General features: G+C 46.8%; 96 protein-coding genes, 1 riboswitch and 1 other annotated feature (1 of these 98 running past the window's edge). Of the genes, 82 read left to right on the top strand and 14 right to left on the bottom strand.

Annotated elements, in window-relative coordinates:
• Positions 1-58 precede the first annotated feature (58 nt).
• Positions 59-326, top strand: a binding site (T-box leader).
• A gap of 412 nt (positions 327-738) precedes the next feature.
• From V8Q34_RS05180 to V8Q34_RS05215, 8 genes are all read left to right on the top strand, one after another.
• A complete protein-coding gene (locus V8Q34_RS05180; RefSeq protein ID WP_335834978.1) occupies positions 739-2,457 on the top strand; it encodes a proline--tRNA ligase in 1,719 nt (572 codons plus the stop codon).
• 4 nt (positions 2,458-2,461) lie between these two features.
• Complete coding sequence (locus tag V8Q34_RS05185) at positions 2,462-3,898, top strand: aminotransferase class I/II-fold pyridoxal phosphate-dependent enzyme (RefSeq protein WP_335834979.1); 1,437 nt, start codon at positions 2,462-2,464, stop codon at positions 3,896-3,898.
• Positions 3,899-4,167: 269 nt separating this feature from the next.
• The gene (locus V8Q34_RS05190; RefSeq protein ID WP_118743508.1) at positions 4,168-4,758 is read left to right on the top strand and encodes a guanylate kinase; all 591 of its coding nucleotides are present in this window, start codon (positions 4,168-4,170) and stop codon (positions 4,756-4,758) included.
• A gap of 1,158 nt (positions 4,759-5,916) precedes the next feature.
• Positions 5,917-6,906 (top strand): DNA polymerase III subunit delta', encoded by a 990-nt coding sequence (gene holB, locus V8Q34_RS05195; protein ID WP_018595388.1) that lies wholly within the window; start codon positions 5,917-5,919, stop codon positions 6,904-6,906.
• 1 nt (position 6,907) lies between these two features.
• Positions 6,908-7,786: a PSP1 domain-containing protein gene (locus V8Q34_RS05200; protein ID WP_033144218.1), complete on the top strand. Its 879-nt coding sequence runs from the start codon at positions 6,908-6,910 to the stop codon at positions 7,784-7,786.
• The gene (locus V8Q34_RS05205; protein ID WP_033144219.1) at positions 7,783-8,553 is read left to right on the top strand and encodes a tRNA1(Val) (adenine(37)-N6)-methyltransferase; all 771 of its coding nucleotides are present in this window, start codon (positions 7,783-7,785) and stop codon (positions 8,551-8,553) included. Before V8Q34_RS05200 ends, V8Q34_RS05205 begins: the two co-directional genes overlap by 4 nt.
• Complete coding sequence (gene rsmI, locus V8Q34_RS05210) at positions 8,550-9,395, top strand: 16S rRNA (cytidine(1402)-2'-O)-methyltransferase (RefSeq protein ID WP_033144220.1); 846 nt, start codon at positions 8,550-8,552, stop codon at positions 9,393-9,395. The genes V8Q34_RS05205 and rsmI overlap by 4 nt, the downstream gene beginning before the upstream one ends.
• A gap of 46 nt (positions 9,396-9,441) precedes the next feature.
• Complete coding sequence (locus V8Q34_RS05215; protein ID WP_335834980.1) at positions 9,442-10,683, top strand: CapA family protein; 1,242 nt, start codon at positions 9,442-9,444, stop codon at positions 10,681-10,683.
• Positions 10,684-10,735: 52 nt separating this feature from the next.
• On the opposite strand, the gene V8Q34_RS05220 is transcribed toward V8Q34_RS05215, so the two are convergent.
• The 3 genes from V8Q34_RS05220 to V8Q34_RS05230 form a co-directional block, all read right to left on the bottom strand.
• A complete protein-coding gene (locus V8Q34_RS05220; RefSeq protein ID WP_335834981.1) occupies positions 10,736-11,458 on the bottom strand; it encodes a GntR family transcriptional regulator in 723 nt (240 codons plus the stop codon).
• Positions 11,445-12,092 carry a cobalamin B12-binding domain-containing protein gene (locus V8Q34_RS05225; protein WP_335834982.1) on the bottom strand — a complete coding sequence of 216 codons (648 nt, stop codon included), beginning with the start codon at positions 12,090-12,092 and terminating at the stop codon, positions 11,445-11,447. Before V8Q34_RS05225 ends, V8Q34_RS05220 begins: the two co-directional genes overlap by 14 nt.
• 101 nt (positions 12,093-12,193) lie before the next feature.
• Positions 12,194-12,856 carry a DUF1638 domain-containing protein gene (locus V8Q34_RS05230; RefSeq protein ID WP_335834983.1) on the bottom strand — a complete coding sequence of 221 codons (663 nt, stop codon included), beginning with the start codon at positions 12,854-12,856 and terminating at the stop codon, positions 12,194-12,196.
• 300 nt (positions 12,857-13,156) lie between these two features.
• Between V8Q34_RS05230 and V8Q34_RS05235 the strand changes: the two genes are divergently transcribed.
• From V8Q34_RS05235 to V8Q34_RS05255, 5 genes are read left to right on the top strand one after another with little or no spacing between them, the layout of a single operon-like run.
• Positions 13,157-13,966: a methyltetrahydrofolate cobalamin methyltransferase gene (locus V8Q34_RS05235; RefSeq protein ID WP_335834984.1), complete on the top strand. Its 810-nt coding sequence runs from the start codon at positions 13,157-13,159 to the stop codon at positions 13,964-13,966.
• 11 nt (positions 13,967-13,977) lie between these two features.
• Positions 13,978-14,634 (top strand): cobalamin B12-binding domain-containing protein, encoded by a 657-nt coding sequence (locus V8Q34_RS05240; RefSeq protein ID WP_335834985.1) that lies wholly within the window; start codon positions 13,978-13,980, stop codon positions 14,632-14,634.
• 39 nt (positions 14,635-14,673) lie between these two features.
• Positions 14,674-16,047: a C4-dicarboxylate transporter DcuC gene (dcuC, locus tag V8Q34_RS05245; RefSeq protein ID WP_335834986.1), complete on the top strand. Its 1,374-nt coding sequence runs from the start codon at positions 14,674-14,676 to the stop codon at positions 16,045-16,047.
• Positions 16,048-16,065: 18 nt separating this feature from the next.
• Positions 16,066-17,253: a uroporphyrinogen decarboxylase family protein gene (locus tag V8Q34_RS05250; protein WP_335834987.1), complete on the top strand. Its 1,188-nt coding sequence runs from the start codon at positions 16,066-16,068 to the stop codon at positions 17,251-17,253.
• A 47-nt stretch (positions 17,254-17,300) separates the two neighbouring features.
• The gene (locus V8Q34_RS05255; RefSeq protein WP_335834988.1) at positions 17,301-17,450 is read left to right on the top strand and encodes a hypothetical protein; all 150 of its coding nucleotides are present in this window, start codon (positions 17,301-17,303) and stop codon (positions 17,448-17,450) included.
• A 64-nt stretch (positions 17,451-17,514) separates the two neighbouring features.
• Here V8Q34_RS05255 and V8Q34_RS05260 read toward each other — a convergent pair whose 3' ends face one another.
• On the bottom strand, positions 17,515-18,315 hold the full coding sequence (locus V8Q34_RS05260) for a carbon-nitrogen hydrolase family protein (protein ID WP_335834989.1): 801 nt from the start codon (positions 18,313-18,315) through the stop codon (positions 17,515-17,517).
• A 171-nt stretch (positions 18,316-18,486) separates the two neighbouring features.
• Here V8Q34_RS05260 and V8Q34_RS05265 point away from each other — a divergent pair, with 171 nt between their 5' ends.
• Positions 18,487-19,131 carry a nucleoside recognition protein gene (locus V8Q34_RS05265; protein WP_335834990.1) on the top strand — a complete coding sequence of 215 codons (645 nt, stop codon included), beginning with the start codon at positions 18,487-18,489 and terminating at the stop codon, positions 19,129-19,131.
• A 51-nt stretch (positions 19,132-19,182) separates the two neighbouring features.
• Here V8Q34_RS05265 and V8Q34_RS05270 read toward each other — a convergent pair whose 3' ends face one another.
• Positions 19,183-24,048: a CheR family methyltransferase gene (locus V8Q34_RS05270; RefSeq protein ID WP_335834991.1), complete on the bottom strand. Its 4,866-nt coding sequence runs from the start codon at positions 24,046-24,048 to the stop codon at positions 19,183-19,185.
• Between the two features lie 228 nt (positions 24,049-24,276).
• Positions 24,277-25,308, bottom strand: coding sequence for a LacI family DNA-binding transcriptional regulator (locus tag V8Q34_RS05275; protein ID WP_054350359.1), 1,032 nt, complete (start codon positions 25,306-25,308; stop codon positions 24,277-24,279).
• A gap of 563 nt (positions 25,309-25,871) precedes the next feature.
• Here V8Q34_RS05275 and V8Q34_RS05280 point away from each other — a divergent pair.
• Positions 25,872-27,323, top strand: a complete 1,452-nt coding sequence (locus tag V8Q34_RS05280; protein WP_335834992.1) for a lactate racemase domain-containing protein — start codon at positions 25,872-25,874, stop codon at positions 27,321-27,323.
• A gap of 66 nt (positions 27,324-27,389) precedes the next feature.
• Here V8Q34_RS05280 and V8Q34_RS05285 read toward each other — a convergent pair whose 3' ends face one another.
• The gene (locus V8Q34_RS05285) at positions 27,390-28,418 is read right to left on the bottom strand and encodes a substrate-binding domain-containing protein (RefSeq protein WP_335834993.1); all 1,029 of its coding nucleotides are present in this window, start codon (positions 28,416-28,418) and stop codon (positions 27,390-27,392) included.
• A 280-nt stretch (positions 28,419-28,698) separates the two neighbouring features.
• On the opposite strand from V8Q34_RS05285, the gene V8Q34_RS05290 reads away from it, so the two are divergent.
• From V8Q34_RS05290 to V8Q34_RS05370, 17 genes are all read left to right on the top strand, one after another.
• A complete protein-coding gene (locus tag V8Q34_RS05290; protein WP_335834994.1) occupies positions 28,699-30,054 on the top strand; it encodes a GH1 family beta-glucosidase in 1,356 nt (451 codons plus the stop codon).
• 52 nt (positions 30,055-30,106) lie between these two features.
• On the top strand, positions 30,107-31,492 hold the full coding sequence (locus V8Q34_RS05295) for an ABC transporter substrate-binding protein (RefSeq protein WP_335834995.1): 1,386 nt from the start codon (positions 30,107-30,109) through the stop codon (positions 31,490-31,492).
• 77 nt (positions 31,493-31,569) lie between these two features.
• On the top strand, positions 31,570-32,484 hold the full coding sequence (locus V8Q34_RS05300) for a carbohydrate ABC transporter permease (protein ID WP_335834996.1): 915 nt from the start codon (positions 31,570-31,572) through the stop codon (positions 32,482-32,484).
• The gene (locus V8Q34_RS05305) at positions 32,471-33,301 is read left to right on the top strand and encodes a carbohydrate ABC transporter permease (RefSeq protein WP_335834997.1); all 831 of its coding nucleotides are present in this window, start codon (positions 32,471-32,473) and stop codon (positions 33,299-33,301) included. The genes V8Q34_RS05300 and V8Q34_RS05305 overlap by 14 nt, the downstream gene beginning before the upstream one ends.
• Positions 33,302-33,345: 44 nt before the next feature.
• Complete coding sequence (locus tag V8Q34_RS05310; RefSeq protein WP_335834998.1) at positions 33,346-33,828, top strand: VOC family protein; 483 nt, start codon at positions 33,346-33,348, stop codon at positions 33,826-33,828.
• A gap of 24 nt (positions 33,829-33,852) precedes the next feature.
• A complete protein-coding gene (locus tag V8Q34_RS05315) occupies positions 33,853-34,317 on the top strand; it encodes a VOC family protein (protein WP_335834999.1) in 465 nt (154 codons plus the stop codon).
• 13 nt (positions 34,318-34,330) lie between these two features.
• Positions 34,331-35,011: an SDR family NAD(P)-dependent oxidoreductase gene (locus V8Q34_RS05320; protein WP_335835000.1), complete on the top strand. Its 681-nt coding sequence runs from the start codon at positions 34,331-34,333 to the stop codon at positions 35,009-35,011.
• Positions 35,012-35,101: 90 nt separating this feature from the next.
• The gene (locus tag V8Q34_RS05325) at positions 35,102-36,040 is read left to right on the top strand and encodes a shikimate dehydrogenase family protein (RefSeq protein ID WP_335835001.1); all 939 of its coding nucleotides are present in this window, start codon (positions 35,102-35,104) and stop codon (positions 36,038-36,040) included.
• Between the two features lie 25 nt (positions 36,041-36,065).
• Positions 36,066-36,641, top strand: a complete 576-nt coding sequence (locus V8Q34_RS05330; RefSeq protein WP_335835002.1) for a glucose-6-phosphate isomerase family protein — start codon at positions 36,066-36,068, stop codon at positions 36,639-36,641.
• A 39-nt stretch (positions 36,642-36,680) separates the two neighbouring features.
• The gene (locus tag V8Q34_RS05335; protein WP_335835200.1) at positions 36,681-37,601 is read left to right on the top strand and encodes a phosphotriesterase family protein; all 921 of its coding nucleotides are present in this window, start codon (positions 36,681-36,683) and stop codon (positions 37,599-37,601) included.
• Positions 37,602-37,642: 41 nt separating this feature from the next.
• Entirely contained in the window at positions 37,643-38,599 is a 957-nt protein-coding gene (locus V8Q34_RS05340) for a phosphoglycerate dehydrogenase (protein ID WP_335835003.1), read from the top strand.
• Positions 38,600-38,619: 20 nt separating this feature from the next.
• Positions 38,620-39,948 carry a hypothetical protein gene (locus V8Q34_RS05345; protein WP_335835004.1) on the top strand — a complete coding sequence of 443 codons (1,329 nt, stop codon included), beginning with the start codon at positions 38,620-38,622 and terminating at the stop codon, positions 39,946-39,948.
• Between the two features lie 17 nt (positions 39,949-39,965).
• Entirely contained in the window at positions 39,966-41,099 is a 1,134-nt protein-coding gene (locus tag V8Q34_RS05350) for a Gfo/Idh/MocA family protein (protein ID WP_335835005.1), read from the top strand.
• 118 nt (positions 41,100-41,217) lie between these two features.
• The gene (locus tag V8Q34_RS05355) at positions 41,218-42,000 is read left to right on the top strand and encodes a DeoR/GlpR family DNA-binding transcription regulator (RefSeq protein WP_335835006.1); all 783 of its coding nucleotides are present in this window, start codon (positions 41,218-41,220) and stop codon (positions 41,998-42,000) included.
• A gap of 116 nt (positions 42,001-42,116) precedes the next feature.
• Positions 42,117-43,139, top strand: coding sequence for a Gfo/Idh/MocA family oxidoreductase (locus V8Q34_RS05360; RefSeq protein WP_335835007.1), 1,023 nt, complete (start codon positions 42,117-42,119; stop codon positions 43,137-43,139).
• A complete protein-coding gene (locus tag V8Q34_RS05365; RefSeq protein ID WP_335835008.1) occupies positions 43,136-44,173 on the top strand; it encodes an alcohol dehydrogenase catalytic domain-containing protein in 1,038 nt (345 codons plus the stop codon). The genes V8Q34_RS05360 and V8Q34_RS05365 overlap by 4 nt, the downstream gene beginning before the upstream one ends.
• A 24-nt stretch (positions 44,174-44,197) precedes the next feature.
• Positions 44,198-45,739 (top strand): xylulokinase, encoded by a 1,542-nt coding sequence (locus V8Q34_RS05370; RefSeq protein WP_335835009.1) that lies wholly within the window; start codon positions 44,198-44,200, stop codon positions 45,737-45,739.
• Between the two features lie 78 nt (positions 45,740-45,817).
• Here the strand turns inward: V8Q34_RS05370 and V8Q34_RS05375 are convergent, their stop codons facing one another.
• Positions 45,818-46,534 (bottom strand): SDR family NAD(P)-dependent oxidoreductase, encoded by a 717-nt coding sequence (locus V8Q34_RS05375; protein ID WP_335835010.1) that lies wholly within the window; start codon positions 46,532-46,534, stop codon positions 45,818-45,820.
• A 180-nt stretch (positions 46,535-46,714) separates the two neighbouring features.
• Between V8Q34_RS05375 and V8Q34_RS05380 the strand changes: the two genes are divergently transcribed.
• Positions 46,715-48,358 carry a hypothetical protein gene (locus V8Q34_RS05380; protein ID WP_335835011.1) on the top strand — a complete coding sequence of 548 codons (1,644 nt, stop codon included), beginning with the start codon at positions 46,715-46,717 and terminating at the stop codon, positions 48,356-48,358.
• A gap of 122 nt (positions 48,359-48,480) precedes the next feature.
• On the opposite strand, the gene V8Q34_RS05385 is transcribed toward V8Q34_RS05380, so the two are convergent.
• The 3 genes from V8Q34_RS05385 to V8Q34_RS05395 are packed head-to-tail and all read right to left on the bottom strand — an operon-like array spanning position 48,481 to position 53,577.
• Positions 48,481-50,190 carry a hypothetical protein gene (locus V8Q34_RS05385; RefSeq protein WP_335835012.1) on the bottom strand — a complete coding sequence of 570 codons (1,710 nt, stop codon included), beginning with the start codon at positions 50,188-50,190 and terminating at the stop codon, positions 48,481-48,483.
• A gap of 26 nt (positions 50,191-50,216) precedes the next feature.
• Entirely contained in the window at positions 50,217-51,737 is a 1,521-nt protein-coding gene (locus V8Q34_RS05390) for a response regulator transcription factor (RefSeq protein WP_335835013.1), read from the bottom strand.
• A 49-nt stretch (positions 51,738-51,786) separates the two neighbouring features.
• On the bottom strand, positions 51,787-53,577 hold the full coding sequence (locus V8Q34_RS05395; RefSeq protein ID WP_335835014.1) for a sensor histidine kinase: 1,791 nt from the start codon (positions 53,575-53,577) through the stop codon (positions 51,787-51,789).
• A 351-nt stretch (positions 53,578-53,928) separates the two neighbouring features.
• Here V8Q34_RS05395 and V8Q34_RS05400 point away from each other — a divergent pair, with 351 nt between their 5' ends.
• The 20 genes from V8Q34_RS05400 to V8Q34_RS05495 all read left to right on the top strand — a co-directional run bounded on the left by V8Q34_RS05400 (position 53,929) and on the right by V8Q34_RS05495 (position 75,787).
• Complete coding sequence (locus tag V8Q34_RS05400; RefSeq protein ID WP_335835015.1) at positions 53,929-55,119, top strand: ABC transporter substrate-binding protein; 1,191 nt, start codon at positions 53,929-53,931, stop codon at positions 55,117-55,119.
• A gap of 44 nt (positions 55,120-55,163) precedes the next feature.
• Positions 55,164-56,339, top strand: coding sequence for a serine hydrolase domain-containing protein (locus tag V8Q34_RS05405; RefSeq protein WP_335835016.1), 1,176 nt, complete (start codon positions 55,164-55,166; stop codon positions 56,337-56,339).
• 16 nt (positions 56,340-56,355) lie between these two features.
• Positions 56,356-57,015, top strand: a complete 660-nt coding sequence (locus tag V8Q34_RS05410; protein WP_335835017.1) for an aspartate/glutamate racemase family protein — start codon at positions 56,356-56,358, stop codon at positions 57,013-57,015.
• Entirely contained in the window at positions 57,012-57,926 is a 915-nt protein-coding gene (locus V8Q34_RS05415; protein ID WP_335835018.1) for a carbohydrate kinase family protein, read from the top strand. Before V8Q34_RS05410 ends, V8Q34_RS05415 begins: the two co-directional genes overlap by 4 nt.
• 49 nt (positions 57,927-57,975) lie before the next feature.
• Positions 57,976-58,818 carry a sugar phosphate isomerase/epimerase family protein gene (locus V8Q34_RS05420; RefSeq protein ID WP_335835019.1) on the top strand — a complete coding sequence of 281 codons (843 nt, stop codon included), beginning with the start codon at positions 57,976-57,978 and terminating at the stop codon, positions 58,816-58,818.
• Between the two features lie 34 nt (positions 58,819-58,852).
• Positions 58,853-59,707, top strand: coding sequence for a sugar phosphate isomerase/epimerase family protein (locus tag V8Q34_RS05425; protein WP_335835020.1), 855 nt, complete (start codon positions 58,853-58,855; stop codon positions 59,705-59,707).
• Positions 59,704-60,621 carry a class II fructose-bisphosphate aldolase gene (locus tag V8Q34_RS05430; protein ID WP_335835021.1) on the top strand — a complete coding sequence of 306 codons (918 nt, stop codon included), beginning with the start codon at positions 59,704-59,706 and terminating at the stop codon, positions 60,619-60,621. The genes V8Q34_RS05425 and V8Q34_RS05430 overlap by 4 nt, the downstream gene beginning before the upstream one ends.
• Positions 60,622-60,626: 5 nt before the next feature.
• Entirely contained in the window at positions 60,627-62,075 is a 1,449-nt protein-coding gene (locus V8Q34_RS05435) for an L-fucose/L-arabinose isomerase family protein (RefSeq protein WP_335835022.1), read from the top strand.
• A gap of 15 nt (positions 62,076-62,090) precedes the next feature.
• Positions 62,091-63,035 carry an ABC transporter permease gene (locus V8Q34_RS05440; RefSeq protein ID WP_335835023.1) on the top strand — a complete coding sequence of 315 codons (945 nt, stop codon included), beginning with the start codon at positions 62,091-62,093 and terminating at the stop codon, positions 63,033-63,035.
• 15 nt (positions 63,036-63,050) lie between these two features.
• Positions 63,051-63,953 (top strand): carbohydrate ABC transporter permease, encoded by a 903-nt coding sequence (locus V8Q34_RS05445; RefSeq protein WP_335835024.1) that lies wholly within the window; start codon positions 63,051-63,053, stop codon positions 63,951-63,953.
• Positions 63,954-64,086: 133 nt separating this feature from the next.
• Positions 64,087-65,823, top strand: coding sequence for an extracellular solute-binding protein (locus V8Q34_RS05450; protein WP_335835025.1), 1,737 nt, complete (start codon positions 64,087-64,089; stop codon positions 65,821-65,823).
• 98 nt (positions 65,824-65,921) lie between these two features.
• Positions 65,922-66,713, top strand: coding sequence for a sugar phosphate isomerase/epimerase family protein (locus V8Q34_RS05455; RefSeq protein ID WP_335835026.1), 792 nt, complete (start codon positions 65,922-65,924; stop codon positions 66,711-66,713).
• Between the two features lie 19 nt (positions 66,714-66,732).
• The gene (locus V8Q34_RS05460) at positions 66,733-67,884 is read left to right on the top strand and encodes a Gfo/Idh/MocA family protein (RefSeq protein WP_335835027.1); all 1,152 of its coding nucleotides are present in this window, start codon (positions 66,733-66,735) and stop codon (positions 67,882-67,884) included.
• Between the two features lie 57 nt (positions 67,885-67,941).
• Positions 67,942-68,790: a sugar phosphate isomerase/epimerase family protein gene (locus V8Q34_RS05465; protein ID WP_335835028.1), complete on the top strand. Its 849-nt coding sequence runs from the start codon at positions 67,942-67,944 to the stop codon at positions 68,788-68,790.
• A gap of 40 nt (positions 68,791-68,830) precedes the next feature.
• Positions 68,831-70,024, top strand: coding sequence for a Gfo/Idh/MocA family protein (locus tag V8Q34_RS05470; RefSeq protein WP_335835029.1), 1,194 nt, complete (start codon positions 68,831-68,833; stop codon positions 70,022-70,024).
• A gap of 97 nt (positions 70,025-70,121) precedes the next feature.
• Complete coding sequence (locus V8Q34_RS05475) at positions 70,122-71,552, top strand: four-carbon acid sugar kinase family protein (RefSeq protein ID WP_335835030.1); 1,431 nt, start codon at positions 70,122-70,124, stop codon at positions 71,550-71,552.
• A 166-nt stretch (positions 71,553-71,718) separates the two neighbouring features.
• Positions 71,719-71,872: riboswitch (cobalamin riboswitch) on the top strand.
• Positions 71,873-72,036: 164 nt separating this feature from the next.
• Positions 72,037-72,438 carry a DUF4430 domain-containing protein gene (locus V8Q34_RS05480; protein ID WP_054350367.1) on the top strand — a complete coding sequence of 134 codons (402 nt, stop codon included), beginning with the start codon at positions 72,037-72,039 and terminating at the stop codon, positions 72,436-72,438.
• A 21-nt stretch (positions 72,439-72,459) separates the two neighbouring features.
• A complete protein-coding gene (locus V8Q34_RS05485) occupies positions 72,460-72,978 on the top strand; it encodes a hypothetical protein (RefSeq protein WP_033141566.1) in 519 nt (172 codons plus the stop codon).
• Positions 72,979-73,060: 82 nt separating this feature from the next.
• Complete coding sequence (locus V8Q34_RS05490) at positions 73,061-74,290, top strand: amidohydrolase (RefSeq protein ID WP_103732734.1); 1,230 nt, start codon at positions 73,061-73,063, stop codon at positions 74,288-74,290.
• A gap of 102 nt (positions 74,291-74,392) precedes the next feature.
• Positions 74,393-75,787 carry a glutamate synthase-related protein gene (locus tag V8Q34_RS05495; RefSeq protein WP_335835031.1) on the top strand — a complete coding sequence of 465 codons (1,395 nt, stop codon included), beginning with the start codon at positions 74,393-74,395 and terminating at the stop codon, positions 75,785-75,787.
• A 52-nt stretch (positions 75,788-75,839) separates the two neighbouring features.
• On the opposite strand, the gene V8Q34_RS05500 is transcribed toward V8Q34_RS05495, so the two are convergent.
• The gene (locus tag V8Q34_RS05500; protein ID WP_033141564.1) at positions 75,840-77,210 is read right to left on the bottom strand and encodes an MATE family efflux transporter; all 1,371 of its coding nucleotides are present in this window, start codon (positions 77,208-77,210) and stop codon (positions 75,840-75,842) included.
• A 275-nt stretch (positions 77,211-77,485) separates the two neighbouring features.
• Here V8Q34_RS05500 and V8Q34_RS05505 point away from each other — a divergent pair, with 275 nt between their 5' ends.
• The 21 genes from V8Q34_RS05505 to V8Q34_RS05605 all read left to right on the top strand — a co-directional run bounded on the left by V8Q34_RS05505 (position 77,486) and on the right by V8Q34_RS05605 (position 102,754).
• Positions 77,486-78,292, top strand: a complete 807-nt coding sequence (locus V8Q34_RS05505; RefSeq protein ID WP_033141563.1) for a hypothetical protein — start codon at positions 77,486-77,488, stop codon at positions 78,290-78,292.
• A gap of 42 nt (positions 78,293-78,334) precedes the next feature.
• Positions 78,335-79,024 (top strand): hypothetical protein, encoded by a 690-nt coding sequence (locus V8Q34_RS05510; protein WP_033141562.1) that lies wholly within the window; start codon positions 78,335-78,337, stop codon positions 79,022-79,024.
• A gap of 225 nt (positions 79,025-79,249) precedes the next feature.
• Positions 79,250-80,563, top strand: coding sequence for an ABC transporter substrate-binding protein (locus tag V8Q34_RS05515; protein ID WP_335835032.1), 1,314 nt, complete (start codon positions 79,250-79,252; stop codon positions 80,561-80,563).
• Positions 80,564-80,713: 150 nt separating this feature from the next.
• Positions 80,714-81,595: a carbohydrate ABC transporter permease gene (locus V8Q34_RS05520; protein WP_335835033.1), complete on the top strand. Its 882-nt coding sequence runs from the start codon at positions 80,714-80,716 to the stop codon at positions 81,593-81,595.
• Between the two features lie 15 nt (positions 81,596-81,610).
• Positions 81,611-82,447 carry a carbohydrate ABC transporter permease gene (locus V8Q34_RS05525; RefSeq protein WP_335835034.1) on the top strand — a complete coding sequence of 279 codons (837 nt, stop codon included), beginning with the start codon at positions 81,611-81,613 and terminating at the stop codon, positions 82,445-82,447.
• Positions 82,448-82,488: 41 nt separating this feature from the next.
• Positions 82,489-83,322 carry a response regulator transcription factor gene (locus tag V8Q34_RS05530; protein WP_335835035.1) on the top strand — a complete coding sequence of 278 codons (834 nt, stop codon included), beginning with the start codon at positions 82,489-82,491 and terminating at the stop codon, positions 83,320-83,322.
• 22 nt (positions 83,323-83,344) lie between these two features.
• Positions 83,345-85,108, top strand: coding sequence for a cache domain-containing sensor histidine kinase (locus V8Q34_RS05535; protein WP_335835036.1), 1,764 nt, complete (start codon positions 83,345-83,347; stop codon positions 85,106-85,108).
• Positions 85,105-87,162, top strand: coding sequence for a beta-galactosidase (locus tag V8Q34_RS05540; protein WP_335835037.1), 2,058 nt, complete (start codon positions 85,105-85,107; stop codon positions 87,160-87,162). The genes V8Q34_RS05535 and V8Q34_RS05540 overlap by 4 nt, the downstream gene beginning before the upstream one ends.
• 99 nt (positions 87,163-87,261) lie before the next feature.
• Positions 87,262-87,798, top strand: coding sequence for an NUDIX hydrolase (locus tag V8Q34_RS05545; RefSeq protein ID WP_033141560.1), 537 nt, complete (start codon positions 87,262-87,264; stop codon positions 87,796-87,798).
• Between the two features lie 187 nt (positions 87,799-87,985).
• A complete protein-coding gene (locus V8Q34_RS05550; RefSeq protein WP_033141559.1) occupies positions 87,986-88,228 on the top strand; it encodes a diguanylate cyclase domain-containing protein in 243 nt (80 codons plus the stop codon).
• 49 nt (positions 88,229-88,277) lie between these two features.
• Entirely contained in the window at positions 88,278-89,162 is an 885-nt protein-coding gene (locus tag V8Q34_RS05555; protein ID WP_103731337.1) for a DMT family transporter, read from the top strand.
• Positions 89,163-89,260: 98 nt separating this feature from the next.
• Entirely contained in the window at positions 89,261-90,613 is a 1,353-nt protein-coding gene (locus tag V8Q34_RS05560) for an ABC transporter substrate-binding protein (protein WP_335835038.1), read from the top strand.
• A complete protein-coding gene (locus V8Q34_RS05565) occupies positions 90,610-92,448 on the top strand; it encodes a cache domain-containing sensor histidine kinase (protein ID WP_335835039.1) in 1,839 nt (612 codons plus the stop codon). Before V8Q34_RS05560 ends, V8Q34_RS05565 begins: the two co-directional genes overlap by 4 nt.
• Positions 92,441-94,012 carry a response regulator gene (locus tag V8Q34_RS05570; protein WP_227246883.1) on the top strand — a complete coding sequence of 524 codons (1,572 nt, stop codon included), beginning with the start codon at positions 92,441-92,443 and terminating at the stop codon, positions 94,010-94,012. The genes V8Q34_RS05565 and V8Q34_RS05570 overlap by 8 nt, the downstream gene beginning before the upstream one ends.
• Positions 94,013-94,222: 210 nt before the next feature.
• Positions 94,223-95,524 (top strand): ABC transporter substrate-binding protein, encoded by a 1,302-nt coding sequence (locus V8Q34_RS05575; RefSeq protein WP_033141554.1) that lies wholly within the window; start codon positions 94,223-94,225, stop codon positions 95,522-95,524.
• A 139-nt stretch (positions 95,525-95,663) separates the two neighbouring features.
• The gene (locus V8Q34_RS05580; RefSeq protein WP_033141553.1) at positions 95,664-96,572 is read left to right on the top strand and encodes a carbohydrate ABC transporter permease; all 909 of its coding nucleotides are present in this window, start codon (positions 95,664-95,666) and stop codon (positions 96,570-96,572) included.
• Between the two features lie 18 nt (positions 96,573-96,590).
• Positions 96,591-97,433 (top strand): carbohydrate ABC transporter permease, encoded by an 843-nt coding sequence (locus tag V8Q34_RS05585; protein ID WP_335835040.1) that lies wholly within the window; start codon positions 96,591-96,593, stop codon positions 97,431-97,433.
• Positions 97,434-97,446: 13 nt separating this feature from the next.
• Positions 97,447-99,555, top strand: coding sequence for a glycoside hydrolase family 36 protein (locus V8Q34_RS05590; RefSeq protein WP_335835041.1), 2,109 nt, complete (start codon positions 97,447-97,449; stop codon positions 99,553-99,555).
• Between the two features lie 1,151 nt (positions 99,556-100,706).
• Entirely contained in the window at positions 100,707-101,582 is an 876-nt protein-coding gene (locus tag V8Q34_RS05595; RefSeq protein ID WP_033142936.1) for an Rpn family recombination-promoting nuclease/putative transposase, read from the top strand.
• 197 nt (positions 101,583-101,779) lie between these two features.
• Positions 101,780-102,244: a helix-turn-helix domain-containing protein gene (locus tag V8Q34_RS05600; RefSeq protein WP_335835042.1), complete on the top strand. Its 465-nt coding sequence runs from the start codon at positions 101,780-101,782 to the stop codon at positions 102,242-102,244.
• A gap of 282 nt (positions 102,245-102,526) precedes the next feature.
• Positions 102,527-102,754, top strand: coding sequence for an HPr family phosphocarrier protein (locus V8Q34_RS05605; RefSeq protein WP_033142934.1), 228 nt, complete (start codon positions 102,527-102,529; stop codon positions 102,752-102,754).
• Between the two features lie 86 nt (positions 102,755-102,840).
• Here V8Q34_RS05605 and V8Q34_RS05610 read toward each other — a convergent pair whose 3' ends face one another.
• The gene (locus tag V8Q34_RS05610; protein WP_033142933.1) at positions 102,841-103,677 is read right to left on the bottom strand and encodes an AraC family transcriptional regulator; all 837 of its coding nucleotides are present in this window, start codon (positions 103,675-103,677) and stop codon (positions 102,841-102,843) included.
• A 423-nt stretch (positions 103,678-104,100) separates the two neighbouring features.
• Between V8Q34_RS05610 and V8Q34_RS05615 the strand changes: the two genes are divergently transcribed.
• The 6 genes from V8Q34_RS05615 to V8Q34_RS05640 all read left to right on the top strand — a co-directional run bounded on the left by V8Q34_RS05615 (position 104,101) and on the right by V8Q34_RS05640 (position 109,882).
• Entirely contained in the window at positions 104,101-105,279 is a 1,179-nt protein-coding gene (locus V8Q34_RS05615) for a Gfo/Idh/MocA family protein (RefSeq protein WP_033142932.1), read from the top strand.
• A gap of 23 nt (positions 105,280-105,302) precedes the next feature.
• Complete coding sequence (locus tag V8Q34_RS05620; protein ID WP_256129837.1) at positions 105,303-106,241, top strand: sugar phosphate isomerase/epimerase family protein; 939 nt, start codon at positions 105,303-105,305, stop codon at positions 106,239-106,241.
• Positions 106,242-106,257: 16 nt separating this feature from the next.
• The gene (locus V8Q34_RS05625) at positions 106,258-107,172 is read left to right on the top strand and encodes a sugar phosphate isomerase/epimerase family protein (RefSeq protein ID WP_033142930.1); all 915 of its coding nucleotides are present in this window, start codon (positions 106,258-106,260) and stop codon (positions 107,170-107,172) included.
• A 25-nt stretch (positions 107,173-107,197) separates the two neighbouring features.
• Entirely contained in the window at positions 107,198-108,595 is a 1,398-nt protein-coding gene (locus V8Q34_RS05630) for an MFS transporter (protein WP_103732931.1), read from the top strand.
• A gap of 113 nt (positions 108,596-108,708) precedes the next feature.
• Positions 108,709-109,308, top strand: a complete 600-nt coding sequence (locus tag V8Q34_RS05635; RefSeq protein WP_335835043.1) for a cytidylate kinase-like family protein — start codon at positions 108,709-108,711, stop codon at positions 109,306-109,308.
• Positions 109,309-109,492: 184 nt separating this feature from the next.
• Complete coding sequence (locus V8Q34_RS05640) at positions 109,493-109,882, top strand: HsmA family protein (protein ID WP_335835044.1); 390 nt, start codon at positions 109,493-109,495, stop codon at positions 109,880-109,882.
• Positions 109,883-109,973: 91 nt separating this feature from the next.
• On the opposite strand, the gene V8Q34_RS05645 is transcribed toward V8Q34_RS05640, so the two are convergent.
• The gene (locus tag V8Q34_RS05645; RefSeq protein ID WP_335835045.1) at positions 109,974-111,899 is read right to left on the bottom strand and encodes an FUSC family protein; all 1,926 of its coding nucleotides are present in this window, start codon (positions 111,897-111,899) and stop codon (positions 109,974-109,976) included.
• Between the two features lie 589 nt (positions 111,900-112,488).
• Between V8Q34_RS05645 and metG the strand changes: the two genes are divergently transcribed.
• A complete protein-coding gene (gene metG, locus V8Q34_RS05650; protein ID WP_148391955.1) occupies positions 112,489-114,459 on the top strand; it encodes a methionine--tRNA ligase in 1,971 nt (656 codons plus the stop codon).
• A gap of 217 nt (positions 114,460-114,676) precedes the next feature.
• A protein-coding gene (locus V8Q34_RS05655; RefSeq protein ID WP_033142924.1) for a LacI family DNA-binding transcriptional regulator crosses the window boundary here: on the top strand, positions 114,677-115,343 show its 5' portion. 344 nt of this gene lie beyond the right edge of the window; only the first 667 of its 1,011 coding nucleotides appear in the window; the start codon lies at positions 114,677-114,679; its stop codon lies beyond the right edge, outside the window.

Here is a 115,343-nt window from a genome sequence, read left to right on the forward strand (position 1 = left end):
GTTTTGTTTTTAATATCGTTGACATGGATGCGGTTTTGTGATAAGATTCGGAATCAAGAGAAAGGCGTTGAGAAGAGATAGTAAGCGTGTCTGGACGTTGCAGAGAGAAGCCGGGTGGTGCGAGGCTTTATGGAGGGGCGCTGAACCGGTCTTTGAGCTGCAGGCTGAAAGGTGACGAGTAGGTTATGACGGGTATCCTCCGTTATGGGGATGGAGTATCGGATGGCTGATGATTTTTGGATGGATGGCGTCCTGTACTTGGAGAGAGCAGAATGGAAATTCTGAATTCAGGTGGTAACACGGATATTTGAGTATTCGCCCTGAACTGGCTTAGCTGGTTCAGGGTTTTTGTTTTTTCTGCCGCTCGCTGTCCCATCGGTCCGGGCAACGTGGTGTGTTGCGTTTGTATGCAGCCGAATTCTACACCGAGGGTATTTCGTCCGCCTGAGACGAACAATGGGTTGTACGGCTCAGACGGACGAAATACCCTCGGTGTAGCTTCGGAATGCATACGGCACTGCAACACACCACGTTGCCCGGACCGATGGGACAGCGGCGGCAGAAAAAAGCACTTCGTGCGCTGTGAAGGCGGGAGTTTTTTGGATGGAGCGTGGGCAAGCAATAATTCCATTGTTAAAGGTGATACTGGATGGATTTTGCCTGTAGGTGTGAGGGGTTCTGAATAGTTGGTAGATTTAGATATATGGAATAAAAAAATGTGAATGGAGGAAGAGTGTTATGAAGATGGAGAAAGTTGTGGGGGAAAGGTTTCGGGAGAGGCCGGCGGACTGTGTGATCGACAGCCATGCTTTGATGGTGAGAGGCGGGTATATGAAGTATGTGGGGAATGGGATTTATTCGCAGTTTGGGCCGTTGAGGAGAATCTGCAGGAAGATTGAGGGGATTATTCGGGAGGAAATGGATGGGATTGATGGGCAGGAGGTGCAGTTTCCTGTTGTTATGCCGGCCTCGCTTTGGGAGGAGTCGGGGAGATATGAGAGTGTGGGGAGTGAGCTGCTGCGGTTTTCGGATAGGAATGGGAGTAAGATGGTACTGGGGATGACACATGAGGAGGCTTCGGTGCAGTTGGTGCGGGAGTATGGAAAGAGTTATGCTAAGTATCCTTTTATGATTTATCAGATTCAGACAAAGTTCAGGGATGAGGCAAGGCCGAGGGCAGGGCTGATCCGGGTGAGAGAGTTTACAATGAAGGATGCTTACTCATTCCATACTTCTCAGGAGGACCTAGAGGAATATTATCAGAAGTGTTATCATGCTTATGAGAGGATTTTTGCAAGGGCCGGGATTCCGGAGACGATTGCCGTGGCTTCGGATTCGGGGATGATGGGCGGCAGTCTGTCTCATGAATTTATGCTGCTGACTCCTGTGGGGGAGGACTCTGTTGCGGTCTGCCCGGAATGCGGGTTCAGGGCTAATGTGGAGATGGCTGAGAGTATTGTTGAGAATCCGCAGGATGATGTGCAGGAGGAACTGAAACTGGTGTACACACCGGATATTCATACGATTGAGGATGTGTGCGGATTTTTGGGGATGCCTGAGGAGAAATCCTGTAAGGCTGTGGTGTATCAGAAGAATTCGGATGACAAGTTTGTGGTGCTGTTTATCCGCGGGGATCTGGATGTGAATGAGACAAAGGTTACCAATTTCCTGAAAAGTGAGATTCGTCCGGCGGAAATAACGGAGGAATCTGGACTGCATCCCGGATTTATCGGGCCCTATGATCTTCAGGGGGATTTTACGGTGCTCTATGACAGGTCTTTGCAGGGGGGAATGAATCTCTCCTGCGGCGGTAATGTGGAGGAACATCATTATACAGGACTTTGTATGGAAAGGGACTGCCCGCAGGCGGAGTATCATGATTTTGCCAAAATTTCAGAGGGCGGCGTGTGTCCCGGATGCGGTAAGCATACGATTCAGGTGTGCAGAGGTATTGAGGTGGGAAATATTTTTCAGCTCGGTACAAAGTATACGGAGAGTATGGGGATGCAGTATCTGGATAAAGATGGGAAGGAAAAGTATCCTTTGATGGGGTGTTATGGGATAGGAATCGGAAGGCTGGCAGCCTCCGTGTGTGAAGCACATCATGATGAGTACGGGCCAATCTGGCCTATGGCCATTGCTCCCTGGCAGGTGCATCTGTGCTGTGTAAGGCCGGATAATGAGGAAGTGAAAGCATTTGCGGATAAGCTGTATGAAGACCTTCAGAGGCAGGGCGTGGAGGTGCTCTATGATGACAGGAAAGTGAGCGCCGGGGTTATGTTCTCAGATGCGGATCTTATGGGTGTGCCTGTGCGTGTGATCGTCAGCCCGAGAAATATGAAAGAAGGGTGCTGCGAGATCGTGACAAGGGATAAAAATGTTCAGAAGAAAGCGGCGCTTCAGGATGTTAAAAAGGAGATTGCAGTGCTGATTAAGGAATTGTCTGGGAAAGGATGAGAAAATGGAACAGCAGAAGTGGCTGGATGAGGCTTTATATGAATATGGAAGAAAGGATTACTATCCATTTCACATGCCGGGGCATAAACGGGAATTTTGTCCGGGGACGCTGAAAAACCCTTATTTGGTTGACATAACTGAAATAGACGGGTTTGACAATCTGCATCACGCCGAAGGGATTCTGCTGGAGGCTCAGCAGCGGGCTGCCTCTCTTTACGGGGCGCGTGAGACATGGTATCTGGTAAATGGCAGCACGTCGGGAATTTTGGCCGCTGTGTCCGCGTGTACGTCCAGAGGCGGTGAGATACTGATGGCAAGAAACTGTCACAAGGCAGTTTATCACGCGGCTTATCTGAGAGGACTGACACCACATTATCTCTTTCCGGAGGCCGAAAAAAGTGTGGGATTGAACGGTGGAATTTCGCCTGAGGCTGTCAGGGAGATGCTGGAGAGGTATCCCGGAACAGAGGCAGTGCTTATCACGTCTCCTACTTATGACGGAGTGGTGTCTGATGTGAAGAGGATTGCGAAGATTGCTCATGCATTTCATGTGCCTTTAATCGTGGACGAGGCACATGGGGCGCATTTTCCGTTTTCGGAATATTTTCCGGAATCCGCGCTTGCATGTGGGGCGGATGTGGTGATTCATAGTTTACATAAAACTCTGCCATCGCTGACGCAGACCGCGCTTCTGCACAGGAACAGTGAGAGAGTGAGCGAGGAAAAGCTCAGGCGTTTTCTGGGGATTTATCAGAGCAGCAGTCCGTCTTATCTGTTTATGGCCGGGATGGATGCGTGCGTAAGGCTGATCCGGGAAAAGGGGAAGGAGCTGTTTGCGGGCTATACAGAGAGGCTTAAAACCTGCAGGGGGAGACTGGCGGCCCTTAAGAATCTGCATCTGGTGAGTAAGGATGAGATTTTGGGACGGGATTTAGTGTATGACCTGGATGAATCAAAGATTCTGATTTCTACGGCAGATGCGGAAATAGATGGGGCAAAGCTCCATGAAATTTTGCTGGAACGGTATCATCTGCAGATGGAGATGGCGGCAAGCCAGTATGTGATCGCGCTCACCGGCGTAATGGATACAGAGGACGGGTTTGACAGGCTGGAGCAGGCGCTTCTGGATATTGATCGTGAAACGGAGAGAACAGAAGCAGCGAGGGATGGGATTTGTACCTATATCGTCGGTGAAGTCTGCACATCTATAGCGGAGGCTGTGGAAGGGGACCAGGAGGAAATTAACCTGTCGGACAGTGAGGGAAGGATTTCTTCGGAATATGCGTATCTGTATCCGCCCGGAATCCCGTTTCTGGTTCCGGGAGAGAGAATCAGCAAAGATGTATTGCGGCAGATTTGTATCTGGAAGGAACAGGGTCTGGACATTCAGGGCTTAAATGACTATACTCTAAAGAAGATGCACGTGTTAAAAGATGTTTGAAAGTAACGATTCGGCAGGTCTGCGCATTTACTGCGTTGCCCTTAAGAAAACACTTTGCAGCGAAGCAAAAATCCTATTGCCAAAGGTGAATATGCATGGATTTTTGCCTGTAACGGTGAAGATATTGAACAGTTACGTTTGAGAATCCATTTCTACAGTCCGTGTACCAGCCGGGGAAGGTGTCCCATGGTTGGAGGAATAATAAGATGAAGGCATATTCTTTGAAATTGCCGGGCGGGGATGGAAATAAGAGACAGAGGAACAAAAGAATGGGCAGAATTTTTTATATTATGGGTAAAAGCTCTTCCGGTAAAGATACCATTTACAGCAGACTTCTCCGTGACAAGGAGTTTGGTTTAAAGAATGTTTTGTTATATACAACACGTCCGGTCCGACAGGGGGAGGCTGATGGGAGAGAGTACCACTTTGTGGATGAGGAGCGTTTCAGACAGTTTATGGATGAGGGAAAGGTGATCGAGTACAGAACTTATGAGACTGTGCACGGCCCCTGGACTTATTTTACGGCGGATGACGGGCAGGTGGATTTGAAGGTGCGCAGTTATCTGGCAATCGGGACGCTGGAGTCCTATGAGAATATGAAGAGATATTTTGGGGAGGAAAATGTCTGCCCCATTTATGTGGAAGTGGAGGATGGGGAGCGCCTAAAACGGGCCCTCGCCAGGGAAGAATTGCAGGAGAAGCCCCGTTATGCGGAAATGTGCCGGCGTTTTTTGGCTGACACAGAAGATTTCTCGGAGGAGAACCTGGAAAGAGCGGGAATCAAAAGGCGTTTTCAGAACGTGGAGCTGGAAAGCTGTATGGAAGAAATCCGGGAGTATATCCGCAGCCGGAGCGTCTGATATCCATTCCGGGCACGGACAGCGGCTGTTTGTACATTATTTGGAAGGTCCCGGAGTTCTTGATGCTTTGCGGGGCAAGGAAACCTGGGACCTGTATCAGGTTATCTGTAAAGCAGGGAGAAACCGCGGTGGTGTCTCCCAAATTACCGGCGAAAACCCAGGACAGCATTCAAATTATCTGCAAAGTATGCAAAAACAGTAGCCGGGCGGCTCAGAATTACCGACGAAAGCCTAAGATGACATTCAAATTATTTGTAAAGCCAGCAGAAACCACGGCCAGGCCGCCCAAAATTACCAACGAAAACCCAAGACAGCATTCAAATTATCTGTAAAGCAAGCAGAAACAGTGGCCGGGCGGCTCAGAATTACCGACGAAAGCCTAAGATGACTTCAAATTATTTGTAAAGTAAGTAGAAACCATGGTTGGGCCGCCCAAAATTACCAACGAAAACCCAAGACAACATTCAAATTATCTGTAAAGCAAGCAGAAACCACGGCCGGGCCACCCAAAATTACCAACGAAAACCCAAGACAACATTCAAATTATCTGTAAAGCAAGCAGAAACCACAGCCGGGCCGCCCAAAATTACCAACGAAAACCCAAGACAACATTCAAATTATCTGTAAAGCAAGCAGAAACCACGGCCGGGCCACCCAAAATTACCAATGAAAACCCAAGACAACATTCAAATTATCTGTAAAGCAAGCAGAAACCACAGCTGGGCCGCCCAAAATTACCAACGAAAACCCAAGACAACATTCAAATTATCTGTAAAGCAAGCAGAAACCACAGCTGGGCCGCCCAAAATTACCAACGAAAACTCAAGACAACATTCAAATTATCTGTAAAGCAAGCAGAAACCACAGCCGGGCCGCCCAAAATTACCAACGAAAACCCATGACAGCATCCAAATTATCTGTAAAGCATGCAGAAACAGTGGCCGGGCCGCTCCGAATTGCCGACGAAAGTCCAAACAGTTCACACAACCACAGTATTCGGGAGTGGACACCAACCGGGGATGAAATAATAGAAAAGTAAGAACACCAGACGTTGCAGGACCCGGAAAACCTGTGCTATAATGATAGAAACGAGCCGGTGCAGGCCGGCTCTGAATATAAATGCCCTTATTGCAGGGCGGAAGGATAGAGGTGATTGCAATGCAGGAAGTTGAAAAGGTATTAGGACATGAGGAGGTTATCCGCCATTTACAAAATGCGGTTGCCATGGATCAGGTTTCTCATTCCTACATTTTTGCAGGAGAGAAAGGGAGCGGAAAAAAACTTCTGGCGAAGCTGTTTGCCATGACATTGCAATGCGAGAAGCACGGAAAAGAGCCGTGTCTGCAGTGCGGCTCATGTAAAAAGGCCATGAACAGGAATCATCCGGACATTATCTATGTCAGCCATCTGAAACCAAATTCCATTGGTATTGAGGATATCAGGGAACAACTCATTGCGGATGTGGAGATCAAACCCTATACAGGGCCTTATAAAATATATATTGTGGACGAAGCAGAGAAGATGACAGTCCAGGCACAGAACGCTCTTTTGAAAACCATTGAGGAGCCGCCGGCCTATGCGGTGATTCTGCTTTTGGCGAACAACAATACCAGTCTTCTTCCAACCATCACGTCCAGGTGCGTGACCCTGAATTTCAAACCGGTCAGGGATGATCTGATCAAGAGTTATCTCATGGAGGAGCTGCACGTACCGGACTACCAGGCAGAGGTCAGCGTGGCGTTTGCCCAGGGAAATGTAGGGAAGGCTAAGCAGATCGCAACGGCCGAGGATTTTGCCGACATGATGGATGCTGCCCTGAAGATTCTGAAGAAGGGGGACGGCATGGAGGTCTACGAGATGGTGGATGCCATCAAGACACTCTCAGAGGAGAAGCATACGGTATATGAATATCTGGACCTGTTTTTAGTGTGGTTCAGGGATGTGCTGATGTTCAAAGCTACAAAAGAAGTGGACGGGCTGGTGTTCCGTCAGGAATATAATGCAATCAAGGATCGTGCAGACAAGAGCTCTTACGAGGGACTGGAGAAAATCATCCAGGCGATCGAAACAGCTAAGACACGTCTGCAGGCAAACGTTAATTTTGACTTAACCATGGAACTTCTGTTCCTTACAATCAGGGAGAACTAAGATGACAAGAGTGATTGGAGTCAGATTCCGGAATGTGGGAAAAATCTATTATTTTTCTCCAAAGAATCTGGAGATAAAATCCGGCGACCATGTAATTGTGGAGACCGCAAGAGGTGTAGAATACGGAAACGTGGTTCTGCCCCCCAGGGATGTAGAGGATGAGAAGGTGGTTCAGCCTTTGAAAGAGGTCATCAGAATCGCCAATGCACAGGATGACAAGAAAGAGGAGAGCAACAGAAAGCGGGAAAAAGAAGCATACCAGATCTGTCTGAAGAAGATCAAAGAGCACGGGCTTGAGATGAAGCTGATCGATGTGGAATATACATTTGACAATAATAAAGTACTCTTTTACTTTACCGCGGACGGACGGATTGATTTCCGTGAGCTGGTGAAGGATCTGGCAGCTATCTTTAAGACACGCATTGAACTGCGCCAGATTGGTGTCAGGGATGAGACAAAGATTCTGGGAGGCATCGGAATCTGCGGGCGTGCCCTGTGCTGTCATACTTATCTGTCTGAATTTGCACCTGTTTCCATCAAAATGGCCAAGGAGCAGAATCTCTCTCTGAATCCCACCAAGATTTCAGGAGTCTGCGGAAGGCTTATGTGCTGTCTGAAAAATGAGGAAGAGACATACGAGGAGCTGAACCGGAAACTGCCGGTTGTAGGAGACAGAGTGAACACACCGGAGGGGCTCAGAGGCGAAGTACAGAGTGTAAATGTGCTGCGCCAGCTTGTCAAAGTCATTGTAGATGTGGATGACGAGAAGGAAATCAGGGAATACGCTGTGGAGGATCTAAAATTCAAACCGCGGCAGAAAAAAGAAAAGATAAAACTGTCTGATGAAGAATTAAAAGCATTAAAGGAACTGGAGAAATGAAATCTCTGATTATGGAAAATGAACGTCTGGATGACCTTCAGAACGGCTACATGCTGATTCAGAATCCAAAACAGTTTTGTTTCGGAATAGACGCAGTGCTTCTCGCCTGGTTTGCCAGGGTAAAACCGGGTGAGAATGCATTGGATATGGGGACGGGGACTGGTATCGTCCCTATTTTGCTGAAAGCCAGGTACCCGCAGGGACATTTTACGGGACTGGAGATCCAGGAGGAGAGTGCGGCGCTGGCCAGACGGAGCGTGGCTTACAACGGACTGGATGCAGATATTTCCATCGAAACGGGTGACATCAGGGAGGCGGCGAAGACTTTCGGAGCATCCTCTTTTGACGTGGTCACCACCAACCCGCCTTATATGATCGGAAGTCATGGTCTCGTAGGGGAAAACACGGCAAAGACCATTGCCCGCCACGAAACCCTCTGTACACTGGAGGATGTGATCTCCCAGGCAGCCTCTGTTCTGGTGCCGAAAGGGAGATTCTACATGGTACACAGGCCATTTCGTCTGGCAGAAATTATGTCAACCATGGTAAAATACAGGATTGAACCCAAAAGGATGCGCCTTGTCTATCCCTATGTGGACAAGGAACCCAATCTTGTGCTCATAGAGGGTATGAGAGGCGGAAATTCCAGGATTACTGTGGAAAAGCCGCTGATCGTTTATGACAGACCGGGAGTCTATACGGATGAGATACTGGAGATCTATGGACGGAAGCGGCAGGAAACGGCTGCGGGAGAAGAGGAAACATGAGCGGAAAATTGTATTTGTGCGCCACACCTATCGGCAATCTCGAGGATATGACCTACCGGGTGGTGCGTATTTTAAAAGAGGCGGATCTGATCGCGGCAGAGGATACCAGAAACAGTATCAAGCTGCTGAACCATTTTGACATTAAGACGCCCATGACCAGTTATCATGAATATAATAAGATAGATAAGGGAAGATATCTGGTGGAACAGATGCAGGCAGGGAAAAATATTGCACTGGTCACAGATGCGGGAACACCCGGGATCTCAGACCCCGGCGAGGAGCTGGTAGCCATGTGCTGGGATGCGGGGATTACGGTGACCGCCCTTCCGGGAGCGGCTGCGTGCATCACAGCACTGACCCTGTCGGGACTTCCCACAAGGCGGTTTGCCTTTGAAGCTTTTCTTCCCTCAGACAAAAAGGAGAAGAGAAAGGTTCTGGAGGAGCTGAAAAATGAGACCAGGACCATTGTATTATACGAGGCGCCTCACCGGCTTGTAAGGACACTCCAGGAGCTGTTGGAAGCTCTTGGCGAGCGCAGGATCTCCGTGTGCAGGGAGCTGACGAAAAAGCATGAGACCATATTCAGGACTACATTATCGGAGGCGGTCACCTATTATGAGACCAATGCCCCCAAAGGAGAATGTGTGCTGGTTTTGGAAGGTAGAAGCCGGAGTGAGATGGAAGCTGAGGAACAGCAGCGCTGGAGTGAGATGCCGTTAAAGGAACATATGGAGTATTATGTAAACCAGGGAGCCGACAGGAAAGAGGCGATGAAGAGAGTCGCAAAGGACAGAGGAGTCAGCAAACGTGACATTTACCAGGCTCTTTTGGAAGAGGAGTAGAGGTACCGGGCAGTGCAATACTGTCCGAAAGAGAAGGGGATCATAAATGGCGTACCATTACAGAAAAAAAGAACAGGAACGACGAAAGAGGGAAAGGGAGCGGAAAGTAAGGCGGATCAAGCTTATTTTCGGAATGGATCTGGCTCTGGTCCTGGTGCTTCTTGTCATTCTGGCTGTGAGCAGAGGCATGTCTGCCGGTTCCGGAGAAAAGGAGACAAACGCAAAGGCCGAGACAGCCAGGTCAGAGGCTAGTCAGGATAAGGAGACAGTCCAGGACAAAACGGCAGCCCAGGACAAAGCGGAGAAAAAAGACAGTACCGGGGATGCGGATAAGAAGTCGGGTGCAGGCGGGGAAGAGAAAAAGGCAGAGGAACCCGTAACGATCACAGTCAGCGCAGCGGGAGACTGCACACTGGGAACCGATGAGTTCTTTGACTGGAGTGACAGCCTTCCGGCTAAATATGAGGAAGTGGGAGATCCGGCTTATTTCTTTCAGAATGTTCAGCCGATTTTTTCGCAGGATGATCTGACCATTGTGAATTTTGAGGGAACCCTCACAACCAGTGAGGAACGCGAGGACAAACAGTTTGCATTTAAAGCGGATCCCGCCTATGCAAAGATACTCACTGCGGGCAGTGTGGAAGCGGCAAATATGGCAAACAACCACAGTAAGGATTATGGTGAGCAGAGTTATACAGATACCATCAAGGCCCTGGAGGATGAGGGAATCACCACATTTGGATATGACAGGACTGCTGTGATGGAGATAAAGGGCGTAAAGGTGGGGCTGCTGGGCACCTATGTCCTGAGGGAAGGCCTTGGAATCAAGGATTCCATGATTGCCAACCTGGAATCCCTGAAAGAACAGGGAGCGCAGATTATCATCGCCAGCTTTCACTGGGGTTCAGAGAAGGCATATGAACCGGACTCCACACAGATTGAGCTGGCACACGCAGCCATAGACAACGGGGCGGATCTGGTCCTGGGACATCATCCCCATGTGCTGGAGGGGATAGAAGAATATCAGGGGAAGAATATTGTGTACAGTCTGGGCAATTTCTGCTTTGGCGGTAATGCCTATCCGTCTGACATGAACACCATGATCTTCCAGCAGACATTTACCATAAAGGATGGAGCGCTGCAGCAGGACAATGTGAAGAATATCATTCCGTGCAGGATTTCCTCTGAGGATGGATATAATAACTATCAGCCGACGCCTGCCAAGGGAGAGCAGGGGGATGATATATTGAAGAAGATTAAAGAGTATAGTTCCTGGGTGCAGGGATAAAGGGAAACGGCAGCAGATTTTGCAGGAAAAATCTGCTGCCGTTTTAATAAATTTAACAGGGTTCAAAATAACCGGAACTGGCTTTTAGCCTGCCGTAATTCTGCCGCATATATTTTTTGCCGAATCCAATACAACGTCCATCCTGGTCTATGAAATACCTGTATATTACAAGCAGTGGATCGGATAGTTCACACTGCAGTGTATGTGCTGTTTTCTCATCTCCGGATTCCACACCTATCTCCATTTGGGTGCAGAAGGCGAAGGGAGCTGTCTTTGCGGCAACGATTTCGGGAAAAACAGAATAATTAATTTCATTTTCTATAATAGGACATCCCTTATCATAAGGGATATATTTAATGTCAAAGGCAGCAGGGATTCCATTCCTGGAAATGACTCGGCTGATTTCAATTACTTTATCAGACGAATTCAGTTCTAAAGCATTTCTGATTTCTTCTGAGGGTTCGATCACTGTGATATTTCTGTATTTCGTTTGGTTTCCGGAATCATCTTCGGAAAAAGACATAGAGAATACATTGTGCTGAGGAGACGATATATAAGAACCCTTTCCGGCTCTGGAATAAATGAAACCTTCTTTTTCCAGTATATTTAAACTTTTTCGCACCGTCTCGCGGCTGGTATGATATTGGGTAGATAATACATTTTCAGAAGGAAGTAAATCCCCGGGATTAAATTCACCACCCATAATTTTCCTGCGCAAGGATCCTGCTATCGTAATGTATAGAGGCTCTCCAAAGGTATTATTATTTTTTTCCATAGCTTTTTGCTTTCATAGAAGACTTGCAGATTACAGCAGTTTCGATGGGGTCCTGTGAATAGGCATCTGCACCGATATATTTACTGGTTTCTGAAGTCATGCAATTTCCTCCTACGATTATTGTGGCATATTTATCTATACCGGCAGCTCTTAAAGCGGTTATGGTTTCTTTCATTTCCTCTACACAGTAAGACATGACACCGCTTAGGGCAATAATATCTGGTTTATTTTCTTCCGCAGTCCGGATAAACTGTTCCGTATCAACGTCTGTACCAAGGTCAATTACTTTAAAGCCCTCAGCCCGAAGGGTACTGCAGACAATATCTTTTCCAATATCATGAATATCATCTTTCATTACACCGCACAGGACGGTGCCAACAGTTTCAGCGCTAAAGTCTGCGGACTGACTAACAGGGAAATATGTAAGGGCCTTTTGGTAAATTAGTCCGGACACAATTAAATCGGCAAGAAAGTATTCGCCCTTTTCAAATAGTCTGCCAACTCTTTTCATACCTTCGTTCAGAAGTTTTTGAATTTCACGAGTACTTATATTTTCTTCCAATAAGGTCTTTACACAGTAGATTACCTGAGCTTCGTCAAGGCTTTCCATAGCGCAGACCAATTGTTCTTCCATTTAATTTTCCTCCCTCCATGTGGTGTTCCGGGACAGTACAGCCACATTCTTCCATCCAGTATACCATACCAGTATATTCAACTCAATATAAACAAAGGGCACTAATAAGTGTATAGATCCTCGATTGAAATTTCTGAGCCGGCAGGAACCTGCAAAAACCGTTCGGCAGGCCATGGACCTGATAAGAGCTGGGACAGATACCTGGTCGAGGCCGGAATGATTTTTGGGGATAAGTCAAGAGTCCGGGCAATCTTTGTAGTCTCCTCCATAAGTGCGTTCATAGGGCAGATTTTCGTGTCGAGAAGGCCGAGAGTGCGGTAGTGACCAAACATGGCATTGAAAATTTCACGTCCTGTTTCAATCCCATATTTTTCAACAGTATATTGATATTCTACCCAGATATTTCGTTCACCTTTCAGCCATCCCTTTGAGAGAAAATATGTTGGATTTGTGTGATTCAGCTCGGATTTTACAGATACGGAGCCCAGGAGCAAAGATATACAGTCATCTACTCTTGGCAGTATCAGTGTATAGTTGCCGGTTTTTAAATGGAGAACAGAGTTTCCGCAAAATCCAAATGCCATGATTACCAGTTCCTGGCCAGTGATTTTGTCTAATTCTTCCTGTAAGCGCTCGTGCAGATGGGCGGGATTATTATGCAGACCGGATTCCAGCCATACAACAGGTGGGCATATTGACAGGGATTTCATAACATAATACAACTCTTCTTCTAAGGTTTTGCAGGCAATAATTGTGGATTTCATTAAAATGCCACCTTTCTTTTCAGGAATATAGAGAAGATAATCTGCCCAAATTATATCCTGTTTTTTTAATCAAGTCAAATATAGATTTGCAATACTGGATAAAAATAAAAAATAACAGAAAATAAACTGTTATATAAAAAGGTGTAAAAAAATATTGACAGAAAGATATTTACGGTCTATACTTGTACATACAAGTATAGACCGATATTGAAGATAACATTAAATCAGAAAGGAGAAAATGAGAGAGGTGACAAGAAAAGCAGCAACTTAGATGAAAAATAGTAGTGGGAGGGTTAAATAATGATTGTAATCGGAGAAAAAATTAATGGGGCAATTCCCGCTGTGGGAAAAGCGATTGCTGAAAGGAACAAAGTATTTATACAGACATTGGCCCTGAAAGAAACAGAGGATGGAGCCGACTATCTGGATGTATGTGCCGGAACGGATGTGGGGGTAGAGTGGGATGCTTTGAAATGGCTGATAGAGACTGTTCAGGAAGTGACAGAAACTCCGCTTTGTCTGGACAGCCCCAATCCCCATATTCTGGAGGCGGCAATGTCCTTGGTAAAGCGGCCCGGCATTATGAATTCTGCTTCGGGAGAAGGAGATAAGTGCAAAGTTATATTTCCATTGCTGCGCGATAATGAATGGAAAGTAATTCTTCTGACATGTAATGATAATGGTATACCTGCAGACGGCAAAAGCAAAATAGAAATAGCAGGCTGCCTGATTGAGACGGCAGAAGGATATGGCATTGATCAGGACAGAATTTATGTAGACCCTCTGGTCATGTCCGTAAGCACAGTAAATTCTTCTATGCTTGATTTTATTGAGGCTGTCAAAGGGATAAAGACACAGTATCCAGATGTTAAGATAACTTCAGGCCTGTCCAACATTTCATATGGTATGCCCTGCAGAAAACTGATCAATAAAGCTTTTCTTGCAATGGCGCTACAGGCAGGTATGGATTCTGCAATCATGGACCCCGGAGACAGGGAGATGCTGGGCACTATTTTAGCAGCTGAGGTCTTGATGGGACAGGATAAATACTGCAGGCGTTATAACAGAGCCTACCGAGCCGGGAAAATCGGGAAAAAGAATTCAAAGTGAGGAGGAATATTATGAAATTATACGAAAAGTTAAAAGAAGCTATGGGGAATCTGGAAGAAGATACAGTAGTGGAAATTCTTGACAGTGTTATGGCGGATGGAGGCACAGAAGCGGCAGAGGCATTGGAGGCCTGCCAAAAAGGTATGGATATTGTGGGCAGTAATTTTGAGACAGGTGAATATTTTATTGGGGATCTTATCTATGCCGGTGAGCTAATGACGCAGGCGGCTAACAGGCTTCGGCCTGCTCTTGTAGGTGGAGAAAATGCGCAGCAGTCAGGTAAGATGATTCTTTGTACCGTTGAGGGGGATTTGCATGACATCGGGAAAAATATCGTAAAGGCCATGGTGGAAGCATCTGGTATGGAGGTCATGGATATGGGAATCAATGTACCTCCGGGTAAAATAGTGGAGAAAGCCAAGGATGAAGGTGTTCATATTATTGGTTTGAGTGGTGTACTTACTGTTGCATTGGAAGCTATGAAAGAAACGGTTGAAGCATTTCAGGAAGCCGGAATGAGAAATGAGGTAAGGATCATCATTGGCGGTGCTCCCATAACAGCGGTATCCAGAGAACAGACGGGTGCTGATGCCTGGGCAACCAATCCTCAGGATACGGTAAGAATTTGTCAGCAGTGGGCAGAGGAGATAAAATCCGGAATATGGTAAAAATTACCAATATAATTCTGTTGAAAAGGAGGGGGTTTTATGGATATTATTAAATTAATAGCTACTATTTTTGCGGTAGTGCTTCTGATCTTCGCAATAAGTAAAAAATTAAATGCTACGACAACACTTTTTTCTATTGGTTTTATCATTTTGGCTGTTATAACATTAATAACCGGTACTAGTTCTATGGGAGAGGAGAGTATTGGCAACAGTTTTTTGGATTTATTTGAATTTATAGGCACAAAATTTTCAAGTCAGACAGTGAGTTCCGGTATTCTGATCATGTCAGTAATGGGATTCGTTACATATATGAACCATCTGAAGGCATCTAATTTACTGGCACTTCTTGCGGCAAAACCTTTGCGCAGGCTGAAGTCACCGTATGTGGTTGTCGTGCTGGCTATTGTGGTGGGCGCAATCCTAAAACTTTTTGTTCCCAGTCACTCGGGGCTGACTACTCTGCTCATGGCGACTATATATCCGATTCTGATCCAGGTGGGAGTGAAGAAAAAGACAGCTGTGGCAACTGTTGTTATTTCCGGGGCATTTGATATCGGTCCTGCATGTCCCATCACAAATTTTGTAGTAGCTCTGGATGATGTAAAGAAACTTACTACTATCACAGAATTTTTTATAAAAAAACAGCTTCCGGTTACGGTCATAACAATTATATTAACAACAGTTGTATTTGTACTGATTAACCGGTATTTTGATAAAAAGGAGAAGGAAGAGGCAAATGAGGTTATGGAGGTGCAGGAGGCAAAAGACTTGGGGATTCCCATGTTTTATGCAGTATTACCTATGCTTCCCCTGCTGCTTGTTTTGATTTTTTCAAAACTGGTGGTTGGCACTATAGTCATTAGTGTAGTTGGCGCAAATCTAATTGGTTTCACTGTATCCTTTTTATGTAATCTCATATTTTGCAAAAACAGAGTTACAGCATTTAATGATACTCAGAAGTTTTTTGATGGAATGGGAAACAGTTTTGCATCAGTTATTTCGCTGATCGTTGGAGCTTCTGTTTTTACAGCCGGAATCAATGCCATAGGCGGGATTGCCCTGATTTTAAACGGATTGTCAGGCTCTGGAGCAGGTGGCGGGATTGCAACTGTCGTTGCATCTGCCATTACTACAGTTACCAGTCTGATTACCGGCTCAGGTGTTGCAGCAGTATATGCAATCGCACCTATGATGCCTCCAATATCGGCAGCTACAGGAATGAACCTTTTGAAAATGATGGAGCCTATTATACTCGCTGGTGGAATCGGCAGGGCAGTTGCACCTGTGAGTGCAGCGGTTATTATTGCATGCCGGATGAGTGGTGTGGATTTTATGGATGTGATAAAGAGAAATATCATGCCGGTAATCGTAGCTTTTATTAGTGCTATGGCAGCGGCCATGATTCTACTGTAATAAGTAAGGAGGATACTTATGAGTGAAAGAAAGAAATATGATGATCCGGGAAAACTGTTGAGTGAGAGAAAAGAAATCGTAACAGATACAATAAGGCAGAAGAAAAAACCAAAAAGAATACCCTTGTTTTCTAATGCCTGGACATGGAAAATATGCGATGCTGGCATGAAGATGAGTCAGGCTATGACGGATTACGACAAGTTGTATGAAGCGGTTTGCGAGCATCATGAAAAATACGAGTTTGATTTATATATAGATATGGGAGCCAGAAATCCTATCAGATATATTAAGCAGTTTGGAGAAGGCTTATATGTGATTGATGATAAGAAAAATCATATGAATTTCATTGACACCACAGTAATGGAGGAGGACGAATATCCGGAACTAATCAGAGACGGACTGCAGAAGTATTATTTTGAGAAAGCAATTGTCCGTAAATATGGTTTAAAAGAAACGGAAGATGCAATTCAACGTTTTGGAAATGCTGCCAGAGAATACGATAAATTAGCAGAATTTAATAAACGGGTGGGAGAGCAGTATGTGAAAGGTTTCGGGGTTCCAAAATTTTCGGCATCAAAACCCATGTTTCCTATAGAGGTTCTGTTCTGCGCTCTGCGCGGCATTAAAGGGCTGTCACTGGACTTCCGACGGAATAAGAAATATCTCCCGGATGCTTTAAGGGTAATTGATGAATATTATAAACCGTTATTTGACAAGGCATTGGTAAACTTTAAAGACAGCGATGAAGTATACTTCCCGTTTCGAGCTACCAGTATGGCACATAATATGATGAATCCAAAGCAGTTCGAGGAATTTGCCTGGCCGTATATTAAGAGTTATGTGGATAGTGTTGCGGAACATGATATGGTGGCCTTTATGTTTGTTGAGGGCTCTATCCGGCATTTGATTGATTTTTTCCAGGAGATTCCCAAGGGGCATATCGCATTGCTGATTGAAAATGACGACCCTGCGGAATTGAAGAAGCTTCTTCCGAATGTCACCATTGTAGGCGGTTTTCCTTCAAATCTTTTAGCTACAGGTACGAAGGGGGAATGTATAGAGGAGGCGAAGCGATTAATAGATGTCATGGCCTATGACGGGAATTATATTTTTGGTTGTAATAAAATGCTTTCTTATCCGAATGATGCAAAAGGAGAAAATGTACTGGCGGTAAACGACTATGTACGGGAATTCGGTGTGTTTTAGACTATAATGTTCTGCCTATTATGAACTGTGCAGGGAAAGGAGAAAGAATGAAACAGGATGAAGAAGTGAAAAACAGAAAGGTTTTAGATATAAATAGGGACTGGGAAAGAATTAAAAAGGAGCAGTTAACTCATAAGCCCGAGAATGAGAGAGAAGCTTATTTGAACGCGCTGCTGCGTATGGCGGCATATAATTAATGTCTCCTCGTATCAGGCGGTATATGGCATTCGTACAGCCGTATACCGCCTGTCTGATGTTAATTTAATATAAGTCAGTGCGCCTGTTTACAAGCGATGGTATCCGGGAATGGGCATCCCTGGTCAGGCCGGGAGTAACAGGAACAAGGAGGAGCTCATTTTGCTGCCCTCCCTCTGCCAGTATATTGCCGAAAGGGTCACAGGCAAAACTTTGTCCAATGAAAGTATCCTTTGCGTATTGGCTGCATCCTATAACGGTTATACCGTTTTCTATGGCTCTTGCTGATATGAGAGTTTTCCACTGCAGTGCCTTCAGAGGGCCATCCACCCAGGCAGAAGGATAGATAAGGAGTTCAGCACCCTGTAATGCCGCATGCAGGGCTACTTCCGGAAAACGAAGATCATAGCAGGTGCCGAGTCCAAGCCTGCCCAAAGGCGTTACTATTGGTAAAAAAAGTGAATTGCCTGCAAGTGTGTGGCCGGATTCCTGCCAGTCAAATGCATCGAACAAATGTGTTTTTTGATAAGTACCGCGTATTATGCCGCCACTGTCCAGAATGACCAATGTATTGTAGCATTTTTTTTCATGCACATCAGAGGATTTTTCATTCATTCCGAAAAGAAGCCAAATGTTATATTTTACTGCAAGCTCTTTCATACAGAGAACAAACGGACCGTCAACCGGCTGGGCATGCGCTGTATAAGATGCGGTATCTCCTGTGCAGGGATACATAAAGTATTCAGGGAAAACAATGAGAGATGCCCCCTCTTTCTGCGCTTCAGCTATAAATTTTTCGGCAGTTACCAGGTTTTGGGATATGTCCGGCAGAGAGGTACATTGAGCCAGTGCAATCGTATATGACATAAGAATCCCCCTTTCAACGGGTATTGGCAGTCTGCTGCAAAACGCTGTTTTACGTGCGCTTTTTGCCATTGTAGCAGATACACAGGGAAAGTCAAGCGCCTGTGTCCGGCTATTCAGAATAAATGAAACCTACAAAGCATATAGTAGAGAAAAAGCCTGTGAGGCGTGTAAATGCTGAATATTCTCTGGGGAGCCATGATGCTCATAGGAATTACATACGGTGCCATGACGGGACGCATGGGAGAGATCACGGATGCGGCTCTATCATCTGCCAAGGAGGCGGTGGTGCTCTGCATTACCATGGCGGGAATCGTTGCCATGTGGATGGGGGTCATGGAGATTGCCAGATCCTCCGGCATGATAGAGAAGATGACAGAGAAAATGCAGCCGCTGCTGCGTTTTTTATTCCCGAATCTGCCCAGGAATCATCCTGCCATGGAGTATATATCCGCCAATATCATCGCCAATTTTCTGGGGCTTGGATGGGGGGCAACCCCATTTGGCCTGAAGGCTATGGAAAAGCTGGCAGAATTGGAAGAGGAACGGAGGCAGGAGAACGGACAGGAGGCAGACATAAATTCCCGGGGAAAACTGCGGATACTGCCCAGGGGGACAGCCAGCAATGAGATGTGTACTTTTTTAATTTTGAATATTTCTTCCCTGCAGCTGATTCCGGTAAATATCATAGCATACCGGAGCCAGTACGGAAGTACAAACCCTGCAGGAATCGTAGGGCCGGGGATTGTGGCTACGCTGCTCAGCACGGTGGTGGCTGTGGTGTTTTGCAAGATGAAGGACAGGAAGCGGAGAGGGTAAAGAGGACTTAAAAAAGGGCGTCTGAAAACAGGCAGCCCTTTTTGAGTATGCTCATGACAGATAGGTGCTCAGCAGATGCACCAATTTTTCAATCTCAATAGGTTTGGTAGTATGTGCGTTCATACCGGCATTGAGCGAACGTTCCACATCATCCTGGAAGGCATTGGCGCTCATGGCGATTATGGGGATTTCAGCTGCCCCCGGCTTTTGGCACTTTCGGATTTCCCGGGCAGATGTCAGGCCGTCCATAACCGGCATCTTTATATCCATAAGAATCAGATCATAATATCCCGCCGGTTTTTGTAAATAGCTTTCCAGTGCTTCTTTTCCGTTTTTGCAGCGTTCCACCTGAAAATTGTAGCTGCCAAGCAGTGTCTGGGCAATCTCTGCATTGAGGTCATTATCTTCTGCAAGAAGAATGCGTTTTTCTTTTAAAGAGCTGTCTATCCTGTCCGCTTTCGGTGTGACCCGATCAGCGGCTGTCTGACATTTGGACAATTTCATCGGTATTGTAAAGTAGAACTCTGAACCGAATTCGAGCCGGCTCTCCACCTGAAGGGTTCCGCCCAGAAGTTCTACCAGGTTCTTGCAGATTGCCAGTCCCAGTCCTGTACCCGGGGTTTTGCTCATGTTATTCCCATCACCTTGTTCAAAAGCGTCGAAAATGACCTCCTGGTTCTCCGGGCTGATACCGCAGCCGGAGTCTTTGACTCGGAATGTGAATTCGGCCTGTTCCTCATTGACAGATACTTCCTCAGCCACCAGTACCACCATACCCATTGATTGTGTGAATTTTATGGCATTGCTCAGCAGGTTCCCCAGAATCTCGCGCAGAAAGACAGGATCGGAGATCACATGCTGGTGCCGGATACTGATGGCCCGTGTCAGGCCGACTCCGCCTTTGGTGGCAGCAAAATTATATTCAGCGATGATTTCCTCCAACAACTGACGCAGATCGAAATCCACTTCCCTGCATTCCATCTTGCCGCTCTCAATTTTTGACATATCCAGTACATCATTTACCAGCATCTGAAGGTGCTGCATGGAAAGTTTCATTTTATCCAGACAGTCCTCGATTTTATCCCTGTCATCCATATTTAATCTTGCGATATCGATCATACCCATAATGCCGTTCATAGGTGTACGGATCTCGTGGCTCATTTTGGAAAGGAATCCTGTTTTGGCAGCATTGGACTGGATTGCAACTGCCAGCTGCATTTGCGCTTCTTTCAGACGTTCGCGCTCCGTCACGTCCAGGAAAGTAAACTGAATGATACTGGAGACTTTGTCTTCTATGATCCAGTTGGCGGTACCTTCAATAGTGGTAAGGCCGCCGTCCTGTTTCGTCAGGTTAAAACGTACCTCACGCTGTTCACCCGGTTTACCAAGAGAATGCATAAAGGTACCGATTCCCGCCAGGCATTTCTGATGTTTGTCCTCCGGTGTCTCATTAAAAAGATGTCTTTCAATGTCTCCCTCATTTTTTTCATCCAAAATATCAAGTGCGATTTTGTTTATGCTCAGGATTTTATTGCTTTGGATATCCACTTGGACGATTCCGCATACAGCTGTATTATAGAGTACCTTGTAAAGTCTGTCATACCGGTCGCGCTCTGCCTCCACCTGCTCCAGGGCACGTTTTCTTGCGGTGGTGTCCATAAATGTACTCTGAATCAGTTTTTTGCCGTCCGGGGTGCAGATCACCTTTGCCACTCCTGTGACCCAGCGGATACCGTCATCCTTTGTGCAGACACGGTGTTCAAAACTGGCACATTCACCTTCTTCCTTCAGAGAAAGCAGTGTGCGCCGTATGTATTCCGTATCCTCAGAAACGGTCACCTGAGGAAGTGTCTGCGCTGTCTGCCTGCGAAATTCCTCCATGGACGTATAACCCAGCATTTGGAGGGCTTCACTGTTCGCGTTATAACAACGCAGGTTGTTGTCCTCTATTTCATATTGAACGATCCCGCAGACTACGTTTTGATATAGTTTATTATAATAATCGCGTTCTTTTTTGAGCTGCTCCTCATAGTCTTTGATCAGTGAGATATCAGTGACGATACACTGCAGTTCGATATGCCGTTCCTGCCGGAATGCTACGGCCTGCAGGGAACACCAGCGGCCTGTTCCATTCTTCTGCCACAGGCGGCATTCTACCTTGAGAAGTCTGCCGACGGAGGCGGCATCCCGGATTTCTTCCTTTAGTTCAACCCAGTCGGAAGTATGCAGGAGGCGGTCGAAACGGTTATGCAGATCCAGGCACATTTCCTCCGAGGTATACCCGATCAGGTCAAAGAAGCTGTCATTTGCATACTCGATCACCAGGATATCATTGAATCTTAGGCGGAGCACACCGCCCGGGACACTGTCAGTCAGATGTTTTAGATCAAATTTGGCGGCTTCCAGACGTTTGGTGATATCGAACATGGATATGAGGACACCCTTTGGGGTGTGGGTATGGTCAAAATAAGGGCGGATCCGTACAAGCCAGATGACGTTATTTTGATCGGTGATCTCCTTTTCCACAATTTTTCCATGTCTTGATACATCAGTTACATCCTGTGTAAAGTCAGGGTAAGAATCAAGGAAGTTGATCTGTGTGACCGGACGTTCCAGGTCTGTGACCCGCAGATTTGTATGCTGGAGCATAAGGGGCGTTATTTTTCGGATGTGCATATTTTCATCCACATACAGGGCACCCACATCTGCGTTCAGTAAAAGGTTATCAAAGTCCGCATTGGCAGTGGTCAGTTCCACAATCTTGTTCTGGTACTCAGCATTGATGGTGTAAAGCTCCTCGTTGACGGACTGCATTTCCTCATTGGTGCTTTGAAGTTCCTCATTGGATGCCAGAAGTTCTTCATTGGTGGCCTGCAGCTCTTCGTTGCGGGATTCCGATTCCTCTACGGCCAGTTTCAAATTCCAGTTGCTTTCATTCAGCGCATTTTCCAGGATCTGAATACGGCTGTCCTTTAATTCTCTTAAATCCATGGGGGAATCAGCAGCTTCTGACTCTGCCTTTTCTTCGGATTTGATTTGTATCAGGTAGTATTCCCCTTCGGTAAGGTTGAAAAAGCGAACTTTCACACACAAAACTTCCTCGGGGTAGTCTGCCAGGCCGGTAGCCCGTTTTTCAACGATACCGTCGGATATCTTTCTGGAATCCAGAAGCAGACGATTGAGAAAGGCAGCCAGGCTGGGAGAAAAAAAGGAGCTGAGGCCTCCGTCAAATTGTCCGTCCTGCATCCTCATATACTGCCCGCCGCCCTGAATGACCTGCAGTACCTTAAACTCATGATTGAGCAGAACGGATGGCCCGGCCATGGCGAACAGCAGCTTTTCAGAGATATTGGTAGAGTGCAGTTGTTTCTGCAGGGGATTAGCCTTCTGGATACGTTCTGTCTGGTGGGGAGAAAAATTCCCAAACATGTTCAAAGCCGGATACATGGAAATATCTTTTTTGGAATACTGTTTATTTTTAGAATATATCTTCCACTTTTTATCCAGCAGATTATAAGCATCTCCCATATCCCCAACGGATTCGCTGCTGCCTAAAAACAGATAGCCGTCATCAACTAAGAGCTGATAGAAGGAGGCCAGTGCCTTCTGCTGCATTTCCGGTTTCACATAGATGAACATATTACGGCAGACGATCAGATCCAATTTTGAGAAAGGGGCATCCCTGAAAATATTATGTTTGGCAAAGACGATCATTTTCCTGATCTTTTCGCCTGCCAGGTATCCGCCGCTTGTGTGTTCAAAGTAGCGGTCTAATATTGCCTGATTCAGATTTTCCAGAAGACTTTCCGAGTAAATGCCCTTCTGGGCGGTAGTGATGGCATTTTGATCCACATCTGTGGCAAATATTTTCACATCCGCAGTAAAATGCAGGTATTCCATACATTCGCAGAGCAGTATTGCCAGGGAATATACTTCTTCACCGGTAGAACATGCGATACTCCACAGGCGGATGGACTTCTTTTTCTTAAGGAGGGGAATGACCACATTCTCACCCAGATGGCGGAATGCTTCCTCATCCCGGAAGAAGGAAGTTACGCCAATAAGCAGATCCCGGTGAAGCTGGGCACGTTCTTCCTCTGTTGAGAGGAGATAGTCCAGATATTCCTCCACTCCATGGAAATTATTGAGTGCGATGCGGCGTTCAATCCTTCGGTAAATGGTATTTGTTTTATAGATTGTAAAATCAATATCCGAATACTGGCTGATAGCATTGAGAATGCAGGAATAATCCTCTGCTAGCTCCATGTGATCCGGTTCTTCCTGGTGCATGGACTGTATATGAGGATTTTTCAGGTATTCTCTCAGGGATGAGCCTATCTGCGTCACGTTTAGAATCAGGTCTACCATACCTGTTGAAATGGCACTCTGGGGCATGGATGCATACTGGGCCTCTGTGGGTTTCTGAACTATGACAAGTCCCCCGTTTTCCTTGATAGAGCCGATTCCAATCGCTCCGTCAGAACCGCTTCCTGACAGGATAATGGCCGCGGCATGCACATCGCTTACCGAGGCCAGGGACTGGAACAGCAGATTAATGGGCAGATAGAGCTGGTTTCGGTCATGAGCAGATTCCAGGTGAAACTTTCCTTCTTTCATGGTCAATGTTTTTCCCGGGTGATTTAAGTAGATGTGATTGGGCTGGGGAACTGCGCCTTCCTCGGCCAACTGCACCGGCAGACTGGAGGATTTCTGCAAAATTTTATCCATCAGGCTGACTGCGTCCGGCGAAAGATGCTGTACAATAATAAAAGATGCGCCGGTGTCCGGCGGCATATGCTGAAATAGTTCCTGTAATGCCTCCACACCCCCTGCGGAAGCCCCTACACCAACATAACATCGAACATTTTCCTGATTCAGTGTAAGATGCTCTGCCTGACCGGCATCCTTCTCTTCCATAATAGTCTCCTTTCATGCAGACAATAACTATGGCTATAGTATATATTTTTTTTGTATATGATTTATAACTTTTCCTTTTATGCAAAAAACACCTGATGAAGATATTTCCTCATCAAGTATTATTTAAGTATATCATATGGAATGACACATTGCACTTGTATTTGCCAAAGTTTGTTATTCTTAAGTAAATATTAAACTATCTGGATACAATTTCAGCTATTTATAAAATTACCTGGTATATCTGGCGCAGCTATTCCTCTCAGCTATATAATGGGGCAGTTCCACTTTCAGATTCAGTTTATGTCCGCCCTGAATCCGGTCCAGTAAAACCTTCATGGCAATATTACCCAGCTCTCCGACGGGAACATGTACTGTAGTGAGCATGGGTATAGTGCGCTGGGCATGGGGAATATCGCCGATTCCTATGACTGAGATATCTTTTGGGATTCTCCTTCTGCATTCCCGGTAATACTGCATTGCACCTATAGCTGTCAGATCATCAGCGCATACAACTGCGGTGATGTCAGCCTCCCGTTCCAGAAGCAGCCTTGCTCCGTGATAGCCCCCCTCCATTGTCTCTTTGACATTGACCGTATTGGTTATGTGAAAGGGCAGGCCAAGTTCTCTCAGTGCCTGTTTGTATCCCTGAAAACAGGAAGTGTCTTTTTGTGCCCCGAGATATCCGATTTTATTATGCTTCAGACGGTGAAGATATTGTACAGCAGTAACAGACGCATGATAACCATTACATATAACCTGGTCGCATTTTAAATCCAGAGGATTGATGCCGATGTATACAAGGTTTCGGTAGGTGGTTTCAAGAAGTTCAAACTGCCGCTGCGTCAGGCATCGTTTTCCGAATAACACAGCACCGTCAGCATTGTTTTTTTGCGTTGTTGGGGGATTTGGGGGAAAGGAAAATTCTTCCAGAAAAAAAGAGCGGCGTACAGTACATTTTTGTCGAATGGCGATCTGTTCAATTGCCCGCTCTAATTCCTGGTAAAGTGGGCTGATATCTGTTCTGGAATGTTCACCGTAAATACAGTCAATCGTGTAAGACGGTTCGGATTCCTCCGGGACGGGGCTGCCGTTCTTTAATGTCCGGGCAGCCGCGTTTGGGATGTATCCGTTTTTTCGGACGATAGACCAGATTTTGTCCTGGGTATGTTTGCTGGCAGCATTGCTTCCTTTATTGTTTATGACTCTTGAGACTGTGGAGATGGAAACCCCGGCTTCCTTTGCAATATCCTTCAGTGTCATTTGATTTCCTCCTGTGTTGTTATATTATAAGCCGATACAGAAAATCCATACTATCATGGATATCCCCAAAAAGTACAGGGCAGATATATCAAAATTAATTTGCAGGTATCTGTGAGAATGTACAGTCTGTCTGATTTCCTGACATGGATATGCACGGCGGCAGGTTTGGGGATGATGTATGGCTGTATTTTAATGTGTATTCCCTCTGAATGATGTGACCTGCGTCATGATAAAAGTGATTTTTTGTTACAATATGCAGCCATATTTTCATTATATTGAAAATATGAAATAATAAAATGCAAAATAATACAAACGTTTGCGTACAAATAAAGCAGATAAAGGGATATAAAAAAATAAAGAAAATAAGAAGATATTAAATGAATTAACAGTCAAAATATGAAAAAATAGAAAAACGTTTGTGTAAACAGGGGTTGAAATGGAAGAAAATACAATATAAATTGTAAGTAGTGACAAATATTACGTGAAGAAAATAAATTAGGAGGGGAATAGAAAAAGTACATGAAATAATACAGAGATAAAAGAACTTGGGGAGGGTAAACAATATGAAAGTGGACTTTGAGTATGGTACAGGCATGATGTCAGCCGAACTGCCGGATCATCTGACCGATGTTTTTATTCCGGGCATAACCGTATCTGACCCTGCGTGTATTTCGCGGAACCACCTGGTTAAAAGGACAAGGGAATCTATTCTGCATCCTGTGGGAATGCCCGCGCTTTCACAGCTGGCCGGCAGGGGAAGCAGTGTGACAATAATAATACCGGATATCATAATAGGAGGATGCCATCCCACTTCACACAGGAAGCTGGCGCTTAAGCTGATTCTTGAGGAGTTATATAAGGCCGGTGTTGAGAAGAAGGATATTCTTCTTATCTTCTCCAACGGCCTGCATCCGAAAACCAGCAAAAAGGAAATGCAGCAAATCCTTGGAGATGAAATTTTTCATGAGTTTTACGGATCACATCAAATCATCAGCCATGACTGCGAGGATTATGAGCATATGGTGGATCTGGGCTGCACGGAGCATGGCGACAGAGTTCTGATGAATAAGTATGTCTATGATTCAGATGTAGCGGTTATGATCGGACATACACTGGGGATTCCCTACGGAGGATATACCGGAGGGTACAAGCACTGTGCAACAGGGATTACTCACTGGAGAAGTATCGCAGCGCACCGTATTCCCGATGAGATGCTTGGGAGAGGAGCTGCGCCCGCCATGGAGAAATCTTCAATGTCAACAAAATTCGATGAGATTGGCATGCACATGGAAAAATGTATGGGAAAGAAATTTTTCTGCTGTGATGCTGTTTTAGATTCCATATACCGGCAGATAGAAATCAACAGCGGTTATGCAAAGGAAATGCAGCCTGTTTCATGGCATACTGCGGACAGGAGGATGTATGTGCACTGGGCAGAAAAGAAATATGACGTTATGGTGTTTGGCATGCCTCAGGATTTCTACTATGGGGATGGCATGGGAACGAATCCAATCCAGATGATGCAGGCCCTGTCTGCACAGATCATTCTTCATAAGAGCGTGATAAGTGACAATTGTGTGATTATATGCTCTTCCATCTGCAATGGCTATTTCCATGACCAGCGCTGGCCATATCTGCGTGAGATTTATGAAATGTTCCAGCACGATTATGTAAATATACTTCCTGATATGGAGAAGTATGAGGAGTATTTTGCAACAAATGAAGAACATATCAGAAAATACCGGTTTGCTGGTGCATTCCATCCTTTTCATGGTTTTTCCATGATGAGCTGCGGCCATATCGCAGAGATGAATGCCTCAGCCATATACATAGTCGGCGCACAGGAACCCGGAATAGCCAGGGGGATGGGATTAAAGACCAGGGCAACGTTTGAGGAGGCACTGGAGGATGCCATGAAGAAATATGTGGGAAGAAAGCCGAATATCCTGGCACTGCCGCTGGCTTTTAAAAGAGAGGCGGTGCGTCTCTGTATGAAAGAGGCAGGGAGGGATTGACGACAGATAATTTTCAGAGGTATACAGAGAACCTGTATACCTCTGAAAGTAATTAGAACCATATAATTATAAGTCCGTGGAATCCCTGAGGACAATATCTGACTGACAGAGCAGAAACTCATACGGCTTTTCGGGATGATTCATACGTTCTATTAATTTTTGAGCGCTTATTCTGCCCAGATAGTCAGAATGTGCATCAATAGTGGTAATGGTCGGAAGCTGGCGCATCGTCTCAGAAGTATTATCAAATCCAACTACAGAGACATCCGCGGGAATACGAAAGCCCAATTCCTGTAAAGCTCTGGATACCTGTATGGCATAAATATCACTGGAGCAGAAGAAGACTTCTGGGGGTTTATGCATCTTGGAAATAGTATCCTTAAAATAGGCATAGAGGTCAAAGTTCTCATTCATCTGATTGAACAGGATACAGTTCTCGTCTTTGAGTACCAGCTTATATTCTTCCAGAACACTTTTCAGTGTACCCCATCTCTGGTAAGTGGAATAACAGAATTCCCTGTCGCCCACATATCCAAAAGAAGTTTTCCCCCTTTCTACAATAAAACGTGTTGCAAGTCTGTAAATTGGACCTGAGCTTTCGGCAGTGATGATATCAGTTCTTCCGGAAAAATAATAGGGATTACAAAAAGTATCTATAAAAACTGCAGGGATCTTGAGGGATATAATTTCTTCCCAATAATGCTTATCAAAGACATTGAAGGAAATGATTCCGCATACCGAGCCTTCATATATGCTGATGGGGATTGGTATGTCGCTGTGATAATCGTTTCTTATAATATTCAGAAAAAGCGTGTAGCCGTTTGATTTCAATACTTTTTCAATATTAGCAACAATGTTATTGAGATATTCTGTATTTTCAAGGTGATATGACAGAACAATGCTTCCCCTGACCTGTTCCTTGACCGGAACGGTGGATGCTGAATCCTTAGTTACCTCTTTGGCAGAAAGATAATCCATGACCATGTTATAAGTTTTGGCAGAAACACCGGGTTTGTTGCGTAATACTTTAGACACGGTATTCCTGGACAGATTTAGTGCAAGTGATATCTCCTTGATTGTATATCCGTTTTTCATAAATTAGCACCTCTGGTACATATATAAGATGGGATTATTATAACAGGTGTCAGAGGAAAAAACAACAGGAATGCAAAAAAATGTGCATTCTAAAATCTTCAAAAACTAAAGGCGTAAAAATGTGCACAAAAACTGGGCGTAAACTTTGTGAAATACAGAAAAATGCACAAAATTAGTTGCACTTTAAAAAGAAATGTGATAATATTTGTGCATAGATGAGAATGAGTGATAATATTATGCAAAAATCAATGCATAAAAATGTGCAAAGAAAGGAGAAAGAATGAAAACAATAAAATTTCCGAATAATTTTGAATTTGGAACCGCTACGGCATCCTATCAGATTGAAGGTGCTGCCCGGGAAGATGGGAAGGGGGAGGATATCTGGCAGAGATTCAGCCATATACCAGGCAACATTACAGACGGAACCAATGGGGATACAGCATGTGATTTTTATCATACGTACAAAGAAGATATCCGGCTTGCGAAGGAACTGGGATTGGAGGTTTTTCGCTTTTCCGTTAACTGGGCCCGTATATATCCCGATGGAATCGGAAGAATTAATAAAGCTGGAATCGAATTTTACAGAAATGTCCTCATAGAACTGAAAGAAAACGGGATAAAAGCCTGCATGACCATTTACCACTGGGATTTACCACAGAAGCTGCAGGATAAAGGCGGATGGTCGAATCGGGAAATTGTTGGTTGGTTTACTGAGTATGCGAAGACACTTTTTAAGGAATATGGTGACCTGGTGGATTATTGGATAACTTTGAATGAACCATGGTGTGTTTCTACCCTGGGCTATTGGACAGGTGAACACGCGCCGGGCTATCATGATTATTCCATGGCCCTTCAGGCAGTACATAATCTGTTGCTCTCTCATGGAAGTGCTGTCAAAGAATTCAGAAAGCTTGGACTCAAATCTGAAATAGGCATCACGCTGAATATGAACCTTGCCTATCCATTAGATAAAGATGATCCGAGAGATGTGGAAGCCGCAAAAAGAATCCAGCTTCAGCAGAATAATTTGTTCGGAGACCCCGTATGGAAAGGAGGTTATCCGGAGGAGTTGTTTGCTTATCTTAAAGAACAGGATGTTGTGATACCGGAAATATTGGACGGTGATATGGAATTGATCAGTCAGCCTCTGGACTTTTTTGGATTGAATACATACTATGCGGAATTTGTAAAAGCGGATGAAGAACAGTGGCCATTCCATGCGAAGGCTGTAAAAAGCGGTAAGCCGCGCACAGACGCCGATTGGGAGGTATGTCCTGATGAGGCTTATGAGCTCTTATGCTGGATTCGTGATACTTATAAACCGGCGAAACTGATTATCACAGAAAATGGAGCCGCGTTCAACGACTGGATTGATTCAGAAGGAAAGGTACAGGATACAGATCGAATTGAATATTTGAAGCAATATCTTGAAGCTGTCAGCCGTGCCGTAGAGGATGGAGTTCCTGTGATGGGGTATTATGTATGGTGTTTTACAGATAACTTTGAGTGGGCATGGGGACTTTCAAGAAGATTCGGTATTATTTATGTAGATTACGACTCTCAGAAGAGAATCACAAAGGAAAGTGCAAAGTGGCTTTCAAAGGTGATTAAAGAAAAAGAATACAATATGGCCTGACTAAGTAAAAAGGGTAACTATTGTAAGATGAAAATAAAAAAGGAGGAGCAACATGAAAGCAAAGAACGTGAAAAAGGTATTGGCAATCGCAGCGGTAACCGTTATGGCAGGAAGCATGATCGGAGGATGCGGCAGTTCAGGGAACGATGATACATCGGGAACAGAAAAAAATGAGACAGACACCGCTGAAGATACAGGGGCATCCGATACCGGGAAAGATGATTCGGAAAAGGATGCAGCATCAGCGGACAGCGCAGAAGGTGGTACGAAAGAGGTAGTGACGGCCTGGATGGGCAGCTGGTGGGAGGATGAGATCCCAAGAATCGAGAAAGGGTTTGAGGAGAAATATCCGCAGTATGACCTGCAGGTAGAATGTCTGCCAATCAACAACTACATAGAAACCGCAGTCAGCGCTATCCTGGGCGGAAATGCGCCGGATGCATTAGCCCTTGATACACTGATGCTGGGTACGCCGATTGGACAGGGCCTCCTGCAGCCTATGGATGATTTCATGAAGGAATATGAGTGGAGTGCAGATGATTTCTCGGAAGGTGTTATGAACGCAGGTGTGCAGGGCGGAGTGACTTATGCGGTTCCATATCGAACGGGCCCTACAGCCTTGTTTTATAACAAGACGTTATTTGACGCAGCAGGGATAGATTATCCCACAGACAACATGCCGTATGATCAGTTCTTTGATGTATGCAAAAAACTTACTGACAAAGATAAAGGCGTTTATGGATTCGGTATTGCGGCTACGAAGAATGACCCTGCCAACTGTATGAGCTCCTTTGGAATGTTCTTTGGATCAACAGGCGGCGCCATATTGAATGAGGACAACAGTAAGGTTACCATTAATTCTCCGGAATCCATCAAAGGAATACAACAATGGGTAGACTTGTATACAGAAGGTGTTGTCCCGGAGGGATGCATTAACTATGCATGGTCTGCAGATTTATACCCGATGGCACAGAATGGTCAGCTGGCTATGATTCCTATGGACCCGGTAACTGCAAGCAGTATTGATGAATATGCGCAGGCAAATGGGTTTGAATATGGATTTTGTGTGAACCCGGGAAGTACAGACCGTGTGGGCGGATGGCACTGGACGATTCCTACCGGAATCAAAAATCCGGAAGGCGCAAAGGCATTTATTGATTATTTCCTGACACCGGATGTTTTGAGTGCACAGGACATTGTCCAGCCTGCAGTTATCGAAGCACAGAGCATGGGTGCGTGGGGTGAAGAAAGGTATGAAGTATATTGGAAGGCTGATGCCAACGCGACTTATGTGCTGCCGGTTGTTCCGGAATATACAGAAATACAGAACATTATCATTACAGAACTCCAGAATATTTTACAGGGAAAGGAAGATGTGGAGACCGGCTGCAATGTAATGGCAGATAATATCAAGGCATTGCGGTCAGAGTGGCGGTAAGATGGCTATATGAATATCTCGGGCTGTTCGTTTCGGACAGCCTGCAGTGGTAAAAAAGTATAAGGAGCGTGTAAAGAATGAAAAATAGAAAATGGGTTGGGCTGTTGTTCGTTGCTCCTGCAGCAGTGTCAATTATTTTAATGATGGTATATCCAATCTTACAGGTGACACAATTCAGTTTCTCGAAATTAACACTGCCATATTTTGATACAGAGTTTATAGGGCTTAACAATTTTAAAAATATATTCTCTAAACCGGAATTGGTAGAAATCGCCAGGAATACGTTGGTTTGGACGATTGCAAGCCTGGTGCTGAGAATGATTCTGGGGTTTGGCGCTGCGTTGATCATGGAAAGTAAACTGCGCGGTATGAAAGCACTTCGCACCTTTGCGCTTATTCCGTGGGTCATCCCTTCTATTGTTGCGGCAAATACATGGCGTTGGATTTATGTGGCGGATAATGGACTGCTCAACGCTGTACTGAAAACATTTTCTCCTTCTTTGACAGCTAACTGGCTGGGAAATGCCGGTACTGCATTGACATCCGTCATTGTGGCATATTCCTGGGCCGGATTCCCTTTCAATATGCTGATGCTTGTGGCTGCGCTGCAGGGCATTCCCGAAGACTATAAAGAGGCAGCCAGGATTGACGGTGCAAGTACCCTTCAGGTATTCCGTTACATAACCATTCCATCCCTGAAAAACATTCTGACGATACTTATCGTTCTGGAATTTATCAATGGGATCAATTCCTTTGATATGCTCTATACCATGACAGGGGGAGGCCCTGGCATATCGTCAGAGGTTATAGGTCTGACGATATGGAGGTATGCATTCAGAAATCTGGATTTCTCGTCTGCATCGACACTGAGCTTTATCGTGATATTGCTGATGATCATATGTTTCCTGTTTTATGTTCCTGTCAGTGCAAAAGGCAGGGATGTGAGTGCAAGAAGAAAAAGAAAAAGGAGGGAGTCAATTGAAGAAGAATAAACTGGTCAGTGCAATCATTTATATTTTAGCGTTTTTGGTTGTGGCGTTTTCGGTGCTCCCCTTCCTGTGGACGGTATCTACATCCCTGAAGACAGGTGTAGAGGTATATTCCGCGCATCCCACCTTTTTACCGCATCCTGTGACACTGGAAAACTATATAGCGGTATTTAAAGATGCGAATATGATGAAAAGTTTCGCAAATACGGTTAAAATTGCTGCAATATCTACGATCATATCAACAGTCGTCTCGGTATTGTCCGCATATGGATTTTCAAGGTACCGGTTTCCCGGGAATAAGACTCTGCTGACGTCAATCCTGTTTACAAGGCTGCTGCCGCGTGTTACCTTGCTGGTCCCATTTTATGTAACACTTTCAAGGCTGAAACTGGTCAATACCTATACAGGACTGACTCTGCTGTATCTTGTGGTTGGTATACCTACCACAATATGGCTTATGAAAGGTTTTATAGATGGACTTCCATATGAAGTGGAAGAGGCTGCAGTCGTAGACGGTTGTAATCCGCTGCAGGTACTGACTAAGGTAGTTGTGCCCATGGTAAAGCCGGCGATTGCTACCGTAGCCATGTTTTCCTTTATTCTTTCCTGGAACGAATTCCTGTTCCCGCTTTTGATGGCAAAGGACAGATCCATCAGGCCAATTGCTGTATCGCTGGCATTTTATATTGATGAATCAGGAATCAGGTGGGGGCCGCTTATGGCTGCGTCCGTGATCATGAGTGTTCCCGCTATTATATTTTTCTCAGTTGCGCAGAAACACCTCGTTGCAGGCCTGAGTGAAGGAGCAGTAAAAGGATAAGCAGATATTTACAATATAGCAATAAAAAATCAGGAGGAAAAACAATGTCTATTGGAACGAACAGAGTATGTCACATTGCATTTGTCACAAAAGATATTCACAAGATCACTGAAAACTGGGCGCGTTTTCTTGGAATCGAGAAACCGGCTGTCTGGGCAATTCCGTCCAAAGAGGAGGCACCGGCCCTTACCTTCGGAAAGCTGGAGGATTATAAGGGATGTCTGATATCAGTTATTGAATTTGATAATGTTAAAATGGAAATTGTACAGCCGGGAGACGAACCGAACCCATGGAAACTGTGTATGGAGAAAAACGGGGAAGGCTTCCAGCATATCAGTTTTATTGTTCCGGAGAAAGAAAAGGCAGAAGAGACACTGAGGGAGCTGGGCGCAGAGCCCTATTACCATATCGGCTATTATCCGGATGGTACCTACTCTTTCTATGATACAAGAGAATTACTCGGTCTGGAAGTTAATATAAAATATGATGACGACAACAGGGAAATCATTAAGAACTTATTAAAATAATCACTGCATAAAGGAGAAGATAAAATGAGTGTATTAGATTTAAATAAACTTGCACAGGTGGGATTTATTGTAAAGGATGTAGAACAGACCAAGCAGAAATTTGCTGAATTATTCGGAATGCCGGTGCCGCCAACGGTTGACTGCGGCAAATATGAGGTGACACAGACGGAATACAAAGGAAAAGCTGCTCCGGAGGCTGAGTGTCTGATGGCCTTTTTTAACCTGGACAATGGTTTTCAGATTGAATTGATTCAGCCCAATAAAGCACCGTCCACATGGCGGGAATTTCTGGACGAACATGGGGAAGGAATCCATCATATCGCATTTCATGTAAAAGGCATGGCTGATACCATTGCAGGTTGTGAGAGCCTGGGTATGCAGCTTCAGCAGAAAGGTGAGTATGGGAGTGCTGACGGGAGATATGCTTACCTGGCCGCTTATGAGGATTTTAAATGCTTAGTTGAACTGCTGGAAAGTGATAAGGAGTGAATGGGAGGAGAATATGAATGTATTGGTAATCGGTGCGGACCGGGGACTGGGAAAGGTATTATGTGAGGAACTGGCAAAGCGCGGCCATCAGGTCAATGCAGGTGTCCTGAAGGAAAGTAATCTGGGCAACAGTCTGTTTGGGGATAAAAATATATCCGCATACCTTATGGACGTCTCTGACGAAAGTTCTGTTAAAAAGGCAGCAGGTGAGATTGGGGCAAAAGGTGTAAGACTGGATGCTGTAGTTCATGTGGCAGGTGTTCTGATGCAGAGTGACAGGGAAAATTCACTTCTGACAGCAGATATAGAGGATTTAATGACTGCTTTTAGAATCAATGCAGCAGGTATAATTATGGGGTTCAGACAGTTCTATCCCCTGATGGAGAGAGGTGGCCGGTATGTTGCAGTTACCTCGGAGGGCGGCAGTTTTTCCTGTGAGGGGGATATGTTTCCGGGGTATGGAATCACGAAGACAGCAGCGAATAAAGTCATTCAGACCTTAAGGTGTACGGTAGATGATGTGGAAATCCTGGCCATGCATCCGGGAAGGATGAATACTGTTATGGGACGGACCACAGCGCAGATTGAGCCGGAGGAATCAGCGGAGGGTATCTGCAAGATCCTTGAAAAGGAAACAGTTATCCGTGAAGGTGAATGGTTTATTGATTATAAAGGCGAGCCAATGCCCCTTTAAATGCTGATGAGAGAGTAGATATTCAGCCAGCCGGACTGTTACAATGAGTGAATATCAAATGGACAGGGTGATAAAAAGGAGTATGTAACAATGAATAATTATAAAGCCGCAACGCAGCCTACCATCTATTTTATTGGTGTCACTACCGGGAGTTCCTCTATTATGAAGGTTTTTCCAAAATGGGCGGAGGAGTTAGGGCTGAAAGATACTGTTATAAAAGGAATGGATTTTCCTTTGCATGCGTCTCCGGAATACTACAGAAAGGCAGTTGCATTTATCAGGAGAGACCCTCTTTCTCTGGGAGCACTGGTAACGACACATAAGATAGACTTGTATAACGCATGTCGTGATCTGTTTGATTACGCAGACCCTTATGCGGAAAAACTGGGTGAGGTATCATCCATATCAAAAAGAGATGGGATGCTCTGCGCACATGCCAAGGATCCAATCTCCAGCGGCCTGACACTTGCGTCGTTTATACCTCTGGATTATTGGAGTCGCTATGGTGGGGATGTGTTGATACTGGGGGCAGGAGGAAGCTGCCTGGCCATGAGCTTATACCTTACACAAAAGGAATTTGGTGACAATGTTCCTGAGAAGATAATAATCGCTAACCGCAGTACACCGAGGCTTGAGTCAGCAAAGAAAATTTTAGACGGGATAAACAGCAGAACGAAGTTTGAATTTATACATAATCCCACGCCTGCGGATAACGATATTACTCTGGCGTCTTTAAAGCCCCATTCTTTAGTTGTAAATGCCACAGGGCTGGGAAAGGATGCACCGGGATCTCCGCTTACAGATCATTGTTTGTTTCCGTGTGACAGTCTGGTTTGGGAATTGAATTACCGCGGAAACCTGATTTTTCAGGAACAGGCAGCAAAGCAGGCCGAGAAAAGGAATTTGAAAGTATATGGGGGCTGGACTTATTTTATTCACGGCTGGACACAGGTAATCGCAGAAATATTCCATATAGAGATAAAGGGAAGTATGCTGGACAGATTAAGTGCTGTTGCCAGAGAAGTGTAAACATAAATGACAGGGAGAGCGGGAAATGAACAAATTTGATTGGGATAGTAGTTTTCTTGTGGACTTTGATCTGAAAACAGGATTCTCCAAGACTGCAGAAACGACAAAGCGCAGCCTTTCACAGATGAAGAACATGTTCCAGGATACAGAGGCTGCTGAAAAAATTTTGGCGGAAAGAGATCCGCTGATATATGAATTCTATGAACTGGGATGCCCTGAAAGAGCAGGGGATCTGGCCTTTGGAACAACCGTTGTGTATCCCGGAAAAATCGGCAATGAGTATTACATGACAAAGGGACATTTTCATACAGTTCTGGAGACAGCAGAAGTCTATTATACTCTGAGCGGTGAGGGATATATGGTAATGGAAAATCCGGAAGGTGATGCTATAGAGCAGCGCTTGTGTACCGGTCAGGCTGTATATGTTCCGAGGAGATATGCACACAGAACAGTCAACACCGGAAGCGTTCCTCTTGTTTTGTTCTATACTTTTGCGTCAGATGCCGGACATGACTACAGAACAATTGAAAGCAAGGGATATCACAAGGTAATCATGGAGAGAGAAGGCAAAGCCGTAATTGAAGACAATTCTAACTGGTAGGTAAGCGCCGTGGGAAAAGTCATGACAGTAAAGGGATGGATGAACTCGGAAGAACTGGGATTTTGTCAGTGCCACGAACATCTTATGATAAGAAAGGGCGGTTCCTGCAGAATAAATACTGCTTTGTGTATGGACGATTTTTCTAAAAGTAAGAGGGAGGTTTTGAGATATAAAGAAAAAGGCGGACAGACGATCATTGATGCGCAGCCGTGCGGATGTAACCGGATGGCTGCAGGGCTGTGTCGCATTTCAGAGCAGACGGGTGTCAATATCATTGCGTCAACAGGTTTTCATAAACTGGCTTTTTACAGTGAGAACCATTGGATCCGTTTCCTGCGGGAGGACCAACTTGCGGATATCTTTATAAATGAGATAGTCTGCGGTATGTTTGAAAACCTGGATGATGGTATGGATTCGGAACAGATACCGGCTCGTGCCGGTATCATAAAGGCGGCTTTGGAGGGGGAAAATCTCAGCATGCGGTATGAAAAACTGTTCTATTCAGTCTGCTGTGCATCCAGGGAAACAAAGGTGCCGATTATGGTACATATAGAAACCGGATCAAATCCGATGGGCCTTCTTTCCTATATGCTGCGCCAGTGCATAGAGCCAAATAAAATCATCTTTTGTCATATGGATCGCGCAGAACCTGATTTGTCTGTTCACAAGAGTCTGCTGGAACAGGGGATTTTTCTTGAGTACGACACGATCGGACGGTTCAAATATCACAGTGATTTGGATGAAATACATATAATCAGAGAAATGCTGGATGCGGGATTTGAAGATCAGATTTTATTTTCCCTGGATACGACAAGGGAGAGATTAAGAACCTATCAAGAAGATGCAGTAGGTCTTGATTATATTTTATGTTCATTTATTCCTGTTATGAAGGAGAATGGAATAACTTCCGGGCAGATAGAAAAGATATCCCGCAGTAATCCTGTACGCCTCCTGGAATAAGAGGACATATGCAGCAGTAATTGATAGAAAGGACTATCTACATGAAGATTTTAGTTACACCGACTTCTTTACAGCCAGGAAATAATCAGAAGGCACTGAACATATTAAAGGAATTTTCTACAGATCTGGTATTTAATCCGCTGGGTAGGCCTCTGCGGGAAGAAGAGTTGATCCCGCTGCTCTCTGACTGTGATGGATATATAGCCGGACTTGATTATATTACAAAAAACGTGCTGGATTCCTGTGAAAATCTCAAGGTGATCTCCAGATACGGTGCGGGCTGCGACAGGGTAGATATAGAGGCGGCTAAAGGGCATCATATTGTTGTGACAAATACGCCGGGAGCAAATGCGCAGGCTGTTGGAGAACTGGCTTTCGGGCTTATACTCTGCACGGCACGCAAAATCGCATATCTGGACAGTCAGCTTCGCAGCGGCAGATGGATTCGCGACACAGGAGTAGAGCTGGCCGGAAAAACGCTGGGTATTATAGGACTTGGAGCTATCGGCAAAGTGGTGGCCAAATGCGCAGGGGGATTCGATATGAAGGTAATCGCATATGATCCTTATATCAATGACCGATATTGTCAGATGAATGGAATTAACTCAGTGTCCTTTAAACAGTTAATACGAAATGCAGATATCGTTAGTCTTCATCTGCCGCTTAATAGTGATACAAGACATATGATTAATGCGTCTGTCATGGAGGAGATGAAACAAAACGTGATCATAGTGAATGCTTCCCGAGGAGGAATAATAGATGAGGAAGCAGCTTATGAATATCTGAAAAAAGGAAAGCTTGGGGGCCTTGGTTTAGATGCCTTTGAAGTAGAGCCGCCGGAGGCGTCTCCTCTGTTCGAGCTTCCAAATGTCATAGTAACTCCCCATACCGGTGCACATACGGGAGAGGCAACAGAAAATATGGCAAATATGGCAGTAAAAAATTTGATTGATGTGTTATCTGGAAATGATTGTGCTTATATAGTGACCAGGGAGTGAATGGAAGAAAGAGGATGCCAATGAAAGCAAGATTAGTACCATTGATATTTGAAGAGGCAAATGAAAGAGAACGGAGAGAATATGCAGAACAGATGGCCCGCCTGCAGGAATTTTACGGGGGTGTGGCTGATTTTACAGAGACTGTTACTGTAGGCAGACCTCTGCCGCAGGCTGATGCCATCGTCTTTCCCCAGCTTCTGGGAGCAGCGTTCCGGCACCGGAAAGAGTTGTACGCTTATGATGTTCCGATGATTGTGCTTACATCACGTTTTGGAACTGTGGAGATGTGGGACTGGGAAATTATTACGTTTCTGCGCGGGGAAGGAATGAATATTTTTTCTCCCTATACGATTCAATTGGCTAAGACCGTGATTCGGGCGCTGGCTGTAAAACAAAGACTTAAAAATGGTGCAAAGTTTCTGATGTTCCAAGATACACCGGGAGAAGGGATGCAGGCAAATATCTTTAAACGTTTTTACTGGTGGGAGCAGGAATGCACCGAAAAAATGCAGCAGGTGTTCGGCGTTACAATGATTTACCGCAGCTGGAAAGCGGTGGGGGACAGAGCAAAGGAAATCAGGGATAAAGATGCGAAGGCCTTGTATGACAGCTGGAAAATCCATGAGGAGGGTGTATGTGAGAAGGCAAAGCTGTCTGCTGCAAAGCTATATATGGCGGTAAAAGAAGTGATCGAACAGATTGGAGGGGTTGACGGCGTTGGAAGCAACTGTTTGAATGAATCATTCCATTGTGACAGCACCCCTTGCCTTGCCTGGAATATGATTTTTGAACAGGATGATATCATATGGGCGTGCGAGGGAGATACACTGACCATGCTCAGTACCTTCATTTTATACAGAAGTCTGGAAGCGCCCATGATGATGACGAATCTATATCCGTTTCTGGTTGGTATGGCTGCCCTTGCCCATGAAAAAATTGATAAGTTTCCGGATATCGAAGACCCGGACAACCATGCACTGGGAGTGCACTGTGGATATTTTGGCTTTATTCCGCGCCGATTTTGCAGAAACTGGGTATTAAGACCAAAAGTTCTGGAGATTGTGGACGACAATGCAATTGTTGTCGATGCGGAGCTTCCGGTCGGTCCCGTGACGATCGCGAAAATTTATCCTGATTTCGGAAGACTGAGTGTGATTGAGGCAGAGATTGAACGTTATGTGCAGTATCCGGGCAGCGACTGCAGGAACGGTGCACTTATAAGATACAGTGATGGGGAGCGGGTAATGGAAGAGCTGTGTTCACACCACGCTTTGATAATTGCAGGTAAACAGAAAGCCGGACTGCGGCAGATTGCCAAGGTATTCAGCTGGGAGATGACGCTTATCTGAAAGAGAGGATATAAGAAATGAATGCATTGAAGACAGCGGTGATTGGGTGCGGAGGCATCAGTGATATCTATTTGAAAAATATGACACAGAGGTTTTCTGTGCTGGATGTGACCTGCTGTTGTTCCAAAGGCGGCAGGTCTGCTGAGAGTAAAGCAGAGAAATACGGAATCAGGGCTGTCAGCCTTGAGGAAATCCTGGAAGATAGGGAAATCGATCTGGTCGTAAACCTGACACCGCCTGCTGCCCATTATGATATTATAAAAAAATCCCTTTTGGCGGGGAAGCATGTCTATACGGAAAAAGTGATTGTTAATGAATACATAAAGGCAAAAGAGCTTCAGCAGTTGGCAGAGGAGAAAGGGCGTAGAATCGGAGTTGCCCCTGATACCTTTTTAGGAGCCGGGATTCAGACCGCCCGGTCTGCGGTCGACAGAGGCTTGATCGGACAGATCACATCCTGTCATGCATCTATCAACAGAGATATGGGAATGCTTTACCGTCCGGGATCTTTTGTAGTGGAGCCGGGAGGGGGAATGGGATTTGATTTGGGAATCTATTATCTGACGGCACTTTTGTCCGTTCTGGGACCGGTAAAGCAAACAGCGGGAATAGTGCAGACGAACAGGCCGGGACGGATAGTGGCTGATACGGCTTCCCCATATTTCGGAGAGCCCTTTACGGTTGAGAATGAAAATATTATGGCTGGCATTCTGGTCTTTGAGAGTGGTGCGGTGGGAACTTTGAATTTTAACGGAGATTCCATTTTTCCGGAAGCGCCCTATGTTGCGCTGTATGGAACGGAGGGCATATTGACGATACCAAATGCGAATGAGTTTGGAGGTGCTGTTACCCTGCAGAAGAAAGGCTGGGCCGAACCCGTTATACTGCCCGCATCTCACGGATTTTCTGATAATGCAAGGGGGATTGGCGCGGCGGAGCTGGCTTGGTCTGTGCTTAAAAAACGTCCTCATAGGGCCAGTGCAGATATGGCCTGCCATGCAGTGGAGATTTTAGAGGGTATAGAGAAGAGCTGGAGAGACGGTTGTTTTAAGAATATAACCTCAAGGTTTGAACGGCCGCGGGCACTTCCGGAAAGCTATCCTTCGGCCGGCCCGGGTATGGGGAATGAAGAGAGTGTTCTGGTCATATAGCCTGGTCGGATTTCCGGTATATAAACCGAATAGACGTTCATGATTTAGTTATGATATAATGGCAGCAAAGAGTTCACAATTAAAAATAAACTAAATCAGTACAGAGGGAAGGGTCTATATGCCAAATCGGGATAACAGTATGTTTGCAGAGGAGAGGAAAAAATCAATAGTAGATCATGTAAATAAGAATATAAAGGCTACAGTGGAGGAGCTCTGCGATTTATTTTCCGTATCTCCGGCTACGATCAGGAATGACCTGAGAGAATTGGAAGAAAAGAAATATGTAAAAAGGACCCACGGAGGCGTAATATCCGTTAAAAGCGGAAATTATGAGCTTAATTCCAACGAGAAAGCGGTTGAATGTATTGCAGAAAAAGAGAGGATTGCCCAGGCTGCGGTTTCACATGTTTCCGAAGGTGATATTATAGCTGTTGATTCGGGAACAACAACTTATGAGTTCGCAAAACGGCTGGTAACATTCCGGAACCTGACGGTGGTGACAAATGATCTTCATATATCCGAATACCTGGAAAGAAACAGCAGAGCTGAAATCATTCTGGCAGGTGGTAAAGTGCGGAGAGGTTATAATTGTACAACCGGACAGAAGGCGGCGGTTACTTTGACCGGATTAAATGTGGACAAAGCCTTTATAGGCGGAAACGGAATCAGCATGCAGAAAGGTCTGACAACACCGAATATGGATATGGCTGTCATAAAGGAAGCTTTGATCCATATTGCCGATGAAATATATTTTCTGGCGGATAGTACGAAAATAGAACACACGGCATTTGTCAGTTTCGCAAGTATATCCCAGGTGGATTATTTTATCACGGATAAGGGCGCTGATACAAAGTTTCTGAAGGAACTTGAGGCAGCTGAGGTTAAGGTGGAACTGGTATGAGGTTTGTCCTGCTGTATATGTGATAGAGATACTGTTTGAAAAGAGTTTTGTTGGATGAAAAGGAGAATGCGGCGGGATTCCTGACGCAGGCTCCTTTTTTAATAAAAGGAGAGAATATGAAAAGTGTAGGAGTTTGTTTGATTGGCGCGGGAAGAGCAGGTATGATCCATGCCAGGAATTATGTCAATAAAGTTCCGGGTGCGCATATGGAAGCAGTTGCAGATGCCGTGGAGGAAGCAGCAAAGGCAGCAGCAGAGGAACTGGGGATAAACAAATATTATACGGATTACAGGGATGCGGTAAATGATGATGCAGTGGATGCCGTTGTGGTAGTTTCACCCACAAATCTGCATAAGGATATCGTTGTATACTGTGCAAATGCGGGAAAGCATATTTTCTGTGAAAAACCAATGGCAATGAACACAGAAGAATGCAAAATGATGTCTGAGGCCTGTGAGAAAAATAAAGTGAAGCTGCAGATCGGTTTTATGCGGCGTTTTGATACAAGCTACAGAAAGGCAAAAGAGAGACTGGATGCAGGAGAAATTGGTGAACTTGTCATGATTCGTTCCTGTACCAGAGGACCTTCCAGGCCGCGGGAGTGGATGTATGATATCAGAAAGTCAAATGGTATCCTGGCTGAAGTTAACAGCCACGACATAGATACTGTCCGGTGGATAGCCGGCAGCAATATAAAGACAATGCATGTAGAGGCAGGAAATTATCGTAATAAGCATGCAGAAGAGAGGTTTCCTGATTATTACGATAATGTGGTAATGATGGGAAAGCTGGAGAATGGAGTGCAGTATGTAATTGACGGGGCTGTTTATGTCAAATATGGCTATGACGCCCAGGTGGAACTCCTGGGGACAAGAGGGTGTATACGCATTGGCAGGGCGGAAGCAGACAGTGTTGTCACAGTCAGTGATACAGCCGGTATGTCACGGCCTTTTGTCAGTAGTTGGACAGAGCTGTTTAAAGATGCCTATCTGGAGGAGGATAAAAGTTTTATAAAAGCAATAGCAGAAGACAGGGAAACTCTCGTTACGGGATTTGACGGGCTGATGGCTGTCCGTGCTGTAGAAGAGGGAAATTCTATCATCACAAAAAATCTGAACCGCAGGAGGAATGCAGAGTGAAAGCACTGAGACTTTATGGAAAGAATGATATCAGACTGGTTGATATACCTGTGCCGGAAATAACAGAAGAAGAGATTTTGTTAAAGACGGATGCCGCAGCTATCTGCGGAACAGATATCCGTATGTGGAGAAATGGCGCGCAGGGTGTAGATGAGGAACATCCCCTGACCTTAGGGCATGAGCTGTCCGGAACCGTTGCAAAGGTGGGAGAAAAGGTTCCCTTCTATAAGGAAGGCATGAGGCTTGCTATGCAGCCGAATATCGGATGTGGGTTATGCGATATGTGTGTAAATGGCAAACCGCATTTGTGTGCAGAATATAAAGCGTTTGGCATTAATATGGATGGAGCATTTGCCGAATACATAAGAATCCCTTCAAAGGCGATACGTCAGGGAAATATGATGGTTCTGCCAAAGGGGGTATCACCACAAGAGGCGGCTGTGACAGAACCGTTATCCTGTGCGTATAACGGATTCAGCAAATGCAGTGTCAGGCCCGGAGATTTTGCTTTAGTTGTAGGAGCAGGGCCGATTGGTGTTATGCATGCAAAATTACTTCATATGGCAGGTGCTGTTGTATTTATGAATGATCTGTCAGAAGAAAGACTGGCTGCGTGTAAACAGCTGATGCCTTATATCACGGTATATCATGGCGGTGCGCTTCAGGATTTTGTCAGGGAACATACTTTCGGAAGAGGTTTGGATATAGCGGTCACTGCCTGTCCGGTACCTCAGGTGCAGGCATCTGTACTGCAGCTTATGGCTTATGGCGGTAGAGTTTTATTCTTTGGAGGAATACCGGAGGATAAGCAGCCGGTGGCAGTGAATACCAATCTGATTCATTATAAAGAATTATATATTACCGGGTCCACACGCTCAAGCATTGGACAGTTCAGAAAGGTTCTGGAGTTTGTATCCCAGGGGATCATTGAAGTAAAAAGTATTGTAACGCATACATATTCCCTGGATCAGGTACTGGAAGGATTTGAGAATGCCGCCTGTGCAAAGGGAATAAAGCATGTAGTTGTGTTTTAGTGACAGAGGTGAAGGGGGAGGGTTATGAACAATCTTCTTTTTATGGCAGTGGATCTGGGAACCAGTTTTATAAAGACCGGCATATATAATGACGCCGGCGTATGCCTTGCGGGCAGCAGTGAACCTGTTGTGGACAGCAGGCCGTTACCAGGTGTTTTTCTGCAAAACGGTACAGATATATATCATGCTGTTCTCAGATGTATAAAGGAATCCGTCCGCAAAGCCGGTGATGATTCCGGGAGAATATCAGCAATTGCATTTACGGGGCAGATGGCAGGCTTTATGGGAGTTGACAAGGAGTGGAATGATATCACCACATGGTCCTGTTCTCTGGATACCCGATATACAAAGTATGCACAGCGCCAGATGAAGGCCTTTGGTGATAAATTTTTAAATATCAGCGGAACTAATGCCCCCTTAATGTGCTCAAAATATGAATGGTTCAAAGCGGAATACCCGGAAAAGGCAAAGTGTATAAGGAAATATCTTCTCATCAGCGGATATATTATAGGTAAGCTGGGGGAACTGCCTGTTGGGGATGCTGTCATAGATTCCTCCTATATTGCCTGGACAGGGCTTGCAGATATCAGGAACAGGGAATGGTCAGAGGAATTGTGCAGCCTGATAAGAATAGACAGGGATCTGCTGCCTGATATTGTACAGGCGGATACGGTTTGTGGAACACTTTCAAAGAAAAATGCCTGTTTACTGGGATTGGAATCAGGTATTCCCCTGATCGCGGGTGCAGGTGATAAAGTGGCGGGATGCATAGGAAGCGGTATCGACAGAAATGGAGATATGATCTTTGAGGCTGCTTCCTACGGCGGATTTAGCTGTAAGGTGGAAAAAGTGCGGGCAGATGAGGAGAAACATTGTTTTGATATTATATCAGGTGCTGATAAAGACACTTTTTTTGCTCACAAGTATATTCCGGGATCGGGTATTACGCTGGAATGGTTTACGGAACAGTTTATGAAGGAAGGCAGGGCTGACAGAAAAACCTCGAGAAAAATTCTGGAGGAAAAGGCTGCTGAGATTATGCCGGGCAGTGAAGGGGTGTTCGCTGTTGGTCTTCTCGGGGGAAGCGCTATGCCATTTAACGACAGCCTTCGCGGATTGTTTATGGGGTATACATGGTCTCACAGAAAAGAGCATTTTTATCGGTCTTTATTGGAATGTTATGCATACGATCTTGCAGTGACTGTAAATCAGGTGGAAAAAGTGTACCCGGAATATTGTATGAACAGCGTGAAACTGATTGGAGGCGGTGCAGATTCTGCTATCTGGCCTCAGATACTTGCGGATGTGACCGGTAAAAGATTTGAGATTCTGGACCGGACGGATACAGCACTCTGGGGGGCATGTTTATTGGCTGGCAAGGGAATCGGATATTTTAAGGATATAGGAGAAAGGGCAGGCAAAACTGTTTCAATACGCACAGTGGTGGAACCGCAACAGGATAACCATGAAAACTATAAGAAATTTATAGAATTTTATGAGAAGCTGACGGCAGAGGCCGGCGTATATTTCAGACAACTGCAGTGTATTATGAAGCATGGGCAGTAGGAGGAAAAAGAGGTGGCAGCCCCGGTAAATTGTTTTATTGCTCAACCGGGGCTGTTTGGTTTGACGGGGCTGTATTTTTTACCATTTGAGAGGTGTCTGTTTGTAATCCATATACATGATATCTTTGGGGAAGCTATTGATATTTTCCGCAATTTCTTTGATACATCTGGCACTGTCTTCGGGAGCAACACTGGCATCTGTATTGAGGAATGCGTCTTTACCACCCATTTTTGTTCTGAGCCAGCCGGGGTGCAGACACATGATTCGCGAGCCATTTTCGAGTTCATCAAAGTGATGCTGTGCTATAGCCGCGGCCATATTCTCAGCACATTTTGACATACAGTAGCCGTATTCCCAGCTCCTGAAGTTGTTTCCAATACTTCCGGCTTCGGAGGTAATACAGATAATAGCTGTTTGGTGGAATTTGGTCCACAGAGCCTTTAGCACTCTCAGGAATCCCACGGCATTAATGTTGAACATAGAACCAATGGAGTCCAAATCGGTTTCCGGGAGATATACTTTATCCTGAAACCGGTAAATTCCTACGGTGTGATACAGAATATCAATTCGCTCTGCAGATAAAAATTTGTCCGATATTGAGTTTGTGACATCTGTCGTTGAGGAGATATCACACGGAATAAAGGTAAGGTCCCGATATTGTTCCATCAATGAAGTCATTTCAGGAGTTATTTTTAAATCAACAGCAGTGACTTGATCTCCCTGAGTGAGATGAGCTTTTACGATTTCAAACCCTAACCCTCCGCAGCCGCCGGTAACTATAATTTGTCTGCCCATTTTATTTCCTCCTTATATTTAATGGATGAGTTGAGTATAATACAAAATAACGTAAAAAGCAATATATAACAATAATAAATAATAAAAAACAATAATAAAAAATATGCAATATAAACAATGCTAAATAAATAATATAAAAAATATGCATTAAAAACTATAGAAAAGAATAGGAGATAAAGTATGAGATTTGGAGTTCAGTTATACGGAGCAGACAAGAACAGCAAAGAAAATCCGGAAGGTTTCTTCAGATTTTTGTCAGATTCGGGATACAGGACAGTGGAGCCATGTATATTGTTGAAGGACCATGGGGCGTTTGGCGGTAAGGGGTGGACAGAAAATCAAATGTCCCATTATATGCCGATTTTAAAAAATGCGGGGTTAGAGGTACTTTCATGTCATGTGCTGACAAAAGAACCGGAGGCGGTGGCGGAAGAAATGGCCAGCCTGGCAGACAAATACGGCATCCGCCAGTTTGTATGGAATTGTCCGGATACCATTGAGGAGCAGAGCTGCAAAAAGTTTGCAGGATTTTGTATAGCGGCAGCAGACCGGTTGAAAGAGTGCAAAGCAGAACTGCTTCTGCATAATGGGGCAAAAGATATAGCTGAGCATATAAATGGAAAATCTGCTTATGAATGGCTTCTTGAGGAATGTCAGGGAAAAGTCGGTGCACAGCCTGATGTGGGATGGATATTTGCTGGAGGTACCGAGCCGGAAGCATTTTTATGGAGGAATGCAGACTACATAAAATCTATCCACTATAAGGATTTTAAAAGAGCTGCAGATACCGGTATACTTTATGAAACATCAGTCGGCTGCGGGGATATTGATATAAAGTCATGTTTTCAGTTCGCAAGAGCTATGGAAATACCTCAGTTTGCAGACCAGGATTCCAGTATCAATGATATAACGGAAGATATAAAACATACGGCTGCTTTTTTATCAGGGCTGATCCAGTTCCGTGAAAACAGCAGAAGTATCTTATGTATTCTGGATACGCTGACAGGCGGGGTAAAAAAGATCCATGAATATGACAGGGTCATCGAAGCTCCCAACTGGTTGTCGGATGGTGATACGATACTGTACAATTCAGAAGGCAGAATATGGAGATATAGTATCTCAGAGGACAGAGAGATGGTGATAGATACAGGCATTTGTGATAACTGTAATAATGATCATGTTCTTTCGCCGGATGAAAAATATATAGCAGTAAGTCACAGTACCAGAGAATCCGGTTTATCCAGAATATACAAAGTGCCTCTTGAAGGAGGAGATGCTGTTTTGGTCACGCCGGAGGCACCCAGTTACCTGCATGGCTGGTCCCCTGACGGAAAGGAGCTTGCATACTGTGCGTTCCGTACTGTGAACGGAAAAGAAGAGGTGGATGTCTATGTGATTCCTGCCGGGGGAGGAAAAGAAGAGCGTCTGACAAAGAAGGCCGGATTCAATGACGGACCAGAATATTCACCTGACGGAAAGTATATCTGGTTTAACAGCACACGTACGGGATTGATGCAGATATGGAGAATGAGGCGTGATGGAAGTGAACAGACGCAGATGACTTTTGAGGAACAGAACAACTGGTTTGGGCATATCTCACCGGATGGCGGAAAGGTCATCAATTTGTCCTATGGAAAGGATGCGCTGGATGCCAATGAACATTTACCTAACATGGATGTAGAGCTATGGATCATGGATGCAGATGGCCAAAACAGGAAAAAGATATTAAAGTTCTTCGGGGGACAGGGCTCCATTAATGTAAATTCCTGGTCAAAAGACAGCAGACATGTGGCATTTGTTATGTACGAACTGATACATAAATAAAACCCCGCATTATAAATGGCGGATGAAAAAAGATTCAGCATAAAATTACAAAACTACAGCAATATGGCATCCGCAGATAGTAAAATCTGTATGGATGCCATATTAGAGCGTGCATTTGCCGTTTAAATCAGCCGGAAAAATCGGTATGTCCCATTGCACATTGGTATATGGATCAACCGGTCTGACTTATGGTTTACAGACGGCTTGTATATTAGCCCGGATTCCAGATCCTGTATTCCTGTATCCTCCGGCCGATTCAGAATGATCTCTGCATCTACAGGGTAATCATGATAGGAGAAAATACCGAAAGTATCATTGTCATACAACAGTAGGCAGCATTTGGGGCGTGTTGCAAGGCAGACAGGCAGGTGGGGGGAGAACAATTTGTGGATGATGGTATTTACCTCTTTCGGCAGGCAGTACAAGTCAGCAAAGTTATCCGGAATGTTCAAAATATACAGATGTCCCTTTCCATAGAAATCGTGAGTGAGCAGAGGAAAGTTGCTGTCAGATGATATGAAAGCCAGTTCACACCAGGTGGCATTTGTTTTATACTGCAGCACATCCGCAAAGATGGGGGCATTTCCTTCCAGACAGACCGGAGGACCGCTCTGAAATACATCAGCCCAGTATTTGCTGCCCGTGGCCTTGCGCCCTGTATGTTTTACAGACGTCATTTCACCTATTCCACGGTCTTCTGCAGCTTTCAAAAATCCGCTGGTTACAGCGGCATTTTTTCCGGACCGCACAAAAGCCTTTAACTTTTCCACAACATCAGTATCGCAGGCAGCGCTTGCCGTGAGCAGCTGGAAAGACGCGTCTTGGTCGAAAAAAGGTGAGGGCTCCAGGGGCAGGCCTGTCATACCCAGATAATTCATAAGCTGGTCTTCACCATCCGCATCAAAAGGTTCATAGACTGGAATTCCAACTGGGTTTCCGACCTGATTAAGAATACTGTCTATCCGTGACAACAGCTGCTCCAAAGGGGGCAGAGAGGGAGTGTTCATCAGTTCAGAGAAACTGAACAGCGTCAGCTCCCGTGCACCTGCGAATAATGTAAGGCAGGCCTGTTCCAGCCAGATATTCAGGTTGGCTTCAGAATCTCCCTGGTCAATCCAGCCGCCGCCGTTTTTGCCCGGTGCCGTGTTTTCCATCAGGCGGATCATACTATAACTTAAGTATCTCTGCAGATGCTGCTGGCTGTAAGTGGGATGACGGGACTCCGTTCCTGTATAGATACCGTCGAAGATATCTTTTTGAGCACTGGGATTATAACCTGTCTCCTGGTATGATTCATACCAGTTGGGATATTTGATGATAAATTTACAGTTGGGATTTACGGATTTTGCCAGGGCTGTAATTTCCCGGGAAACTTCCTCCATCTGCTTCAGACGGAACTCGGACCAGTCCCTGGTTCCCTTCGCTTCAATACAACTGTCACACCGGCAGGAAGTGTAGAAAAAGTCATCCAGTATGATCTCATCAAAAAGGGAGGCGGTGCAGTTTACAATGTCATAATATTTTTCACGGTATGCCGGGTCTGTGAAACAAAAGGCATCAAAAATACGGAACTTATCATCCCCCTCGAACCGAATGGTGGATGTGATGGCGCCTGACGTCTGAATACCGGCTGATTCAAACAACGCTTTTACCTTTTTCATCTTTTCCACAGGCACATCAAACGTTTCCCTGTGAGTGTCAAGATAAACTTTGTCCAGAGGGAGATATCTGGAAAAATATCGGATACCTTCCTCAATTTCAGGGATTTCTGCCTGTGCCAGAAATTCCCCGCGTACGTAAGAAGCGATTTTAAAATTTTTGTAATGCTGCATAATAACCTCCTTAAATTTGTGTATTGTTATCCCTGTACTGTCTTTTTGATATAATCAGTTGGTGTCATACCTGTATACTTTCTGAATAACTGACTGAAATACTGAGGATTGTTGCCGCAGCCCACAGCTTCGGCCACCATATATATCTTTTCTGCGCTTTTGCCTGTATCATAGTGGAGAAGCAGTTCCTGGGCCTTTTGAATCCTCAGCCGGTTCAGATAGGCTGAGAATTTTTCTCCGGTCTGCTTGTAAAACTGTTTGCTTACATAATCTACATTCATGTACAGATAATTTTCAGAGAGCCATTTCAGAGACAGATAGGAATCTGACAGGTGTTCCCTGGTATAGGCCAGAAGCTTTTCTATGAATGGTTTGTAGCTGGGGGAACTGGCAGTGGGAAAAAGCCGGCTGAAATGTTTCCGGAAAGTGTCCGGGAGTTCACTGATACCGTCCGACTCATTCATAAGGCGGAAAAGCTCCATTCCGGCAATATTCACACCCTCGGTGCCGGATGAATGGTGGGACTCCTGAAGTACCATGTTGGTGATCAGAAGATTAAGAAAATCTCTGTCTTCCACAGTATCCAGAAGCGCGAAGACGTCATCGTAAAACTGTTTATAAGACAGGTTTCCTGCGTTATAGTCTCCTACAAGGGATTTGGCTCTCAAAAGACAGCCGTTGTAATTATATATGGGTATCCTGCTGCCCTCATCCAGGTAATAAATTTTGTCATAGCGTGCCAGTTTTTCCATAATCCGTGCGGACAGCAGATATAAATTTTCAAGGTGTTCCTTCTCATGTTTCAGGGAAACTGTCTCTTTCGGAAAGTGCAGGCTCTCCAAAAAGGCGCTGCAGTCAGGGGCTTCCCTGTGAAAATCCCTGAGAATAAAGAGCAGAGTGTTTTTCACGTACAGAAGATGAAATAAAAATCCGGGATAGTTTTCCTGCATATAGCGGCTGATCTCCAGGGTACATTCCTGGACATGGGATTCCTCCAGGAAAAACAGATAGTGCATGTCATAGGCAGTTCCGGTAAAGTCAAGGTAACATTGGTAAGATTCCGCTATTTTTAAAGAATCCGCGCCGCCTGCGATTCCGTCTGTCACCAGATTACGGAACAGGGCTTTCTCGAACTGGACAGTTTGTTCCTCCGCCACTGCGGACTCCTGCCGCATCATACAGTCTTTTTTCACATCCTCTATGGCATCTATGATCTGCCGCTCATTACATGGCTTTAACAGATAATGCCGTATTCCAAACCGCATAGCCTGTTTTGCGTATTCAAATTCCCCGTATCCGGACAGGATAATAAACTGTATATGCTCTCTGGTTCCGCTCAGTTTTTCAATCAATTCTAGGCCGGATAAGCCCGGCATTTTAATATCAGTAAGTACAATGTCAGGATATTCGTCCAGAATGGCATCATAGGCCTCCAGTCCGTTTCTGCATACATCCACAACCTCGATACCCAGGCTCTCCCAGTCAATAAGACGGCGTATGGATTCCCGGATAATTTTCTCATCGTCCACAATAATCAAACGTAACATCTGATTTCCTCCCTTTCTACTGTGTGATTTTTGCCGCCCCGGTGCTTTGTTACGGTTCGGTTTCCGCCGGTATCACATATGGAAGACGTATCTGTGCTACAGCGAAATCATTTTGGTTGAATAAAAAAAGACCATAATTTTTCCCATAAGTAAGCTGGATTCGCTGATGGATATTGGTTAATCCAATGCCAAAGCCATGGGGCTGGATACTGCCGCTTTCCAGTTTCTCCAGAAGATTGTCCGGAAAGACAGAGCCGCTGTTTTCCACTTGGATGTATAACTGCGTGCTGTCGTGGTATACCCGGATGTGGATACTGCAGATATCCACCATCTCCTCCAGCGCATGACGTATGGCATTTTCCACAAGGGGCTGAACCAGCAGTTTAGGCACAGGAATATCGTATAAATCTTTATCTGCCTCAAGGGTGCAGATAAGCTGGTCATCATACCGTGTCTGCTGGATGGTGAGATAACAGCGGACAAAGTCAAGTTCCTGGTGAAGGGGGACTGTCTTGGAAGAATGGGACAGGGCCGCCCGGAGAAGGTATCCCAGTGCCTCAACCATCCGTGATATCTCTACTTCCCCGGAGGCTTTGGCGCGCCAGTTTATGGACTCCAGAGTGTTATACAGAAAATGAGGATTGATCTGTGTCTCCAGTGCCTTTAACTGTGCATCTTTTACCAGCAGTTCGTTTTTGTAGTTTACATTGATCAGATTCTGGATCTGCAGAGCCATCTGGTCGAACTGCTGGTGAAGAATTCCCAGCTCATCTTTTCTGTCCCGGTAATCAAAGTGATATGCAGAGGGGGAGAATGTTCCGTCATCTCTGGCAAAAGACTTGATCTTGCAGACCAGATTATCAATGTGTCTGGTCAGGGAACGGATCAGATGGTGGGAAAGCAGGATGCAGAGCACAATGCTGGCAAATACTACGGCAAAAAACATGATTCTTGTAATAAGAATGGAATTATAGACACTACTGTAGGGAACCAGACAGAAAAAGTCCCAGTTTACATCGGGTATGGTATTCTTCACCACAAAGTATTTCTGCCCCGATAAGTTCTGAATCCTGTAAGGTTTGTCAAAAGGGGTAAGAAGTACGTGGGAATCCTCCGGCGTAATGGTGATGCTGCTCTGGATCACGGATGAATCATAGGCAAGCAAATAGGAGGCCTGGCCGTATTGATTGGCAAAGTGGCTGCAGTCTTCCAGCATCCTTCTGGTGTCAACCCGGATGATCAGATAACCCAGTGAGTCAAGCTGGGCGTTTGATATACGGCGGACTTCCCGGACGAGAAAAAGCCCGTATTTTTCGCTGTACTTAGTGATCCACACGGCACGTCCCATGTATCCCTCCGCACAGGCGGTCAAATCCGTCAGTGATTCTTCAGGCAGACGTTCTGACATGGGGATATAGGTTTTCGCTGTCATATCTCTGCCTGCCAGCATGATATAAGAAAGGCTGCTGCTTTGATCTTGCTGCAGGTAGGATTCCAGGGTGGTACAGAGCCTGGTGTAGGAGCGGGAGTCCGTTTTTTGGCCGGAATCCTTCTGCATCGTCAGAATGTCCTGAACGGTGTTGTCTGCAATAATAGCTGTGGACAGGGACTCAATGTCATCAAGGTGCCCTGTCAGGTTGGAAGCGGAATAGGAAAGATTGTCAGCCGTACTGTTATAGAGGAGCTGGTTGTTGGATTTAATAGTAAAGTAATAAGCCATCATGGAAAAACCACTGATCAGCAAAATACTGGTCAGTACAATCATCATTATTTTGCGCTCCATGTTCAGATTGGAGATTCGTTTTCGTAAATGGGATATTAATCCTTTCCCGATTGCCATATCCGGCGCCTCCTGTCAGATGATATCCGGTTGTCAGGGCATAGTTGACAACTGAAGTTATGAGTTTTCATATATATTCTGGTTATATTATATAAGAAACCGGGGTCGAAAACAACAAATCGGCGCACAAAGCCGGTTTTTTCACATCACATCACTGTTTTTTTTATTAAATTCTGAAAATCCGGATGCTATAATGACCTCAGAAAACAGGAGAGAGACCAAAGTAGCCGGATAAGGCTGCAGGCAGACTGGAGGCTTGATTTGAAAAGACGGATATTTATGCTGGTATCTTTGGTTATGACTGTGACTACAGCAGTTTTTGGGTGTACCAAAAGCAAAGGAGACACTACTGTGAGTCATACAAAGACAGAACTGACCATAGCTTGGTGGGGGAATGAGACAAGAAATCAGTATACCCAGGAGCTTCTGGAATTGTATGAGCAGCTTCACCCGGATATCAGCTTCATCCCCATTCCCATGTCCAGAGAAGAGTATGGTGAAAATCTGGCTAAGGCCACAGCAATGGGGGAATGTCCGGATATCGTGCAGATGGATGCTTCACTGCTGTCTGTATATGAAGAAAATAAGACGCTGGCTGATTTGACAGGATTTGTGGAGAACAAAACCATTTATACAGATTTCCTGGAACCTGAATTAAGGGGTACAGGTATACGCGGCGGCATACTGGCAGGGATTCCTGTATCGGTATCCATACCGGCCCTCGGATATGACAGGGAGATACTGAAGGAAGCAGGAATAGAGATACCAGTAAACGGATGGAACTGGGATACTTTTTTTCAGGCGTGCTGCAAGGTGAAAGAACAGACCGGCAGACCGGGGATCGTAAGCGACTTTAGTGACAGTACCATGTTAAACTGCTGGCTGCAGCAGAGAAACGAGACACTTTTTGGTGAAGCCGGTCAGGAGGCAGATATTACAAAGGACATTTTGACAGAGTATTTTCAATACTGCAGAGCGCTTATGGAATCCGAAACCCTGGTAAGCGTTGGAGAGGATGGTATCCTGCATGTATCTGACAATGGGGGATACAAAGGGGCAGCAGACGGCGCATTTTCTTTCGGAACCAATAGAATTACAGAACAGGGAAGAACAGTTGATATAGAAGTGACGGATCCCCCTTCTGATGAAGGCAAGGACAATCGGCCCGTCATCAGGCCGGAACTGTTTCTGTCAATATCCACCTCTTCAGCACCGGAAAAACAGTTGGCGGCGGCAGAATTTATCAACTGGTTTATTAATGACGGCAATGCGGTCAGAAGCACCGGGACAGAGAGAGGAATACCGGCATCTGCGGCAGCGCGCAGCCTGCTTTGTGAGGATGAACGTATGACAGGGGGGGAGCGCAGTCTGCTTCAGTTTTATGAGACAAAGGAAACCGGGAATAAAGTGTATGAAAATGCTGTTTCCCCCAATACAGAGATTGTCAACCGGGCTTACGGCGATGTTATGAGGCGCCTGTTTGAGGGAGAGATAACCCCGCAAAAAGCGGCCGGGGAATTTCTGTATCAGATAGATGGGTAGAATATCTGCCTAATGGGGCAGGAACAGAAAGGACAGGAGAAAAAATGGGAAACAGAGACAGACTGGATGGATTGCTGCAGGATTTTACGGATATGGAGAAAGGCCCTGCGGGATGCGCACTTTTGGTAACACGTGGAGATGACATTTTATATGAAGGGTATAAGGGATTTGCAGATGAAGCCGCGAAAAGGTGGACAGACAAAAACACAGTCTACCGTATGTATTCCTGTACCAAAGTTGTGACAGCGGCGGCAGTTATGCTTCTGCTTGAGAGGGGGAAAATACTGCTGGATGACCCTGTCTGGCAATATCTGCCGGAATATAAGGATCTGACCTGCTGCTGCCTGGCGGGAAACAATATGGAAATCATCAGCCGGGCAGAGACCATGACGATCAAACATCTGCTCACCATGACATCAGGATTCACTTATGACGGCATATATAATACGACACAGCGGACATCAAAAGAGACGCTTGATCAGATCAACCGTGAAGGCGGTGTGACTACCAGGGAATTTGCGAGACGACTTGCATATGTACCTCTGGCCTTCCAGCCCGGAACACACTGGAACTATGGGCTGGGGTTTGATGTGATGGGCGCTGTGATTGAAGCGGCGGCCGGAATGAGGTTTGGAGAGTTTTTAAAAAAGGAGTTTTTTGAGCCTCTCGATATGCCGCACACAGGATTTTTTGTGGAAGAGATTCCGGCAGATCAGCTTGCAGTGATGTACCAATACACAGATGGCAGGAGAGTTCCCAATGAGTCGGAAGAGTTTAAGTTTTGCGCTTCCTACCGGCATGAAAGCGGGGGAGGAGGACTTCTCTCCACTGTCACGGATATGTCCCATTTTGCAGGGATGCTGGCTTGTGCGGGAGAATGGAAGGGAAGACGGATTCTCAGCGCACGGTCAGTGGAGCTGATGAGCAGGAACCACCTGCAGGGAGACGCCCTGGCTGATTTTCAGGAAACCCACCGAAGGGGCTGGAATTTTATGACCGGCTATGGCTACGGCCTGGGTGTGAAGACTTTGCTCAGTCTGGCAGAAAGCAATTGTCTGGGAAGCCCGGGGGAATTTAGCTGGGCAGGGGCAGCGGGAACGCTTATGTCCATTGACCCCGCAAACAAGCTGTCTGTGGTATATGCGCACCAGCTTATGCCTGAGAACAGGGAGGCTTACTGTCATCCCCGGATACTGAATACAGTGTATGGCATGATATAGACCAGGAGGAAGAGAAATGAGCAAATCAATAGCTATTGTGGAAACCAGCGCAGTCTCCTTCGCTGAACTGAAAGAATTGTGCAGGGAGATTATCCCCAATGTAAAAGTGTACCAGATGATTGATGAAAGCCTGATCCAGGAGGTAAACCAGAATAAAGGCCCTACACCGTTTGTAAAGCGGCGAATGTTTGAATATTACAGAAATGCTCAGGAGCTGGGTGTGGATCTGATCATAAACCAGTGTTCCAGTGTGGGGGAGGTGGCAGACGCCATAGCGCCATTTTTGGATGTCCCTATCCTGAAGATAGATGAGCCCATGGCAGAGAAGGCTGTAAAACTGGGGAAAAAGATTGCGGTGATCACCACAGTAGAATCCACAACCGGACCCAGTGTCCGCCTTATAGAGAATACAGCCAAAAGGCTGGGCAGGGAGGTGGAGGTAGACCTTCACCTGGTGGAGGGGGCCATGATGGTCCTGATTGAGCAAAATGACGCCAAAACCCACAATGAGATGGTGTTGGGCGAAGTAAAAAAGGCTGCCATGGATAACGAGGTGGTGGTGCTGGCTCAGGGCAGTATGACTGTACTTCTGCCTTTGGTAAAAGATATGGAAACACCGGTGCTTACCAGTCCCCGGTTATGTATTGAGAGAGTAAAGGAGATTCTGGGAGAGTGAAAAAAAGTATTGACTGTCTGTTTATCGGAGGCAGCACACAGGATCTGCTTATGCGGACAGAGGAAATCCCCAAAAGCGACCAGCGGGTACAGGCATTTGAGTATGTACAGTGCTGCGGAGGCGTGTCGGCAACAGCGGCGGCTGCCCACCAGGAGGCGGGAGGTGTCACCGGCCTGATCACCATTGTGGGTGAGGATGCGGCAGGGGAATTTATCACACAGGATCTGCAGCGCCGGCAGTTTCACGAGATACAGATCATAAAGAAGCCAGGTGCCAGGTCCTCTGTCAGTATGATCCAGATTGACAAAAACGGCAGCCGGAGTATCACGCATTACGGAGGGTGCATTTATGACCTGGAATTTGGAATGCTGGATGTGAAGTTGCTGCAGAGTGCCGGAATGCTCCATCTGGGAGTCATGGATGAGGAACTGATGATGGAAATAGCCGGATTCTGCCGGGCCGAAGGAATTCTGCTTTCCGTGGACGGCGGCAATCTGTCGGGCAGCCTGGCTGAGAGGATTCTTCCCTTCACAGATGTCTGGATACTGGATGAGGGGACAGTGAAGAAAACTCTGGGTATGACTCCTGAGGAAGCCTGTCTGTATTATCATGATAAAGGGCATAAGGGTATCTTTTCCGCGGTGACCATGGGCGGAGACGGGGCTGTGGGATACGACGGAAAGAAATTTATACATATGGATCCCATACGGGTGCCGGTGGTGGATACCACAGGTGCGGGGGATAACTATCACGGAGCATTTCTGTATGGTATGGGAAGAGGCTGGAGTATGGAAATGTGTATGGAATTCGCAGGAATCTTTGCCAGTCTGACCTGTCGTGAAATCGGAGGGAGAAAAGGTATCCCCTCCTGCAGCGAAGTGATGAAATATATGAAACCGTCCAATACATAGAGAGGAGCAGTAACTATGAGAGCAATGCATAGTTACGGAGAGGGAAGATATGGAACTTGGAATGTATTCTATAGAGATAGAAAGGCCCGGCGTGGAGGCACTGTTCGCGGCAGTCAGGGAATATGGATTTTCCCGGATACAGTTTGACTTCAGTTCAGTGTGTGAGGAACAGATGCCGCAGGTTCTGGATGAAGGACTGCTTCAGAACATCCGGTCAGCGGCGGATGCGAACCGGATTGAGATCACAGCGGTGAACGGTACTTTCAATATGATCCATCCCGAAAAATCAGCCAGGGAAGAAGGACTCAGAAGGCTGGAGGTAATGGCAAAGGCGTGCAGTACACTGGGATGCAGCATCATTACCCTGTGCACAGGAAGCAGAAACGCGGAAAATATGTGGAGAGGCCACCAGGATAACGGGAATCCCGAAGCCATGGAAGATCTGAAGGAAACAATGAGCCGAGCGCTTGAGATCGCCGGACGGTATGAGGTGACATTGGGAGTGGAATGTGAACCTAACAATTGTATTGATTCCGCAAAAAAGGCCCGGGAGCTTCTGGATTTTTTCAGTGACAGACACTTAAAGATCATTATGGATGCGGCCAACCTGTTCCGGGAGGGAGAGGCAAGGCAGGAAAATGTAAAGGCAGTTATAGATGATGCATTTGAGCATCTGGGAGAACATATCTGTCTGGCACATGGAAAGGATATCAAAGGCGGAGAGGGACTTCACTATACATATGCGGGAAACGGAATCATTGATTTTCCGTATTTTAACAAGAAACTGGAAGAAGCCGGATATAAGGGCAGTATGATCCTGCATGGCATCAAATCTGAGACGGATTTTAAAAAGGCAGTCAGCTTCATGAGAGAACAGTCACAGACGGTGTAGGAATGGTGAAAACGGTAGAAAGAGAGGAAGAAAAATGTATAAAGTATTGGATGTTCGTTTGCTGAAGATTCCGGGAACCGTGGAGGAACTGGCACCCCTGGCGAAAAAACATGGTTTCGACGCCCTGGATGTGCCGGCGGCAATTCTGGATGACCCTGCACTGGTCAAGTCAGCTATGGAGACTATGAAGAGATATGAAATGAAATGGGGGCTTCTTCCCACACCAGTCGATTTCTTTGACGACAGTGTGGATGAGGAAGGGCTTGAGAGAGCCATAGAGATTCAAAAGAGATGGTCCGAGATTGGTGAAAAAATGGGCGTAAAATATGCCTATAACCATATCTGGCCCAGCAGTGTCCGACCTTTTGATGAAAACTTCGAGTGGCATGTAAAACGGCTGGAAAAGCTTCAGAAAGCATTTTCCGATTATGGCATCCATTATGGATTTGAATGTCTCGGGCCTCACGAGCTGCAGGTGCGCCATCCCCACGCTTTTGTACATACCATCAGCGGGGTTCTGGCAATCGCGGATGCCGCGGGAGGGGAGACGGGATTTTTGTTTGATACGTTCCACTGGTACTGCGGAAGCGGCAGGGAGGATGATCTGTATTTCGCCGCCGAGAACTGTCACCGCATGGTGAATCTTCATCTGAATGACGGGGTGGCGGGAAAAGGACCGAAGGAGCAGGCAGATCAGGTACGGGCCATGCCTATGACGACCGGAGTGATCGACGCTGCCAGGATCTACAGGCTTTTTGAAATCCATGGGTATGAGGGACCTGCCATGCTGGAGCCCATGATTCCCTCCACGGACAGATTTGCGAAACAGGATCCGGAGACTAGTATCATAGAAGTGATGGATGGGTTCAGGAGGTGTGAGAGAGGATGACAACCACAGAAAGAATCAGTGTCCGGGCTATGTGCCTGAAGGCTATGGACAACAGTTTTGCAGCAGGTTCCTTTTCTCCCAGATATCTGACCAATATCGGCCCGGTGCTCCAGGCAGCACAGAACCAGAATTCCCCGGTGATCGTACAGATTTCCCAGAATGAATTAAAGCGTTTTGGATGCAGCTGTGACGCCTTTGCAAAGGAATACAGGAGATGTAAAGAAGAACTGGGGATCCGGGTTCCGGCAGCCCTTCACCTGGACCATACAAAGGACCTGGGGATAATTAAGGAGGCTGTCGCAGCGGGATTTGACAGCGTCATGATAGATGCCTCGGAATATGAACTGGAGCAGAATATCTCCATTGTCCGGGAGGCAGTGGCTTACGCCCACAGATACGGTGTGGAGGTGGAAGGGGAGATTGGAAAGATATCATCCAATGACAGGATTGAGACGGATTCCACCAGTGAATTGTACACAGACCCCTATGAGGCGTCAAAGTTCGTAGACGAGACAGATGTGGACCTGCTGGCAATCTCTGTGGGCACTGTCCACGGGGCGTATCTTGCCAGAAAACCCCATATTGAGCTGAAGCGTATCGCAGAGATTCGGGAGAGAGTACAGCTTCCTCTTGTGCTCCATGGAGCCTCCGGTGTGCCGGCAGACCTTGTGAATGCGGCCATCACCCTGCCCGGCGGAGGTGTGAGCAAGATCAATATTGCCACGGATTTAGAGCAGGCATTTTTGAAGGCTCTGGGACGCGGGGAATCCACGACCAATCAAGGGGTAGAGGACATAGGGCAGGAGGAACTTAAACAGGCCCGCCAGGCAGTGATGCTGGTGGCTGAGGATAAGATGAAACATTACCTGCTGAGCAGCGGACAGGCTTCGGTGCTTGGGAAGGGAGGGAACTAGGAATCATGGGAATTATTGAGCGATACAAAGAGAAGTATCAGATCAAGTTAGGATTCGTCCCTACCAGAAGGGAGACATTCAGCGACACGGCCTTTCGTCTGGATAAAGCAGCCGAGACGAAAAAGATGACAGAAGTATGTCTGACCAAGATGGGTGTGGATTTTGTCAATATTGATTTCCTGAATGAAGAGGGACTGCTCTGCAGAAGCCGGGATGCCGAGGCTGTGGCAGAGTATTTCAGACAGGAAAAAGTGGATGCGCTGTTCATTGCCCATATGAATTTCGGATGTGAGGAAGCGGTATGCCGCCTGGCATCTATGATAAAAAAACCTGTCCTTCTCTGGGCAGTGCGTGATGATGCGCCGGAACCGGAGGGATACCGCTTCCGGGATGCCCAGTGCGGTGTGTTCGCCAGCAGCAAGGTTCTGATGCGATTCGGAGTGCCTTTTACCTACATTGAGAACTGCTGGGTGACAGAGGATACTTTTACAAAGGGAGTGAGAGATTTCCTCTCCGCGGCAGGGGTAGCTAAAGCCATGCATGCTCCCAGAATCGGCCAGATCAGTGTCAGGCCGGCAGCCTTTTGGTCCGTGAAGAGCAATGAGGCGGAACTGCTGGAGCGTTTCGGAGTGGAAGTCGTACCCATAACCCTTGTGGAGATGCAGAAAAGATTTCAGGGGATTCTTGAGAAAAAAGACGGATGCTTTCAGGAAGAACTTGCCAATATCATGGGAAAGGCAAATCAGGAGATTGTGGGCCGTGATGCGGTGGAACGGATATGTGCCATGAAGCTGGCTGTCCGTGAGTGGGCGGAGGAGGAAAACTTAAGGGCTGCCGCCACCCAGTGCTGGGCGCCGTTTACGGATATATCGGGAATCGCCCCTTGTTATCTCATGGGTGACAGCACAGATGAGGGATTTCCCATTGCCTGTGAGAATGACATTCACGGGGCACTTACCTCCATCATGGCGCTGGGAGCCAACAAAGCATCAGAACCGCCCTTCTTTGCGGATCTGACAGGACGGCATCCTACCAATGACAATGCAGAGCTGTTATGGCACTGCGGCGTATTCCCCCCAAGTCTGGCAGGGGATAAGGGAGTGACCATTGGATGTCATCAGGGCAAAGGCTTTAAAGGAGCCGGACAGTTTGAGATGCGCAGAGGGGATATCACATTACTGCGTTTCGACTCTCTGAGGGGGGAATATAAGCTGCTGTTCGGAGAGGGGGAGACCACGGAGGGACCCTACAGCAAGGGTACCTATGTGTGGGCAAAATTTCATGACTGGCCTGCATGGGAGCGAAAGTTTGTGTGCGGTCCATACATTCATCACTGCACCGGCATATATGGAAAATACGCCCATGTTTTTATGGAGGCTGTAAAATATATGGATGGTGTGGATGCCGACCCGGTATATCCGGATTGGAAGCAGCTTGAGAGACGGTTGCGTTAGAGAGGAGGAGTAAATGTGTATGGGGCAAAGGTAAAAACGAAAAAAAAGGTACCGTTTAACAAACAGAGTAAGAATGTGCGTATGTTTTTGATGATTCTTCCGTTCCTGGTCCTGCTGTTTTTATTCAGTTATCTGCCTCTCTACGGATGGACCTATGCGTTCTTTGACTACAGGCCGCCCAAAAGCCTGTCGGACTGCGCGTTTGTAGGGCTTGACTGGTTTAAAAGCATGGTGGGTACACCGGAAAAACGGCAGCAGTTGTGGGAAGTGCTCAGGAATACCTTTGTGATGAGCGGATTGGGGCTGTTCACTGCCTGGCTGCCCATGGCATTCGCAATCCTGCTCTCCGAACTGGGCAGCAAGCGGTTTAAAAAGATTGTTCAGACATTGACGACAATCCCTAATTTCATAAGCTGGGTGCTGGTGTTTTCTATAGCGTTTTCTCTGTTTTCTTCCAGCGGAATGGCCAATAACCTGCTTCAGACCCTGGGGATTACGGAAAAACCGATTCAGTTTCTCCAGGACAACTCCCATACATGGCTGAATATGTGGCTGTGGGGACAGTGGAAAGGACTTGGCTGGGGCGCCATCATGTATCTGGCCGCCATCTCCGGAATTGACCAGGAGCTGTATGAGGCAGCAAAGGTGGATGGAGCGGGGAGGTTCAGGCTTATCTGGCATATCACGGTACCCTGCCTGCTGCCAACATTTTTTGTACTGCTGATTATGAATGTGGCGAATTTCCTGAACAATGGAATGGACCAGTATCTCGTGTTCCAGAACGCGTTTAATACAAACAAAATTCAGGTATTGGACCTGTATGTCTATAACCTGGGTATCAAAGCAGGCAACTATTCCCTTGCCACGGCCATCAGTATGCTGAAGAGCATTATCAGTATTTCCCTGCTGTTCTGTGTCAATGGGATTTCAAAAATAACCCGCGGCGAGTCCATTGTGTAGAAAGGGGGGCAACAGATGAATAAGAAAGTAAAAAAGACGACCGGAGACAGAATCTTTGATCTTTGCCTGGTGCTGTTTTTCACGGTGTTTACGATTGTATGTATTTATCCGTTTTACTACCTGATCATCAATACTCTGAGCGCCAACGATCTGAGCGCCAACGGTGATATTATTTTCTGGCCCAAGGGAATTCACTTTCAGAACTACATTGATGTGTTCAAGATTCCCGATTTGGTCAATGCCGCTGTTGTGACGGTGGCCCGTACAGTGATTGGTACAGGTGCTGCGGTTTTGGGTTCCGCTTTCCTGGGATTTATGTTCTCCCAGCAGAAGATGTGGGGGAGAAAATTCTGGTACCGGTTTACCGTGATTACCATGTACTTTAACGCCGGACTGATTCCCTGGTATATCACCATGCGGAATCTGCATCTGACCAATAACTTTTTGGCGTACATACTGCCGGCCATTGTTCAGCCTTTCAATATCATTCTGGTTAAGACCTATATGGAATCCATCCCTTCTGCACTGCAGGAGGCGGCAGAGATTGACGGTGCCAGTGTGTTCAAGATATTTTATATAATCATGCTGCCCCTGGCGAAACCCATTCTGGCAACAATTGCCATATTCTCGGCAGTGGGACAGTGGAATAATTTCCAGGATACGCTGATCCTGATGACGGAACCAAAACTTTATACCCTGCAGTTTCTGCTGTACCAGTACATCAACCAGGCAGATTCCCTGGCAGCTATGGTGAAGAACGGCACGGTGATGAGCACTGCTTCCCTGGCGACTATGCAGACGCCTACTTCCATAAGAATGACAGTGTCCGTGGTGGTAATTCTGCCCATACTGATGGTGTATCCGTTCTTCCAGAAATATTTTGTCAAAGGCATCATGATTGGATCAGTCAAAGGGTAATAATCAGTGCGGTTTTTAGCACAATAAGGTCAGATTTGGAGGTGGCGGACAGGACAAGAAAGAGAGTATAGTAGAAATAAAAGAAAGCGGCGGATAACAGCAAAGGAAAACCAAAAAAGAAAGGAAGAAAAAAATGAGAAAAAGAATGAGAACAGCGACGGCGTTAATGCTTTGTGCAGCTATGGCAGCATCATTTGCGGGATGCGGATCGGACAAAGGTTCCGGGTCATCCGAATCAAAGGGAGGGGATACGAAGGACGCAAAGGGGAAAACCCTGACTATCGACGTATTTGCACGAAATGCAAACTATCAGGGACTTCAGAGCGGCTGGTTTGCCAAAGTCATCAAGGATAAATTCAACATTGAGCTGAACATTATCTCACAGAACATTTCCGGTGACTCTATCTATCAGACACGCTCCGCAGCAGGAGAATTGGGGGACATTGTCTGCCTGGATGCAGACAAGATGAAGGACTGTGTGGATGCGGGACTGATCTATGATCTGTCAGAGCTGGCTAAGGACAGTGAGGTGCTGAAGCCTTTTGAGGAAGGCGCTGTGGCGTTATCTGAGTATTTTGGCACAGAAGACAAGATTTATGCCTATCCTACCAACGCTTCAGGTGTCGCCAAGAATACGGATGCAGCACAGGTGAGAAACGGCGCGCCGGAAAACGGATTCTATACCAGATGGGACTATTATTATGAGCTGGGTGCACCGGAGATTAAGGATATGGACGATATCCTGACTGTGTGCAAGCAGATGCAGGATGCCCATCCCACCAGTGATTCCGGAAAAACAGCATATGCCTTTTCCCTGTTCCCTGACTGGGACGGCGACTGGATGACCTGTGCAATGAAGTACGCCATTATGTATGGATATGGGCAGAACTGCGGATTCGTAAATTACAAGGCAGACGGGGAAGATTATTTTGTTCTGGACGATGATGACGGAATATACTACAAAGCTTTGGACATGTATTTTAAGGCAAATCAGATGGGTATGATGGACCCCGATTCCAGTACGCAGTCTTTTGATGACTTGAATGCAAAAGTGGCGGACGGTGCAGCTTTCAATTCCCCGTTCCCTATCTATCAGTACAATACACCGGAACATGTAACGGAAGGAAAGGGTCAGGTATTTGTACCGGTGGGAGATATGGACTATGCGCCTTTGGGACATTCTGTTCACGGACAGGGCGGCACCATGGCTCTGGGTTCCACAGTGAAAGAGCCTGAACGTGTGTTTGAGTTCTTTGAGTGGCTGAATTCCGAGGAGGGAATGATGCTTACCTTCGCAGGACCGGAAGGACTGACCTGGGAGGAGAAAGACGGCAAGCCATACCTGACAGAGTATGGAAAAGAAGCGCTGCAGGGCGGTGATCCCCAGAATATTCCCGTACCGGAAGAGTGGGGCGGCGGAAACTTCTCCGACGGCGGAAACCGTATCGTATCTTCCATTGTCTATAAGATGGACACCAACCCGGCTTACAATGAGCCATATGACCCGTCTATGTGGTCTACCACTATGGAGGAAAACAGAACAAAGATTGATGAGCAGTGGACCGAGACTTTCGGCACCCAGTGGCCCCTTGACTATGTAAAAGAAAAGAATGCACTTCATCCCATGCCCGGCAACTCTTTCAGGAAACCCCAGGATCCGGGAGACATCAAGACAAAACGTTCCGAATGTGGTGAGGTGATCAAAGAATACTCCTGGCGTATGGTATTTGCTCAGGATGAAAGCGAGTTTGATTCCCTGTGGCAGGAGATGAAAGGAAAGATCAAAGGATTCGGCTACGAGGATGTTGTGGCTTACGACATGGAGAACTTTAAGATAGCATCCGCTGCAATAAAGGAAGCGACAAAATAAAAGTATACGCCTTAGCGTGTAGGAAAGCAGGCGGCGCGGACTACAAAGCCGCCTGCAAAACAGTACAGACAATAATAAGCGAAGAGGAGACTGATGAGATGAAAAAAGGAATTATACTGGCTATCCTCCAGAAATACATGGGGGACAAAGAAAAACTGGACGAGGTACTGGGCAGGGCAAAAGAGATGGGATATGAAGCGGTACAGTATATTATCCCCGATTATGTAACACCTGAGGAATACAAGGAGCTGTTGGATAAACACGGAATGAAATATCTCTGCTGCGGGGCAAAATTCGAGGCAATGGATGAAGATCCCCAGGCAATCCGGGAAGCCATTGAACTGTCCGATCTGTTTGAGACAGATTACATTGATGTGAACACCATGCCTTTAAAGTACAGGGAGACAGAGGAGGGATTCCGGGAATATGCCCGCAGGCTTAACGCCATTGCCCAGGTGGTGAAGAAGTCCGGCAAGAAGATACTTTACCATCCTCATGCCCTGGAATATGCTTCCTTTGGCGATGGGAAGATCGGTATGGATATCCTAATACAGGAGACAGATTCGGAAGGCGTGAACTTCATCCTGGACACACACTGGATGGCCTGCGGCGGCGTAGTTCTGGCTGACTGGATCCGCAAAGTAAAAGGAAGGATGAAAATCATCCATTTTAAAGACTATGCCATTGTACCAGGAGTAGAGGGGTGTGAACAGGTGGATAAACGTTTCGCGGAAGTGGGACAGGGTAATATTGACTGGCCTTCCGTAGTGGCTGCCTGTAAGGAGATTGGTGTGGAGTATGCTGTTGTGGAGCAGGATTCCTGCTATGACAAGGAGCCTTACGGATGCGCAAAACGCAGCATGGAGGGAATGATCAAGTTTGGAGTCTGAGAGAACCTGGGAGGTTGAGATGAAAGACGTATTTAAGATAGGTGTTATCGGCTGCGGCGATATCAGCACCAGAAATTATGTACCTAATATCACAAGCCGCTTCCGCAATATGGAAATTTATGCATTATGTGATCTGGACAGGGAACGGGCTATGGCCCTGGCAGCAAAACATGGAATCCCCCATGTACTTACCTTGGATGAAATTTATGAGGACTCCGAGATTGATGTGATTCTGAATCTGACTAATCCACAGGCTCATTATGACGTGAACATGAGGGCGCTGCGCGCGGGAAAACATGTCTACTCTGAGAAACCCCTGGGACTGACTCTGCAGGAGGCCTCCGATATTGTCAGACTGGCAGAGGAAAAGAATCTCTATGTGGGATGTGCTCCGGATGTGTTTCTGGGAGCCGGGGTACAGACCTGCAGAAAGGTCATTGAGGATGGTGTGATTGGTGAGGTGTTGAGCGCTAAAGTGGCCAATATGTACCACGGCCCGGAGAATATCCATCCGGCGCCGGACTTCTTCTACAGAAAAGGCGCAGGCCCTATGCTGGATATAGGACCATACGGAATATCAGAGATGCTGTACTTTATGGGGCCTGCCGTGGAACTGTGCTGTTATGGAGGGATTGGAATCCCCCACAGACCTGTCAAGGACCACTTTGTAGATGTGGAAGTCAATACCAACTATAACGGCATTGTCAAGTTCGCCAATGGAAAAAGCGCCAGCGTGAATTTCAGTTGGGATACCTGGGGAGCGGAAAACGGTCCCTGTGTACAGATATATGGCACCAAAGGCTCCCTGTTTTTGTCAGACCCTGATAATTATGGGGAAGGGAGCAGGGTACATGTGCTTCTGGAGGAGGATCTTTACGGGGAAGACGGGAAGATCTCCAGGGATAAAACCAGCAATTCCAATGCCTATAAAAAGGAAGTCCCGCTGCTCTTTGAATCTCCTGCCGAGAACAGGGGACTGGGTCTGTGCGAGATGATAGAGGCAATCCGGGAGGGCAGGCCGGCAAGGGCAAACGGGGATTTTGCCTGCCATGTAACAGAACTGCTGGACGGATTCAATATTGCCATTGCCACAGGAAAGCCCTATGAGATACAGACAACATTTGACATGATGGAGCGGCTCCCCGAGGATTTTATAAGAGAAATGGAATAGGGGTGCTAAGGCAGATAACTGCCGGGCCGCCACACAGTGAAATTAGGAGGGATTATAGTGATAAAAGGTGGACTACAGGCGTGTTCCGTGACGGACCTATTTTTGAGTGATACCTATGGAACTTTAAAAAAACTGGCTGGCTATGGATACCGGTATCTGGAGTCAGCGGGAACTATGTTTACGCCGGAGCTGAAACCAGAGCTTTCAGAGCTTAAAAAGATGATGGATGATCTGGGCATCTGTCATCCGTCCAAACATTTCAATATCAGTGATGATATTCACAGAGAGATTGACATACTCCACATCATAGGCGGGGATTATCTGGTATTGGCGTCAGACTTTTTCAGGAGCAGCGAGGATGTGCTGAAGCGCTGTGAAGAGTACAATAAGACCGGAAAGCTCTGCAAGGAAAACGGCATCCGGTACATTTACCACAACCATGCCCATGAGTTCCAGAAGTTTGAGGGAAAATCTGCGCTGGAGATTCTGGTGGAGAATACAGACCCGGAATATGTAAATTTTGAGATTGACACCATGTGGGTGTACAGGGGCGGTGAGGAGCCTGTGGAGATACTGAAGCAGTTTGGAGACAGAGTAAAAATGCTGCACGTGGATGATTTCCATCCCAAGTATATGGAACACAGGAGTTTCTTTGACAGTGTCCCCAAAAACCCGGTGATAGACGGGGCATTCATGGGAAAATACAACATTGACGTGGCTACAGATATCGGCACAGGTGTGATGGATATCCAGTCTGTTCTGGATGCAGCAGCCCGGTACTGCGATGTGGAATACGGATTTATCGAACTGAGCAGCGCCAATAGTGCTTACAGAGAAGATATGATGAAAGCTGCGGAGTTTGGAATCAGGGCTTTGAAGAAATATAAAGGCGTTGTCTTTGAATGATAAGTGACAGACGCATACAGAGAAAGAAGGGGGACTGACAATGGTCGATAGAGTAAAGGTCGGTGTGATTGGCGCCGGTGGGATCAGTTATACATATCTGAAAAATATGACGGAAACATTTCACATCACAGAGGTGGTTGGGATTGCCGATGTGGTGGAGGAGAGAAGCAAAAGACGTGCGGAGCAGTTCCACATCCGCCAGATGACTGTGGATGAAATCATGGAAGATCCGGACATTGAGATCGTAGTGAACCTGACCTATCCCCTGTCTCATTATGAGATTACCAAAAAGGCGCTGGAGGCAGGAAAGCATGTATTTTCCGAAAAAATGATGTCCACAGATTTTGTCTCAGCAAAGGAGCTTTATGACCTGGCAAAGAGCAAAGGGCTGCGCATCGGACAGGCCCCGGACACTTTCCTGGGAGGCGGTCTTCAGACAGCCAGGAACTTGATCGACAAGGGATTGATCGGGGAGCCGGTGAACGCCCAGGCTATGGTGGCAAGGTGCTATAATCTGACCCAGGATGAGAACCATCCCAACCTGCCCTTTGTGTTCACGGCGGGGGGAAGTCTGCCCTATGATATGGGATGCTATTACCTCCATGCACTGATCCACCTGCTGGGGCCCGTAGCCAGGGTAAACGGATTGTCAAAGGCCTTCCATGAGCAGGATATGCAGCGCAATCCCAGAAATCCGGGATACAACAAGCCTTTTGATATGAAATTCCCTACATCCTTAACCGGAGCGCTGGACTTTTATAATGGCTGCTATGGCACTTTTACTGCCATCAGTGACAGCCACAGAGAGCAGACAGCCCGTCTGGAGATCTACGGAACGGAAGGTACACTGATCCTCCAGGATCCCAACTACTTCTATGGCCCGGTACTCCTGGCCAGAGGACAGAGAGGGGAGGAGACAGCATCCATGCCTCTGACTCATGGATACGGGCAGTTTACCCCTGAGACAGCTGACATGTCTGGAGAAGAGAGAACCTGGAGAGATAGTTTCCGTGGAATCGGTGTGGCGGATATGGCATGGGCCATCCGGAATAACAGGGCGCACCGCTGCAGTGCGGAGCTGGGGCTTCATGCCATTGAGATCATTGATGGGATCGGCATAAGCTGTAAAGAGGAGAAAATGTATCACATGACCACAAAACCGGAACAGCCGGCAATGATTCCCCAGGGATTCATTTACGGGACAGCGGCTGAGGCGTGTCTGGATACCTATTAGAATGAGAGAAGAGAAAGAGGCGTGGAGCGAATAGAGTCCCGCCTCTTTTAACATAATCAGGCAGCGGATATGGGATAATGCAGAAGGGAGAAGATGCATGATTGATATAAAAGATAAAGATATATTTCCGGACAGTGATTTCCTTGGGGAAGAAGAGCAGGGATACAGAGAAGCAGTGGAGGAGGCCGGCGTCAAGATTGTGGTCCTGGATGATGATCCCACGGGGATTCAGACCGTACACGGGGTTTACGTGTACACACATTGGGATAAAGAGAGTATCCGACAGGGATTTGCCGGGGATGAAAGGGTATTTTATATTCTGACAAATTCCCGTAGTATGGGGCAGGAAAGGTCGGTCACGATACAGAGGGAAATTGCAGCGAATGTAATGGAGGTGTCTGAGGAGACCGGCAGGGATTTTCTGTTGGTGAGCAGGGGTGATTCAACCCTGAGAGGTCATTATCCCGCGGAGACGGATGCGCTCAGAGAGGGATTAGAACAGAAGGGACTAAGGGTGGACGGGGAGATACTCTGTCCTTTTTTTGAAGAAGGCGGACGATTTACGATTCGTGATATTCACTATGTGAAAAACAGGGAAGGAAAATTGATTCCGGCAGGAGATACCGAATTTGCCAGGGATGCTACGTTTGGTTATCGCAGCTCTGACCTGAAAGAATGGGTGGAGGAAAAAAGCTGCGGCAGGGTGAGAAAAGAGTCTGTACTTTCCATCTCTCTGAATGAATTGAGAGAGGGGAAGGTGGATGAAATAACCGAAAAGCTTATGGGGGTACAGGATTTTGGCAGGGTTGTTGTGAATGCAGCCTGTTACGGTGATCTGAAGGTGTTTGCCGTGGCTTTTTGGGCGGCATGGAAAAGAGAAAAACGGTTTTTGCTGCGGACAGCCGCCTCCGCAGTGCAGATACTGGGAGGCATTACGGAGAAACCTATGCTGACGTCCCGGGAACTGCATGTTGAAAAAAAGGGGTACGGAGGTCTGATAGTGATAGGTTCTCATGTAGATAAGACCACCAGGCAGTTGAATGAGCTGAAAAAGTGTAAGGAACTGTCCTTTCTGGAGTTTCATGCTGAGACAGCCGCCCATGAAGTAATGCTTATAAGTGAGTGCCAAAGGATCAGTGAAGAATGCAGCAGAATACTGGCCTCAGGGAAAAGTGTGGTGGTCTATACCAGCCGCAGAGTGATCCATGCGCTCTCCGGAGACAGAGAAGAGAACCTCAGACTGTCTGTACGGATAGCGGATGCTGTGACCGAAATCGTGGCATCTCTCAGCGTGAGACCGAAATATTTGGTGGCAAAAGGGGGGATCACATCCAGCAATATCGGAACCAAAGCGCTGAATGTAAGGAAAGCTTTTGTACCGGGACAGATTCTTCCCGGGATACCGGTGTGGGTGACCGGAGAGGAGAGCAGATTTCCGGGACTTCCCTATGTGATCTTTCCGGGGAATGTAGGGGAGGATGGGGATTTGCTGCGGGTAGTGAAAATTTTGGAATACGGACAGAAATAGAAATCATATACACAGACTGCAAAGACCGCAGCCTGGCGCGTGGCTGTCTCGGGATTGCCTTGTAATTGCAAGGCAGCACTTCACGGGACAGCGGAAGGCTGAACTTTTACAATCTATGTGCAAAGTTTGAGTAAAGTAGTTTGACGATTAGCACTCAGTATGATAAGATAAAACTAATATAAACGGTGCAGAGAATATTTGGCCGTTGAACATGACAATCTGCCGACAGGGGAATCAGGTGAAAATCCTGAGCGATGTGGTCGCTGTGAAGGAATATAGTATTCCAAAGCCAGGATACCTGCCGCCGGATGGAATGGAGCTTCCGTACAAAGCCGTGCATTCCGGATTGATTACAGATTCATCATAATGATTCCGTGACAGGCCCGTATATAGAAGCGAGTCTGTTTTTTTAGTGCACTTTATTCATACCGGCAGCGGGTGCTGGGTGCGGCAGCAGATTCTACAAAAGGCAAAGGAGAACAACATGAAAAAGAACAACAGCAAAAAAGTAATCATAGGAGCCATAGCGCTGGTCGTCGTATGCGCAGTCCTGCTCCTGGTTTACAAAAATTTCATGCCGAAAGGAGCGGAGGGTGACAAAACCGTCACAGTAAAAGTAGTACACGGAGACGGCAGTGAGAAGGAGTTCAGTTATGCGACTGACGAGGCATATCTTGGAGCGGTGATCCAGGCTGAGAATCTGGTGGAAGGTGAGGAAGGCCAGTACGGGCTTTTCATGACATCTGTGGACGGTGAGAAAGCAGACGATTCCAAACAGCAGTGGTGGTGCCTGACAAAGGGCGGAGAACAGGTGAATACATCAGCGGACCAGACGCCTATAGAGGACGGGGATACTTTTGAACTGACCCTGACTGAGGGGTATTGATTGAAAGGATGCGAAATACCAATGAAAACAAGGTCTCTTGTTATTATGGCAATGCTGACAGCCATTTTGTTTCTGGGACAGGTGTGTATGGCTTTTCTTCCCAATATTGAAGTGGTGACATTGCTGGTGATTCTGTATACACAGGTGTACAAAAAGAAGGTTTTCTTTATTATCTACGCGTTTGCCCTGCTGGAAGGCGTCTTCTACGGGTTCGGGATCTGGTGGTTCAACTATCTGTATGTGTGGAGCATTCTCGCATTGATCGTACTTGTAGTTAAGAGTGAATCGCCGTTGGTCTGGAGTATAATCGCCGGCGCCTATGGGCTGGCCTTTGGATTTCTGTGTGCGCTGCCGTATTTTGTATCAGGCGGTGTGGGCGGTGGTCTGGCCTATTGGATCTCAGGGCTGCATTTCGATGTGCTGCACTGCATCGGCAATGTGGTGGTCTGTCTGGTCTTATATAAGCCGATGTATTATATTTTGAAAAAGCTTGAAAATGTACAGCAGGTGCATGTGCCTTCAAGCCCGCAAATAAGATAAAAGTAATGAAACAGCAGAAGAATATGAAAGCCCTCCTCTGCGGATACTAAAGAAGTCAGGTATCTGCAAAGGAGGGAATTTTATGCTGATAATTAATGGGAAAATATTTACCATGACCGGAAAACCGGTAGACTGCGGATATATAAGAACAGAGGGCAAGGTGATCACAGAGGTGGGAACCATGTCCTCACTGGATAAAAGGCAGAAGGGGGAAGAGGTTCTGGATGTGGATGGTGCCTGGGTGCTGCCGGGGCTGATCGAGGCACATGCCCATATCGGAATCTCTGAGGAAAAATGGGGTGCCATCGGGGATGACTGCAATGAACTGACAAACCCGGTGACGCCGGCACTGCGGGCGATTGATGCTGTTAATGCCATGGACCCGGCATTTCATGACGCGATCAAGGCAGGAATCACCTCTGTGATGACCGGGCCGGGAAGCTCCAATGTAGTGGGCGGCCAGTTTGTGTTTATGAAGACCCAGGGCAGATGTGTGGACAATATGGCGATACTGAACCCGGCAGCCATGAAAGCAGCACTGGGGGAAAATCCAAAAACTACTTACGGGGAGCAGGGAAATTGCCCGGCTACCAGAATGGGGGAGGCAGCTCTTCTGCGCAGGACACTTTTGGAGGCAGTGCAATACCAGAAGGACAAGGAACGGGGCCGGCTTGACAGGGAGGACTTTGAGAAGGAACCGTGGATGCCTGTGCTCCAGCGTGTGATCCCTATGAAGGTCCATGCGCACAGGGCGGACGACATACTGACCGCCATCCGCATTGCAAAGGAATTTAATATAGATATAACCATAGACCACGGCACAGAGGCACATCTAATCGTGGATGAGGTAAAGGCATCCGGGTTCCCGGTGATCGTGGGCACGGATTTAACCTCGCGCTCCAAACTGGAAGTGCAGAATATGAATTTCAAGACCAATAAGATCCTGGCAGAGGCAGGGGTGCTCATTGCAGTGACCACAGACCACCCTGTGGCGCTGATCCAATATCTGCCCCTGTGTGCCGGGCTGGCGGTGAAGGAGGGGCTTCCCATGGAGGAAGGGCTGAAGGCCATTACCATCAATCCCGCCAAAATATGCCGCGTAGAGCAGCGTGTGGGAAGTCTAGAGGCCGGAAAAGACGCAGATATTGCCATATTTACGGGAAATCCCATGGAGGTTTTCACGAAGACCCTTTATACCATAATTGACGGTGAGATCATCTATAACGGCATGAAAGATGAGGAAAATTCTGAATTTGTACCGGGAGGCAGCCGAAAGGACGCACAAAAAACGGCGGCAGGAGAGAATGAGTAGAATTCTTTGAAATGCTGTGGTAAGATAAAGGTAACTATTCAGCAGGCAGTGCGGACTGCAGGTCCTTCCTGCAGAGCCGCAGGTACAAAGGAGGATGTAAGTGTGGCAAAATACAAATGTAGTGTATGCGGGTATATTTTTGAAGAGACAGAAAGTAAAAAGTTTGAGGACCTAAAACAGTGTCCTGTATGTAAACAGCCGGCTTCCGTATTTGTGCGTATAGAGGAGGAAGAGAAGAAGGCACCGGCGCCGGAAGAGCCGGGAACGGAAAATGCGCTTGATTATCCGCCGGAGTATGTGCGCCGTGATCCCTCCTGCCGCTATATGGCAGAGATCCATCAGATGGCGGTCACAGGAAAGCCGATCATAGAGGCCATGGGCACACAGATGAAAATGCCCAATTGGGATGACATCCTGATACTGGGTGCCCAGCTCAATCCGCCGCCTCTTATGGAGCACGACCCGGTCAGCACCACTACGGTGATAGGGAAACATGCTGAGAAACCAATGGTCCTGCACATGCCGGTCTACATATCACATATGTCATTCGGCGCTATGTCAAAGGAGATGAAGACAGCTCTTGCAAAGGGCAGTGCTATGGCAAAAACCGCCATGTGCAGCGGGGAGGGAGGAATCCTTCCGGAGGAAAAAGCGGCTGCGTACAAGTACATATTTGAATACGTCCCCAACCGTTACAGTGTTACACCTGAAAATCTTTCCACAGCGGATGCCATCGAAATTAAAATCGGGCAGGGTACAAAGCCGGGAATGGGCGGCCATTTGCCTGGAGAAAAGGTGACACCTGAGATTGCAGCCATCAGAAACAAACCCCTCGGACAGGATGTGATCAGTCCGTCCAAATTCCCCGATGTCAATACAAAAGAGGATTTAAAGGAACTGGTGGACCAGCTCAGAATGGCCTCCGGCGGGCGTCCCATAGGGATCAAGATCGCGGCAGGCAGGATCGAAAAGGATCTGGAATACTGTGTGTTTGCAGCGCCTGATTTTATTACCATTGACGGCAGGGGCGGTGCCACGGGAGCAAGCCCAAAACTGGTGCGGGATTCCACCAGCGTGCCGACTATTTATGCGCTTCACAGAGCCAGAAAATATCTGGACAGCATAGGTGCGGAGATTGACCTTGTCATTACAGGCGGTCTGCGGGTGTCCTCGGATTTCGCAAAAGCTATTGCCATGGGTGCGGATGCCGTTGCTGTTGCATCTGCGGCTCTGATAGCGGCAGCCTGTCAGCAGTACCGTATCTGCGGCTCGGGCCAGTGTCCGGTAGGCGCGGCTACCCAGGACCCGGAACTCAGAAAGCGCCTGAAGGTGGACGCGGCAGCCAAAAGAACGGCGAACTTTTTAAACTGCAGCAGGGAAGAACTGAAAACATTTGCCCGTATCACAGGGCATAAAGATGTCCATGAGATGAATGTGGATGACCTGTGCACGATTAACCGTGAGATATCAGAATTTACAGACATAGCACATGCATAAGCATAAAGATACCGCGGGGTATGCTCCATAACGGAGACTGCCCCGCGGTTTTTTAAACTTCCTCGCCCGGAAGCGAGCGGTAAAATTTCTTCTGTTTTACAAAATAATAAATGATAAACAGCACAGCCGTCAATGCCCAGGAAATCGGATAACTCATAAGTATACTCTGAATCCCCGGAATATGCGGCACAACTGCGAAAATCCAGAAAATCCTCAGCAGACACACACCGCCGCATGTCATGATCATGGGAATCAGCACGTCTCCGATGCCGCGGAGGGCACTGGACAGGATCTCTATGAAGATAAAAAGCACATAACTTGGCGCGATCACCTGGATGATTTTCATTCCCACTTTGATAACCTCCGGGTCCTGGGTGAACATGCGGAAGATATAGCTGCCAAACAGCAGAAACAGGGCACTTACCAGTATGGAAGCGATAAAGTCCATGAACAGGCAGACAAACACGCTTCTCTTCATACGGGAATATTTTCCGGCCCCATAGTTTTGCCCCACGAAGGTGGTGATGGCGATGGAAAAGGCGCCGGATATCATCCAGTAGATAGCATCCATTTTGCCGAATGCCGTGTAGGCTGCCATGGTATCGGTTCCCAGATTGTTCAGCGAGGTCTGTATGATAATATTTGAAATGTTATACATGACAGACTGGATTCCGGCAGGAAGCCCGATGGTGACTATGGATTTGAGCAGAAATCTGTGGAAACGGATATTCCTTGCTTCCAGCAGATACATTTCTCCCGGCTGCATCAGGGCGCGCACTACAAGGATGGCACTTACGGCCTGGGCGATCAGCGTGGCGATGGCAGCTCCCTCAACCCCCAGATCCAATCCCACTACCAGCAGGATATCCAGAAATATATTGATAAAGCAGCACACGATCAGATAGTACAGGGGACGTTTGGAATCCCCCACTGCTCTCAGGATCGCAGACCCCACATTGTAAATAAATACAAAGACGATGCCGCCGAAATAAATGCGCAGATAAGACGCGGAACCTGCCATTACATTTTCCGGTGTGTGCATCAGCCGCAGCATGAAGGGGGTAAGAATCAGCCCCAGCACAGTGATGATGATACTTCCCACAATGGACAGGGCTGCCGCTGTGTGGAGCGTGGCATTTAAGTCCTTTTTATTTCTGGCGCCGTAATATCTGGCAATGATGACCGTGGCACCGGAGGAAAGGCCCACGAAAAAGCCCACGACCAGGTTGATGAGCTGCCCGGAAGAACCGCCCACGCAGGCCAGGGCTTCCTTGCCCACGAACCGGCCTACCACAATGGCATCCGCTGTGTTATAAAGCTGCTGGAACAATGTGCCCAGCATAATGGGAAAGAAAAACAGGAGAATCTGTTTCCAGATGACTCCCTCGGTGATCTGATTCTGACCGGTTTGTTTTGTACCCATGATGTTTCCCCCCTGTTTATAACGTCAAAATTCATGCAGAAAGCATGTTTATTTATATCGAAAAAAAGCACATAAGATTTCACACCTTATGCCCTATATACATATATAACACAGTTTTTCGGGAAAGTCGATAAGAGAAAATAGTTTTATTTATTTTTTACGGATTAATATGTAACAGCACATAAAAATACGTGCTGAATTTACTGTGAACAGTAACCATTTTGTGGTATGATAGAGGCAGAAAAATTTTGTATGGGGTAAGACTGGAGGAACTTATGAAGGTAAAGATACGTGTAGCGGACCCGGCAGGGAATATCACAATTTTTGTCATGACACCACTGGAAAGGAGTCAGTACGCGGAGGCAGCCAACCAGCTTCTGGAGCAGAAGAAGTATAAGGCGGAGCAGGTTGGATTTGTGGAGGAAAAGGAGGACGGAACCCAGCATATGCAGATGATGGGCGGTGAGTTCTGCGGAAATGCCACAAGAAGTTTCGGATATCTGAAGAGTCTTGTAGACGAGAACCATCCGCAGCTTGTGCAGGTGGATGTGAGCGGTTCGGAATCCCCCCTGGATGTTGAGGTGGACCTTGAAGCCGGTACCAGCCGCACGACCATGCCGCTGCCGCGAAAAATCGTAAATCTTTCTGTGCCTGACCTGGGAACCTGTCCCATGGTCTGCTTTGACGGCATCAGCCATATGATCGTGAAGGGGCCGAGAAGGAGTGATGCCTTCGTACAGGAAGTGCTGAAGGCAGCCAGGGCGTGTGAGACATGCGATGCATACGGCATCATGTTCCTGGAACCCAGCGGTGACGGCATGGAGAAATGCTACCGGATGACGCCTGTGGTATATGTAGTGGAGACAGATTCCCTTGTGTGGGAATCCAGCTGCGGCAGCGGAAGTATGGCATGTGCGGTGTATCTGGCGGACAGAAAAGAGGACGGCACTTACGTGTATGTACTGAGACAGCCGGATGGTCAGATCGAAGCAACAGTGATCCGCCGGGAAGGAAAAACGGTACAGTGCAAAATGGGCGGAAAAGTCACTGTTTCCGATGAACTGGAAGCAGAAGTCCTGTGAGGCAGATACAGTATAAAATAAGAGAGAAAGGTTGACATAAGTATGCAGAGAAGCAGTTTACATAATCCATATCCAGTGATAGAAAAGGACGGCGTCCTGTCATTTGGAGGAAACCAGGCGTGGTCAGATTCTGCTGTTATGAGAAAATGCGGATGCGGTGTCATAGGCGGGACAGATTTATTGCTGTATTTAAGTTTACATAAAGATATCTGCCGGACGGAATTATTTCAGGAAGCCTATTTGGAAAACGGAATTCTTGAACTGCCGGAATATATGAGTTATGTTAACTACTTTAGGAAGAAATACCTGCCGGTCATTCCTCATTTCGGCATGGCAGGGTGGATGCTGGTGCTGGGGCTTAACAGGTATTTCAGGCATGAGAGGATCAGGCTCAGGGCAGCCTTCGGCGTGCTGCCCAGAAATCTGTGGGTGAGGATCAGCGCCATGCTGGCCCATGATATTCCTGTCATTTTGCTGGTAGGACCTAATTTCCCCTTTGTGTGGGGAAAACACAGGCTGAATATGTACCACCGTTCCCCAGAGGGAGAGTATTCCCCTTCCTGCCAGATAAAGGCGCATTTCGTCACCGTGACGGGGATGGATGATACCTGGATGCGGGTTTCCTCCTGGGGGAAGGAGTATTATATCAACAGGCAGGAGTATGTTAATTATGTGAAGAAACACAGCAGTTTTCTGATCAGTAATATTTGCTATATTAAGAGCAGGAAGTAGCGAGAACTGCCGCTTATCGGAATGAATTTACAAACATGCTTTCGTTTAAATCAGGGAATTATCCCGGGCCGCAGACAGCGGCTTGGTGATAATTCCCTTTTATATTGCGTACTCCTTTTATGGAATGGTCAAATTATCAAACATTTTTGGTAAGAAAGGCACCTGTTCCGTCAGATTGACATGAGTTACAATGATTTTATCAAAAAGATTACGGAGGAAATAGAAATGAGGAAGAAAACAGTAGCTGTGTTACTTACAGCGGTAATGATGACCGGTATGCTGGCAGGCTGCGGGAACAGCGGCGGAAACAGTGGGAAGGAGGCTTCCGGCTCTGCAGGCAAAAAGGGTGACAGTGATACACTTACTGTCATGTGTGTGGGGACAGAGGCAGATACCTATATTGATGCCTACAACTCCATAGCTGAAAAGTTCTCTGAGGACAATGAGTATGGTGTAAAGGTAAAAATTGATTTCTATGAGAATGAGCAGTATAAGACAAAGCTGACTACGCTGATGGCCTCTAACGCAGTGCCGGATGTGTTTTTTACATGGGAATTGTCGTATCTGCAGCCGTTTGTGGAGGGTGGTAAGGTAACGGATATTACTTCATATCTGGAAAAGGATGCGGAGTGGAAGGATAGTTTTGCTGACGGTACCCTTGACCTGCTGTCATATGACGGGAAAAATTATGGGATTCCGACGCAGAAGTCATTATGTGTAATGTTTTATAACAAAAAGATTTTTGAGGAAAACGGGGTTTCGGTACCGTCTACCTATGATGAGTTTTTGGAAGTGTGCGACACTCTGAAAAATAACGGGGTAACTCCTATGGCTATGTGCGGAACGGATGCCTGGATTCCCGCTCAGTTTGTACAGCAGATAGCAGGCGGTATGGCAGGGGACAAGCTTTTTCAGGATATCTGTGACGGAAATGAAAAGTGGAATAATGAGACACATGTAAAAGCGGCAGAAGAAGTGAAAAAGATGGCCGATGCGGGATATTTTCAGGATGGATATATAGGCATGGGACCGGAAGAGTCTACGGATCTGTTTACCAACGGAAAAGCTGCCATGTATTTTATGGGAGCATGGGATGCAGATAAGATTCAGAAAAGCGGTATAGGTGAGGACGCGGGGGCCTTTGTGCTGCCGGCCTGTGATGCGCAGTATAATAATATTTCGGTTGGGTCTGTGGATACCAGTTTTGCTGTATCGGAGACCTGTAAGAATAAGGACGCGGCAGTTGCGTTTTTGAAATTCTGGACTTCTCAGGAGATGGAGGAGATGCTGCTGTATGAAAATGGAAGGATTCCGGCAGATAATTTCAATCTGGATACCAGTAAGTTGACACCGCTTATGGCGGAAGTGCTGACAATCTCTAATGAACAGGTGGGATTGACTCCCTGGTGGGACAGACAGTTTGGGGCTGGTGAAGGTGTGGAGTTTAATAATACCTGTGTATCGGTTCTTGGGGGAGAGGATGCTAAGGGAGCGTTTGATAGGCTACAGCAGTTTGCAGAGGATAATGCTGATAGGTAGTTGATATGATTTATGGATAAAGGGACGGGGAGGAAGGCGGGACAGAACCGGGCCGGAGGGGGAGGGTAACTGCAAAACGATGCAGTCCGGCCCGGTTCTGCCCCGCCTTCCTCCCCTGACTTTGGCTGCAAATTGGTGAGGTGATGTGGAATGAATAAGGTTCTGGGTAATAAGAAGAGTATTGCGGTTTTTGTGCTGCCGGCTTTTTTGATTTATACGGTTTTTGTGCTGGTGCCGATTGGATATAATGTGTATGTGAGTTTTTTGCAGACGGATTTGATGAGTCCCAGTAAATTTGTGGGGATTAAGAATTATGTTAATTTGTTTCGGGATTCGACTTTTACGGGGGCTTTGAGAAATAATATTTTGATGGTGATTGGGTCGCTGATCGCACATTTGCCGCTGGCGCTGCTTTTTGGGAATATTTTGTTTCAGAAGATTAAGGGGAGTCATTTTTTCCAGACAGTGTTTTTTTTGCCGAGTGTTATCTGCGGAGTGGCTGTGGGGCTGACCTGGACATTTGTGTATAACTCGGAGTTTGGGCTTTTGAATAAGTTTCTGGAGATCATCGGCCTGGAGAGTCTGCAGCATGTATGGCTGTCGGATAAGAATCTGGCTTTGTTTTGTATTATTGTGGTTGTTATGTGGCAGTTTGTAGGTTATCACATGATCATTCAGATTGCAGCCATGAAGAATATTCCGTCCTCTTATTATGAGGCAGCGGAAATTGACGGGGCCAGTAAATGGGTGCAGTTTAAGAGTATTACATTTCCGCTTATTAAGCCGATCTTGAAGGTGGATGCTGTGCTTATCATTACAGGTTCCCTCAAGTATTATGATTTGATCGCCGTTATGACAGGGGGCGGGCCGAATCATGCTACGGAACTTATGTCAACCTATATGTTTTATCAGGGGTTCAGGACGCTGAAGTACGGATATTCAGCCGGAATCGGTGTGATACTGCTGATTTTGTGTATGTGTTCCGTGCTGCTGTCAAACCTGGTGTTCCGTTCGGAACCTGTTGAATTTTAAGAGGAGGACAGTGAGATGAGATTATCAGCAAAGGATAAGGTTTTTCTTGTACTGAAATATATTGTGCTGGGGATTTTTACGATACTATGTCTGTATCCTCTTTGGTGGCTGTTTTTGAGTTCCTTTAAAACAAATACGGAGTTGTATGCAAATCCCTGGGGGCTGCCGGAACATTTCAGCCTGGATAATTATGTTCAGGCCATAACAGAAGGCCATATTTTGCAATATTTCGGCAACTCTGTTATTATTGCAGTATCGGCTGTTCTGGTGGCAGTTGTACTGAGTAGTATGGTATCTTACGCAATAACCAGGATGCAGTGGAAATTGTCCAGACTGACACTGAATGTGTTTCTTCTGGGGATGATGATTCCGGTGTATGCTATGGTGGTTCCTCTGTTTTCCATGTTTAACAGGATGGGGCTTCTGAATACACATCTGGCAGTTATCATACCGCATATTGCGATTGCTTTTCCGATGGCGATTTTTATTATGACAGGATTTATGGGGTCTCTTCCAAAAGAAATGGAGGAGGCGGCAGTCATGGACGGGTGTAATATTTACCAGATATTTTTTAAGATCATTATGCCTATTTCAAAGTCATCTGTTGTGACAGTGGCAGTCGTTACTTTTATCAATATATGGAACGACCTGCTGCTTCCCCAGATATTCCTGACGGATGCCTCCAAGATGACGCTTCCCGTGGGTCTGACGGAGTTTCAGGGGCAGTACGCGACCAATTATGTGGCGGAGATTGCGGCGGTGATCATTACGATTATACCAAGTATTATTGTGTACATATGGCTGCATAAGCATATTATGGAAGGCATGGTGGCAGGGGCAGTTAAAGGATGATACATGGCAGCAGTCAGACTGTTGATACAAGAGGTGGGGACATGAATTTACTGGTTGCAGATGATGAGATGGCTATTCGGAGGGGGATGCTCTCCCTTCCATGGTCAAGTATAGGGATTGAGAATGTGTATGAAGCGGAAAACGGGCTGCAGGCCAGGGAAATGCTGCAGCAGAAGAAGGTGGATATCATGATAAGTGATATCAAGATGCCGGGGCTTACAGGGCTTGAATTGGCTGAGTATGTGAAAGAGTATGATCTGGACACCGCGGTTATTCTTCTGACAGGATTTTCTGACTTTTCCTATGCCCAGAAGGCAATCAGAAATGAGGTCTTTGACTATATGCTGAAACCTTTAAGACCCAGGGATATTCTGGAAACCGTATCGGGTGTTATGAGACGGCTGGAACAGAGGCGTTATCAGGAGAACGTGGTGCGCAGGTATGAAACAGATGCGGACAGTGTTGACTTAGGGAACCAGATACGGCACCATTTCAGAGGTATCAACCAGCAGTGTATGGAGATTCTGCAGGATATGGCCCAGAGGTTTACACAGGACATCACGCTGAATTCCTTTGCGGATACCTATCATTTTTCGCCCGCATATCTTTCCAGAATGATCAAGAAGGAGACGGGATATTCTTTCAGTGAGATTTTAAACAGTATGCGCCTTGCAGAAGCTGCCTGGCTGCTCAGGGAAGAAAATGTGAAGATAGGTCTGCTGTGTGAAAAGTCCGGCTTCCGGGATGCCAGGTATTTCAGCCAGGTGTTCAAGAAGGCTTTTGGCTGCAGTCCCGGTGAATTCAGGAAAAATGCTGGACAGCAGAAAAACTACAGTATTAAGAGTATATTGGAGCTGATACAGGATAAAAAATAACAGAACTGTCCGGGGGCATGTGATGAGGGGAAAAAGGAAGTGCAGACTGAAGATCACAGGAATCAGAAAAAAGATGCTTTTGGTGTTCGCAGTTCTGATCACTGTCACAGGAGCCGGGATCTCTGTTTTTTCTGCCGCGGTTTTCAGGCAGGGATACGGAAAGATTTCCAAGGTTTATTTACAGGATGTCACACAGCAGACAACCAATAATCTGGAAAATATGATTCAAACCATAGAGGATATCAATATCCAGATTCTGTCCAGCGCCGTGATCCAGGAGCAGCTTGAAATTGTGAACGGACAGGAGATGGAGCTGTACAGTATCAGGAATATCAGTAAGGTCGTGGAGCGGGAACTGGAGACAAATGCACTGTTCAGTTCCGACGTGGTTTCCCTGAGTGTGATCTCAAAAAGCGGACTGGAATTTTCTGTGAAAAAGATTACGGGCCGCGGAACGGATTTTGCATTTTCGGAAAAAGATATCTATGCTGCCAACGGGACAACCCTGTGGGGACTTGTGGGACCGGACGATGATATCTGCATTGCCAAGGCAATACTGGACCTGACTACCATGAAGCCCATCGGATACATTAATATTGTCTACGAGAGAGAATATTTCGGTGATATTGTTAAAGATAATTCCACGGAGTATTCCGGAGCGTCTTATGTGGTGGACCAGGACGGCATTATTACGGTCACCAATCACGAAAAGTATCTGGGCGATAAATTTCCGGTGGAGATAGAGACCCTGAGGGAGTCTGAGACATCCCGGTATGACATTTTGAACGGAACAAATTCATTTTACTATGTAGGAAATCAGATGCCCAATGGCTGGACTCTGGTGGAGGCTGTTTCCGTTAAGGAGTTTTATAAAAATACATACAGAGTGATCGGGCTGACCGGCATTTTTCTGATGGGCATTCTGATTCTGAGTTTTCTCTCTATCAGTATGGCGACAAAACATATTGCCAGGCCTACACAGGATTTGCTGGAGAGCATGAAACTGTTCGGCAGAGGAAATCTCTCGCACCGGGTGGAGGTCAAGACCACGGATGAGATTGGGCAGATAGGCAGCGAGTATAACCGTATGGCAGAGAATATTGAAACGCTGATTGAAAAGGTCTATAAGATGGAAATCACACAAAAGCAGGCGGAGATTGATTTCCTGTGTATGCAGATTAATCCGCATTTCCTATATAATACGCTGGATACGATCAGTTGGATGGCGATCATGCAGGGGAACCTGGATATCTCAGAGATGACCATATCCCTGGCTGACCTGCTCAGGGCCATGATCAAAAAGGACAGATTCGTCACAGTGGAAGAAGAGATGAAGACAGTGAAGGATTATCTGCTGATCCAGGGACAGCGGTTCGGTGATAAGATTTCTGTTATATACGATATAGATGAACAGGCGTATCCCTGTCAGATACCTAATTTTATTCTACAGCCCCTGATTGAAAACGCGATCATCCACGGATTGGAGCCGAAGCTTGATAAGGGGACGCTGCGAGTGCAGATAAGACTGGAAAAAGACAGAGTCGTATTTTGTATTGCAGATGACGGTGTGGGCATGAGCCGGGAGGAAATCCGGGAGCTGTATGAGAAGTGTGAAATGAATGATACAAATCAGAATATCGGACTTAAAAATGTTTACCGAAGGCTTATCCTGTGTTATGGTGAAACCAGCAGGCTTAATATAGAAAGTGAAAAGCACAGAGGAACGAAAATTAATTTTATCCTGCCCATGACAATCAGGGAGCAGGAGGAGGAGGAAACTAAATGAGGAAAACACAGAATTTCAATTGGCCCGCCCTATCCCTGGGCACCTGTTATTACCCGGAGCACTGGGACAAAAAGCTGTGGAGGGAAGACCTCCGGCGTATGAAGGAAAACGGTATCTTTACTGTCCGGATCGCGGAGTTTGCATGGAACAAGCTGGAGCCGAGAGAAGGGGAATATACCTTTGATTTTTTCGATTCTTTTCTCGATGTGGCGGAGGAGGAGGGTATGAAGGTCATATTCGGCACTCCCACAGCCACGCCGCCGGTCTGGCTGACGGAAAAGTATCCGGAGGTGCTGAACTGCCGTCTGGACGGGACTCCATTCCGGCATGGTATGCGGAGACATTATAACTATAACTCACCTGTTTACCGGAAGTTCTGTTCCATTATTGTGGAGAAGGCGGCACAGCACTACGGACAGCGCTCCTGTATTGTGGGATGGCAGATAGACAATGAGATCAACTGTGAGGTGGATGTCTTCTATTCAGAGAGTGACACAGCAGCCTTCAGAGAATTTTTGAAGGAAAAATATCAGACACTGGATGCGTTGAATGAAGCCTGGGGAACCGTATTTTGGAATCAGACGTATACAAAATGGGAAGAGATCTATGTGCCCAGACCCACAGTGCACGATTCCACCAATCCCCATCAGGTCCTGGATTACACCAGATTTGTATCCGCCAGTGCCATACAGTTCTGCAAAATGCAGAGTGACATTATCAGAAAATATAAAAAACCTCAGGATTTTATCACCACAAACGGCATGTTCGGAAATCTGGACAACCACAGGATGATGGACGAATGTCTGGATGTGTACACCTATGATTCCTATCCTAATTTCGCGTACTGTCTGTGTGAGGACCCCATCCATTCAGACGACTTGAATGACAGGAAATGGAGCCGGAATCTCACAGAGGTCCGATCCATCTGTCCGCATTTCGGTATTATGGAGCAGCAGTCAGGGGCAAACGGATGGAATACCCGTATGGAGGCCCCGGCCCCGAAACCGGGTCAGATGATGCTCTGGGCCATGCAGAGTATTGCCCACGGCGCTGATTATGTGAGTTTCTTCCGCTGGAGGACAGCTGTTATGGGTACCGAGATCTACTGGCATGGAATCCTGGACTATGACAACAGGGACAACCGGAAACTGTCCGAAGTATACAGGATCTGGAAACGCACGGAGGCCATCAGTGAGATGGCAGGAGCTGACTACCAGGCCGCCTTTGGACTTGTGCGGGACTATGACAACATCTGGGATTCCCAGTTGGATGTGTGGCATATGAGACTGGCTAAGAAGAGTGAAAAGGAAATCTTCACAGCCGCACAGTTAAACCATACTCCCATGGATATGGTCTATCTTCTGGAGGATACAGACGCTGAGGAACTGTTAAAGTATCCGGTGCTGTTCTATCCTCATCCCCTGATCCTCACAGAGAAAAGGGCAGAAGTGCTGAGAACCTATGTGGAAGCAGGCGGCTGCCTGATCCTGGGATGCAGGACCGGACAGAAGGATGAGACAGGCAAATGTGTAATGCAGCCAATGCCGGGACTTCTCTCTTCTCTGACACAGACGGATGTAAAGGAATATACCTTTGTGGGCCCGGCAGATGAAGCAGTGTCTATGGAGTGGGAAGGCAGACAGGTGGAAACTGGCCTGTTTAACGATATTCTGGCAGCTGCGGGACCTGACGCCGATATTTTGGCAAAATACAGTTCCAACTATTATGAGGGACGCCCGGCCCTGGCGGAGACGTTATGTGGTAAAGGAAAAGTCCTGCACTTTGGAGGGACATTTACCAGGGATAATGTGAAAGCGTTTCTGGCCTATACAGGCGTGCTGCAGCCTTATCAGGATCTGGCTGAGGTATCAGAGGCCTGTGAGATCGCCATGAGGGTGAAGGACGGGAAGCGGTATCTGTTTATCCTGAATTATGACAAAAAGCCGCAGAAGGTGGTTCTGAAGGAGGCAGTCATGGATATGGACACAAAGGATGAGGTACAGGGAAGTGTTCTGCTGAAGGGATATGAGACCAAGGTTTACCGGATTTTTTAAGATACAGAATATAGAGCGAGTAACAGAAATGCAAGAAAACGCAGAAAGCCGCGGGAACAGATACGGCGGCTTCTGCGTTTTTTCAGGAGGAACAGTAAAATGGAAATATTTGATATCATAGACGAATCAGGCAGACCCACAGGTAAGACCGTAGACAGGGAGACTGCCCACGCGGAGGGGATTCTGCACCGCACGGCCCATGTGTGGCTTCTTCGCAGGCGCGGTGACAGGACAGAGGTACTTCTCCAGAAACGGAGCAGGAACAAGGATTCCCATCCGGGATGCTACGATATCTCAAGTGCCGGACATATTCCTGCAGGTGTGGACTTTGTTCCCTCTGCGCTCAGGGAACTGAAGGAGGAACTGGGTGTGGATGCGTCTGCGGAGGAGTTGGTCTGCTGCGGCAGGAGAAGGATATTCCACAGGGATGTGTTTTACGGCAGGGATTTTGTGGATAACCAGGTCAGCAATATCTATTGTATGTGGAAAGATATAGAGCCGGAACAGATGACGCTTCAGAAAGAAGAGGTGGAGGAAGTCATATGGATGGATCTGGAGCTCTGCAGGGAGCTGGTCAGGACAAACGGTATTCCTCACTGCATTTACATGGAAGAACTGGATATGCTGCCGGGATGACAGCAATATCCGGTTCTTCTCATTTCTTAATGACAGTTCCGGAGAATCATCACAGCTTCCGCCGGTACTTTTTCGTGTCTGTGCTCAGGGGATCCTGTTGAATCTTACGCTTTAAAAAGCTATAATAGTGATACATGTTGGTGAAAAACAGTAAACTCGGGGGACAGTATTGTGATCGGCGTGCCCATTGTGCGGAGCGGCGAGGAGAGATGCCCTGACAGAGACCATACGCAGGGAATTTAAGAAAAAAGACGGCGGCAGCTACCGGGTCTTCATGTTCCTGGACATAGATCATTTTAAAGGAATCAACGATACCCACGGACATGACGCAGGCGATAAGGATTACAAGGGAGTGATGAAACGGGCGGACCAGGCTCTGTATAAAGCAAAGAGACAGGGCAGGAATCAATATGTTTTAGATGATTCCTAATGGTCTGCGCCCCTCACAGCAGTAATGACACAGTATAAAGGAGACAGAAATGAAAAAGAAGATTGGTTACATTTACCTGTTTATCACGTTTTTTATATGGGGGAGCATTTATGTGGTGAGTAAGTTCGCCCTTGATGTCATGGCACCGTTTATGCTGCTTCTCATCCGATATGTGGTTTCCGTGGCGGCACTTACCGTACTTTTGAAGCTGCGGGGAACCAGGATAAAGGTGAAAAAAGAGGACCGGAAATATATTCTGATCGTGGGTGCCCTGGGATACTTTGTCTCCATAGGCTGCCAGGTCATGGGAACAAATCTTCTGGACGCCTCCCTGGCATCTCTGATCAATGCTATGAATCCCATCTCCATTTCCATTCTGGCTATGATATTTCTGGGAGAGAAGATACATAAAAAGGATGTGGCAAGCATTATTATTTCTCTCGTTGGAGTTTACATAATATTGGGAGCGGGAAGCGGAAATATCAGCGCGGCAGGGGTGCTGGCCTCTGTGTGCTCCGTGCTTTTATGGTCCGGGGCATCGGTAGCTATCCGAAGGATCTCAGGGGGATATGATCCGGTACAGATCGCGCTGTACGGAATGGGAGTTGCCCTTCTTTTAAACATTCCGGCGGCTGTTTTGGAGGCGGGGAGCATACCCAGTACCTTTACTGCAAAAGCGGTTCTGTCCTGCATCTATCTGGGCATCGTCGGGACAGCAGTGGCCCATACGCTGTGGAATATGAGCCTGAAGCTTCTGGACGCAAGCGTATGCTCCATGTTCTATCCGCTGCAGCCACTGACCTCTGCGGTGCTGGGGATTTTCTTTCTCCATGAGGTGATCACCTGGAATTTTGTGGTGGGGGGCCTGCTGATCTGCGCAGGGGTGCTGATCACGGTTCTCTTTACGGGAAACAGAAAGACAGAGAAAGCGTGAGACCGGTAAAATGGTTTCACGCTTTTCTTTTGCCCGCTTTACAAGAAATCATTGTTATGATACCGTGGGTAATAGTGAAAAATACAGAGGTGATCAGAATGAGGAAAAAGCAGGGATGGTTTATCCTTTTGACAGCTGTTCTGTCTCTTGCAGGATGCGGAGGCAGGGTAGAGAAGGGCGAAGGGCTGGTGCCGTCAAAGGAACAGGAGACGGAGAAGAAGACAGAGCTTGCCGTATTTTATTCCGGGGAGGATGCCAGGAGGATATCCGTAATGGAGGAGCTGTGTGAAAAGTTTATGGAGGAAAATCAGGACATCCGGGTGCTCAGCGAGCATTCCGGAAGCGGAATCTATTCAGAGACGCTGAAGGCAAAGGAGGCTGCCGGGGAGTTCCCGGATATTTTTGAGATCCAGGACCCTTATACCTTTGCTGAGGCAGGGAAACTCGGTGCTATCTCCCAGGAGGTGGGAAAGCTGGTGGAACAGCCCTTTGCGATTGACGGAAATATATATGCGGTGCCCTTTTACAAGACCTCCTTCGGGATTATCTATAATCAGGTGATTTTCAAGGAACTGGGGCTTGAAGTACCCAGGACATACGGGGAGTTTCTGGAGGTCTGCAGAGTCCTGAAGCAGAACGGAACCGCGCCCCTGGCAGCCGGGGGAAATCCGACGGAGACGGGAAAATACTGGCTGAATTATTTCTTCCAGGTGGACCTTGCAAAGGCGGACCCGGACTGGCAGAGAAAGAGAAATGAGGGCCTGGTATCCTTTCAGGATGAAAATGTCAGGAACATGCTGGCAGACTATCAGGATATGATGAACGGGGAATATATGCTGGAGGACTCCGTAAATATGAATGAGAACCAGGTGATCCAGGCCCTGATCAACCAGGATGCCGCCATGGTCCTCACAGAACCCTCCATGGTCTCTAAAATATGGGAGGCCTATCCTCTGGCTGTGGAATCCGACAAGGACACACTGGGCGAAGAGTTGGAGGAGGACCCCTGTAAATTCCGCCTGGGGTGGTTTTTCTTGGGGGATGAAGCAGGTGACCCTGTGGTAGTCAGCGAAAAAGGCGCCCAATGGGCAGTCTCGGATACCTGTGGGGAGAATGCCGAAAAAAACCGGGCCGCCATGAGGTTTTTAGAGTTCTGCTACAGGAAAGAGAACTACAGAAAAGTGCTGCAGACCGTTTACGCCATCCCTGCCACCAGGGAAAAGATCCTGTATCCCGCTCCAAAGGTACAGCAGAGTTTTCTTGTGGATTACCGCTATGCGGATAAAAGCGATGTATATCTGGGAAATGAGGACACACCGGAGTATTTCAAACGCAGCATGTACGATGTTTTCTTTTCCGTGGCGACGAAAACCATGAGCGTGGATACTGCGGCGGAGAAGCTGGATGAGTATTGGGACAACGTGGCGGGAGGTTTAGGGAGGAAGTCATGATAAAAAGAAAGAGACAGCATTACCAGAGCCTTTTTGTAAAATCGGTGGCAGCATTGATTTTGATCGGTATCGTGCCGCTGCTGATCATGGGTATCTCCATTTACAGTGCGTACATGGATTCTCTCAGGCAGACACTTCTCTCCAATATGTACCGCAGTGCCCTCTATGTGGGGAAGAATGCCGCAGATCTGTTTCAGGAGATGGAGGAGACCACCAAATATCTCTATAACTATAATATCACGGAGTATGACTATCTCTACGAGCTGATGGAGGATGACACCATCACCCAGGCCCGCAGGGAGGCACTGATGAGTGACGTGCTCAGGGATATTTTATATATGAATCAGCATATTGACCATGTGTTTTTCATCACTCCGGGTGGGGAGCAGTATTCTGTCATGCGTCCGCCTGAGGTTATGGTGAAAGAGGAGGAAATGGGGCGTTTTCATGAGGAGAACTTCCTGGAAGGCCACAAACAGATGCGCCTTCTGCCCACCCATGATACCAGCTATTACTCAGATGTCAGCGATTTTACAGTGACAAGAAATATTATGAACACAAGGACCATACAGTCCGCGGACGAACAGGAGCTGGGAACTCTGTATATTGATGTGAGCGCGGATTATTTTGACGGCATCATCAATGAGACGGACCTGGAGGACGGCTGCAGGATGTATGTGATAGACAGAAAGGAAAAAGTATTTGTCTACAGCCAGGAGAAGGAGAATATCGGGGCAGGCATCGGAAAGCTGGAGGATTATCTGCCTGAGATGGAGGAGGACAAGCAGTACATAAAAGCGGACGGAAACTATTTTATTTACAGGCTGATACCCGGTACGGACTGGTTGGTGACAGAAGAGATTCCGGCATTTAATCTGGAGAACAGTTATCAGGAGATACAGACGAACATTTTGATCATTATAGGGTTCAGCGTTATCCTTCTTATGATCATCTATTTCTTTTACTCCAAGATGATGAATAAGCCCATCCGCACACTGAAGGATGCCATGGAACAGATCCAGGACGGGAATCTGGATACGAGGGTGACGATCAAGTCCAACGATGAAGTGGGATTTCTTGCAAAAGGTCTGAATCAAATGACAGAAAACCTGCAGAATCATATCCAGCAGGTCTATATAGCAGAGATACGGCAGCGGGATGCAGAGATTGAGGCCCTGAAAACGCAGATACAGCCCCATTATCTCTACAATACCCTGGATGTCATTCGCATGACAGCCATCACCAATGATGACAATGTGACAGCGGAGATGATAGACAGTCTGTCCGGACAGCTCAAATACCTCATAGGCAATGCCAGGGATATGGTCACCCTTCAGGCGGAGATCGACAGTATACGCAATTATTTTAAGATCATCCGCATCCGGTATGAAAACCGTTTTGAGCTGGAGATCAACATTGAGGAAAATCTTCTGGGCCTGGAAGTCCCCCAGCTCATCATCCAGCCTGTAGTGGAGAACGCGGTAAAATACGGACTCAAGCCAAAAAGCGGCACAGGTGTCATAGCCGTAAATGCCAGGGAGGAGGATGGCTGCCTGGAGATCACAGTTATGGACAACGGCGTGGGTATGGAGCCGGAGCGCCTGAAGACCGTGCAGGAACGTCTGGAAAGCCCGGAGACAGTCAAGCATCCGAAGAGCAAACGCGCCAGCCTCGGTCTTAAGAATGTGTATGACCGCATCAAACTCATGTTCGGCGACACATACGGACTGGAGATCAGCAGTTTTGAGAATATAGGAACTATGGTAAAATACCGGCTTCCCATCATAGACGGGACAGAACCGGCAAAGGAAAATCCAGGAGGAGAAAATGTTTAAAATCATAATTGCAGACGATGAGCCGGTGATCATCAGAGGACTGAAAAAAATGATGAACTGGGAGCGCCTGAACGCGGAGGTGATCGGGGAGGCTGCCAACGGAGAGGAACTTCTGAAAAAGACAGAGGAGCTGAAACCGGATATTATTATTTCCGATGTTGCCATGCCCAGGAAGACCGGTCTTGATGTGATTCGGCAGATCAGGGAGAACGGCTGGAAGATAAAGGTCATATTTTTAAGCGGCTATCAGGAATTTGACTATGTGAAAAAGGCGATCAGCTATGAGGCGGTGGACTACCTTCTGAAGCCGGTGGGGCAGGAGGAGCTGGAACAGTCCATTCTGCGGGCTGAAAAAATGCTGCGCACGGACAGTCCCATGGAATACTGGGAGGAAGAGAAGGATGATATGCAGACGGTGTTCAAGAAGATCAACTCTGAGTATGAGTGCAGGGATCTGTACGGCCATTTTCAGGAGATGGGGATAGAGACAGAGGGAAAGCAGTTCATCGGCGTGTGCTTTGCCATTTCCCCTGAACTGAACCGGAAGGTGACGGACCAGAATATGAGGGAGCTGCTGCGCTTCTCCATTTTCAAGAGGATACAGGAGCATCTGAGGGAGAATAGGAGCGGGTTTGTCATCAAGCGGGAACCAAACAGCAGTAATGTGATTCTCCTCATGGAAAAAGACCGGGACGATGCCTGGGTGAGAGAAGAGATCAGACGCATCAGGGAACACATTTACGGGGAATATAAAATATGGCTCATAACCGGCGTGGGGAAAAGGGTAGAGCAGGCATCTGACTTGAAATACGCGTATAAGACGGCAAAGTTTTCCTGTGAGCTTTACTATTTCTGCGAGGAGGATGTGGTCTGGTATCAGGAGATATCCAGAGAGTTTTGTTCTTCCTTTGAGGATTACAATACTTGCTATAAGGAACTGCTTGACCAGATCTTAAACCGGAGGGAAGAGTGGACGGCAGCACTTACCAAGATTCTGGACATCATTGAGAACCTTCATTACGGAAACAGATATGCCGCTGAGAACCGGTGTATCGCCATGGCTATGGACCTGTTTCGTGACCTGCAGGAGTACCGGGTGCTCACAGAGGATTTCAGGGAGGAGTACGACAGGTTTACCGCCAAAATACGGGCCCAGAGTACTTTCCGGGAGCTGAAGAAGCTGGTGTGCACTTATCTGGGAAAACTCATAGGGGAGAATGCATTTAACGGCACTGACAGTGAGCGGGAGACCATCACACTGGTGAAAAACTATATCCAGGAGCATTACGCGGAGGATATCGGCCTTGGGAGCATGGCGAAGATGGTATATATGAACCCGTATTATTTCAGCACGTTTTTTAAGAAGGAGACGGGACAGAACTTCAAGAATTATCTGGTAGAGGTGCGCATGAGGGAGGCTATGAAGCTGCTCATGGCTTCGGATATGAAGACCTATGAGCTGGCAGAGGCTGTAGGTTATCACGATGTACGCACATTTACGGACAAATTCAGGGAAGTTTTCGGGGACAGTCCGTCCGCTTATAAAAAGCGCAGAAAAATATAAAAGAGCTGTTTCGCCCGGGCTGTATATTTAACGCGGGGAATGTGTATAAGAGCAGTGGCAGCAGATGAAAAAGGGTGGTGTTTTTAATATTATTCCGTGGGGTTTTTTAGGAGAGTGCCCGATTTCATTGTCCGTGTTTTGAAAGTATGATACTCTTTCGTCAGTACAAATGGTACGGAAAAAATCAAATAAAGGAAAGAGGGAAATATCATGAAGAAAAAGGTAGTAGCAGCGTTAATGTGTCTCACAATGGCCATGTCACTGGCAGCATGCGGCGGCGGTTCCGGCAGCTCAGAGGGAGAATCAGCCTCCAAAGGAGACAGCAAGAACGAGGAGAGAGTTGTGGAACTTTGGACCTGCTGGACAGACGGCGCGGATACACAGATCGCGGGTACGGAGCAGATCAAGAAGTTTGAGGAAGAGACCGGAGTTAAAGTAAATCAGACAAACTTCACATATGACATGCTTCATGAAAAAATTCTGACAGCGGCAGCAGGCGGCAACGTACCGGACCTGATCTGGGGACTTCCGGAGTATGTCGGTGAGTTTTACAACATGGGAATCGTTGAGGACCTGACAGACCGTTTTAATGAGTGGGAAGATAAAGACGCCCTGTCCGAGGCCGTGGTGAAAGCCATGACCATTGACGACAAGATTGTGGGCATTCCCTATGAGATGACTGTGCGTGCTTACCTGACACATGAAAAGGATATCACAGCAGCAGGCATTGAAGTTCCGAAAACATGGGAAGATCTGCTGGCACAGACAGATTATAAAGAGAAAAACGGAAAATACCTGACAGAGCTGGCCTGCACAGGCGTCCGCTCCGCACAGGAGCTGCTGGTATACCTGGCACAGTATGATCTGGAGATTGCTTCTGCACAGGATGACGGCAAATATAAGAACACCTGGAAAGACAACAAGGATGAGCTTGAAAAGGCAACAAAAGTATTCCAGTTCTATAAAGACCTTGTAGATCAGGGAATCATTGACCCGAACTGCAAGAACTGGGGCTGGGAAGAGACAGACGAGAACTTTGCAACAGGAATCACCTCCACATATGTATCAGGAAACTGGCTGGCAGAACGTGAATCCTCCAACCCGGATACCATGGATGATGTGGCAGTATCCGCGATTCCTTATCCGTCAGACGGACACGAGGCTACTTACATGGAATGTAAACCGCTGTTCATCATGGCTGACAGCAAGAATAAGGATGACGCGTTTGAACTGGCAACTGCATTCTGCAGTAAAGAATGGCAGGAAGCAGGATTTGCAGACCGTTCCCCGCGCTCTGATGTGTCCACAGACAGCAAATGGAGCAAGGATTTCCAGGCATTATCCGATACAGGAATCACCTTCCCTCCGGTAACCCTGGGAGGAATCACACAGGCTATGCAGGACGCCATGGCGAAAGTGCTTCAGGAAGGCGAAACTCCGGAAGCAACAGCAGAATGGTTATGTGACGCAGTCAATGCTTCCTTATCCGATTCCGGTGAATTAAGCGAATAAAAACAGAATGCCGGAATGTTTAGGCAGCAAGCGTAAGCGTTTCGGCGCAGGAGTCCGGCTTGCCGGGCTCCTGTTTCGTTACAGACAGAGTCACAGGAAGAGTCCTGGACCCGGTTAATTCGTATAGGAGGGATTAGAGTTGAATAAATTTAAGAAGCTTACCAGAGACCAGCGGAAATGGCGGACAGCGGTCATCATGCTGCTTCCCGCGCTTGTTTTCCTGGCTCTTTTGATCGCGTATCCCCTGGGGAAAGTAATCCATGACGCGTTTTACCATGTGCATCTGATCAACAAGTCCATGACCGGTTTTGCCGGGATGGCCAACTTCCAGAAGGTTCTGGCAGATGAGCATTTTGGACAGGCAGTGAAGAACACTGCGTACTGGACCATTTTCTCTGTACTGGGTGAATACCTGGTGGGCATGGTGACAGCAGTGCTGCTGAACCAGAAGTTTAAGGGCAGGGCCATATTCAGGACCTGTATCTTTATACCGTGGCTTGTACCCATTATCGTTGCAGGCATGACCTGGGACTGGATGCTGAACCCGGAGTTCGGTATCATCAACTACGCGCTGACTAACATGCATATAATCAGCCAGCCCATCAATTTTCTCGGTGATTCCAAATACGCCATGGCAACCGTTATTTTTGTAAATATATGGAGAAGTTTTCCGTACTACACCATCTCCTTTTTGTCAGCCATGCAGTCCATCCCGGGAGATCTGTCCGAGGCGGCTGCTATTGACGGAGCCGGCGTGTTCAAACGTTTCTTCAAGGTTACGCTCCCGCAGCTGCGCAGCGTTTCCCTTGTGATCGTGTTCATACATATTATCTGGACTGCCATCAACTTTGACTTTATCTGGGTTATGACAGAGGGCGGTCCAAACTATGCGACGGAGACCCTGCCGCTTATGATCTACCGCTACTCTATGAAGAAGTTTGACGTTGGTGCTGCTTCGGCGCTTTCTACCATGATGTTTACGGTTATGGTGGTGCTGTTCATTTTCTATTACAGGAAGCGTTCCAGTCTCAGCGATGATATGGCGTAAGAAAGGAGGAGATAAGAGATGTTAAATAAAAGAAACCGTGTTATCAGCAAGATTGTCACCTATGTATCCCTGGTGTTTTTTTCAGCCATCTGTATTTTCCCCTTTTTGTGGATGCTTCTGTCAGCGCTGAAGCCTAAGACAGAGATACGTACGGCAACGCCGTCACTTTTGATCCATGCCCCGACTCTGGAAAATTTTAAAAGGGTACTGGTGGATGTGGGATTTTTGCAGTATATTAAAAATAGCTTTTTTGTTTCTATTGTGGCATGTGTTCTCTCTATGATCATAGCTGTCATGGCAGGATACGCCCTGAGCCGGTATTATAAGATGAAACTGGTGAAGACCTCCAATCTGGCAATGATGCTCTCACAGATGATTCCCGGTGTGCTGCTTTTAGTGCCCCTGTATCTGATTATGCAGAAAATGCAGATCCTGGAGTCCTATACTTCTCTGATCCTGGCTTATACCACTTTTGTAATACCCTTGTGCACCTTTATGATGAGCAGCTTTTTCGATACTGTGCCTTTAGCGCTTGAGGAGGCTGCGGAGATTGACGGGTGCAATAAGGCGCAGACTATTTATAAGATCATATTGCCCTTATCTCTGCCAAGCCTGGTGTCCACAGGACTTTACGCTTTTATCAATGCATGGAATGAGTTCATGTTCGGATACATATTTATCTCCACCGACAAATACCGGACACTGACACCTGCCATCATGCTGTTTAAAGGGGTAAACACGGTTGACTGGGGCGGCCTCATGGCCGGTTCCGTGGTTGCCGTGATTCCTGTTACCTTTATTTTCCTGTTCCTGCAGAGGTATTTCCTGGCAGGATTAATGAGCGGTTCAGTGAAGGGCTGACGGGAGGAAAAAAATGAAGAGAATCGAATTATATGAGAACAAGATCCATATGCTGTGGGAGGTGACAGATGCCGGAGAGATCAAACTGCTGCACTTTTCCGCACTGCCCTTTGAGGAGAAGACGCTGACCTCAGAGACGGGGACCCAGTCCTTTTATCCGGTGGAGATCCTGGTTACGGGCCAGGACCGTGTGGGAGAACGGCATGGTCATAAATACATCCAGACTTCCCCGGGATACAGGATGAAATACAGAGAATTCAGGGATTTCCGTAACGAACTGGGAAGGAAACTGGAGGTAGTGACAGAAGATGACATCACCGGCCTTGATGTTACCAGCCATTATCAGTTCTATGACGGGATTTCCGTGGTACGTGTCTGGACTGAGGTGAAGAACCGGGGAACAGAGCCGCAGGGACTGGAGTATGTTTCCTCCTTTGCGCTGAATGGTATCGAGAAGGAGGGAATGCGTGAGTTTGATGAGAAGTTGGAGCTTAGGATTCCTCACAACGCATGGCAGAAGGAGCTGGACTGGGCATCCTACAACCTGCATGAACTGGGACTTTCCTCCACGCAGCCGCATCCTATGCACCGTTCTTCCAAGACTGTCGGCATAGGAAATACAGGGAACTGGTCGGCTAAGGAGTATATTCCCATGGGATATCTGGAGAATCAGGAGACAGAAAGTTCTCTGTTCTGGCAGATTGAGCATAATGGCTCCTGGTATTGGGAAATCAGTGACCAGGACGGGCACGTGTATTTGAAGCTGAGCGGCCCTACAGAGCATCACAACCATTGGTGGAAGAACCTTCAGCCGGGAGAGACCTTTGTGACGGTTCCGGCGGCTGTGGGAGCAGCTGCAGGCGGATTTGATGAGGCCATGGGAGAACTGACCAGGTACCGCCGGGCGATCCGCAGGGTGAATGATGACAATGAGAATCTAAAGGTTATTTTTAATGATTATATGAACTGCCTGTTCGGAGATCCCACAACAGAGAAGGAGATCCCGCTGATCGACAAGGCAGCAGAGGCAGGATGTGAGTATTTCTGCATTGATGCAGGCTGGTACTCTGCAGGCTACTGGTGGGACGGCGTGGGTGAATGGCTGCCGTCCGGGGAGCGTTTTCCGGGCGGGATCAAAGAGGTAACTGATTATATACGGTCGAAAGGGATGATTCCCGGTGTATGGCTGGAGCTGGAGGTCATGGGAATCAAATGCCCGAAGGCAGATAAGGTACCGGATGACTGGTATTTCATGCGCCATGGAAAACGCGTCTATGACAGAAGCCGTTACCAGCTTGATTTCCGTAATCCCCAGGTGCGTGCCCATGCCACAGAGGTGATAGACCGGGTGGTAAATGAGTACGGTGTCGGATATATCAAGATGGATTACAATATAGAGCCGGGAATCGGCACGGAACTGGATGCCGACAGCTATGGAGACGGACTTCTGGGCCATAACCGGGCATATTTGGAATGGCTGGACGGCATTTTTGAGAAGTACCCGGATCTGATCATAGAAAACTGTTCCTCCGGCGGCCTCCGCATGGATTACGCCATGCTGTCCCGTTACAGCATCCAGTCCACCAGTGACCAGGAGGACTATGTAAGGTACGCTACGATCACAGCCAACGCGCCCTCCGCAGTGACGCCGGAGCAGGCTGCTGTCTGGTCTTATCCTCTGACGAACGGGGACTGTGAGGAGGTTATCTTTAACATGGTGAACGCACTGCTTCTGCGTATCCACCAGAGCGGACATTTAGTGAATCTCAGCCCGGAGCGGTTCGGATATGTGAAGGAGGCGATTTCTTATTATAAGACGATCCGCCATCTGACCAAAAAGGCACTGCCTTACTGGCCGCTGGGTCTGTCCTCCTACAATGACCCATGGGTGAGCCTGGGACTGGAAGCGGAAGGGAAGGATTTCCTGGCTGTGTGGAGAAGAGACAGCCAGTCTCCGGTACAGGAAATCCCTGTGAAGCATCTGAAAGGAAAAGAAGTGGAGGCGGTATGCGCCTATCCACAAAGCACAGAGTGCGGATTTCACTGGAATAAAGAGGCAGGCACGCTGACTGTAGAGCTGCCTGAGAGAGTGAGCGCAAGAATATTTGAATTGCGGTATTGAAAGTATGAGAGAGAAATAGAGGTTTAGAGTGTGCAGGAGAATGGCACGCGGCTGGGATGGTCTTATTTGTTTTTTTGGGACAACCTGGCTGCGTGTTTTCTTATGGAATATTGTTTGGAGGGGTGCTGATTCTGCCAATCCATACAGGTACTGCAGGTATTATACACTGTATTTTATGGGTAAAACAAGCAGAAAACATGGCCGCCTTCTTACTAATTACATACGAAAGCTCAAGATAACTTTTGAATTATGGGTAAAACAAGCAGAAAACATGGCCGCCTCCTTACTGATTACATACGAAGGCTCAAGATAACTTTTGAATTATGGGTAAAACAAGCAGAAAACATGGCCGCCTCCTTACTAATTACATACGAAAGCTCAAGATAACTTTTGAATTATGGGTAAAACAAGCAGAAAACATGGCCGCCTCCTTACTAATTACATACGAAAGCCCAAGATAACTTTTGAATTATGGGTAAAACAAGCAGAAAACATGGCCGGACCCTTACTAATTACATACGAAAGCTAAGGGTATCTTTTAAATTATCTGTAAATCAGGAGAAATCTGTAGTTATTCTTCTTGGCTATTTGTAAAATATAGAAATTCTGTGGCTGTGATCTGCATCTGTATCGTTAAAAAATAGATTGGGCTAAGTGATATTGGGAGTGAACAGCAAAGATGGATTTTTTGAAAATTTTGTATCAGAGTTTTGATTGACATAGCTGTGAAAACGTGATAGAGTGTTTTTATCTTCAAAAAGATGTATTTTATGAATGCATTTTCATATTATCCCTGTTCAGGGATTGAATACCCCATTTTATGAAATGAAATTTATTAATTTGATTTTTGCAGGGAAACTGTGCCGTTTTATTCATCAAAGAAAAGGCAGCAGGTGTTTGTTTTTGTGCCTGGAGAGAACAGGCAGGCATTTCAGAACAACAGTCTGCCCCATATCGCTTCGGAAGTTTTGCGATTTTCATGCCTTCGGCCTGAAAATACCTCGCGGGACAGTGGCATGTGAACAGTAACCATAATATCCGTCTGACAGAAAATGTGTTTGAAAGAGGTTGAGGTATCCGCCTGTAAAGGTTATACTATGCGTATAGATAACCGATATCTTTTCATCTTTCAGTTACGGAGAGGAGTAGGGATGGAAAGATATACAAACATCAGATTCATCATGAAGCCAAAGGTAGATTTCTGTTTTAAGGAACTGATGGAGGATGCAGAGGTACGAAAGGGATTCATAGCAGCTGTTCTGCACATACCGCCGGAGGAGGTGGAGGAGACCACGCTGCTGCCGACACATCTGAGAACCAGATATGAGGAAGATAAGCTGGGAATTTTGGATGTACGTGTACGGTTAAAGGATGGGACGCAGATTGACATAGAAATTCAGGTCAGCCCGTTTTTGTTGTGGCCGGAGCGCTCCATGTTCTATCTCTCAAAAATGTTCACAGACCAGCTGGAAAAGGGCGAGAGTTATGAAAGGCTGGAGAAATGCGTACACATCGGGATTCTGGATTTTATTTTGTTTGGCCGGGACGAGGCATTTTATTCCTGCTTTCATATGAGGGAAGACACAAACCACCGACTTTATACAGACAAGCTGGAGGTGCATATCCTAGAGCTGCCGAAACTCAAAAACCATGAGTATCCTGAAACAGAGCTTCTGAACTGGGCAAAATTCATGAATGCCGAGAGGCAGGAGGATTTTGAAGAGATGGCGGAAAAAGATAAGTATATCGAAAAGGCATACGAAACTTTGAAAAATATTAGCGCAGATGAAGAGAAAAGACTGGAATATGAAGCTCGCGAGAAGGCACTGCGGGATCACAATTATCTCATGCAGAGCAATTGGGAGGCCGGATTGGAGGCAGGCAGAAAGGCCGGGCTGGAATATGGTGAAAATCGAGTAAACAGGCTGATTCAACTGTTGATAGCCAATTCCCGTGGGGAGGAAATTGAGAGAGCAGTCAGCGATAAAGCGTATCAGGATGAATTGTTTCTGGAATTTAAGTTATAGACCTGATTGACCGGACGCTTCGATATTAATTTTTGAATTCAGACGGTTCATAACTCTTCAGTCCGGTCCGCACATAAATAGCACTGTCTGTGCGCAAGTGCAGTTACGGGCAATTCTATTATTTTCCACCTGTATTCTACCCTCAGTGGATAGGATTCTCTGCTGAAATACGGTATAATTTTGACAGGAGGTGGAATATGAACCAGCAGAAAATAGGAGAATACATTGCCAAAAAAAGAAAAGAACATAATATGACCCAAATACAGTTGGCAGAAAAGCTTGGGGTCTCAAATAAGACCGTATCAAAATGGGAAAACGGAAAGTGCATGCCTGATTACTCTGTCATAAAACAACTATGCCAGACACTTGACACGTCTGTAGGCGAGTTGCTGAATGGGGATGATGCGGTCAATAAAGCTGTAATGGAGGATCAGACCTTCTTTATTTTAGAAAGAATTTCTGTACTTGAGAAAGAACGGATTTATTTTATAGGTATCGGCCTTGTTTTCATGGGAATACTGCTGTTAGTTCTCTCAAAATTTATGGGAGGTACGAATGTACAGGATTTTATCTCGGGATTATTATTCGGTATCTCGCTGGGCGAGATTCTGGTCGGCATTTTTGTGATAATAAGAAACCTTGTTCAAAGGAACGCCGGATGAGAAGAAGGGACTGGAATAAGAAGAATGTCCCGGAACTGTGCAATGCGAAACATACTGCTGTGCACGCAGTGAAGAGTCATGACATAGACAACAAAATCTAAAAAAAATACACATTGCTATTTTCCCCATTTTGTTATATTCTTATAATTACCGCGAAAGACGAACTGAGACAACCAGGGCAGTGCACTCCCGGAGTCACAGGCGGCAATTGAAATACCAGGCAGAGCCTCGTAAGACCCTGCAGGGGAGGAGAATAAGACAGAGGATAAAGGAGGAACCGGCATGTGTGAGAGAACCGTTCGCTTCAATGAAATCAATGAAATTAAGGAGTTTGTGAGCGCGGCATGCCGATGTAATTTTGACATCGACGTTGTCAGCGGCAGGATTGTGATTGACGCTAAATCCATTCTGGGTATGCTGAGCCTGAACTGGGAAGAGGAACTCCGTGTGGTTTATGAAGAACAGGACCCGCATTTTGAGAATGTTTTACAGAAATATATGACCAGTTGAACAGAGTTGGATAAAATGGAACAAACCCCGCCTGCGGATACCGCTGCATGTTGATATGCTGCTGTATCTGTACAGGCGGGACTTTTTTATTTTGCCAGTTTCCGGTATTCTCTGGGCGAGAATCCCAGCTTCTGGTTAAAGAGATTGATCAGGCTGTTGCTGCTCTGGTACCCCACTTCATAAGCAATCTCCTCCACGGTCATGGAGGTACGGGCCAGAAGGATTTTAGCCTGGTCAAGACGTGTATTGATCACATAGTCTATAGGGGACAGGCCTGTCTCCTCCTTAAAGCGGTGTGAAAAATAATAAGTGCTGAGATTCGCAATGTCTGCCAGTTCCTCCAGCGTGATCTTATCCCCTACATGACTTCTGATATAACGAATCGTCTTTTCTATAGAAGTGTCCTCTTTCTGGTTATGCAGTTCCCTTTCACTGAGAAGCTGCAGTAGCTTATAAATCCTCATGGAGCTGTCAAACATATTTTCAACTCCGTCCTGCTCGTAAAACTTTACCATATTATAAATCAGGTTCCCCACCAGGGCATTATTCTGGTTCCGTATCAGCGGTCCGAATAATTTAAGGATATGTCCGCAGATCTCGTGGGAGTTGGAACCGTCAAAATGGATGTACACAAATTCAAGCCCTTCCATTGCCTGATAATAATGGGGCCTGGCACAGTCCAGAAGCACCACATCTCCTTTCTTCGCGTCAAATGTTTCCCCTTCATATTCCACATGCAGAGTCCCTTCTCTTATATAAGCCACAAGCAGCGGCGGAAAGTACTCCCTTCTCATAAAATACCTTCCTGTACAGAAATAATGCCCGCACCAGGTAGGGTAAAAGTACAACTGCCTGGCTGTATCGGAAGGAGTAAAAGAGAAGCAGACGGAGCGGGCCAGCACACCCGTATCTACACTTTTCATATCTATCCCCTTTCCTGTATTTTTACCCCATTATAATCTTTTTGCGTGATAAAAGCAATATCCATGAACTTTTTGGCAAAAATCCATATTTAAAAGCACGCCGTATATGCGTATAATACAACTATCGAAACAAACAAACCAATACGAAACACAAAACACCGCAGCAGCTCAGATACCTGGACGACAACGGTATTCAGCCATAAAAATCGCCTTATGGCAGGCTGATTTCCGCAGTCCATACGCCTTTTGACGGGCAGCGCAGAAATTGCGCAGACCTTGCCTGACCTGCTGCAGACATCACCAATATACAGAGAAAATGGCCGTTTTCATGGTGGGTCAACTGCGTGCAGTTGGAAAACAACAAAAAGAATAAACAATTAATAAAAAAGCAAATTAATGTGAATTTATCAGGAGGATATTATAATGTTAAACGGAGAAAAAAGAATCGAGAGACCGCTGCGCTGGGGAATGATCGGCGGAGGAAGAACAGGCAATGTAGGTTACAAACACAGACTGGGAGCACTGAGAGACAATACGGCATACGAGCTGGTGGCAGGAGCCTTTGACCTTGACTTTGAGCGCTGCAAAGATTTCGGAATGAATCTGGGCGTGGCTGAGGACCGTTTATATCCGGATTACAAGACCATGTTTGAGGAGGAAGCAAAACGTCCTGACGGCGTGGAGGTAGTTTCTATTGCAACACCAAACTTTACACATTATGAAATCACCAAAGCAGCTCTGGAAGCAGGACTTCATGTGATCTGTGAAAAACCGCTGTTCTTCAAAGTGGAGCAGGGAGAAGAGATTAAAGCCCTGGCTGAGAAGATGAACAAGATTGTGGGCGTTACATACGGATTTTCAGGAAGCCAGCTTCTCCTTCAGATGCGCCAGATGGTACAGAACGGAGATCTGGGAGATATCCACATGGTAGAACTTCAGTATACACACGGCTTTGCCTGCGATGAGATTGGCGACAAAGTTTCAGAAGGTCAGAAATGGCGTGTTGACCCGGAAAAATCAGGCCCATCCTTTGTACTTGGCGACCTGTCAACACATACCTTCTACATGTCAGAGCTGATCTGTCCGGAATTAAAGCTGAAACAGGTTCTCTGTGACCGCCAGAGCTTTGTAAAATCACGGGAACCCCTTGAGGACAACGCTTATGTTCTGATGCGCTATGAAAACGGTGCCGTGGGACGTATGTGGGCTTCTGCTGTCAATGCCGGCTGCATGGACGGACACAGGATCCGCATCGTAGGCTCCAAAGCCTCCGTTGAATTCTCCGACAACCAGCCAAATGAACTGCTCTACCAGGTGCAGGGCGAGCCGATCCGCAAAATGATTCGCTCCATGCCGTACCTGTACGACGAATGCAATGCGGACGAACGCCTGGGTGCCCTGCATGCAGAGGGACTTCCGGAGAGCTGGGCAAATATTTATCTGAAATTCGCCATTGCCATTGACGCGAAAAACAGAGGCGATGAAGAAACTTTGAAAAATCTTGTGTACCCGGGAATCGACGCCGGTATCGAAGGCATCCGCTGGGTGACAAAATGTGTGGAATCTGCTGATAAAGGCGGCGTTTGGGTAGATTTTAAATGATCGGAAAAGAGGAGGAAATAAGAATGCAGTTAGCCATATGTACAGATGTTTTTGCGGATTTATCTTATACAGAGATGCTTGATAAAGTAAAGGCTCTCGGAATTGACGCAGTGGAAATGACAGCAGGAGGCTGGGGCGCCCGTAAGCACTGCGACACAGCCAAACTGCTGGCGGACCCTGCGATGCTTGAAGCGTTCAAAGGTGAACTGGAGAAGAGGGGCATGCGCATTGCTGCCCTGAACACCTCCTGCAATCCCCTCTGGCCTTCCGAGACAGGAGAGGAGTACAAAAGGTCCATGTATGCCTGCGTGGATCTGGCAGAAAAGCTGGGGGTCAGGAAGATCGTAGCCATGGCCGGACTGCCGGCAGGCAGCGAGACAGACACCACACCGAACTGGATCACATCCACCGTTTCATGGCCGGATTTCATGGCGCCGGCCTATGAATACCAGTGGAAAGTCACCATTGCCTTCTGGAAGGAATTTGCGGAGTATGCTAAGAGTCACAATATTGAGCAGATCGCCATAGAAGAGTTCCCGGGAACCATGGTGTGGTCAGCAGAGACCATGCTGAAGCTGAGAGAGGCAACAGATCCCATCATCGGTATTAACCTGGACCCCTCCCATATGATGGTCCTGGGTGCGGATCCCATTGCCGCGGCGCGTGCGCTGAAAGGCTGTATCTTCCATGTACACGGCAAAGATGCCCGCATTGAGCGCGGACTGGCAGATACAAACGGCATTCTGGAACCGAAACCCGTGACAGAGTCTGCGGACCGTGTCTGGAATTACGTTGCAGTGGGCTGCGGAAAAGACCTGCAGTGGTGGAAAGAATTCTTCTCCGTACTCAGCATGATGGGTTATCATGGAGATGTATCTCTGGAAATGGAAGACCTGACCATGTCTGTGGAAGCTGGAGTAAACACCTCCATAGATGCCCTTCGCCAGACAATCAGCCGGTAAAGTAGGAGGAACAACCATGAAAATTGCATTTGACGTTGATGTCCTGGCAAAGCAGATGGACATCAACCGGATGGTGCATCAGGTGGCGGACTGGGGATATCAGTATATCGAACAGTCCCCCCACCCCCGCATCAATCCCTTCTATAAACATCCTCTCTTTTCAAAAGAATGTGAGGCTGAATACCGCAGAGCCCTGAGAGAGACGGGTGTGGAGATATCTTCCTTCATTGTGGTGTACCGCTGGTCAGGCCCCACAGAGGAGGAGCGTCAGTTTGCAGTGCGCAACTGGAAACGTATGATTCAAATTGCCGGGGATATGGGTGTGAAAGTCATCAATACAGAGTTGTCCGGTGATCCGAACCGGCAGGAAATCTGCAATGGCATGTGGTTCAAATCCATGGAGGAGCTGCTTCCCATAATAGAAAAGGAAGACATCCGGGTGGAAATCCAGTCCCACCCCTATGATTTCTGTGAGCTGAACAATGAGACCTGTGATATGGTGAAATCCTTCCGCTCCAGACATTTGGGATATGTGTATTCTTCCCCTCATGGTTTCTTCTATGATGAGGGAAAGGGAGATGTGCGTTCCATGCTGCACTACGCAGGAGATGAGCTGACCCATGTACTCTTTGCGGATACCTTTAACCAGACCCTGGACTGCCGCTATATTGCCAATCCCCCGTGGCTGAACGGACGCGGGAAAGCGGATGTGACCATTCATCAGCACCTGGCTATGGGTGAGGGAGATGTGGACTTTAACGGCATCTTTGAAACCCTGCGGGAGATGGATTTTGCCAATAAGCAGTTTGGTCAGAGTGCGCCGAAGGCAGGCGGTGACAACATTGCCTGTGTATCCATGTTCGGATTCCCGGAAAAAATGGACCGCCAGGCGCCTGAGGCAAGGGAGAGAATCGAGAGAGAACTTCTCTGAGAAGAGAAAGGAATGGAGAAGCGGTATGAAAAATGAAAACACTACAGGAATACAGCAGTCAGGCGGGAAACTGGGCTGGGGAACACGTGTAGCCTACGGATGCGGCGATACGGCCTGCAATGTGGTTTTCGGTATGATCAGTACGCTGCTCACACTGTTTTATACGGATTATGTCGGAATCAGCGCTGCCACGGTAGGTCTGGTCATGCTTCTGTCACGTATGTTTGACGGCGTATCAGATGCGGTAATGGGCATTATTGTGGAGAAGACAAATTCCAGATGGGGAAAATCCAGGCCCTGGCTTTTGTGGATGTGCGTTCCCTACGCAGTCTCCGCGGTACTTCTGTTCACGGTACCCCACACAAAAGCACTACTGCAGTTTTTATATATGTTCGTCACTTATAATTTCTGTACCACGGTATGCTATACAGCCATCAACCTTCCGTACAGCAGCCTCTCTGCCATGATGACAAGAATCTCATCGGAGAGAGACATGCTGAGCATTGTCAGGATGGGCCTGTCGCCCTTCGGCCGTATTTTGGCAGTGACCTGCACCATGCCGGTAGTAAAATTATTCGGGGATGACCAGGCAGCGTGGGCCAAGACCATGGCCTTATGGGCAGCCATTGCCCTGGTGCTTCTGCTCATATGCTTTAAGAACTGTGAAGAGACGGTTGAGATCGAGGCTAAGAAAAGACAGGCAAAGGTGCCGGCAAAACAGGCATTTAAGGCGCTGGTATGCAACCAGTATTTCTGGGCGGTTGTGGTTTTGTGGACCATGCAGAACGCCATTTACTGCATCACCGGGACCATACTGCCCTATTACTGCAAGTATGTTTTTGAAAATGACACCTGGATGTACAGCACTCTTTACCTGACAGAGACACTTTTGATCGTGGCAGTGACCTTCTGCTGTCCTGTCCTGCTTAAGAAATTCGGGAAAAGAAATATGTCCCTGGCCGGTATCTGGCTGGCCCTGATCGGACAGCTGATCTTCTTCATTAATCCGACAAGCTTTTCCTGGATGGTTATGAGCTGTGTCATCCGGGCACTGGGGCTTGCACCGCTCAATGCTGTGGTATTCGGATTCCTGGGGGATGTGGTGGAGTTCGGACAGTGGAAGACGCATCTGCGGCAGGAAAGCCTGATTTTTGCGGGGAGTTCTGTGGGCATGAAGGTGGGAGCCGGCCTGTCCTCAGCGATCATCACCGGACTTTTATCAGCGGCCGGATATATCAGCTCCTCTGCAGGCGCTGCTGTACAGCCTCAGTCCGCGGTGGATATGATCATCAACATTTATAAATTCGGCCCTCTGGTGGTGTGGGTTACGGTACTGATCACACTGACACTCTATAAGCTGGATAAAAAATATCCTGCCATCATGCAGGAACTTATTGAACGAGAGTCCCGGGGTGAGTTATAATAATACTGTAAACATATGGGAACCATAGATAATGGAATAACTGGAAAACCATAGCATCCGGCAGGATTATATGTCTGATATGCCTATGGGATCATCAGTCAGGAGGGATTCATATGCAGGAAAAGACCATCATCACCATCAGCCGCCAGTTCGGCAGCGGCGGCAAGGAGATTGCGGAAATACTGGCAGAGAAAATGGGTGTGCGCTGTTACGACCGCCAGATCCTCTATCTGGCAGCGGAGAAGATGGGGGACACAGAAGTGGACATTGAGTCCATTCTGGAATCTGCCTACCGGACACCCGACAGCAGCATAGGAAGTATGGGGACCTATGGTTTTGAGGCAGTTCCCTACTATAATAAAATGTTCCGGGAGCAGGCTAAAGCGATTCTGAAGATCGCGGAGAAAGGCAGCGCCGTATTTTTGGGAAGATGCGCGGACGCGGTGCTGAGGGGGCATTCGGACTGCTTTTCCTTCTTCATCTACGCCGATGAGGAATTCCGCAGGGAAAGGGCCGGGACCCACTACGGCAGCCAGTCATTAAAAGAGCTGGAAAAGGAAAATAAAACAAGAGAGCGCTATTATAATTACTACACAGGGCAGAAATGGGGAGACCCGCAGAATTATGACCTGATGATCAATACCAGCAGATTTTCTCCGGATGCAGCCGCGGAGCTGATCTTGGATTATATTGAGAAGAGACAGGAAGCCTGAGAAAATCAGGGGGATTTAAACCGGAGGACCGTGCGATGAGAAATTGCCCGGTCCTCCGGCTTTTTTCTTGTACTTCCGGGTAAGCGTGCTATAATGATGAAATACGGTAAACGATTCAGCAGGTCTTCGCATTTACTGCGCGGAACGGTTACAGTATACAAAAAACCAAAGGGGGCGCATTTCCATGGATATCAAATTGATCACGGCTATTATTACTATCACGCTTGCACTTGTTTTCTATACGATAGGTGTTTTTTCTGAGAGAAAGGCACATATCCTGAAGAAACAGCATGTTTTCATCTTCTGGCTCGGCCTTGTCTTTGACACCACAGGTACTACCATCATGAGTTTTATCACAAAAGAAGGAGCCGGAGGACAGACCGGCATGGGGCTTCATGGCATTACAGGTGCTCTGGCAATCGTTCTTATGCTGTTTCACGCGCTGTGGGCAACCCTGGTGCTGGTGAAAAAGGATGAGAAGAAACAGGAAAGCTTTCACAAGTTCAGCATTTTTGTCTGGCTGGTTTGGCTGGTGCCCTATATTCTGGGGATGATCATAGGTATGGGCCATTGATTGTTATTATCAGCATCTGATGTCTGTTTGTTAAGCTCATAGAATATTTCATTTATGGGCGTAACAAACGGACAGACATTCTGTACACTTCTTATTTAGCAAACAGTCCTTCCAGATCAGGGAAACGGTTATACATTTCCTGCATTTTCTCTACGTTCACAATATATTTTGTCATCAGGCGTTCCAGATATGGATTGTATCCTTTGACTTCAATCTCTGTTTTCCATGTACTATGGGGCTTAAGCGCATCCTTCATCTGCCTTACAAATTTCTGAACCATTTCGCGCTCTTTGGGGCCGGTATTCTCTGTGGTCACATAGAACACCATCTGTTCAATCTCTGAAACCATTCTCCATAGAGTATTCAACAGACTTCTGTAGCATTCCATCTCTGCTGACGGATTCTTTGTCAGATATTCCATTGCCTGCCCATATGTCAGATTGAACTGTGCCAGGGCATCACTCATGATTTCATAGTCAATGGGGCGGAGACTTCCTATGTTCAGGAAATCCAAATAGCTGAACTCCATATGTATCACTTCCCGCAGATTAAACCGGAATTGCCCATACAGGCTGGTGGGAAAACAAAATCGATTCGCAAGCAGGACAAACACAACCGCAGTTATGACATAAATGAGCCGTAATTCAACCGCAGTTGTACTGTTTAAAGAAAGAGTGGTAAGCGTCAGCGCAAAGCCGGTTGAAAAGAAAACCTGCAATATGCTTCCCGGCACAAAACTGTACATAAAGGAGACCATAACTGCAGCCAGGATGAAATGTGCCGTCATCCCATTTAGATTCATCAGCACAAAAAAGACAAATGTACTGCCAAGAAAAGTACCGATCACCCTGTTTTTCAGACGTCGGGTACTCTCCTCATACATTGGCTGAACAAGGAGAAACGCATTCAGAGGGAGCCAATAGGAATGGCTGATGTCTAACAGCCTGCAGATAAGAAAACTCAGGGAAAGTACAAGGGACAGCCTGAGTGCAAACCGCATCTCAAACTGTTCCGGTCTGAGCCGTGCCTTTTTTTCTTTCCAGAAGCGTTTCCAATTAGCAGTATAATGGACGGTTTTCTGCTCCTTTGATGTGATTAGAGTCAATGCCATGACGAGCAGATGCAAAAAATTCCCCATATACGTCTGCAGCCGTTCACTGACATCATCTGTCTCATTTGAGAGTTCTCCGGCCCTTTGGATGAGAGCTTCGTTATCTTTGCTGTTCAGGCTTATTTTTATTTCTTCCATATAATCGGCCATTTTGCCAAAGAGACGGACATCCGCATTGCTGAATTTTTCTTCAAGCTGGAGATAATCCAGGATAAAATAAGCGGTTCTCTGAAATAAAAGCGCAAATATATATGGAATGCTTCCGTTTGTATCAGGGTGCTGGCTGGCTGCCGCGCCTGCATGGAAGCTGTTCTGTACAGATGCCATTTGTAAAGAGATATCCTTTATCCGTTCTCCACTGGCAAGACTTCGGAATCGTTTTGCCGCAATCCCAAACCCCTCCCGCACAGCCAGGTATTCCCTGTGTTTTCCTTTCAGGACCGTGACAATTCCAAGCGCTGCTGCCAGAAATATAAGAAGAATGGCATATACCAGAATCTGCTTTCCAAAGCCTGCAAAGCTGACCGGTCTGAGCTGGAGGAATACAAATCCCATGGCGTTTACAAAATAACCTTTTTGATTAAAACGGGTCGTTCTGAGCACCACCAGAATAAAAGGGACCATAGCATTCAGTATGATACATAAGGGCAGGTTCCGTGTGGCCAGAAATGCCAGGACGCACATTAAAAGCTGTTCTGCTATAATGATCAGGATTCCTTTTGATGTAAATCGTTTCTGATAATTCACTTTGAAAATCGTTGTACAAACAGAAACCAATAACAGGTAGGATGTTCCGAACAAAAAAATAACACAATAGAACAACACCAGAAAGAACAAGATCACCGGAAGTGCATTCCACAGATCACTGCCGAATCTTTTTAAATACTTTTTTGATTTTACAAACATTTCATCATTTCACTATCCAATCTTTTTTCATAAACCGGTCTTTTCTTTGTTTTCTGTACCGGTAAAAGTATAACATATTTCTTAATGAATTAGATATATATTCCGTTTTTTTTATTTTTTGATGCCGGCCGGTACGGAAGCTGCTTTCATATCGCGCCGCGTCCCATGAGGAAACACCTCCCGGAACAGTAACCTGCAGATACCATAGATTCAGAAAGACAAAATTTCCGGCTTTACAAAAAACAGGAAATGTGCTAGCATGAAATTTATAGTGGAAACACGAGGACGGAGAGAGTACGTGCAGATTTTTCTTTTACAGAGAAGTTCCGTATGCTGAGAGGAACGAAGAAAACTGTGCCGAAGATGGCTCCTGAGAGGCGCACCGAACGGAACCTGACATATTGTGCAGGGGAAGCCAGGCTGCGACAGGTTCCGCCTGTTACAGCGGAAAGGTATGCAGGTACCTGATAAGGTCTGTGCTGTGAGGCACAGATGAAAAGAAGTGGTAACACGGGTTAACGCTCGTCTTCTCAGAATGAGGGGATGGGTGTTTTTTTATTCTTCCACAGAAAAGTAAAGGAGATAAAAAATGGACAGGAAAAAATATTATATTACTACAGCGATTGCCTACACCTCAGGCAAACCGCACATTGGCAACACCTATGAGGCTGTTCTGGCTGACAGCATTGCCAGATTCAAAAGACAGCAGGGCTATGACGTGTTCTTCCAGACAGGAACAGACGAGCACGGACAGAAAATCGAGATGAAGGCAGAGGAGGCAGGCGTGACCTGCAAAGAATTTGTAGACCAGGTATCCGGAGAGATTAAGAATATCTGGGATATGATGAATACCTCTTATGATAAATTTATCCGCACCACAGACGACTATCACGAGAAACAGGTACAGAAGATCTTCAAAAAACTGTATGACCAGGGCGATATCTATAAGGGACATTACGAGGGAATGTACTGCACCCCCTGTGAGTCTTTCTTCACAGAGTCCCAGCTTGTGGACGGCAAATGTCCGGACTGCGGACGCCCGGTGACACCGGCGAAAGAGGAGGCATATTTCTTTAAAATGAGCAAATATGCCCAGCGTCTGATCGACCACATCAATGAACACCCGGAATTTATCCAGCCGGTTTCCAGAAAAAATGAGATGATGAACAACTTCCTGCTTCCGGGTCTTCAGGATCTGTGCGTGTCCAGAACCTCTTTCAAATGGGGAATCCCGGTAGATTTTGACCCGAAACACGTGGTGTATGTGTGGCTGGATGCCCTCACAAACTATATCACCGGAATCGGATATGACTGTGACGGGGAGAGCACAGAGCAGTTTAAGAAAGACTGGCCTGCTGACCTGCATCTGATCGGCAAGGACATTATCCGTTTCCATACCATTTACTGGCCCATCTTCCTGATGGCTCTCGATCTGCCCCTTCCGAAACAGGTATTCGGACATCCCTGGCTCTTACAGGGCGATGGCAAGATGAGCAAATCCAAAGGAAACGTTATCTACGCAGACCAGCTTGTAGACTTCTTCGGTGTGGATGCTGTGCGCTACTTTGTGCTCCATGAAATGCCTTTTGAAAATGACGGAGTCATCACCTGGGAGCTGATGGTGGAGCGCCTGAATTCAGAGCTTGCAAACACCCTCGGAAACCTGGTAAACCGCACTATCTCCATGTCAAATAAATATTTCGGCGGAGAAGTATCCAGCACCGGAGTGACCGAACCGGTTGATGAGGATTTAAAGGCAGTTGTGCTCGGAACAAAGAAAAAAGTGGCGGACAAGATGGAGGAACTTCGTGTGGCAGACGCTATCACAGAGATCTTCGCCCTGTTCAAACGCTGCAACAAATACATTGATGAAACCATGCCGTGGGCACTTGCCAAAGACGAGAGCAAAAAGGACCGTCTGGCAGAAGTGCTTTACAATCTGGTTGAAGGCATCTGCATCGGTGCTTCCCTGCTGGAATCCTTCATGCCTGAGACAACAGAGAAGATTCTGTCCCAGTTGAATGCATCTAAGAGAACTTACGAAGAGCTGGATACTTTCGGGTCCTATCCTTCAGGCAATAAAGTGACAGAGAAGCCGGAAATTCTCTTTGCCCGCCTTGATGTAAAAGAAGTCATGGAAAAAGTAGAGGCTATGCGCGCAGCCGAGACAGCGGCAGACGCACCGAAAGAGGAGCAAAAAGAGGAAGAACCGGTTGTGGATATTGAAGCAAAACCGGAAGTGACGTTTGATGATTTTATGAAAATGCAGTTCCAGGTGGGCGAGATCATTGCCTGTGAGGAAGTAAAAAAATCCAAAAAACTGCTCTGTTCCCAGGTGAAGATCGGAAGCCAGGTAAAACAGATCGTCTCCGGAATCAAATCCAATTATAAGCCGGAGGACATGGTAGGAAAGAAAGTAATGGTACTGGTGAACTTAAAGCCTGCAAAATTGGCCGGAATCCTGTCAGAGGGTATGATCCTGTGCGCAGAGGGACTGGACGGCGAGCTGGCACTCATGACACCGGATAAGGATATGCCTGCCGGCGCTGAGATCTGCTAAGAGACAGAATAGAAATATATACCGCGGGGATGTGCTGTGAATGGCACATTTCTGCGGTGTTTTTTTTGTTACGGACACAGCCTGATTTTCAGTAGAATTTACAGAAAATCCAGACTTATTTTTGTGCAAAAGGTAAGAATTGGTGATAATACACAAAAAATAATTGACGTGGAACGATACACATGATAGGATTGTACATGAAAAGAGGAGATACAATATGGTGACAATATATGATGTGGCAAAAAGAGCAGGCGTATCAAAGACACTGGTATCCCGTGTCCTGAACAATCAGTCAGGTGTAAGCCCGGAGTCAAGGAGCCGCATTAAGGAAGCGATGAAGGAGCTTCACTACAAGCCCAACACGCTGGCCAGGTCTCTGGTCCTGCAGAGGACAAATGTGGTTGGTGTTATTTTGGATTCACTGACAGAGCAGTATTTTTTTGATGTGATCAGAGGTGTGGAGGATACCGTAAAGGAAAATCATTTCCGGGTTATTTTCTGCAGCGGAAGAAATGACAGAGGTGAAAAGGAGAACTACATAGATTTTTTCAGCAATGGTGCTACAGACGGAGCCATTATATACGGAAGTGATCTGGATGACGCAGATTTGATCCGCAAACGGGCGGAGATGGAATTCCCCTTCGTAGTTGTGGAGAATGAGGTGGAGGATGCCAGTGTAAATAATGTTCTGGTGGACAATACCTATGGTTCCAAGCTGGCCATCGACCATCTTGTGGAAAAAGGATGCAGGCGCATCATGCATGTCACAGGTGCAAAAGGGACAAAAGCAGCCCTGCGCAGGTGGCAGGGTTATCTGGCAGCCATGGAGCAGCAGGGTCTGTCACAGTACACGTCTGTTGTGGAGTGCGAGGAGTTTGGTGTCG

This window comes from Blautia sp. JLR.GB0024, from assembly GCF_037000545.1.
GTDB lineage: Bacteria > Bacillota > Clostridia > Lachnospirales > Lachnospiraceae > Blautia > Blautia celeris.

Excerpts from the sequence above, each read along its gene's own strand:
- V8Q34_RS05180 (WP_335834978.1), top strand. The coding sequence starts at position 739 with ATGAAGATGGAGAAAGTTGTGGGGGAAAGGTTTCGGGAGAGGCCGGCG.
- V8Q34_RS05185 (WP_335834979.1), top strand. The coding sequence starts at position 2,462 with ATGGAACAGCAGAAGTGGCTGGATGAGGCTTTATATGAATATGGAAGA.
- V8Q34_RS05190 (WP_118743508.1), top strand. The coding sequence starts at position 4,168 with ATGGGCAGAATTTTTTATATTATGGGTAAAAGCTCTTCCGGTAAAGAT.
- holB (WP_018595388.1), top strand. The coding sequence starts at position 5,917 with ATGCAGGAAGTTGAAAAGGTATTAGGACATGAGGAGGTTATCCGCCAT.
- V8Q34_RS05200 (WP_033144218.1), top strand. The coding sequence starts at position 6,908 with ATGACAAGAGTGATTGGAGTCAGATTCCGGAATGTGGGAAAAATCTAT.
- V8Q34_RS05205 (WP_033144219.1), top strand. The coding sequence starts at position 7,783 with ATGAAATCTCTGATTATGGAAAATGAACGTCTGGATGACCTTCAGAAC.
- rsmI (WP_033144220.1), top strand. The coding sequence starts at position 8,550 with ATGAGCGGAAAATTGTATTTGTGCGCCACACCTATCGGCAATCTCGAG.
- V8Q34_RS05215 (WP_335834980.1), top strand. The coding sequence starts at position 9,442 with ATGGCGTACCATTACAGAAAAAAAGAACAGGAACGACGAAAGAGGGAA.
- V8Q34_RS05220 (WP_335834981.1), bottom strand. The coding sequence starts at position 11,458 with ATGGAAAAAAATAATAATACCTTTGGAGAGCCTCTATACATTACGATA.
- V8Q34_RS05225 (WP_335834982.1), bottom strand. The coding sequence starts at position 12,092 with ATGGAAGAACAATTGGTCTGCGCTATGGAAAGCCTTGACGAAGCTCAG.
- V8Q34_RS05230 (WP_335834983.1), bottom strand. The coding sequence starts at position 12,856 with ATGAAATCCACAATTATTGCCTGCAAAACCTTAGAAGAAGAGTTGTAT.
- V8Q34_RS05235 (WP_335834984.1), top strand. The coding sequence starts at position 13,157 with ATGATTGTAATCGGAGAAAAAATTAATGGGGCAATTCCCGCTGTGGGA.
- V8Q34_RS05240 (WP_335834985.1), top strand. The coding sequence starts at position 13,978 with ATGAAATTATACGAAAAGTTAAAAGAAGCTATGGGGAATCTGGAAGAA.
- dcuC (WP_335834986.1), top strand. The coding sequence starts at position 14,674 with ATGGATATTATTAAATTAATAGCTACTATTTTTGCGGTAGTGCTTCTG.
- V8Q34_RS05250 (WP_335834987.1), top strand. The coding sequence starts at position 16,066 with ATGAGTGAAAGAAAGAAATATGATGATCCGGGAAAACTGTTGAGTGAG.
- V8Q34_RS05255 (WP_335834988.1), top strand. The coding sequence starts at position 17,301 with ATGAAACAGGATGAAGAAGTGAAAAACAGAAAGGTTTTAGATATAAAT.
- V8Q34_RS05260 (WP_335834989.1), bottom strand. The coding sequence starts at position 18,315 with ATGTCATATACGATTGCACTGGCTCAATGTACCTCTCTGCCGGACATA.
- V8Q34_RS05265 (WP_335834990.1), top strand. The coding sequence starts at position 18,487 with ATGCTGAATATTCTCTGGGGAGCCATGATGCTCATAGGAATTACATAC.
- V8Q34_RS05270 (WP_335834991.1), bottom strand. The coding sequence starts at position 24,048 with ATGGAAGAGAAGGATGCCGGTCAGGCAGAGCATCTTACACTGAATCAG.
- V8Q34_RS05275 (WP_054350359.1), bottom strand. The coding sequence starts at position 25,308 with ATGACACTGAAGGATATTGCAAAGGAAGCCGGGGTTTCCATCTCCACA.
- V8Q34_RS05280 (WP_335834992.1), top strand. The coding sequence starts at position 25,872 with ATGAAAGTGGACTTTGAGTATGGTACAGGCATGATGTCAGCCGAACTG.
- V8Q34_RS05285 (WP_335834993.1), bottom strand. The coding sequence starts at position 28,418 with ATGAAAAACGGATATACAATCAAGGAGATATCACTTGCACTAAATCTG.
- V8Q34_RS05290 (WP_335834994.1), top strand. The coding sequence starts at position 28,699 with ATGAAAACAATAAAATTTCCGAATAATTTTGAATTTGGAACCGCTACG.
- V8Q34_RS05295 (WP_335834995.1), top strand. The coding sequence starts at position 30,107 with ATGAAAGCAAAGAACGTGAAAAAGGTATTGGCAATCGCAGCGGTAACC.
- V8Q34_RS05300 (WP_335834996.1), top strand. The coding sequence starts at position 31,570 with ATGAAAAATAGAAAATGGGTTGGGCTGTTGTTCGTTGCTCCTGCAGCA.
- V8Q34_RS05310 (WP_335834998.1), top strand. The coding sequence starts at position 33,346 with ATGTCTATTGGAACGAACAGAGTATGTCACATTGCATTTGTCACAAAA.
- V8Q34_RS05315 (WP_335834999.1), top strand. The coding sequence starts at position 33,853 with ATGAGTGTATTAGATTTAAATAAACTTGCACAGGTGGGATTTATTGTA.
- V8Q34_RS05320 (WP_335835000.1), top strand. The coding sequence starts at position 34,331 with ATGAATGTATTGGTAATCGGTGCGGACCGGGGACTGGGAAAGGTATTA.
- V8Q34_RS05325 (WP_335835001.1), top strand. The coding sequence starts at position 35,102 with ATGAATAATTATAAAGCCGCAACGCAGCCTACCATCTATTTTATTGGT.
- V8Q34_RS05330 (WP_335835002.1), top strand. The coding sequence starts at position 36,066 with ATGAACAAATTTGATTGGGATAGTAGTTTTCTTGTGGACTTTGATCTG.
- V8Q34_RS05335 (WP_335835200.1), top strand. The coding sequence starts at position 36,681 with ATGAACTCGGAAGAACTGGGATTTTGTCAGTGCCACGAACATCTTATG.
- V8Q34_RS05340 (WP_335835003.1), top strand. The coding sequence starts at position 37,643 with ATGAAGATTTTAGTTACACCGACTTCTTTACAGCCAGGAAATAATCAG.
- V8Q34_RS05345 (WP_335835004.1), top strand. The coding sequence starts at position 38,620 with ATGAAAGCAAGATTAGTACCATTGATATTTGAAGAGGCAAATGAAAGA.
- V8Q34_RS05350 (WP_335835005.1), top strand. The coding sequence starts at position 39,966 with ATGAATGCATTGAAGACAGCGGTGATTGGGTGCGGAGGCATCAGTGAT.
- V8Q34_RS05355 (WP_335835006.1), top strand. The coding sequence starts at position 41,218 with ATGCCAAATCGGGATAACAGTATGTTTGCAGAGGAGAGGAAAAAATCA.
- V8Q34_RS05360 (WP_335835007.1), top strand. The coding sequence starts at position 42,117 with ATGAAAAGTGTAGGAGTTTGTTTGATTGGCGCGGGAAGAGCAGGTATG.
- V8Q34_RS05370 (WP_335835009.1), top strand. The coding sequence starts at position 44,198 with ATGAACAATCTTCTTTTTATGGCAGTGGATCTGGGAACCAGTTTTATA.
- V8Q34_RS05375 (WP_335835010.1), bottom strand. The coding sequence starts at position 46,534 with ATGGGCAGACAAATTATAGTTACCGGCGGCTGCGGAGGGTTAGGGTTT.
- V8Q34_RS05380 (WP_335835011.1), top strand. The coding sequence starts at position 46,715 with ATGAGATTTGGAGTTCAGTTATACGGAGCAGACAAGAACAGCAAAGAA.
- V8Q34_RS05385 (WP_335835012.1), bottom strand. The coding sequence starts at position 50,190 with ATGCAGCATTACAAAAATTTTAAAATCGCTTCTTACGTACGCGGGGAA.
- V8Q34_RS05390 (WP_335835013.1), bottom strand. The coding sequence starts at position 51,737 with ATGTTACGTTTGATTATTGTGGACGATGAGAAAATTATCCGGGAATCC.
- V8Q34_RS05395 (WP_335835014.1), bottom strand. The coding sequence starts at position 53,577 with ATGGCAATCGGGAAAGGATTAATATCCCATTTACGAAAACGAATCTCC.
- V8Q34_RS05405 (WP_335835016.1), top strand. The coding sequence starts at position 55,164 with ATGGGAAACAGAGACAGACTGGATGGATTGCTGCAGGATTTTACGGAT.
- V8Q34_RS05410 (WP_335835017.1), top strand. The coding sequence starts at position 56,356 with ATGAGCAAATCAATAGCTATTGTGGAAACCAGCGCAGTCTCCTTCGCT.
- V8Q34_RS05420 (WP_335835019.1), top strand. The coding sequence starts at position 57,976 with ATGGAACTTGGAATGTATTCTATAGAGATAGAAAGGCCCGGCGTGGAG.
- V8Q34_RS05425 (WP_335835020.1), top strand. The coding sequence starts at position 58,853 with ATGTATAAAGTATTGGATGTTCGTTTGCTGAAGATTCCGGGAACCGTG.
- V8Q34_RS05430 (WP_335835021.1), top strand. The coding sequence starts at position 59,704 with ATGACAACCACAGAAAGAATCAGTGTCCGGGCTATGTGCCTGAAGGCT.
- V8Q34_RS05435 (WP_335835022.1), top strand. The coding sequence starts at position 60,627 with ATGGGAATTATTGAGCGATACAAAGAGAAGTATCAGATCAAGTTAGGA.
- V8Q34_RS05445 (WP_335835024.1), top strand. The coding sequence starts at position 63,051 with ATGAATAAGAAAGTAAAAAAGACGACCGGAGACAGAATCTTTGATCTT.
- V8Q34_RS05450 (WP_335835025.1), top strand. The coding sequence starts at position 64,087 with ATGAGAAAAAGAATGAGAACAGCGACGGCGTTAATGCTTTGTGCAGCT.
- V8Q34_RS05455 (WP_335835026.1), top strand. The coding sequence starts at position 65,922 with ATGAAAAAAGGAATTATACTGGCTATCCTCCAGAAATACATGGGGGAC.
- V8Q34_RS05460 (WP_335835027.1), top strand. The coding sequence starts at position 66,733 with ATGAAAGACGTATTTAAGATAGGTGTTATCGGCTGCGGCGATATCAGC.
- V8Q34_RS05470 (WP_335835029.1), top strand. The coding sequence starts at position 68,831 with ATGGTCGATAGAGTAAAGGTCGGTGTGATTGGCGCCGGTGGGATCAGT.
- V8Q34_RS05475 (WP_335835030.1), top strand. The coding sequence starts at position 70,122 with ATGATTGATATAAAAGATAAAGATATATTTCCGGACAGTGATTTCCTT.
- V8Q34_RS05480 (WP_054350367.1), top strand. The coding sequence starts at position 72,037 with ATGAAAAAGAACAACAGCAAAAAAGTAATCATAGGAGCCATAGCGCTG.
- V8Q34_RS05485 (WP_033141566.1), top strand. The coding sequence starts at position 72,460 with ATGAAAACAAGGTCTCTTGTTATTATGGCAATGCTGACAGCCATTTTG.
- V8Q34_RS05490 (WP_103732734.1), top strand. The coding sequence starts at position 73,061 with ATGCTGATAATTAATGGGAAAATATTTACCATGACCGGAAAACCGGTA.
- V8Q34_RS05500 (WP_033141564.1), bottom strand. The coding sequence starts at position 77,210 with ATGGGTACAAAACAAACCGGTCAGAATCAGATCACCGAGGGAGTCATC.
- V8Q34_RS05505 (WP_033141563.1), top strand. The coding sequence starts at position 77,486 with ATGAAGGTAAAGATACGTGTAGCGGACCCGGCAGGGAATATCACAATT.
- V8Q34_RS05510 (WP_033141562.1), top strand. The coding sequence starts at position 78,335 with ATGCAGAGAAGCAGTTTACATAATCCATATCCAGTGATAGAAAAGGAC.
- V8Q34_RS05515 (WP_335835032.1), top strand. The coding sequence starts at position 79,250 with ATGAGGAAGAAAACAGTAGCTGTGTTACTTACAGCGGTAATGATGACC.
- V8Q34_RS05520 (WP_335835033.1), top strand. The coding sequence starts at position 80,714 with ATGAATAAGGTTCTGGGTAATAAGAAGAGTATTGCGGTTTTTGTGCTG.
- V8Q34_RS05525 (WP_335835034.1), top strand. The coding sequence starts at position 81,611 with ATGAGATTATCAGCAAAGGATAAGGTTTTTCTTGTACTGAAATATATT.
- V8Q34_RS05530 (WP_335835035.1), top strand. The coding sequence starts at position 82,489 with ATGAATTTACTGGTTGCAGATGATGAGATGGCTATTCGGAGGGGGATG.
- V8Q34_RS05535 (WP_335835036.1), top strand. The coding sequence starts at position 83,345 with ATGAGGGGAAAAAGGAAGTGCAGACTGAAGATCACAGGAATCAGAAAA.
- V8Q34_RS05540 (WP_335835037.1), top strand. The coding sequence starts at position 85,105 with ATGAGGAAAACACAGAATTTCAATTGGCCCGCCCTATCCCTGGGCACC.
- V8Q34_RS05545 (WP_033141560.1), top strand. The coding sequence starts at position 87,262 with ATGGAAATATTTGATATCATAGACGAATCAGGCAGACCCACAGGTAAG.
- V8Q34_RS05555 (WP_103731337.1), top strand. The coding sequence starts at position 88,278 with ATGAAAAAGAAGATTGGTTACATTTACCTGTTTATCACGTTTTTTATA.
- V8Q34_RS05560 (WP_335835038.1), top strand. The coding sequence starts at position 89,261 with ATGAGGAAAAAGCAGGGATGGTTTATCCTTTTGACAGCTGTTCTGTCT.
- V8Q34_RS05565 (WP_335835039.1), top strand. The coding sequence starts at position 90,610 with ATGATAAAAAGAAAGAGACAGCATTACCAGAGCCTTTTTGTAAAATCG.
- V8Q34_RS05570 (WP_227246883.1), top strand. The coding sequence starts at position 92,441 with ATGTTTAAAATCATAATTGCAGACGATGAGCCGGTGATCATCAGAGGA.
- V8Q34_RS05575 (WP_033141554.1), top strand. The coding sequence starts at position 94,223 with ATGAAGAAAAAGGTAGTAGCAGCGTTAATGTGTCTCACAATGGCCATG.
- V8Q34_RS05585 (WP_335835040.1), top strand. The coding sequence starts at position 96,591 with ATGTTAAATAAAAGAAACCGTGTTATCAGCAAGATTGTCACCTATGTA.
- V8Q34_RS05590 (WP_335835041.1), top strand. The coding sequence starts at position 97,447 with ATGAAGAGAATCGAATTATATGAGAACAAGATCCATATGCTGTGGGAG.
- V8Q34_RS05595 (WP_033142936.1), top strand. The coding sequence starts at position 100,707 with ATGGAAAGATATACAAACATCAGATTCATCATGAAGCCAAAGGTAGAT.
- V8Q34_RS05600 (WP_335835042.1), top strand. The coding sequence starts at position 101,780 with ATGAACCAGCAGAAAATAGGAGAATACATTGCCAAAAAAAGAAAAGAA.
- V8Q34_RS05605 (WP_033142934.1), top strand. The coding sequence starts at position 102,527 with ATGTGTGAGAGAACCGTTCGCTTCAATGAAATCAATGAAATTAAGGAG.
- V8Q34_RS05610 (WP_033142933.1), bottom strand. The coding sequence starts at position 103,677 with ATGAAAAGTGTAGATACGGGTGTGCTGGCCCGCTCCGTCTGCTTCTCT.
- V8Q34_RS05615 (WP_033142932.1), top strand. The coding sequence starts at position 104,101 with ATGTTAAACGGAGAAAAAAGAATCGAGAGACCGCTGCGCTGGGGAATG.
- V8Q34_RS05620 (WP_256129837.1), top strand. The coding sequence starts at position 105,303 with ATGCAGTTAGCCATATGTACAGATGTTTTTGCGGATTTATCTTATACA.
- V8Q34_RS05625 (WP_033142930.1), top strand. The coding sequence starts at position 106,258 with ATGAAAATTGCATTTGACGTTGATGTCCTGGCAAAGCAGATGGACATC.
- V8Q34_RS05630 (WP_103732931.1), top strand. The coding sequence starts at position 107,198 with ATGAAAAATGAAAACACTACAGGAATACAGCAGTCAGGCGGGAAACTG.
- V8Q34_RS05635 (WP_335835043.1), top strand. The coding sequence starts at position 108,709 with ATGCAGGAAAAGACCATCATCACCATCAGCCGCCAGTTCGGCAGCGGC.
- V8Q34_RS05640 (WP_335835044.1), top strand. The coding sequence starts at position 109,493 with ATGGATATCAAATTGATCACGGCTATTATTACTATCACGCTTGCACTT.
- V8Q34_RS05645 (WP_335835045.1), bottom strand. The coding sequence starts at position 111,899 with ATGTTTGTAAAATCAAAAAAGTATTTAAAAAGATTCGGCAGTGATCTG.
- metG (WP_148391955.1), top strand. The coding sequence starts at position 112,489 with ATGGACAGGAAAAAATATTATATTACTACAGCGATTGCCTACACCTCA.